The organism is Oscillatoria sp. CS-180 (genome assembly GCF_028330965.1).
GTDB lineage: Bacteria > Cyanobacteriota > Cyanobacteriia > Phormidesmidales > Phormidesmidaceae > Halomicronema.
The window spans coordinates 1-115,343 of record NZ_JAQMUB010000088.1 but is presented as its reverse complement, the minus strand read 5'-3'; the positions used below and the strand labels follow the sequence as shown (position 1 = coordinate 115,343).

Sequence of the window (115,343 nt, the reverse complement as noted above, 5' to 3'; positions counted from 1 at the left end):
CTTCTGCTGGGCTAGTTCGATGAGCTCACCAGCCTCTTTGGGCGACAGCGATAGTGGATACTCGACCACGACTGATTTACCGGCTTCAAGCGCTTTCCGAACAGCCGCTCCGTGATCGCGATTGACATGACAAACGACGACGAGATCTACATCCGAGCGTTGAACTAAAGCCTGCTCGTTAGGGCTGACCGTCTCAATGGCATGAGCTTGAGCAAAAGTCTGCACTTTTTCAGGGCTATGCCCCGTTACGGCTACGACCTGTGATCTTGAGTCGTTGGTGAACGCATCAGCCCGTAGTTTGGCAACAAAGCCGGTGCCAATCAGTCCTATGCCGAGAGGTTGCTTTTGGTCTTGATCAAATCCTGTCGCCACAATAATTTCTTTCCTAGATAAAGTCTTTTTTTGACGAATTCTTGAATTCTAAAGTTTATGACAATTGCTTCTATTAAGAAAACAATGCTGTCTTATAGTCCCTTTAGAAGGTCGTCTTGCTGACATGATAGACTTTTGCTTTCTACATATAAGCTTAAGTTATATATAGAAAGATTTCTGATAAATTATATAGACTTCTTTGGTTGTTGAGTATTTTCAAAAAGCAACCCTGCGAAACCTCAAAAGTTTTTATGGATAAAGGGTTTTAGCTCTCTTTGGCTGAATTATTGATAAGGTGAAAAGTGAAAAGTTGAATTTCTGATTACGAATCCCATTCATTCGATAGAGGGATCTTTCCCCACACAATACTGGTTTTCCCGTAGTATCGGAAATGGAGGCGGACTACATTAATCGTGTTCTGATTGAGTGCACGAAGTTTATTAGTAGTTAGCTAAAAACGGTTCCCATTTTTGTTGAGAGGATTGCAGTATGGCATCTTACAAAGTAACTTTGGTTAGCGAAAGCGAAGGCCTAAATACCACTATCGAAGTCGCTGATGATGAGTACATTCTCGATGCGGCTGAAGAGCAAGGCATCGACCTTCCCTACTCCTGCCGTGCAGGTGCTTGTTCCACCTGTGCTGGTAAAATCACTTCCGGTGGTGTTGATCAGTCTGACCAGTCTTTCTTAGATGATGATCAGATTGAAGCTGGCTTCGTTCTGACTTGCGTCGCTTACCCCACATCTGATTGCACTATCGAGACTCATAAAGAGGAAGATCTGTACTAGGTTGCGATCGCACCTCGTTCAGTTCAATCGCTTAGCGAGGAGCCTCTGCTCTTCGCTTTTTCTGTATAAGAGCGTAGTTCAGATATCCCAATAGAATTCCGCAGCAATTTCTATGGGTTGTGCGAGTTAGCGCGAAACCCGGTCGTTTTAATATTTCTAGGCTGCTTGCGTCCCGTTAAAGTGCCTTGCCAGAAGAAACAGAGTGGGCCAAGAGTTGCTAGGGTAGCTAGTAATACAGTTTTGACTGTTCGGAAACTGTCTAGGTCGCCCGGTCCTTTTGAACCCCGATACACCATGATTTCTCAAGCAAGTGTGTTGCTAGCAGCAAAAGAAATTCGTCCCTATCTGTCAGAGTTGCTAACCGCTGTAGACGCTAAAGATATGAGTCAGCGACTGGATCTAATCTTCAGTACAGAACTAGATCCAGCCTTACAAAGCACTGAGATTCAGCGTCTCATGTCCACCGCAGAAACGACTCAGGAATGGCTCAAACTCTATTTAGAGGGCAAACCTTCAGAGCAAATCCTGCCAATTATCAGAACCTATCAGCCCTTACCCGGTAAAGCCAAAGCAATTGCTAGTCCCCGCTATCGTTGTCCTGTTGCCAACTGTCATCAGGTTTGGTATCGGCGTGACGTTGAAGAGACGCCTCCTAATTGTCCGATCCATGATGTGCCCATGGTTCGAGACAGTAAAGTTACAGCTAAATAGACCGGCTACGATTGGACAAACGGCGGGTTTTCGTCATCAGTTAACTGATACAGTCTAAATTGGGCGATTTTTGCGATTTCTGCCAGAGCAGTCTGCTTCTCCATAGCTGCATCATGGGTAAGGCGCTGTTGAAAGGCTTGCAAGATGGAGTCTTGGGTGTGTTCTTTGACGGCAATGATGAAGGGGAATTGAAAGGTTTCTTGATAGGTTTGATTAAGGGATTGAAAAGTTTGATAGTCTTCTGCAGACAGCTGATCAAGGCCAGCACCTGATTGCTCTTGCACGGATGACTGAGTCATCTTGGCGCGTGAACCCAGATCAGGATGGGCACGAATGAGATTGAGCTGTTGCTGATGAGGCAGTGCGTACATGACGGCAACCATGGCCTGGTGTAAATCCGCAACTGATGAGAAAGGCCGTTTAGTCCAGGTTTGGTGAGCGATCGCGGGCGTATGCTCAAAAATTTCTCCCAGAACAGCAGTAAAGGTATCCTGATCCATTTGGTTCAGCGCCTTCAGAGAATAGTTCGCCATACGGATACCGTTTCTCTTGCTTAACGTCATGGATGCCGAGACTAGCTTAAATCCGCAGTCAAACATCAAAATTGCCAAGCGGCATCAGCTACCTCGGTAGGTGCTATAAGACCAGGGTGAAGTCAGCAGGGGCACATGGTAGTGGGTGCCAGCGTCTGCAATGCCAAAGCGCAATGGCACTGTATCTAGAAATAACGGTTGAGGCAGCGACGGATCTTTATTTTGGAAGTAATGACCCACTTCAAAAACCAATTCGTAGACGCCTGTTTCTAAGACTTTGTCGGTTAGCAGAGGCTCATCGGTGCGACCGTCAGCGTTCGTTGTGACTGTTTTCAAAAGTGCTCTAGTCCCAGCCTCACAGTCAACTGACCACAGAGTAATTGTCATGCCAGCAGCCGGGCAGCCATTGGCCGTATCCAATACATGAGTCGTCAATTTTCCAGACATAGCTGCTGTTTGTCCTCGTTTCTGATGCAGGAGCCTCTGCTATTCACGAGGACCTGGCAACACCATATTTAATACTAATGCGGTAATGCCTCCAGCTGAAATCCCAGACGAAAACACATTCTTAGCAAGGGTGGGTAAATTGTCCAGAATATCTGGTGCATACGTCACACCAAGACCAATTCCCAAGGAGATGGCGGTGATTAGGGAGGCCCGCTTTGTGAAATTGACGCAGGACAGAATCTTAATGCCCGCTGCTGCTACCGTCCCAAACATAATCAGCGTTGCGCCACCTAATACAGGTTGTGGCATTGCTTGAAATACACCGCCCACAATTGGGAACAGGCCCATGAGGACAAAAATGCCCGCGATGAAGTAACCAACGTAGCGGCTGCCAATGCCCGTTAGCTGAATCACACCGTTGTTTTGGCTGAAGGTGGTGTTGGGAAACGTATTGAAACAAGCTGCAATGAGTGAGTTAATACCGTCTCCTAAAACACCTCCCTTAATACGCTTCATGTAAGGTGCTCCAGTAATCGGTTGTCCTGTCAGCAAGGACGTTGCCGTTAAGTCACCAATGGATTCGATCGCAGTAATCAGATAGAGAAAGGCGAAAGGAATAAACGCCGCAAAGCTAAAGCTGAAGCCATAGCGAAACGGAATCGGCAGCGCGAAAGGCGACAAGCCACTCAAGTTCCCAAAGGAGACCATTCCCAACGGCCAAGCGACCAAGTATCCGACAATCAGGCCAATCACGATAGAGGACATTCGCAGTAACGAACTGCTGGTGCTGTTGAGCGTCAGAATAACCAGCATCACCAACACCCCAACGCCCAGATTGGCAAGGCTGCCGAAGGTGCCTGCTTCACGAGCTGGAAAGCCACCACCAATGCTGGTAATGCCAACATTGATGAGCGTCAGCCCAATCAGTGTGACCACAATGCCGGTGACTAATGGCGTGATGATCTTGCCTGCAAGATGTAGGAAACGACTGCAAAAGATTTCAATAAAAGCCCCAAAAAAGCAAAGTCCAAAAATGAGTCCCAAAGCTTCTGTGGGTGAGCTGCCCGCCGCGATCGCGCCTGTGCCTGCTCCTAAGATGGGGCCAATAAAGGCGAAACTAGTCCCCTGAATACTCAAAAGCCCTGACCCAACGGGACCAATGCGCCGCGCTTGAATGAAGGTCGCAATGCCCGATACGAATAGGGACATGCTCACGACGTAGGCTGCATCGGCAGGTTCCAGTCCCAAAGCACCCGACACAATGAGAGAAGGTGTGATGATGCCCACAAAACAGGCTAAGACATGTTGGATCGCCGCGAAAATTGCTTCCTGTATAGGCGGCTTATCTTCAAGCCCATATATCAATTCGTGATTAGCCTCTTCAACAGCTGCGGCAGTCTCACTCTGTGCTCCATTGTCAAGAACATGACCATCGAGAGAGGATTGAGTTGTTTTGTCCATCGTTTTTGAAAAACTGGTTAGCCCATCTGCGCGATCGCTCCAGTGTTCATGCTGCTAGCTGCCAACAGCAAAGAACTAACGCGCTTGAATGCAGATAGCGTAGCCAGTTTTCAAGGTGCAGTTTGCAGGTATTGATACAGACGCAATGTGCCTAGTCTTATCAGTCTCGAAGCTTCAGTCAATTCATAGAATTCCATCCAGACTTTTGAGTAGAAATATCCTTTTATCCTTCTATCTCTTTATCGTTGTTATGCGACTTCCTGAGTCTGTGCGGTTTCAGCGTGGGCTTCGGCTTCGGCTAGCTCTACCAGGAATTGCAAGGCTTTAGCAATGTAGAGAGCACACTGTTTGGGCGATCGCTTATAAAACGATGTCCAGGCGGCTGCTTTTTGAGCCTGATAGCGTCCTGCCCGTTCGGGACATTCTTCTACCCAAGCCAAGCGAACGGCATGACCAACCAAGACATCCAAAGCAATGTAATCGGCAAATAGCAAGTTGGGGTTGCCTTTAAAGATCGCCGCCAGTTCTCTTAGAGCTTCAACGGTCAAATGGCGATACTCCGGAGCGTGAATTTTAGTCAGCAGATGATCAATTCGGCGAGCAAAATTAGCTTCCCCGGGCGTCATCTCTGAGATTACCGATTCGCTATCAATCCGATTCCGACGGTCTAGCTTGTCTCCAATGATGACACCTTCACAGTGATGCAGAAGTTCCCAAACTTGCAGATAGAATTCCTCAGGCAGGCGAGTCAGTTCCCCATCGATTTGTCGCTTGCGCCACCAATCAGCCGCTGCGGATTCCGTCTCGATTTGAGCCGGTACCACCCCCCAAGTAATCGGCGCTGTTGCCTTGACGTGTAAAGACTCTTGCTGAAATAGGGTTTTGTTGAGGCCGCTGTAGCTCGCCAATACGGTGCGTAAGCGCATCTTGACTTCATAGGGACTGAGCGCATTGAGGCGATCGTAGGCTTCATCACGAGGAACTTTATATTCTCGTGCCATTTCGCTAGTTAGTAAGAGAATCAAATAGCCGACTCGCAGCGTTAGAAGTCCTTCAAATAATTCAGGTTCAGCTTTGATCAAAACGCTGAGATAGATCAGAATTTCCTGAGTCAGGGCGAGGTCACGTTCATCCTCGCCGCAGTACTCCACAATCTTTTCCATGACCTCCGAGTGCGGCATTGGATCACGGATCAACGATCCGTCACTGAATGATTTTCCGACAGTGACATATTTTTGTCGGACTAGCAGCTCCGTGACAGCATCTGAGAGATTGACATCAATTTTGCGCAGCAGCCCTGCTGCCCAGCGTACGATGAGCCAGTGCTCTTGTAGGCTGGCAGTTGCATAAACTTCTTCGAGTAAAGCTGCCACAGTCATGCTGCAATCAGGCTGCCCAATGCCAGTATTGAAGGTAGGTCCTTCTAAGGCACAGAGTCGTGCCAAAAGCTCTACCTGTTCGTAGAGATTGCTGGAAGATTGAAGTTGATGAACTAATTCAGTAGAACTCGTTTGCTGTTCAATATTGAATAACTGCCAGACGTCTAGCGGCTTTGTGTGTTCTGGCACCATGGGCAGATAAGCAGAGACCCGTGGCATGTATCGCAGCTGTTGGGGTTGAAAAGAGTAGATCCCAACATCATCGATGCGTTCTGTCCCAGCTGTGAGTAGCAGTTGATACAACGGTCTGACAACAACTGGAATACTGCTGCACTCACCTGATTTGAGCTCTTGAATGAGGCCCAGCAAAGGAGATTCATAAATGGGACGACGCCCTAGCTCAAACATTTCATGAGTAAGAAGCAGGGTAATTGTTGGACGACCTGGCGCATTCCAGTGGTAGTAGACATACGCCAGCTCACTACGAATTTGTGTGACGAGAAAGTGATAGTCCAGTGTGATATAGAATTTTTGCGGATCCAAGAAAGATGGCAAAAATACGACCGTTTCGCCCTTGATGTTGAAAACCCGAGCCGTTGAAAGACTTCGCAAACGCCGAATAGGTCGTCCGCTGAGTCCTAATTTATTGTTCAGACCAATTTGAGCGTAAACTGCTGACAACTCACCGGAGGGATACACTTTGACAGGAGCCACTTGGTCAACAATTTGGGTTTCAATGCCGTAGGTTGCAAGTTCTTGCTGCAAGTCTTCGTTTTCAGCCAGAAGGGCGATTTGAACGATAGGGGGGCGTCGGCGTCCTACCCGTAGATGTCGGCCTAAAGGATCAACGTCACCTGGAGTAATCAGATTGTCTTCTAGCATCTGACCTAGCATGAATAAGCTTTGTGCCCAGACCAGAGGTACGTTTTCGTTCGGCAAACGGTTTTGGCTGCCGGGCCGATCGCGCTCATCCGCGATCGCCTCCTTCGGTACGTAATACAGTTCGGGCAGAAGATTGAAGCCGTTTCTGGAAACCGCGATCGCCTCTAATCGCTGACGATAGAACCGGACAGCCTTAGCATCTTGACGGAACAAACCATCCAGGTATAAGTAGGCAAAAAATAGAGGCCACTCACATTCAATGTGCTCAAACTGTTGCAGCTCCTCAGGCTCATAATGCAGACGAGTGGTGTCTTCAATGATGGCCTGGTGGCCATCTCGCAAAAACCGTTTGCAGCCGTAACGCCCTTGGAGCTTGTCAACAATTTTTTGCTGTGTCCGCGATGCTAAATCTGCATCTTCGATTGCAAAGGCTGGGTAACCAATGATGCTTAGAACAGCGGCATCCACTTCCTTAGAACCTGATTCCCTTGGCAGCAAGGATTCTAGCGTAATGCGTGCTCGGGAAATTTCATCCGGCAGTACGTGAATGACAGAAGCCTGTCCACCCTGCACACCAAAGAGGTTCAATCCATCCATCGCCTCTAAAGCTGCTTTTGCCATCCCGACAGAACTGGCGTTCAGCTCAGGCTTACCGTGGTTAAGTTTATTACCGCGCTCCCAGATCCCATAGTCAGGCGTGCGATAGGCTCGCCCAACGTAGTAGACCAGATTTTGAACAAAACTAACCTCATCTAGCGTGAAGATGATTTGCAGGCCGGATGCGGTCATCTGCGCCAATATCAGCAAAAACACTGAAGTTGCATCGATCTGTAAATGGCCCCACTCGTCGTCTTTGACAACCGTACTGCCTGTGGCAGTGTCGTACTTGGCATGCAGCGCTTCGAGGGGATCTTGAGATTCTTTGAATTGTTCGACTTTCTCAGCCTGCTGCATCATGGCAAACAGGAGACCTCGCATGAGCTTGACCACGCTTTGCTGGAGCTCGTACGTACGACCTTGATTTTCGTCAATTTTGCGATAGGCCAGTGCTAATCCCCAGACCGCCAGAATGCTGTAAACGTTGTCGCGGACCCAGGCATCGGTATAGTCGCCGTGGATTGTGACGGCGGTGCTGGCTGGCAATAGCCCACTGACAGGATGCTGACGAACCAAAATCAACTGTTTTACCTGGTGGTAATACTCATTGAGGCGGTCTGTCAGATTGGATAGGGAGGTCATTGCTGAACTCATAAACAATAAAGCTTGAGTCGTAAGTAAGATTAAACTGCCAAGTCAGGGGTTTCAGGCATCCAAAGATGAGACATCAATTTCCCAAAAAGGGTTGGTTTAACCTAATTGACATCGCAAGGGCGTGAAGGGAGGCATGTTATTAGTTGGACTAATGAATAGATAGGCGATCGCACTCTAAAAACAATCGTTTTTGATAGGACTTACTGTCAAATTAGTTATCACTCTCCCACAATTTGCCCAAATCATAGCCTCAGGCTGACTCTCTGTCTGCTACCGGAATGTTTGCTCATATAGACTTCAAACAACGTAACCCAGAACAGGAAGGTTATCTTGCGAAGACCCTTGATCTTGAAGCTTGCAGTTGAGTTTATGCTGACTGATTTGGCCCCCTGCCCTCCACATTTAGAGAATTGAGGGCAAAGTCTCCCAATCCTGAGGAATGGAGGAGACAAATGCAGGCTATTGTGCTGAATGCAAGATGTCAGTAGTCGTGACTCGATCTAGGATGTGAAACTGCTCACTGCATGTTCGCTGTACAGACAACGGTCAAGGTCATGGGCAATCCTAAGAGTCGATTGGCTCGAATAGAATACTGCTGCGCTGCTGAGGATTTCATAATGGCCTTCAAATCTTGCATCCCAAATAAAAGCAATGTGTCTCTATTCCAATGAGGCTGATTTTCACGACACCATTCGTAGAAGTCATCGTCATGCCAGTGTTTGAATAGAACATTCGTATGACTCTCGACCGGAAATCCCTTATTGGGCGTCGTGAAAAAGACATTCTTGCCGACTCGCAGCATTTCATTGATGAACAGAAGCTGAGCTTCTCTATTGCCAACGTGTTCTATGACTGCGTTCGAAAATACCCAGTCAAACGACTTGTCTGTAAAGGGAAAGACTCCCCCTGGATATTCAACAAATCGCTTGTCTGGATAGCGCGACCTAAGGTCATCCATTGGCTGCACGGCGAGTCCTGTGTATTGGCTAGAAGGCAGTCTGAATTCTTTGAGAAATAGATTTTCGGTTTCATCTTCTAAACTGCATGAAACGCCAACATCTAGGACAGAACTATCTGTTTTGCATAGCGAATAAAAATGTGTCAGCTTACTTGCTCTAGACTGCTGCATGACAAGCTGTTTGAACTGTTGAAAGATTGACATTTCACATTCCAAGTTTCACCAAATAGATACTTTGTTTCACCAAATAGATACTTTGAACTGACAAACCGATTGGCTGCTTTCCAGCACTATCCTACTGCCATGGGAAAACGACACGAGACGACAGTCCCTAGCTGCGTTCGTGGAACGAGTGCAGCCATGCAGATCCTTTCAAAAGAAGCTAATGTAGAGACTATCTTTTATGCAGCTACGGGTAATGACTGGTAGCTGTTTTGCTTTTTTGCCCGTCATTGAGGAATGCTTTGTGAGCTTCGCAACCTTAGTCCGTAACTCTATAAAAGCGATCGCGTCCCCCAAAACCACCGAAAAGACCTTTGACGCCGTTACCTTTGACGGTGCCGTTATGAAGACCTATGGACGCTTTCCGATTGCTCTAGAGCGCGGACGAGGATGCCGAGTTTGGGACACCGAAGGACGCGAATATTTGGATTTCGTGGCTGGCATCGCGACCTGTACGTTGGGACATGGGCATCCTGTCATGATCGAAGCGGTAACCCAACAGATCCAAAAGCTGCACCATGTTTCTAATCTCTACTACATTCCTGAACAGGGTGAATTAGCCCAGTGGCTCACTCAACACTCCTGCGCGGATAAAGCATTTTTCTGTAACTCCGGGGCAGAGGCCAACGAAGGAGCCATCAAGCTAGCGCGAAAGTATGCCCATGTAAATCGCGGCATTGAGAATCCAATCATCGTGACGGCTAACGCAAGCTTTCATGGTCGCACCCTAGCAACGATTACCGCGACAGGACAGCCCAAGTATCAGAAAAACTTCAATCCTCTAGTGCCTGGTTTTCACTATGTGCCGTACAACGATATAGCTGCGCTGAAGGAGGCGATCGCTCATCTGGATGCCGACGAGTCTCAAGTTGCGGCCATCCTGCTAGAGCCATTGCAGGGTGAAGGGGGTGTGAATCCGGGCGATCGCGACTACTTCCAGCAAGTTCGTCAACTCTGCGACGAAACTGGCATTCTGCTGATCTTGGATGAAGTGCAGGTTGGAGTCGGACGCACGGGCAAACTTTGGGGTTATGAGAATCTGGGTATTGAACCCGACATTTTCACATTGGCCAAGGGATTGGGCGGCGGTATTCCCATTGGAGCGCTGCTGTGCCAATCTCACTGCGATGTTTTTGAGCCAGGAGATCATGCCAGTACCTTTGGCGGCAATCCGTTTGTCTGCGGGGTCGCGATCGCCGTGTGCCAAACGCTGATGCGAGAGAATCTGTTGAACAATGTGCAGTCTCGTGGTGAAGAACTTCGGTCCGGTCTGACCAGCATTGTGAAACAATACCCCACGCTGTTTTCGGGTGTCCGAGGCTGGGGATTGATTAACGGATTGGTGCTGTCTTCTGAGGCTCCTGTGAAATCGATTGACCTTGTCAAGGCAGCAATGGCAGCAGGCTTGCTGGTGGTACCCGCAGGTCCCAACGTCGTACGTTTCGTCCCTCCCCTAGTGGTTACAGCTGAAGACGTGCAGGAGGCGTTGACCCGCTTGACAGAGGCGATCGCAACCCTTGTTTAAGCAATGAATTTCCTCTACGTCGCTTGGCCGGTGACTTTTGATGAGAACTGCATCCATGAGGGTGCCCAAGTCACCAGCCACAACTGTTGTATCGGGCAGATTGGTAACTTTGCATTCATAGCTATAGCCATCTAGGTTTGTGCATTCCCAATAGCATCCGGGTGCTTAGCATAGGCCAGATGGCTCGCCGTCTTGTCCTAACGGAACTAGCGACGACCATGACAGCTTTTAGCATTGGCTAGGAAAAATCCACGAGGATTCTGCAAGTTGAGGGACAAAGACTAAGACAAGACCGCCCTAAAACACCACCACTGCATCCCAAATCAACTCCTGTTCTACGATTTCTGCGCGACTGCTGCACGATTTTATCAATAACGGAAATTGTTGGCCTGTGCCCAAAATTTCTCCTCGTATTCCTCGTTCTGAAGGTAAGCAGACAATACCTAAAACAGTGATATCTCGGATTTCTATTAGCAGTTATGTAGAAATCCTATGCATTTTTGGGAATATCTAAACTATGCATGAATGATATTGGGACGTCGTTTGAGCTTTTTCAGCCCGAAATTTCGATTCGGTTCTGTTGAAAATTAGCAAACATGGAGAGATATCTGAAGTGGGCGATCATGCTTTTTCCTGGTTGGTCATGGGTTGTCTTCTACACCTCTTAAAAGCTGTCTTTTCAGGAGATCCTGAACAATGCAACAGGGCGATGTAGCCGCTTCGGCAAGCTTGAGTGTTTGGCTCCGGCGCTATCGATACTGGCTCATGAGCTTTGCCGTCACCGCCATGCTGTTTTTGCCCTCTGGCTTAGTGGCTGTGGAGGCACAAAGCCCCTATCCTGCTTTTCAGGATGCTTATGTCAACGATTATGGCAACGTGCTGACAGCGGATGAAGTCAACACTGCACGCAATACGCTGGAACAATTTCGATCTCAAACCGATATCCATGCCGTGCTACTGACGGTCAATTCCATTCAGGATTATTCGACTGGCGATCAAACTATCGAATCCTTTGCGACTAATCTGTTCAACACGTGGGGAATGGGTGACGCAACTCGCAATGATGGCATTCTCATCCTGGTGGCACCCGGCGATCGCAAGGTTCGCATTGAACTGGGTAGCGGGTATGAGGCAAGTGATGACGCGATCGCTCAAAGTATCATTGACCAGCAAATGCTCCCCCACTTCCGAAATGGACAGATTAATCGAGGGACTTTGGCGGGCGTAGATGCCGTTATTAGCCGTTTCAATCCCGACACGCCATCGGCTGTGCCCGCATCGCCCTCTCCACCCTCAGCTCACGGTCAACCTGAATCATCCACTCTAAGCCAGCCCCAGACCGCAGTTCCAGATGATTCCGGTGGCTTGACTGTTAACGATGAAGGTCTTGCCATTGCCGGTGTAGGCGGGGGCATAGTTTCTTTAATACCTGGCTTTATGATTTATCGTCGTTGGCAGCGCTTTCGTCAACGACAGTGCCCCGACTGTCAGACTGATATGGAACGGCTTACCGAAATTGCTGACGATCAATATCTGACTAGCGGACAGAGACGAGAAGAAACGCTGAAATCAGTTGATTACGATGTCTGGCTCTGTTCCAGTTGTGGTTACCACACCACGCTTAACTACACCAATTATCAGTCTCGATATCGGAAATGCCCCAGTTGTCGCCACAAAACGCTCTCTGTTCAGACTGACACCATCGTTGCCGCGACTTATACCCACAGCGGTTCAGCCCAGGTGACTGAGGACTGTAGCTTCTGTAAGTACGAGCGAACCCATATCAGAATCATTCCTCAGAAAGAACGATCTAGCTCCAGCAGCTCTTCTAATCATGGCGGCGGGGGACGTTCTTCAGGAGGCGGCGCGTCAGGCAGTTGGTCTAGTGGTGGTGGCGGTGGGCGTTCTTCTGGCGGTGGTGGATCGGGTAGTTGGTAGCGTTAATTGGCTCGCCATCCCGAAAGCATCCATCTCATCGGGTCAACCGGAAGATTCGTTCTTTAAAGACCTTCTCTTAACACTTGTAATAGAAATTTAAAGCTTCCTACATTAGCAACAGGTATCGTGTTTTTTCTGTAACTATTTGGGATTCTTTTATTCAGAAGGAATAAATCCGCAAGAAATATCGTCTCAAAGACAGTGTTTATCCCGTTGTGATTGATTTTTATCTTTCAAACTGGAATGGGTCATCTATTTGTTTTCGTTTCTATTAAGAACCAATCCTGACAGGCGTTAGCGTTAGTCATTGACCTCAGCAACCAAAAAATCGGCTGCATGCTTGTTTTAAGCAGCCATTGTTGATTCTTCGCTTGTTGAGCAAATTTCGTTAATTCAGCTCAAACCTCACTCCTTAAATCAGGGCTGAGTCTGTTTCGGCGCTCTAATACGGATTAAATCCACGTGAGATTGAGATGAACGGTAGAGCAGTTCAATATCCCAAATCCCTAGATAAATATCTGAGAGTCAAAAAAGTCCAATTATTTTCTGTTCTTAATCGTCTTAACTTTAGCGGCCAACTGATTTGGCAGAATGGCCAAGACTGTGAATGGATTCTATTTTTTAATCAAGGGCATGTTGTCTATGGAATGGGTGGACTTCACCCGATTCGACAGTGGTATCGTCACGTTCGTCGACATCTACCTCACCTCGATCTGACCCATACCAAATTACGTCAGCTCGCGTCGCAAACGTCGGAGCTGATTCTGCCGAACTGCTGGGGCTATCAGTTACTTCATAGCTGGTTGTCGGCAGGCCATATCTCACAAGCGGATTTGCAGAAAATTAGTTGCAATATCATTGCTGACATTCTGTTTGATGTGATGCAGGCTGATGACACACCCTACAAATTAGTGCGACAGTCTCCACTCGCTCACGAACAGGTTCCTGTTCAGATTAATGAGGCTGATCTTTTAGCATCTGTAAAAGAACTTTGGGAGTTTTGGCATGAGACTGACTTTGGTCATTGTTCTCCCAACTTAGCGCCGGTCGTGCAGCATCCTGATCCCATTCGGGCAGAGGTGTCTCCTCAAATTTTTCAATCGCTTATGCAATTGCTTGATGGGCAGCGAAGCCTACGAGATTTAGCTGTTCATGTCAATCGGGATGTGCTGGATCTAACTCAGGCCCTACATGCCTATATCAAAGCAGGATGGATTTCACTGAAGCCCGTCGGAGATTTTCCGTCTCCATTTGATGCCTTGAGTACTCATGATTCCAAGGCTGGTCAGACTCCTTGTATTGCGTGTATCGACGATAGCGTGTTGGTTTGCAAATCAGTTGGGCAAGTGATTCGTGCTGCTGGTTATGATTTTGTTCCCATCATGGAGCCTGCAAAGGCGATCGCAACCTTGTTAGCCAAAAAACCTGATCTTGTTTTCCTCGATCTTGTAATGCCCAATACGAGCGGATATGAAATTTGTACACAATTACGCAAGATTTCCCGGTTCAAGGAAACTCCGATTGTCATTTTGAGTGGTAATGACGGACTTGTCGATCAGGTTCGTGCTCGCCTATTGGGAGCATCTGATTTTTTAAGTAAGCCTATGGAGCCAATTATGATTCTTTCTGTTATTCAGAAACACCTAGGTCAACTTGCGAAGAGATAGTGAATTGCCATACTTAACAACTATATTTTTGAATCTTTCACCTGCTGAAAAAAAGTTCTTGTTTCTACAAAGAATCGCTAGTGATTTCGATATCTCTAAATTTATGAGGGTCAACCATGAGTACAGCTTTAATTGTTGAAGATAGCCTAACCGATAAAGAATTACTGGCACTTTGCTTGAAGGATAGTGGCATCGATGTACGAACCGCTACTAATGCAGAGGAAGCATTTGACCAAGTTAAAAATAATCAATTTGACATCATTATTTTGGATATTGTCTTACCTGATCGAAGTGGATTTGAAATTTGCCGTGAACTCAAAGAGGATGAAGCAACGAAAAAAGTTCCCGTTATTATCTGCTCCACCAAAGGATCAGACATGGACAAATTTTGGGGAATGAAGCAAGGTGCAGATGCCTATCTTGCTAAACCCATTAACCACGAAGAATTGATTCGAGCTGTCAGGCAGTTAGTTGACTGACTGTGAGTAATCAGTCCGATCCCGATGACCCAATAGAGTAAGGAGTTTGGCTGCGATGTCTGATGCAGCGATCGCCAAAAACAGTTCCACTACAGATCCGTCTCCGTCTTTTCTGAACAACGCTGCTTCAGCAGGCACCCAAGAATTGCACCAACCCGCAATCGAACTCCCCATCGCGGAATCTCCGTCAATTCAAGGGGACCAATATTTGCAAGTGCGGTTAGCGGATTTACCTCAGCTATTGTTGCCAATATCAGACCTAGCCGAGTTGACGAAGCTCACTCTCAACGATGTTGTGCCAATTTTCCAGATGCCAGCTTGGGTCATTGGTGTTTACAACTGGCGAGGAGAGATGTTGTGGACGATTGACTTAAACCATTTTTTGGGTTTGACCCCGTGGTATCAGCAACGCGATCGCGCTGCCAAACACACCATGGTGATTATTCAACCTGCTCAAGATTCCCCATCCCCCGAGGATACCAATGTTGTCTTGGGTTTAGTCGTGAATGAGGTGGCCAGCATTGTGACCTATCCAGAAGGTAGTCTGCAATCGATGCCTCAGGCTGCTGCGATCGCGGCGAGCGTACAGCCTTTCCTCAAAGGGGTCTGTGCCAACGAAACGGGTGAACTGGATTGGGTGCTAGATAGTCAAGCCATCTTGGCTGTTACCACTCAAGCTCGTGTTTAAAGATCTCTTCTTTGTGTTTCCTGCTTATTGACTACGGCAGCGTGTATGCGAGCAAATATAGCCTTCGCCAGTTCCGTTAGGACAAGACGGCTAGCCCTCTCGCTATGCGCTAAGCACTCGGATGTGCCTTGGTGCAAAACCTTAGATGGCTAGAGCTATATGCTCAGTCCATAAACCTGAGCATTTGAAACTCAGCAAAATGTCTATTCACCTGTAATCAATCTCGCCAACGCTGCTGTCCGTCAAATTAACGCTTTCAGGGTCTACCCAATCATCGCTATCCCTGCATAGACCTACTGAATATCCCACTCCCGTCATGACTCAAGTTCCCTCCCTATCACAAACGTCAACCTCGCAAGACACTGCCGCTACGGGGTTTCCTGTTTCCAGTTCGCCAACCCTAAGACGTTCCCGTAACCCTGTTACTGCCAAAATTCGGTCTATTTTCGCAGGTCGGAGTCTAAGGCAACAACTGCTTACCGCCGTTATTCCTATTGCTCTACTCCCCCTAGTCGTCGAAAGCATCGTCAACTACTCGCTCAACACAAACCGCACCCGCTCTGAAGCGAATTCAACGCTACAGGGCCAAGCACTGCTAGCTAGCGAAACGGTTAGCGGCAACCTACTTGAAGAGGTGAACTTTGCTCGCCTGTTTACTCAAAATCCTTTGATTCTCGATAAAGTTCGCAGAGACAGAAATCTGGCGGCAGCAGAAAACTTACCTCAAATTCCTAAGGAAAGGCTAGAGCCTCGCTTTATCTTGAATAAGCAGCTAGCCCCTAATCCTATTTTTAATGAGTATTTAGCTCAGACCGCAGAAAGCAGAGACTTTGCCGAAATTATTGTGACAGAAGCCAACGGCTTTAATGTCGGCTACAGTGCCATAACTTCTGACTTTGTGCAGAAAGGAGAAACTTGGTGGGAGACAGCTAAAACTGAAGATGTTTGGTTTAGCGATCCGGGTTATGACTCCACTACGTTTAGAGTCGGCATCGATCTCAGCCATGTTATCCGCGATCCTAAAACCGATGAGTTTTTGGGGGTAGCCAAATTTTTCGTTACGGCTTTGGCCTTCGATCAGCTCAACGATTATCTAGCAAATGCAGGAATTCAGGGTTCTCAGCAAGTCCAGTTACTCGACACTAGCGCTAAATATATCTTGGCAAACTTCACTGAAGAAGGGCAAGAACTTGCGCTTACACCCAAGTCGTTGACGCTAGTCGGTGGTGATGTAGTTAATGACATTGCGACTCGTGTGGCAGAGGCCAAATCAGCCGAGCAGATACCGGATAACAGTATTCTCCAGCAGCAGCTTCAGTCCGCCTTTCCGGTCAACAATTTGCAGGTCACCTCAACAGGGTTTGTCAATGAGGGGGCAACAAGACCTGAAAACTTGGTCGTCACTTTCGGCTACGAAGGGAAGCAGTATTCTGTGGCAACTGTGCCCCAGCTTGATTGGGTTGCCATTGCCTCGATGGATGCCTCAGAAATTCGGGCAGCTGGACAGAAGAGTTTGGTGATAGCCCTGTTTTTGATTTTGGCATTGGGAGGAGCAGCGATCGCCTTAACAGGAGTGATGTCTCGGCAAATCTCTTTACCGCTTGACGACTTGGCCACCAAAGCTGGAGCCGTGTCTCAAGGTAACCTCAATGTTAGGGCTGAACCGACAGGATCAGCTGAGACTCGAACATTGGCAAATACCTTCAATGATTTGGTGCGTCGAATTCGAGGATTTATTCAGGAACAGACGCTCAATACTCGTCAAGCAACTCTATCGGCTGAAGTTGCCAGTGCTAAGGTGGTCACTTCTGCGGAACTGTTACCGATTTACGATCGCCTAATTGCAGAAGCGAGAGACATCCTGGGAACTGATCGGGCCGTGGTTTATCAGTTCAATCCTGACTGGAGTGGCACCATTGTTTCAGAGTCAGTGGCCTCCACATTGCCCAGTGCCTATGAGCAGGAACTCAGTGATGCCTGTATTCCTATGGAGACCCTAGAAAAGTATCGCAGTCAAGGACATTTGGTTGAAAACAATGTTGCAACAGCATCTTTCCATCCTGAGCACCTGGCGTTACTGAGCAATCTCAAAGTTAAATCTGTTTTGGGAGTGCCTATTGTTAGTCAAGGGCAGCTGTTTGGTCTGCTCATCACTCATCACTGCCACAACGCTCACCAATGGCAAGCGTCGGAAGTGGATCTACTGAAGCAACTGGGTTTGCAGCTAGGCTTGGTCATTGAACGGGTACAGCTCCTGGAAAAAACTCAGACGCTGGCAACGGAGCAGCAGCAGATCAAAGAAGGACTCCAGCGCAACGCTCTGCAATTGCTGATGGATGTGGACCCTGTTCGTGAAGGGGACTTGACGGTGCGGGCAAAAGTGACTGAAGACGAAATTGGCACAGTGGCTGACTCTTACAACGCCACGATCGCGAGTCTTCGAAAGATTGTCACCAAGGTGCAAGAAGCTGCTCAGCAAGTTTCCTCAACCACGGATGTGAACCAACCCTTGATTCAGACCCTTTCAGCTTCAGCTGCTCAGCAGGCAGAGGAGATATTGACGGCTCAGGAACGGGTACAAACCATGGCTCAATCTGTGCGACAGGTCTCGACCAGTGCTGAAAAAGCTGAGATTGCTGTCCGCCAAGCCGCTGAGACAGTATCTCAGGGTGACGATGCCATGAACCGGACTGTAGAAGGCATCATGGCAATCCGAGAAACAGTGGCCGACACCGCGAAAAAGGTAAAACGACTCGGGGAGTCCTCACAAAAGATTTCTAACGTGGTCAACCTCATTAGTGGCTTTGCGGCCCAAACGAACATGCTGGCTCTCAATGCCTCTATTGAGGCCTCCCGAGCAGGTGAGAGTGGCAAAGGCTTTGCCGTGGTTGCCGAGGAAGTTCGAGAATTGGCTCGACAGTCGGCAGAAGCGACGACTGAAATTGAAAAGCTGGTTGCCAGCATTCAAACTGAAACGAATGCGGTAGTTACGGCAATGGAATCAGGAACTGAGCAGGTCGTTACAGGTACTCAACTTGTGGATGAGACCCGCCAAAGTCTCAACAAAATTACGGCTGCTAGCCGCGAAATTAGTGACCTCGTTGTCTCCATTACTCAGGCCACTACGGAGCAGTCACAGGTATCGGAAGTAGTCACCCACACGATGACCAGCGTAGCTGCAAATGCTAGTCAGAACTCAACTTCTGCTAGTCAAGTATCGAAGTCGTTCGAACAGCTGCTATCAGTTGCTCAGGCTCTGCAAGACGAAGTGGGTCGTTTCAAAATGAGCTAACGCCGTGCGATCGCCCGCAAGGGAGTAAGACAACAAGCGGCTTTGACATTTCGATAGTCAGGGTCTTCATGCTTACTCCCTCTGTCAACTCTTGCCCCCTTTCTATCCACTGCAATCTCCATGAACTCTGACATTCGCGACCAGGCCTATCAATTCTTTCGAGAAGAAGCCCCAGAGCTATTACAAACTATTGAAACGGGTTTGCTGACTCTGCGACAGGAGCGAGATACGGCGGAAATTCATCAAATCATGCGAGCGGCCCACTCGCTGAAAGGGGGGGCTGCCAGTGTTGGATTAGATCCCATCAAAGACATTTCTCACCGTCTTGAAACAATTTTCAAGGCTCTCTATAGTGATGATCTCACTATTGACGATGAGCTGGATCAATTTCTGCTGAAGGCGTTTGACTGTTTGAGGCTGCCCTTGATGCAGCAACTAACTGAAGGGACGTTCGATCAAGAGCAGGCACTGATGCAAGCAGATGCGGTGCTCCAAAATTTAGAAGCACGGCTAGCGACCGCGATCGCCCAAACCGAAAACTTCATTCCCAGCGCATCAGATCTAGGTTTTGATATTGCTACATCCATTTTTGAAACGGATGTGCAGCAGGGGTTAAACCATTTAAATGCGGTGCTGGAGCAGCCTGCTGGTTATGAAGTTGCCGGAGAGTTGCGAGCCCAAGCCGAAATTTTCATGGGTTTTGCTGAACTCTTAGATCTCTCTGGATTTGCCCGCATTGCTGAAGTGACACTAGCAGCCCTGGATGCGAATCCCGATCAGGCCATGGAGATTACTCGACTGGCGATCGCAGACTTTCAGCAGGGACGAGAGGCGGTTCTAAAACAAGGATCGACGACTGGGGGCGATCCTTCTGCAGCGCTGCAGGCAATGACCTCAAATGAACTGGGTATCGCGTTAGAACCAGAGATGACGCCAGCCCTACTAGAGGAAACGCTGTCTCCTGATTTGCCATCAGATCGATCAAATGATTGGGTGAATACTCCGGGTCCCCCCTCTGGAGCAGCGGCAGCTCTCATGTCGGTGTTCGGTGATTTGGCTTCAGAAGGCACTACGTCATTCGAACAGATAAGCCCACTCAATTTTGCAGACGCTGATCAAGAACTGGATGAGGTCGCAATAGAAACTGACTCCGACTTCCCAATGCTTTCTGATCAGGAAACAACGAACGCGACAGATGTTTTGGCAACTCACGCTGATTCGGATCTGACATTTTCTAACGGATCCGATCTGCCATCTTCAGACCCTATACGGACTACTACAGTCGTCGAAAACCCTACGGTTCAAGGCTCAGCCCTAGCAGCCAGTCTCACAGTTCGAGTGGATACTCAACGTTTGACTCGCCTAGACAATCAAATGGGTGAACTCACAATCAACCGGAACGGTTTAGAGCTACAAAACAATCAGCTGCGTTTGGGGCTTAAAGAATTGGTGAATCGCTTTGAGCGAATGCGCTCCACCGTAGAGCAACTACAGGCGGTCTCTGACCAGATTTTGATTGCACCTGAGCGACAACGAGTGACGGCAGCCTCTGGTGTCGCGATCGCCCAGCCCATCGACGAAACCCCCCAACTTCCTGGGTTTGACTCTCTAGAGATGGACACTTATACCGCTCTCTATACCTACACTCAGACGCTGTTGGAAGACATGCTGCAATTAGAGGAGGCAACCGCTGACCTCGGTTTGTTCAATCAGCAGTCAGGACAGCTGTTAAGACAACATCGTAAGATGCTGTCTCAGGCTCAAGATGAGCTGATGTATGCTCGTATGCTGCCTTTGGCAAAGGTGATCAATCGCTTTCCTCGCCTGCTCCGCGATCTCTCCAATACTTATGGCAAGGCAGCTGATTTGAAACTAGAAGGCACAGACTTGCTGGTCGAAAAGGCTGTGCTGGAGAAGCTATACGATCCCCTGATGCACCTGCTACGCAATGGCTTTGATCACGGTCTCGAAGCGAAAGAGGAGCGGATTAGTCGGGGTAAGCCGGAAGCGGGACAAATCACTATCCGCGCTTACTATCGAGGGCGGCGGGTTGTCATCGAAGTTGAGGATGATGGTCGAGGACTGGAGCTGGAACGGGTTCGTCAGCGCGTTATAGACCTGGGCTGGCTGAGTCGAGAAGAGGCGATCGCAACGTCTGCCGACCAGCTCTATCGCTACATTTTCGAACCCGGTTTCTCAACTGCTGAGCGAGTCAGTGAGCTATCGGGTCGGGGTGTGGGCTTAGATGTGGTCCGAGAAGAGCTGCGACACCTGCGGGGAACTGTGACGATGCAGACTATTGTTGGCGAAGGGACCCGCTTCACGCTCTCTCTGCCAATGACGCTCAGCGTCGTCAACCTGCTGATCTGCTTTATTGGCTCTACACCCATCGCCTTCCGCAGTGATAGCATTACTGAGATTTTGGTCCCTCGTGCTAACCAGCTACATCAAACAGAATCTGAACTAATGCTGGCGTGGCGAGACCAACAGGTGCCTGTCCATCGACTCAACGACTTGCTCTCTTATCATTGCGTTCTGCCAGAAAGGCCCTTGAGCCAAGTGTTAGCTGTAGTGCCGTCTCCATCCGATTGGGAAGCGCCTCTGCTGGTTTTGGCACAGGAAGAAGGGGCGATCGCCATTCAGGTTGATCGTCTGGTTACAGAGCAGGAGTCTGTTATCAAACCCTTTGGTGCAGCACTAACACCTCCCCCGTTTGCCTACGGCTGTACGGTGTTGGGAGATGGTAGTCTCATTCCCGTGCTGGATGGACAGGCGTTCATGGATGACCTGCTGACAGCAAGACGGGTAGGACGTCTCGATACTTCGATGGCGGATATTCCAGTTGCCGATGAGAGCGATCGCCCTGCCGAGACTCCGCGTGTGCCCATTCTGCAGGAAACAACAACCATTTTGGTCGTCGATGATGCGGTCACGTCCCGTCGCACGCTGGCTCTTTCATTGGAGCGAGCGGGTTACCGAGTGCTTCAGGCTCGTGATGGTCAGGAAGCCTTAGAGCAACTCCAGCAAAATTCACTTGTGGAAGCCATTGTTTGTGATATCGAGATGCCCAACATGAACGGCTTTGAATTTCTCACTCAGCGTCGCCAGATGCCTGAGATTCAAACTATTCCGACTATCATGTTGACCTCTCGCAGCAATGACAAACATCGCTGGCTAGCAATGCAGCTGGGAGCTTCGGACTACTTCACAAAGCCTTACCTAGAACAAGAATTGCTAGACGCGATCGCAACCCAACTCCAAACGGCCAATCGCTAGAAATTTCAATCCCTGAAAGAAATGCATCGATTGCTCTCAGCAGGTTTGCTAGATTGAGGAAGAAAAAAGGTTGAGAGCGGTATAAGACTTCTGTCAGTCAGCGTCTGGAGGAAATCATGGCAGGGACTGAGAAGCTAACACCTCCTGTTGTGGGTATTCAACAGGCGACTCAAAATGCGACCAACTATCTTGAAAGCCTGAGGTCGTTTATGGGCGGGCAGATTTGTGACATTCGACTAGAAGAAGTTGAACTTTCAGAAGACGAACGATTTTAGTTCGTAACGTTAGGCTTTGATCGCACTGCTGATGACGCGTTAGTGGCTACTCAAACACAGCGAGATTATAAGCAATTCAAGATCGATGCCATGACCGGAGAAGTTAAAGCGATGAAAATCCGCGCTGTATGATCGAATAGGTCAGGTTTTCCGTTCCTCATTTATTGTCAAGCAGGCGTTTCAAGGTAACCCGTTCTAGAATCTCTTGACCTGTCTCCTCTGGCGTTTTGCCGTGGGTATAGACCGTGATTTTTGCGAGTTGAGCGTTTGAGGGATGTCGGACAAAATGTTCGTTGGTCTGACGAATGTCGTCGGGTAGATCGCGGTTGCGATCGCTCAAAATCCGTAGTGATTCCTCCACATCGGGGCAGGGCAGCAACAGCACCACGTTGGGATAAGGCGCAAGTGCCCGCTGCACCCGTTCAAAGAGCAACTCATCCTCGTAAACAGAATGGCCTGCACCAAAATCAATTACGCAGTTGGCATGCTCAGCCAGTAATCGCTCCACCGCATACGCCTCAAACGGTTTCCAATATTGAATAATGCCCCATGCGCCTTCTGTTTCACGTTTCTGTTGAGCTAAGGCTTTGTCGTAACCAATCTCGTCGTAATAGGCCCACCGCAACTCATCCATTGCGCATCGGGGCAGCTCTAATCGTTTTGATAAGAGTTCACCCTGAGTGGATTTGCCCACCCCTTGAGGCCCAATGAGAACAATATCAAACGGCATGTTGCTGTCTCCCAGGGGTGGTGGTGTCAATCAGGCTTGGCAAGCGAAACTTAGGCCCTAGCGATCGCGAATTCAACCTGTTGTTCAAGTTGAGCAAGATCGACATTGAGTTCTTCTTTGAGAATATAGGTTGCCAGCCCACCACTTTCTTTAGCTTCGTCAAGAATACCGAGGAGTAAGTCTTCTGGCGTGATTTGCGATCGCTCCGTTGCTTTTGCACGTTCCAGCGCCAGTTCAATCACCCGCTTAGCCCGCATCGCGAAGGGTAACTGTGGAGGTTGCCAACCATCGGGCAACTTGGGACGCACGCCTAACCACTTTTTAACCAAAGGCTGTACGGTTTCCAGCGTCACCCCCATCTCATTGAGCACTTGACCTGCCAAGTTGGTCTTGTCGGTCAGGAATCCCAGAAGAAAACCCTCTGTCCCCAAGATGTCGAAGTTAATTTGGCGGATTGCAGTTTCTCCGAGTTTTAAGACTTGTTGAGTTGCAGGCGTGAAAATTTTCTTCACAGGAATCAATGATTCCGTCACTTCGCCCAGCGTCAGAAAAGAAACCGCTTTCAGCATGTACTCAAAGGTGTCAGTATCCATGCCGCCCCAGCTGTCCACGGTTGCTCCTTCAGTCTGATACATGCGAGTGAGTGCCGCATAGATATCGTTATCGCCACGAACAAACGCTTTCATGCTGCCTAGCCAACGCCGTGCTAAGAAACGCACAGTGGGACTGTTGAAATCTGTGCCTTTTGTCATTTCAGACTGAATTTGTGTCAGCAGATCCCGCCACTCTGCCTCATTCTCTTGCAAGCGGTTTTCCAAAAGGGCTTGTTGTTCGGGCGTAAAGTAGTGTTCAGTCATGGTAATGGTTTCCATCGTTTCGATTAAGTTCTCAACCGCAACGGATTGGGTCGTTTCCAACTCCTTAGCAATGCCATTCAAGCGTTTGAGCAGTGTCTGAGAGAGGGTGATTTGCTCGTGCAGACGCGATCTATGCCAATCAATAACTTGGGGCAACGAGAAGTCAGGGCTTTCCAAACACGCTTGAATTTCGCTTAGAGAGAAGCCTAATTGTCGCAATGACAGAATTTGCTGAAGACGAATAATATCTTGAGCGCTGTAGAGACGATGATCTGCCTCAGTCCGATGAGAGGGTACTAACAACCCGATTTCGTCGTAATAGTGCAGTGTCCGAGTTGAGAGCCCCGTTTGTTTGGCAAGTTCACCCACTTTAAGCAGACTAGACATAAGCAATATCGGCTCTCTCTAAATAGCGAATGCGGTCGATGCCAAGCATGTTAGGACCTGACGTTACGTGAGGTTCAAGGGGGAGGGCAGACTTTTTGGAACAGATTTTAGGAGATCGCGATCGCGCTGACAGGACAGCATCGCGAGAAGATTCTGTCGCCTCTACAGCATCAATCAGCAAATTTGGGAACCTTGAAAACTGCACGATAGCGATGTAACCGGACTAACTGATTACCGCATTGTAAAAACTTCAAAGCGTGATTAAGGAAAATAGCTAACCCCATGAAGAGCACATTCCATTGTATTTCTCAGTCCCTTAGGTCCTTTGAGGACAAGGGCATGGCTTCTCGCTTCACGATAGGACTCAAAGGGATGCTGGTGCTCATCTTAATCACAGCGGCGGGCTGTACTGGAAACCGCGTCGAGGATGCTGACTCAGCTTCTCTTTCTTTAAAGGAGACCTCTCTAGAAGAGGCTCCCGTTGCGGCCAAAGCGATCGCAGAGGAGTCTTCCACGCCCGGCGCAGCAGATGCAGTGGATGTGGCAGGCGCAGCGGATGAGTCGGTGGAGAGCACCGCAGAAGAACCCGGCTATGTAGGCTATCCCTACATGGGCCAAACTGAGACGGGTGAAGAGGTATATTACATCTATGGCGAATTTATTACCTGTGTTGACGCTGCCTCTGATTGTGAACACTTAGTGAAAGTGGATTTTGTGCAAGTCGATAGCGCTAGCAACGCTCTGCAGGGCAGCCTGGTCGCGAACTGCACCGACAATGCCCTAGCTGAGGTGGTGTTAGATAACGACTTAGTGTCCTATCGCACGACACCCACCGATGAAGCGATGTCCAACGTGCTGAATTTGGCCTGTAATGGTGAAAGAGGTGATCTCCTTTTTACCGAAGAGACTGCATTCGTCGATGCCAACTCATTAATTCCCCAAGGTATTGAAGAAGGGATGCGCTACGCAGAGGTTCGCGCTCTCCTGATTGAGCAGGGCTGGGTTCCCAAAGCCGTCACTCTGGATCACTACACGTTGCTCGAACAAAGGATGTATGACGCAGGGTTTGAAGAAGTTTTAGGCTGCTCCGGTAGTGGTCTCTGTCGGTTTGAATTTGACTATCAAGATACGAGTGTTCTCGGAAGCGGTGATGCGTTGGTGGCGATTACCTATCTAGAGAATGATCAGCCGTACCTCTCGATTTTGAATATCGATGTATCCGCTGCACCTGACTGATAATCAGCACCCACACCACATTGGTCTAACCGGCAACAAAACCATCTGGTTCGACATGCTCCCAAAGTGCCTGAATCTCATCTGCAGACAAGGCATCTTCGCTGGCCGCTCCAACTTCACAACAATAAACTCAGTACGAACATAGGATACTCGCCAGTAGCCAATGTTAGGCTAACGAAGTCCTTTTTCATCTATTCACCCAATCAGGCGACCCGATCTGTAGGTAGTTTTTATCGCGAGCCTCCAACAGGATAGGACAACACCGACATTTGATTGAGGGGAAACGTGATTTCTAAACAGCCTTTCGTTTCCAAAGCGTTCTACCATCTGCGACAGCAAATCGCTAAGTCAATCGCTGCACCGCTCCCCTCTCGGGAATATCGCTTGTGGCGAGAACGATTTATCCGCGATCGCCTCAAGCTCATCATCATTCTGTCAATCATTTTTCTCGGCATTTTAGCAACGCTCAACATTGGGCTAATTTCCCCTGCTTTAGAACGCAGTGGTGAACCCGATATCATGCTGACAGAATACGGACGAGCATTTATCGTCTGCCTAATTGCCTCCCAATTCCTAGGGCTTTCGCTCAACCTCATTTTGCTGTTGAGACATCGCTCGCTATCGTCGGCTCATCTACGATGGGCTTTTTTTGGCTATTCCGGAGCCATCCTGGTGTTGCCGCAGCTTCAGCACATGCTAATTGGCGGCACCATGCTAGACCTGGGTGGATGGACGATCTTTTTTCTCCTGCAGGCTGTCTTAATTCCAGTGCGGTGGTCATGGCACTTCATTTCTCAAGCGGTTCTGATTGGCCTAACGAGCCTATCGTTCTTGGTGCTGCGTTTTGGATTTTTGGGACTACCTGAGGCTATACAGTTCCCGGTCTATATCCTCTTCATTGTGGTCATGGCCTGTACGTTTGGAGTCGCTGATCTGGGAATCTTTCTTTACGAAAGGCTTCTGATGCGGGAGTTTGAGTTACGCCAGCAGCTCCAGCTCTTTCTTCATGCGGTATCCCACGATTTACGAAATCCGGTTACCGGAACGCTCATGCTGCTCAAAAACTTGCCGTCGCAGTCTGAAAAAGTCCTGCTCGACCAGACCATGATTGCTCGCATGATTGAGGGCCAAGAGCGACAATTGAAGCTGATCAATTCGCTACTCGAAGTCCATACCCAGGATGTTACTGGTGTTCCCCTCCATCGCCAGGCGATCGCCTTGCGAGACCTGATCAACGCAATGATTCTCGATTTTCAGCCTTTAGTGCAGCAGGCCCAGAGCACCGTTCAAGTGCTTGTACCTGCGGATTTACCCATTATTAGAGTTGATCCAATGCAGCTGCGGCGCGTCTACGACAATATGATTGCTAATGCGCTCCAGTACAATCGTCCCGGACTTGCGATTACCCTCAATGCCGACGTTCAAGGCGATTATCTACATTGCACTATCAGCGACGATGGCCAAGGTATTAGTCATACCAATAAAAGCAACATGACTCAAGCGTCTCTCAAACACTGTGTTTTTGATCGCTATAGCCGAGGTTTGAACCGCCGACAACCTCTACATCTTGGCTTAGGGCTGTATATCTGTCGGCAAATTATCGAGGCTCATGGGGGGCAAATTGGTGTTCAAAGCGAGCTTGGCGAAGGGACAACTTTCTGGTTCACCCTACCGCTGGGCTTAAACTAAACGGCGATCGCGCATTTAAATGCAGTAGCGTTTTGGGCTAAAGATTGGTCACAATACGCTTCCGCTTCGAGGAATAACGCGCCAAAAATCCTTCACTGTTTCGCAGGGTCACCATGCCTAAATCATCAACTGAGGAATCTTCTAGTGAGGGTTGTTGAGGAACAATATTGCTAATTTCACAATGCTGGAACCAAGCGTCAACGGCTTCGTTAAACACATTCGTTTCTAAGTTAGACATGGATACCCTAATTCCTATGTAGTTTGCTCCCAAGATAGTTGCTAAGGCCGGAGAAGAGGCAAGCTAGCTGGATCACTCTTGAGAAAGAATAACTTAGCGCATACCCATCATCAGTTGAAGAAAAGCAATAATTCGTATGCACTATTTCACAACGGATGAACCAAATTTAGCACACCCCTATACGACTGCTTTATCTCTTCAGGAGTAGGCAAAAGAGCCATTGTTTGACCTATAGTCTTTAGCATCGCAGTCTCAATGTGTTTGCTTAATGAATGGTCTCCTTTACATCCACAATGGGGTGAATTAGAGCTGCCCCAATGGAGAACCTCAACCTTCTTTCACAACCTTTCAACCAACTCAGAACCTGGCTGCCTCCTCTCAGACGTGAGATCTGGATTTTAGCTGTGGGACAGCTGATGCTGTTCATTGGTCAAGGGTTCACCTTGGTCTATGCTTCGATCTATTTCGTGAATCAATTAGGCTTTTCGCCTACACAGGTTGGCCTCGCTCAAGGGTGTGTCGGGGTGTCTGGCATCTTAGGAAGATTTTTGGCCGGGAATGCCCTCAATTCGGCATGGTTGGGTCGGCGAGGCACTCTGATTCTGTCTGCGGTAATCGCTGCCCTAGGCAGTTGGCTACTGGCTTTTGCGACAACCTTTCCCTTATTGGTGGCTGGAAATTTGTGTTTGGGGCTGGGTATCAGTCTGTACTGGCCCGCTACGCTAACCATTACAACAGACCTGACCGATCCTCAGTATCGAGCAGAGGCTATGGCGCTCACGCGCTTGGCTGATAATTTAGGGCTTGGAGTTGGAGCATTGATTGCAGGACAGTACATTGCGGTCTCTGGCAACTACTCCACTCTGTTTATCTGTAAAGGGATCGCCTACCTCATTTTTGGAGTTGTCATCTTCATGACCATTGAGGAAACTCGTCAGGAGATCAGCGATTCTCAGCATCCATTGAGCTACTGGGGACAAGCATTCCGCGATCGCCCATTTGTCATTTTCCTAATCGCCAATCTGTTCTTTGCGATTTATGGGGCACAATCCAACAGCACCTTGCCGCTTTACCTGGCGAATTTTGTTCCAGGAGGTGATGCAGAATCGGGTTTCTCAGAGCGCTTTATCAGCTACTTTTTTGTCTGGCATGTCGTTCTAAAGATCTTGCTACAGCTGCCGTTGACTCGATTGTTTCGAGCGCGATCGCATAGCACGCTTTTGCTTGGGTCTTTAGTGATTTGGTGTAGCGGCTTTGTCTTGGTCTGGTTGACTAGCGCTCTACCTCAAAGCGCTTTGCTGTCTATCATCGGGGCCTTTGCACTGCTGGCGATCGCAGAAGTCGTCTATTCGCCCTCATCGTCAGCCCTGACAGGAGACCTTGCACCAACGGCATTACGGGGAATCTATTTTTCTCTGGAATCCCAGTGTTGGGCGATCGGCTTTCTGGTGGGACCCATCGTAGGCGGCTGGGCGCTAGATCATCCGGCTGCTGTTGGCGCAGACTTGTGGTTGTATTTAGTCGTCAGCTCTGTAGCTGCTGGCGTTTTACTGCTGCAGCTACAGCGGGCAATGCCTGATGATATGAATGCTTGACCGCCATGCAAATCGTTTGAGCGACTAGAGAGAACCGAAGCGCAAAGCATATTGGGTTAATTGATAGCAAAACAGCCATGACCGTTGACGACGCTAGTATCTAGCTGAACAAGGAATTCGTCCTGTCTTGAGTGACAGCGTTAGCTTTTCTAAATATTTTTCTGATAGATTTTTGATAATATTCAGTTTAGAGAGTGTGCGATTTCAGAAGCTAATCCGTTTCATAGTGAACTGCCGCCGGCTGTTTCAGCAGGTCTCAGTTTAATTAGCTTTGTGGACATTTTGCTCAGTCATTAGCGTGCGACACGCTCTAAAGAGTTAAGTCTTGTGCCGGATATCCACGGGTAGGGTGGCATTGTCCACTTGATGTTGGCTGTAGCAATCGAACGGCTCGTTTACACCAATCCTGAAAGGTTTTTCCAATTTATTGACGGCTAGCCTGATCAATCTTCTGGTACCGACCCGCAGGATTTTTGGGGTATCAAATGGTACACGCCATTTTTGAACCGTTGCTGTCGCACTGACTATCTTGCCGCACTGTTTCTGCCCTGCCCGCTGCCTTTCGCGATCGCCCTTTTTGGAGAACACCATGATTAGTCAACCCATCTCAGAAGAAGTTGCGTTCAGAATTGCCCTTGCCGCTAGAGCCTTACCCGATACCTCAGTCGGTGAACTGATCGAAGCCTTGCAAACCAATTTGGAGGACGAACTCACAGAGGACTCCCTCAGTAAGCTCACGGTTACTCAACTCAAGCGATCGTTCGGCAATATTTATGAAGTCGATGGTGAGTGGGAAGGCGAGGACGCTAACAACGAAGATATTGACGCCTTCAAAGAGGCCGTTCGCATCTTGTGGGGTGAGGTTGATGAATGCGAAAAACCGCTGCCCATCGAGCCTTATCAAGACGGTGATATGCCTAACTCAATTCGGATCGCTGTGGCTTCTAACACGGCTGAGAAACTAGACGGACATTTTGGTTCCTGCCATCGATATTTGATCTATCAGCTATCAGCAAATGCCCTCAAACTGATCGACGTTCGCTCTGCCATAGAAGCCGACCAAAGTGACAACAAAAATCAGTTCCGTGTAGACCTGATTCGGGATTGTCCGGTGCTCTACATCGTTTCCATTGGAGGTCCAGCCGCTGCCAAAGTCATTCAAGCCAACATTTATCCCATGAAGGTAGAACAAGGAGGCGAAATTCGCGAAATTCTGGCTGATTTGCAGCAGGCGATCGCCATCTCTCCTCCACCTTGGTTAGCCAAAATCTTGGGCGTTACTGCCGATAAGCGAGTCAAGAACTACTCAGCGGAGGCTATTAGCTGAGCCAATCATCGGACTGTTGGGAATGGTTTGGGCATTGAAGTGAAGAGACTCTGCATCCCACAGTTGACACCATTTCCAACAGTCAATCCCGTCAACTCATGACCAATCTTGATTCTGATGCTATTTCTAAACACTATGAACATCCAAAGCAAACAACAGCGCATTCGAGAAATCCAAACAATCACAGGACTGCGGCCAACCCACTTTGCTGATCTTGTAAGAGTTGCCCAGCTGATTCACGATCCCGCTGGAGGCATCTCGGGTAGAGTCATTGAGGTGAATTGGTCGGAATTTGGTATTCCTGGAACGGTAACCATGAATTTGCGATCGCTTGGTCACAAATACCAATACGAGTCTCCCCATGTTGACATCGATTTAGTCTGGGATGAACTAACTCCAGAAACTCGCAGCTGGTTCATTGCCCATCGCAGCGATCTGTGGCGCATTGAAGAGGCGTTTCCCGCTTTAGACGAGGATTAAGCCTGGTCTTGTCTGTTGCTGATGCTGCAAAGCCTACCTTAGGGGATTTCTAGAGGAGAATTGACCGCTGCTAGGGGTTACTAGTGCAGCGTAATGCACCACAGCCGAGCTTTCTTATTGTCAGCTAATTTCCAGAAATCTCCTTAGTTCTCAACAACTGCAGGCCAGTTGGCATCCGCTTTAGCAATGTTGCCGGGAATGTCTCTAGCCCATCTTGCTTGAATATTCTGATTGAAGTTGAGGTAAAGCTTGCCATCCACAACTTTCCAGGCTTCAGGATCGACAGGCGCAGTATAGCCCTGGCTGACAGCCCAAGCACAATAGCCACCGTATTGCGGTGCATACTTGAGCGGATCGCCCGCAAATGCATCGCGGTTCTCAGCACTGGCAAACTGCCATACCGCACCGCTCCACTCATGGGTGAACTGATCACTGCCTGGCACATAGGCAGACTCCGTAAAGTAAGCCACGGGATCAGCCCCCGCGATCGCGATATCACCCTCCACATAGACTCCTGCCAAAGTCGCTGCTTCTGCTGCGGTATCGTTAACAGTGACAGCTGCCTCATCATTGGTCGGCACTGATTCTGATGTCGAGGTCTCTTTCTCAGCTTCTGCTGCAATCGGAGCCGTCGGCGTTGTCTCTGTCGTTTCGTCAATGGCAACGTTTTGACCGCACCCTGTTGCAACCGCGATCGCAGCCAAAAGAGGGATTGCTGATAGCCAACGCATGATCAATGTCTCCTTGTGAACCAGTCAACTGCCTCTCGACCCTAACGAACCAAACTGAACTATGGCTGAGAAAACCCTGAAAGCATCCGACCTTGCTCCCCCCTTGACCAATCCTGCCTGCTAAGATCACATAGCCTAAACAACCTCGTGATCTGTATGCAGCCTCGCCGTTTCGCCCGTGAACTAGCGCTCTTGAGCATAGGGCAGCTTTCTAAAAAAACGAGTACCCTTCCCGCTCAAGATTTAGAAACTATTGTGACCGCAGCGGTGCGATCCATTGCCGCCGAGGTACAAGATGCGTTAGAGGTGGCCTCGACAGAGGTGCAGCGAGGACAAGACCTTCTGTTAGACAGTGAAACGCGGGCCAGCAACCCTGAGGATGCCAAAAAGTTTGTACAGACGGCTTTAGAAAAAACTCAAACAGCGATCAATTGCCTAGGGAATGCATTACAAATTCCGGAAATGGTGCAGTTGTCTAATCGCAAAGAGATACGAAGCTACACTATTGAGCTCATGTCAGTTACGACTCAGCATCGCTCTGAGATCGACACCGAGTTGGACGAGGCTATGGTTTCTTGGCAGGTGAAGCGGCTGCCCCAAATTGATAGAGATATTTTGCGAATTGCCGTGGCTGAGATGAAGTATCTCGGTGTTCCTGATCGAATTGCGATCAATGAGGCGGTTGAAATTGCCAAACGCTACAGCGATGAAGACGGTTTTCGGTTCATCAATGGGGTGTTGCGTCGTTGGGTCACTCGTTTTTTGAAGTCATCTTCTGAAGCATCGACGACGATCGCGCACTCACCAGATGCCGCCTCTTCTTCCTAAGCAAAAGCCCTCACAAGGGTCCCCGAAACCCTACTGGTGTAAGTTTAAACTAACGCTGTCTGTTCACCTGCTGCTTCGCATTGCCCATGACCAATTTCAACTGGTTTAGCCGTAAATTTGATCAATCTTCTGGAGTGGAGGAGCCTGAAAAGACCACTGATAAGGCATCCTCTCAAGAGGCTGAGCAGACTGCTCAGAGCAGCGATGCTGCAACCACCGCAAGTCCAGAGGACTATTTAGCTTGGGCGAAGGCAGCCTATCAAAATATTCAAAGCCAGCAGACGGCTGTAGTTCCTGAAACAGCGCCCTCTCCGGAAGCGGAAGAAGAAACTGAAGAGAGTGAGGCCTCCGCTGCCACTGACTCCTCCGAAATTGTAGAACCCACGTCTGAGACAGCGTCTTCACAGGCTGGGGATGAAGAAACACTATCCGAATCTCCCGAAGCTGAACCTGAAGCAGTGGCATCGGAGAGTGGGGAGACTAGCCCAGCGATCGCTGAGACCGTAGCGTCAGACTTGGAAACAGAGTCCACCGAGGCTGCAACACCTGCTGTCGCTTCTTCAGGACCAGCGTGGATGCAGTCCACCGCAGACCGGCAAGCTCGTTTGGAGCGTCTACAGGAGACGGCGATCGCTGAGCCAGAGCCAGAACCTGAGCCTGCTACCGCAACTGTCTCTGAGCCAGTGCTTCCAGATATTGATTTTGACGAAGCGTTTTTGTGGTCGGCTGAAGTCTTAGCCGGTCAGGGACGGCAAGCAACAGATATTTCGATCGAAGAGATCACATGGCTCAATCGTCTTCGACGGGGCTTAGACAAGACTCGTCGGGGCTTGGTGAATCAGCTCAAGGCCATTGTCGGGCAAGGTCCCCTCAATGAAGACGCTGTGTTTGAAATTGAGGCCCTGCTGTTGCAGGCTGACGTCGGCGTTGAAGCCACTGATGCCATTATTGAGGCCCTGCAAGCTCGTCTGCGAGAGGAAACGTTACCGCCCGAGCAGGCGATCGCCTACCTCAAGACCATTTTGCGAGACATGCTAGATAAACCATTAGGAGAAACCCACAATCTAGAATTTGTCCCAGAAAAGGAGAGCTTTAACATCTGGTTGCTCACCGGAGTGAACGGTGCAGGTAAAACGACCACCATCGGAAAACTAGCCCACATCGCTAAAAAGTCAGGCTATTCCTGCCTGATTGGTGCCGCAGATACTTTCCGAGCCGCCGCAGTCGAACAAGTGAAAGCTTGGGGTGCCCGTAGCAATGTTGACGTGATTGCCAACCCTGGAAAAAATACCGATCCAGCCGCAGTTGTTTTTGATGCCATCACTGCCGCTCAGTCTCGTAACTGCGAATTGCTACTAGTTGACACTGCCGGACGCCTGCAAAATAAAAAGAATCTGATGGAGGAGCTTGCGAAAATTCGTCGCATTATTGGCAAAAAGGCTCCTGATGCTCATGTTGAGTCCCTGCTTGTCCTGGACGCAACGTTGGGACAGAACGGCCTGCGACAGGCTCAGGTCTTTGCAGAGGCTGCTGATTTGAGCGGTGTGGTTCTGACTAAGCTGGACGGAACTGCTCGTGGTGGTGTTGCACTCGCAGTCGTTCAGCAGCTTAATCTACCGATTCGCTTCATTGGTGCAGGGGAAGGCATTGAGGATTTGCGCCCCTTCTCCAGTTATGAGTTTGTCGAGGCCTTGCTCAGCGGCTAGATAAAGCGATCGCCCCTTTTGTTCGAGGGGCGATCGCTGAGGTTCACTGGGCAATTAGCTTAGGCGATAGCCTTCTCAATAGCTGCCTTCAGTTCAGGAGCATCGGGCGCAGTTTGAGGCTCAAAGCGAGCCACAACTTCACCGTTGCGATCAACAACAAACTTACCGAAGTTCCACTCGATATCCTCACCATCACCCACCAAGAACTGATAGAGCGGACTGCGATCAGGACCGTTGACATCCTGCTTTTCAAGTAGCGTGAAGTCAACATCATACTTGGACTTGGTGAAGTCTTTGATTTCATCAGGCGTTCCTGGCTCCTGCTTACCAAACTGGTTGCAGGGCACACCTACGATGACGAGATCGTCGTACTGCTTGTCAAGCTCAACTAAACCGCTGTACTGAGGCGTCAAACCACACTTGCTAGCAACGTTCACAAAAAGGACAGCCTTATTGCTGATTGCATCGGGTGACAAAGGCGCACCATCAAGCGTGTTCAAATTTGTAGGTAATGGCATAGGATTTTAGTCCCTTTACATCCTTTTACATTATTAGTCATTCTTGACCCTCCTAGCATGACTATCTTCAATCGCTCTAACGGGGAAACTCTTTGCTTCTTTGTCGACACAGTTGTTGACAGAGCTGGCCTTACGCATGAATCCTGTGGTATTCCCCGTTCTGAGAAATTGAGAGGGCGAATGTAGATACTGTGCTGAATGCAGATGTCAGTATTTCGAATTGCTGAAATCAGATTTTCTCAAGTACTGTGCTTGGGCCATGTGAAGGAAAACGTGCTGCCTTGGCCCACTGCTGAGCAAACTGTGATCTGTCCGCCTTGCTGCTCGACTATTGTCTTGACGATACTCAAGCCAACGCCTGTGCTTTCAATCGTGTCGCGACTTTCTACTGTGAGCTTTCTGGAATCTACCCTAAAGTCGATTCCAGAAAGTCGTGATTATGCATTGGGTAACATTGCTACTCTGAACCAGTAGTCTACGAAGAGACTCACCGAGGCTTTAAAGTCCTGAATATTAGTGGGTTTGATCAGGTAGCTATTCACTCCTGACTGGTAGCAAGCCTGAACGTCTTTAGGATTGGAGGAGGTTGTCAACACTACGACTGGAATATCCCTTAACCGCTTGTCTCGCTTAATTTCGGTTAGAACTTCACGACCATCTGTGCCGGGGAGGTTGAGATCTAAAAGAATCAGTCCTGGTAGATCAGTCGTCGCATAATCAACATAGGCTCCCTTTCTATATAAAAAGTCCAGGGCATCGTCCCCATCGATACAACGAGTTAACGGCACCTGAATGCTACAGTTTTTTCGCATAATCCGTCCCAGCGCTTCGAAGTCCTCATCACTGTCTTCCACGACTAAAAGGGCTGGATAAGATTGATCAGTCATGCCGCAAACCTTCCAATGTGAAGTAGAAAGTACTTCCCTCACCATAGACTGAATCTAGCCAAATTCGACCGCCATGCCGCTCTACGATTTTTTTGACGATGGTTAGCCCAGCTCCTGCCCCACCACCAAACCGTTTAGGTGGGTGTAAACGCTTGAAAATCTTGAAAACAGTATCAAGATGTTTGGGCTTGATCCCAATGCCGTTGTCGCGGACATAGAACACTATTGCTTCTGGTGACAACTCTGTAGGAATCAAGTGAGGTGTCTTTTCAGCAGCCTCAGCAACCGTCAGATATCCAATCTCGACCTGCTTCTCAGCCTTATCGTTGTATTTGATAGCGTTGCTAATCAAATTGGTGAATAGTTCTGTAATCTGGGTGAGATCGCACTTCAGCTGCGGAAACTGCTGCGGCATTTGAAAGCTGACTTGCTCAGGCTTACTCATCTTAATGAGGTTGATGACACCGCCTATTGTCGTTTTAAGATCAACGGTCACGAGTTTCAGGTCAGCCCGTCCTAAACGAGAATAGTGGAGCAAAGAATCGATCAAGGCTTCCATTCGCTGCGTCAACTGCATTAATGTCTGCAATTTGTGAGCGCCATCGTCACCCAGTTGTTCACCGTAGTCCTCAATCAAGAAGCTGGAGTAGTTATGGATGCCTCGGAGCGGTTCCTTCAAATCGTGGGAAGCAATGTAAGCAAAAGCATCTAGCTCAATATTGCTGCGCTCTAGCTCTAAGTTGAGTTGGGCTAGCTCCTCTGCTTTCTGCAATACCAGGCCAATTACGGTCCTGCGGAGCTCTAGAACGGCTTCAACTTCGCAGGTTTTCCAGGGCAGCGATCGCCGATGTACCATTTCTTTCCATCGCTCAAACGATTGGCGTGGAGATAAGTAGACTTCGCCATCCTCATCGATCTCAACAGGCTTGTTCGGATTGCCTGCCCAAGTCACTGTTTGCACAACCTCCGGTTTGAACCAAAGGACATAAATTTGTTGCATCCTCGAAATTGAGATGGCTAACAATCCACTCGCCCTTTGGCTAAAGGATGCTGCCGGCGGATAGCTCTGGCTCAAACAAGCCGTTTCGTACACCCCGTCACGACTAAACTGGCTACTCAACCAAGACACCAATGGAGTCATTGCTTCCGGCTCAGGCGTTTTGCCGATCACCGTAAAGTCCCCGTTCTCGCAGAAAACAGCGCCTTCAGCAGTCGCCAGATTCAGCAGGTTTTGAGGGTTCTGCATCAAGGCTTCCTGCAAAGACTGACCGTTCGTTAAGACGTCCACAAAATTGGCTTGCAGCGATTGCAGACTCAGCTTATATTCTGCGTCCTCGTTGTCTTGCCGACTCGCAAGTTGCAGTGAGATAACTTGTCCTAAAAATTCGCAGACTGTACGCCGCTCATAAGAAAGCTGACGCGGAGTGTGGTGATGGCAAGCAATGAGACCCCAAAGTTTATGATTCTGTATCAGTGAGATGGACATTGATGCCTTCACACCCATATTGGCTAGATATTCGGTATGCAGGGGTGAAACACTGCGGAGCATAGCCAGGCTCATGTCCAACGGCTTCTGGGTAACAGGATTTTGGGTTGGAACAATCGGTACAGCCTCATAAGCAGCATCAGGAATCAGCCGTAAGAGGTTGAGAGTATATAAATACTTGGCCTGTTGAGGAATATCAGTCGCAGGGTAATGTAATCCTAAATAAGACGATAAGTTAGGTTCTTTGACTTCAGCGATGACGCTACCTGCCCCTTCGTCGTCAAAGCGATACACCATAACTCGGTCAAAGCCAGAAACCTGTTTCACCACCTCGACAGCAACTTGACATAGTTCTTCTAGAGTCTGAGTTTGCTGAATTCTGTTGACTGGATGCTTGATAAAGCCATAGAAATTAAAGAAGTTGACAGCCTCTTGAGACTTTTCAGGTTCTAGTTCTAAGACAATTAGGTCCTCACTGCGGTGAACAACCCCTGAAAAGCATTGGCGGCTGTCATCTACATCAACCTCAATTCGCAATGGATTGACGGCTTCAAATTCGCCCATTAAGCATTCCTCGATGGCTCGAATTTGCGGTTCATTCAGCAGTTGGGTCAAGGGCTGGTCAAGCAGCTGTTCTGGCGATCGCCCCAAATAGTCCTCTGTATTCTGACTAATTTGCAGGATGCGCCAATCCTCTTTCCGTAAGACGAGCAACACCCCATGGGGCTGAATCGCGGTTGGAATATGAATAGGCTCGCGATCACAGTTGCTAATGCCAACGGTTGAGGCTTGTATTTGCGGATCTGTAAGTTGTGCGATCGCGGCTCTTGTCTGAGCGACAAAATCTGAAACTGCCATCTTGGCTTCCCTTACAACGCTGCATCAATAGAAAAATCTATTCATACCATTAATGCAGATCACATCATTCTGGAGGGTAGCTGGCGACAAAAAGCTTGGTTATTTTTGGCAACTTGAAGACACCCCAGATTGTGATGACCGTAGCAAAATCAAAATTGCTCACGCTTAGTAACGTTGTGAGCCCTGGAGTATTACCCTCCCATTGGCTAGGTCTACACTTGCGATTGCCTTAGGGTTGCAATGGATCTGACAGATATGAATTTTTGTAACACAATAGGAAGGGACGAGTAAAACACTTCGCATCATGACGGCTACTCAAGGCACTTCCCGGCTTGACGAGATATCTGAAGTACTTCCTGCAGGTGGTCCTGACTCTAATCGCTTCGAGTGGGCCGAAGCTTGGTATCCCGTTCACTACGTCGAAGATTTGGATAAGAACCGTCCCACTCGCTTCACTTTGCTGGAGCAGGATGTGGTGATCTGGTGGGATTTCAACGCTGAAACCTGGCGAGTCTTTGCAGATCAGTGCCCCCACCGCTTGGCTCCACTGTCTGAAGGACGGATTAATGAGGCGGGGCAGTTGGAATGTCCGTATCACGGCTGGGCTTTTTCAGGCAGCGGAGCTTGTGAACATATTCCCCAGGCGTCTCCAGAGATTGAGGCTCACCTCTCCCATCGAGCCTGTGTGGCCTCCATGCCGACTGCTGTGCATCAGGGACTGCTGTTTGTTTATCCGGGCAAAGCTGAGAACGCACCAAAGGTTCCTATTCCAGGCATTGATCCGCTGGAGGAAGATCCCGATGGATGGGTCTTGTTGAATACCTTTCGGGATTTACCGTATGATGCGTTGACACTGTTAGAAAATGTTTTGGACGCAAGCCACATTCCTTATACCCATCACAAGACTGTAGGTAAGCGAGAGAATGCGGCACCAATGCAGATGGAAATTCTGGAGTCTGGCAAGCAAGGCTTCCAGGGTATTTGGCCCGAAGGACCTCGTAAAGGGCAATTGGGCACACAGCATACAACCTTTGTGGCTCCGGCGCTAATGTATCACGACCTGACTTCCAAGCAGTTTGGCCGAACGCTCACCGTAGTGTATGCAACGCCTATTCGTAAGGGAGAGTGTCGATTATTTGCCCGCTTTCCATTCAAGTTTTCGTCAAAGCTGCCAAGCTTTTTTATTAAACTCACGCCCCGTTGGTATAGCCATATAGGCAATAATCGCGTGCTTGAAGACGATCAAATTTTTCTGCACTTGCAGGAAAGACTTTTGGAGAAGGCGGGTAACCAGTCTTATGCTCAGGCTTGCTATTTGCCGACTCAGGCAGATCGCTATGTGATTACTTTCCGTAAATGGATCAGCGATTTTCAAGCGGATCCGTTTGCGGGTCAAACCCTACCACCTGCTAGTTCCACAGATGCCCTGATGGATCGCTATCACTCCCATACTCAACACTGCGGCAGTTGCCGTTCGGCGCTAAAGCGTATCAAGCAAATACGACAGGGTGCATTGGTGATTAGCGCGATCGCGTGGTCATGTCTCCCGGTTGCGATCGCATTTGATGCTCTCCCTCCCATTGCCGCAGTTCTGTTAACGGCGACTCCTTTAGCAGCAGGTTCACTCTGGTTCTGGTTAGGAAATTTAGAACGCAAGTTTTACGTGGGTGATCCAGTTCCACCGCGTAATTTGCAGTAGCCGATAGAAACTTAAATCCATCCTTCTGCTGATGTGTTGATGACTCGTTTTAGATCGGGGGTAATTTCGACGGTGTAAGCAAAAGGTGAACCACCGGACGTTGTTTGGGTCATGGCCCTACCGTCAGGCCGTCTAGGAGAGAAGAACGACTGAGCCTCAATGACTAAGTTACCGTTTTCCTTCACGGTGAGGTTGGTGACGCTCAAGGAGTTACTGTTGCCGCTCTCAAGGACAGCGGATAAGTAAGCTGCGTTGAGTAACGTTCCGTTCTTGGGATCAATGCGTCCGATGACAGCAACTTTCGGACCGCCACCTGCGCCATAGCTGCGTAACCACGACTGTTCAGCGTCGTTAGCAGCACGACGGAAGTCTTCAGACGGGCTGCCCTGAGTGCCGTCTACGCTAAAAACACCATACAGACTTTCTCCGTTCCAAGCTAAGCCTAAGCCTCGACCGTCTGCTCCTGTTCTTTCGTAGTCTGTTCTCACCCAGTTGTTATCTGGATTAGCGCTGTCAAAGCTAGCAAGGATAGGGTTTTGGTTATTGCTAGAGACCTGATTGGTCCCAGCATAAATGGTTTGCGTTCCAAATGTAACGCTTGCTGCCCCCGTCGCTGTAATATCAGCTTGGCTATTGCCGCTGTTGAATTTAGCAACCTCGTCTGCGATCGCAACTCTAAAATCCGCAGTCTGGGAGGGTGAATCACCAGGATCTGATGGCTCGTCGGGTGAGTTAGAACCGTCAGAGGAATCGGGTGAATTGTCCGATTCATTCCCAGGAGTGTCATTAGAATCAGTGCTATTGTCAGGTGCACCTTCTCCAGGATTGTTTGGAGATTCCGTCTCCCCACCAGGCTCTTCCGGCGCAGGGTTAGGGGTCGTATCAGGTAGTGGAGAGGTGCCCAAATCGATGGGCATTTGCAATAACTGTTGGCCGAGAGGTGTATTCAACCAGGTGTGGTGACTCTCCATCAAATCTGTAACTGCTGCGATTCGGTCGGCTGCTCCCGTGAGCTGGAAGATGACATCGTTGAAATCTTTATCTGAGCGATCGTCCAGTCGCAAATCTTCCATAGCGAAAACGCCAGATCGAATGCGACCGATGTGGGTTTGTCCTTCAGGATTAGCGCTATTTAACGAGAAAAGCGGTCTGAGCTTGCCAGCAACGGTTGCGTTTTCTAACACAGCCTCAACAGTGCCATGGGGAACGAGCATTACGGCGACGTGGGTTCCGGGTAAAAACTGAACGGTTTTACTGCCAACGGGTTGACCTGAATTGCGATCGCGCTCTCCTAACTCTCCGCTTAAGGTTGCTTTTTCGGTCCGGTCATCAATGACGACATAGCCTGCTGTCGAGTTTGTTAAAGCTCGACGAGCGGCCTCCTTGATGAAAGCGGGGGAACCTGGAGCCAAGCCTTCCATTCCCGCTAGGTCAAAAACGGCCAATTGTCCTTTGTAGCCCCCTCCGTCGGCTAGAAACTCCACAGTGATTTGTCCATCGGACGCCACCGTGAAAATACCCTGTCCCTCATCCGACTTTTCGATCAGTAGAGTTTGATTCTCTAAGGTCAGAGTAGCGGTGTCGTCTTCGGCCTGAAGGGCGGCGATCGCATGACTACTTAAAGCGTCATCCATAACCTGGGCTGCAAATAAAGCCCCCTCATCCCCTGGAGCATCTTTCTCATTCACGTGAGCATCAATAAAGTGTCCCAGTTCTTCCAACAAGACTCGCACTAGCTGCTCTCGCTGTTGACCCAGTTCTTCAGCTAGGAAGATAGTGTCCGTTTGAGCGGCATAAGCACCCCAGGCCGGTAAATCTGATTTGGGTAGTACGCGAATGTTAGGTAAGCGATCGCCCTCAACAATCTGCTGCATCAGTGCTTTTGCCTGAGCGATAGTATCGAAGTCGTTGAAAATCAGCGCCAATGCGTCGTGACTGTCTGGCGATCGCTGAAAGGTGTCTAAAATGCTCTGCACCTCTGACCAGACTCCAGTAGCTGCTTCAAGGATAGTCCAGTTGAGCAGAGAATCTGTTGTGCTATTGGTAGCTTCGGGAGTCTCTGAAACAAAATCTTGGACCGGGTCAGTCAAAATTGCGTCAGGTGAAAAGTCGTCCTCATCAATAGGAAGCATCATGGCTTCTGGTTGAGATGAGAGAAAGGCTAAACCCGGCTGTTTTTCTACGGTATCTGCTAGAGAAATGGGGTCGCTGATGATTGATTCAGACAGCATAAACTCAGCCCCAGCAGGCACGGATTCGTAAACCACGGGCGGACAACTCCTAATGTTTTGAATAGCACGGTTAGGTAGAGCGCACGCCATTAAAAAACGATGGGACGCAGAACTATCGCGTTGTTAGCTATCTAGGCCTCTAGTACATAGCCCAATAGCTCGCTGTCTTGTCCTCACGGAACCTTATCAGGACGTCTGCAAGATATAGCTTTAGCCATCTAGGCTTGTGCACCCATTAGCATCCGGGTGCTTAGCGCATCGCCAGATGGCTCGCCGTCTTGTCCTCACGGAACTGGTGACGGCTATAGGCGCTGATGCATAAACCCAATATAAAGTGGGCATTGTTACTAGCAGATCTTCTGATATGGCGGCATGCATTTGAGTCAAGCAAACCCCATTTCCTATGCCCTGCTCCCTTAAGGCACTGAGATGTACTTAACCAAGCTGCATAGGGCTATAAGTCTGCCCCTTTATTCACTATGAGGGTGCCACGAAGGATGCAGCAATTGCGACGGTACTATCACTGGTTCCTTACAAAATCAGTGGAAAGCACTATCAGGGCGAGACCGCACAAGCGGATCTTGCCTAGTTTGAACTATTTACAAAAGACCTATGAAGGACTCTAAGCTGCCTCAGACGTGGCCAATGACTCCAATTGTTCCTGCTGATCTTGGGTGATACAGGACTGAATCATGTTTTCAATATCCCCTTCAAGAGCAGGAGTGAGTGAAAAGTTTTGCCCTAGCCGATGGTCGGTGACCCGGTTGTCTTTGTAGTTGTAGGTGCGAATTTTCTCAGAGCGAGAGCCTGTACCGACTTGAGAGCGACGCATAGACGTAACGGCTTCTTGCTGTTCGCGAAGCTTCATTTCGTAGAGCTTAGCCCGCAAAATCTGCATCGCTCGTTCTCGGTTCTGTAGCTGCGATCGCTCCTCTGTACAGAAAATGCGAATGCCCGTCGGTTTGTGAAACAGGTCAACTGCCGTCTCAACCTTGTTGACATTTTGTCCGCCTGCTCCCCCTGAACGTGCAGTTGAAATTTCCACTTCTGTCGGATCAATACGAATTTCAACATCGTCTACTTCAGGCATCACGGCAACCGTTGCCGTTGAGGTATGGACTCGCCCACCTGCTTCAGTTACTGGTACCCGCTGGACCCGGTGGACACCTGCCTCGTACTTGAGTTTGCTGTAAACGTTATCGCCCTGAATTTCGAGAACGGCTTCTTTAAAGCCTCCCATATCTGCTGTCGATTCACTGACCAGCTTGATGCGCCAGCGCTGAGATTCAGCATAACGGGAGTACATCCTAACTAAATCTCCAGCCCAGATACTGGCCTCATCTCCGCCCGTACCTGCCCGAATCTCCAGCATGATGTTCTTCTCATCATTGGGATCTTTGGGCAACAGCAAAATCTTAAGTCGATTTTCCAGAGTGCCTATTTGCTGCTCCAGCTCATCCACCTCAAGCGCTGCCATTTCCTTTAGATCCAGATCATTGCTCGACTCTCGATAAATTTCGCGAGCACCCGCAAGTTCCTCCTGCAAGTTTTTCCAGTTATCGTAAGTGGTCACAGTCTCCTCAAGAGAAGACCGAGCCTTGGCAATTCGCTGAAATTCATCCGGATCCTTGGCAACATCCGGATCAGCCAAACGCCGAGTCAATTCATGAAACGTTTGGTCTACAGAATCTAGCTTATCCAACAAATACGCTTCGGCCATGATTTACTTCGATACTCAACAAAAATCATTCGATTCGCAACAAAGACGGAATCAACGATTGCTAAGTATCAGACGACTGGCTGCTGGAGTCAGACATGCCGTACTTCCGCAGGAAGCGCTCGACTCGTCCTTCGGTGTCAATAATCTTCTGAGTACCTGTATAGAAAGGATGATTACCTGACCACACGTCAACGTGTAGCTCCGGTTTCGTCGATCCTACGGTCATAACCAGTTTGCCATCGCAAAAAACTTTGGCCTCTGGATACCACTCAGGATGAATTTCAGATTTTGGCATTTTTGCTAAGTCCTGTTGGTGAATGCAGTTTAGTAAGGGTTGACAAACCTCTCAATCTCTATCGTAGAACGAGAGTTATAAAGTTGCCCTTATCGCTTAGAGAACTGAGGTGCTTTACGGGCTTTCTTCAGACCGTACTTCTTCCGCTCTTTACAGCGGGGATCACGGGTCAGATAACCTTCAACCTTGAGTGGTTTACGGTTGTCAGGATCTAACTCGCAAAGTGCGCGGGCAACGCCCATCTTGATGGCGTCAGCATGACCTGTCAGCCCCCCTCCACGGACATTAACTAGCAAGTCGTACTCACTTTCGAGTCCCAAGGTTTCTAAAGGAGCTTTGACCGTCGAGAGATAGCTGGGATTAGACTGTAAGTGAACCTCTCCAGGTCGGCCATTAATTGTAATTTGTCCGTTACCAGGCACTAGGCGAACTCGGGCGATCGCTGACTTGCGGCGGCCAGTTCCCCAATAGACAACCCGATCAGTCGTATCAGTAGCTTGCATTAGGCTTTCTCTCCAGCAATCGTTTGAATCGTTAGGGTTTCAGGTTGCTGAGCGGCATGAGGATGCTCTGGCCCAGCATAGACTTTTAACTTAGTAAATAACTTCCGTCCCAGCGCGTTCTTAGGCAGCATTCCCTTGACTGCCTTCTCAATAATCCGTTCGGGAATCCGAGCTTGTAACTGGGCAAAGGTTTCCGTTTTCATACCACCAGGACGACCAGAATGGCGACGATATAGCTTCTGATCAGTCTTATTTCCGGTGACAACAACTTTCTCGGCGTTGACAACAATTACAAAGTCCCCCGTGTCCATGTTAGGGGTAAAGGTTGGTTTGTTTTTGCCACGCAGAATGGTAGCAATTTCAGTGGCTAGGCGTCCGAGACGCTGGTCTGCTGCATCGACGACATACCATTTACGGTCTATGTCGTTAACAGGGGGAATGTACGTCTTAGTCATGGTTTTGTGGGTGTGTTATCGAGAGAATCTTTGACGGGATTTAGGGGAGCGGTATCAAACGGCGATCGCAGAGGAGGCTTGAGGAAGGCAAAAGTGCGGTTGTGTATCGTACCAAACATTAGGGTGGAAGGGGAAATAGTCATAGCCCACTCTGAGTAAGCAAAGCCCACTTGCTGGAGCCGCATATTTGACACGATCTCGCTGACGGTTCTGCCACAGGTGAGTGAATTCTTCCACGCTCATCAGGCCGCGACCGACCTGAACGAGAATCCCCATCAGTAAACGGACCATGCCGTATAAGAAGCCATTCGCCTGTAGCTCAACCGCTACTACCGTGTCTTGACGATGGCACTCAGCACACTGCACATCAACCCAAGCATGGGATCGCTTAGAACCCGCCCGCTGAAATGCTGTTAGATCGTGGTAACCTACCAGCGCATCTAAAGCTGACTGGATTAGGGTCTCGCTTAAAGGTTGATAGTAGTAGTGCCACGAAAAGGGACGAAGGAAGAGATTGGGCACCGGGTCCGTGTACAGGGTGTAGCGATACCGCCGCCACCGAGCAGAGAACTGTGCATGCCAATCGTCAGGGACCTGAGCAGACGCCCGAATTAAAATATCCTCAGGCAAACGGCTATTCAGGATCCCAGCCCATCGATGAGCTGGGATCAGTGTAGGAGCTTGAAAGTGTGCCACCTGAGCCGCTGCATGAACGCCAGTATCCGTACGCCCAGCGCCACATAGAGTTATGGGTTTGTCCAAAACAGACTGAATAGCCTGCTCAATATCACCCTGTACCGTACGTTCCTTGGGCTGACGTTGCCAGCCATGAAAGCGGGTGCCAACATACTGCACAACCAGAGCGACCCGATGAAAGTGATCCCATCGAGTCGTCTTGTCGATACGTTGCTGATCCGCTACAAGGTTTGAAGTCATCCTCAAAGACGCTTAGGTTAATTCAATAATCGCCATCTCAGCATTGTCGCCCCGACGTCGGACAGTCCGCAAAATGCGAGTGTATCCACCGTTGCGATTGCCATAACGCTCTTGTGCCTGTTCGAACAAGGCATGTACAAGCTGCTTGTCGTACATGTATCCCAAAGCTCGACGACGGGCTGCCAGAGAACCATCTTTGGCCAGAGTGATCATCCGATCCGCTTCGGAGCGAACCGCTTTTGCCCGAGCTTTAGTGGTTTGGATTTGCCCATTTCTGATTAACTCTGTTGTGAGCGATCGCAACAGAGCTTTGCGCTGATCCGCAGGTTTTCCCAACTTTGGGACGCGACGACTATGACGCACGGCCACTTCCCCCTTCTTTACACAACTCAACAATAAAAATCCGAAGCGTAGAGCCTCGGAAAAAAGCCCCTGGTCAACCAGGGTTAATATCTTCGCTAGGAAGTTTTTGCAGACTTTTCAACGGGTAGTGTGATGCCAAGCCGCTGCTGTAGGGCTTCGATAACCTCTTCCGCTGACTTCTGTCCAAAATTCTTTATTTCTAGCAAATCTTCTTGGGTGAAGTCCAATAGATCCGCTACCGAGTTCACTTGTGCTCGCTTCAAGCAGTTATATGCTCTCACAGAAAGCTGCAATTCCTCAATAGGAATGTGGTTCGTCGGATCTTCTTCCTTCGGCTCTTCGTCAGATTTTGGTTCTAGAGTGACATCCTTGAGAGGATTGAACAGAGACACAAGAATTGCCGCTGCCTCGCTCATGGCCTGTTGGGGAGTCAAACTACCATTGGTAGAAACTTCCATAATCAGACGATCCTTTTTCAAGGAACCGCCCTCCATGACGTCTTCCACCGTGTAGTTCACCTTACGAACAGGCATAAAGACCGCATCAATCTGCATAAAATCTAATGCAGCAGCCTCATCATGACTTCGCTCAATCGCCCGATAGCCATTACCCTGTTCGATGCGAAACTCCATCTCCAGCGTATGACCCTCAGCCACCGTAGCTACATACTGCTCAGGATTGATCACTTCCACTTCTGAAGGCAGATCAAAATGTCCAGCAGTTACTCTAGTCGGTCCCTGCACAAGCAATCGACCAATTTGAGGCTGAGGAGAATAGCTCTTTAAGACGATCTCTTTCATGTTCAAAAGAACATCAAGAACGTCTTCACGTACGCCTGGCACGGTTGAAAACTCATGAGTAGCCCCGGCAATACGAACTGCAGTAATAGCAGTTCCTTCAAGGTTAGACAACAAAACCCGTCTCAAGGCATTGCCAACGGTGATCCCCTGGCTACGCTCTAGCGGCTCGATAATAAAACGACTGTAATGACTTTGGTCATCCCCAATCGACGATTCAACACATTCAACCTGAAATTGTGCCACTGATGTGACCTCCCTTGGCTTTTCAGTACTCCTCCAGTGCTCTCGGACTAGACACGCCGCCGCTTTGGTGGACGACATCCGTTGTGGGGAATTGGAGTTACATCACGGATTAATGTGATCTCCAATCCAGCAGCCTGCAGTGCCCGAATGGCTGTTTCTCGTCCAGCGCCAGGACCACTTACCATGACCTCTATCTGACGCATGCCTTGATCCATCGCACGACGAGCAGCACTATCAGCAGCCGTCTGTGCTGCGAAAGGCGTTCCCTTCTTAGCGCCCTTAAATCCACTTGCCCCAGCTGAAGACCAGGACACTGCGCCACCATTCGTGTCAGTAATAGTTACGATCGTGTTGTTGAAAGTGGACTGAATATGAGCCACTCCGTTAGGAATATTCTTCTTCGTCTTACGTCCACCGGACTTTCTTGTTGGTTTAGCCATTGTTCTACTTGCCGTCTTCTCTCAGTCACCAAAAACCGACGCAGCCTGCCCCGTTCGCTGAACAAACGACTGTCAGGTGCGTCAGGCGATCGCTATTTCTTAGGCGCTTTTTTCTTGCCCGCAACAGTCCGTTTGCCACTGCGACGAGTTCGGGAATTGGTACGAGTACGCTGCCCCCTGACAGGGAGACCCGCACGATGACGGCGACCTCGATAGCAACCAATGTCCATAAGACGCTTGATATTCATGCCTTCTAAGCGACGCAGATCCCCTTCGACTTGATAGTCGTTTTCAACGGAATCACGCAGCTTAGAAACATCTGAATCGGTCAGGTCACGAACCCGAATGTCGGGACTGACTCCTGTTTTCTCAAGAATCGCCTGAGACCGACTCAAACCGATACCATATATATATGTCAAACCTATTTCGACCCGCTTGTCTCTTGGCAGGTCTACGCCAGCAATCCGTGCCACTGACTATCTTCTCCCCTTGAACCTCACTTTACTGATGCAGTTTTAGCACCAACACCAAAATCATTCAGTGAAATAGTTTCACTGCTACACAAATCTGAAGCCTGCAAACCCAGAATTTATCCTTGGCGTTGCTTGTGCTTGGGATTTGAGCAAATCACCATCACTCGCCCCTTTCGGCGAATGACGCGACACTTATCACACATTCTTCGGACGGACGCGCGGACTTTCATGTCCCTAAACTCAGCACTCCACTACAGAATTGCGATTCTAACAAACTTTCGCAACTCTCGTCAAACATTCCATGCCACAAAAATAGCGTAGACGCAACAGAGAAAACCTCTATCGCATCTACGCTAACAAAATTATTGAAAATTCGACCGATTCAAGACATTTTTAGTCACTCATTCAGACGAATTTTTATGACATCCTTCCTTAGAGAATATCAAAGCGATCGCCAGAGCATTTAAGACTGTGGAACGCCGTCTGATTGATTGCCCTAGGTGAAGCTCACCCCATTGGCAGCCCTAAGCACCTCGCTTCAAAGCGGCTTCCACCTGCCTAAATTCCTGCTCAAGACGATTTTTCAATTTCTCTGGAACTGGACGATTGGGATAAGAACTGTAATGACCTGCGAGAGCATTTAATGCTGTCCGAAGGGTTGCAAAAGAACTCAAGCCGGAAGCTGCATCATCTCGTCGATAACGTGAAAAGAAATCATTGATAAGGTTACGAGCATTGACCTCGGCAGAGGCTTTTTCTGGACTATCGTTGGCAAGATTAATGGCAGTTCTCAGACCGTCGATAACTGTTATCGTGTCTTGTCGATAATCGCCAGTCATCTGACCGCTGACCCCAGCACTGTTGCAGCCTGTAAGTCCAATTACAGCAACAAGGATTAGTGCAAAAAAGCGAGTTAGTAACTGTCTCATGATTTCCTACGCAATTCGTTTTGAGTTGATCCTAAGCGGCGTTTATCTAAGGAAGCATCTCCGTCATGTTACCGCGTTGCGTCATTCTTTAGCGCCTTTCTCAAGCGTTACTCCGTTAGATGGGGATCACAATATTTATCATTAGTCTAACGGCAGAGAGATAGGGACAGACAGGGTTTAGGGTGCCGATCTGAGTTCTGTTGTAACTGTCATTAGGTGTAAGAGGACAGACGGCAAACTATCTGGGGACGCTCTTAATATCTGGGAGCTACTGGGTCACAGGCTTATGGCTAACGCTATCGTTCCGGCGCTATAACGGACGGCCACCTACGCGCAATAATGGAATGCAGTATATCTACGTATAATGCCAGTCTCATGAACTATTTAGTAGCTGTTTTGAGCGATCGCATTAAAGCTGAAGAGGCCTACTCAGCCCTAGAAGACGCTGAATTTTCCATGAAAGAAGTCGCAATCTTGGGCAAGGGGTATAAAAGTGCTGATGAATATGGACTAATTGACCCTGCTAATGAAGCTTGGAAACAGGTGCGATTGATGATGTTCTGGCTGATCCCTTTTGGATTTATTGCGGGCTTCTCTTTCAATGCCATCACGGGATTAGACACTTTTTCATGGGCCGGGACGATAGGCAATCAAATCCTGGGGGGGCTGTTGGGAGCTGCCTCTGGAGCATTAGGCGCTTTCTTTGTGGGCGGTGGAGTTGGTATTGCTTTCGGGAGTGGAGATGCACTGTCTTACCGTAATCGTTTAAATGCCGGCAAATATCTGGTAGTTGTCCGGGGATCAACTGCCGAGATTCGCTTTGCCACTCCTATCATTCGTCGCTTTCGTCCGGAAAACATTCAAGGCTACACGGCGCCTACAGAGAGTAGTACGGCGAGTTGACAGGACCGTAAAGTATTAGAGGAGCAGCATAAGGAGCCTTGGCTTTGCACGAAGGGGTGAAACGGAAACAATGACGCAACGACGGCTCGTGATTGAAATGGGTATGGGTGTTGATCAGCATGGTCAAGATCCCACAGTTGCTGCAATGCGGGCGGTACGAAACGCGATCGCCCATAACGCTCTCCCTGGAGTTTGGGAAGTTGCAGGTCTAGCCCATCCTAATGAGATGCTGGTGGACGTGCAGATAGCTGTGCCTTTTCCTGACAGTGTTCGGCAGGAAGAGGTACTTGCCGTTCTTCCATTCGGGCAAAAAACATTGACGTTGGAAACTGGAGGCATGGTGGTTGCCGGAAGAGCGATCCCAGAGTTGGACGATAAGAATGATGATATGTATGTGGCGATCGCTGCCGTAACCGTATCCATTCCTGGTTAGCCCGGCATTTAGCCCAATTGTCCTAAAAATGTAGATTAGATTGATGCCAAGAAACCCAACAAATCCCTGCAAAGGCTTGGATTGCTCTGTTCAACATCAACCCATACAGTTCATTCCCTCCTCCTGAACACCCTATTGATTCGACAGCTTTAGACTGCAATTGAATTAACGTGACTCACAGGGCTTTCTAAAGGCTAGTGATCGTCAGATTTTCTAGCGTGCCGACGTTTCCAGAAAGCTGAATATCTCGTTTATTGGCATCTAGATGTCGCAGAATCTTGTATAGGGTTTCTATCTGATCGGGAGCACCAACCTGGGCCGCTAGATCGGCGATCGCCATGGGACCGTCTGCGGCCTTGACAGCTTCCACAGCTTTAGACTGAAGCTGTAAAATGCCTGCTGCTGCTTTCTTGCCTGCTTCAACTCCGGGTTGGTGATAGGCATTGATATTGACTAGAGAAGCATAGAGACCAACGGCTCTTTCATAGAGTGCAATAAGAGCACCGACTTGAGTAGGCGTGACTTCAGGAATGGTGATAGTGATAGAGTCCCGTTGGTTTTCGTAGAGGGCCTGTCGAGTGCCCAACAAAAAGCCGGACAAGAAATCACCTGCGGTCGCATCATTGTCTATTGGAATGGATCCCCCTTCGCGATCCTTGAGGACTTCAATGAACGTAACAAAGAAGTTATTGACACCCTCACGCAGCTGCTGCACATAAGCGTGCTGATCTGTCGATCCTTTGTTGCCATAAACCGCGATGCCTTGGTTGACGACCTTACCATCTAGGTCCTTCTCCTTACCCAAAGACTCCATGACTAACTGCTGCAGATAGCGACTAAACAAGGCAAGACCGTCTTTATACGGCAGTAGAACCATATCTTTGAGTCCCTGACCATCACCGACAAAATACCAACTCAACGCCAACAAAGCTGCTGGATTTTGCTTCAGATTGGGCACACGGGTAGCCGCATCCATGGTCTTAGCGCCGTTAAGAATCGCAATCATATCGATGCCTTCGAGAGCAGCAGGCAGCAGTCCAACGGCTGAAAGTTCTGAGGTGCGACCGCCGACCCAGCCGTGCATCGGAAAAGTTCCTAGCCAGCCTTGCTGCTTAGCAACTTTTTCGAGGTTGCTATTGATTCCCGTGACGGCAACAGCCTGCTTGGCAAAGTTCAATCCCATTTCACCAAAGCGGTGCTGTACTTCCACCATCGCGTTCCGGGTCTCTGGGGTACCTCCAGACTTAGACGTTACGATGACTAGCGTTGTCGCTAAGCGATCGCCCAAACGATTCAAGGTGCGATCAATGCCTGCAGGATCAGTGTTGTCAATAAAATGAGCTGCTAGAGGCGGCTGATCAGCTGTCAAGGCCTGAGAAACAAATTGTGGGCCTAAGGCTGATCCCCCAATTCCAATACACAACAGGTCGGTGAATTTTTCCTGCCCAGGAGGATAAAGCGCCCCTGTGTGGACTTGCTGAGTAAACGTTTTGATATCTTGAAGCGTTGATAAGATGTCCTGCTTGAGCGCTGGTGACGGTGCTCGATCCGGGTCTCTCAGCCAATAATGACCGACCATGCGATTCTCATCCGGATTGGCTATCGCCCCGTTTTCAAGCGCTTCCATATCCTTAAAAGCCTTGTCAAACTTAGGCTGCATTTGTTGAACAAAAGCGTCGTCAAATCGTATGCGGCTAATGTCGAGATAGATACCTAGCTCGTCGTGGTGATAGAGCCAATCTTGATAGCGTTGCCAAAGTGCGATCGCATCCATAGCAGTTTTCCGGTTATGCCTGTTGAAGTTTGAACATATTCCAATTCAGTTTAGGTAACCACAGCGGCACGGTCAGGATCTTATAGATAAGTTTTGGGAAAAGTTTGTCAGTTTCAGGGACAAAGTAGAACTGATGACCAACAATCGAGTGTTGCTGAAGCGGGATAGCCCAATGGCTCGCCGCCTTGTCCTAACGGAACGGGTGACAGCTATAAAGCCCTGGTCTTCGAAACGCCAAGTCATGACTTCTCAGTGAAGGGGAGACAATTGTCCCGCTGATAAGCAACGCCAAAAATTGAATGGATTAGCTCTTTTCCGGTAAAACCTGCACGGTTCCACTTAAGGCAACATGATCAGACTGAATCTCACAATGGGTGAGCGTGACTTCGGACCCTAGATCAATCTCAAAGCCGTGAATAGCTGGCAAGGGTGCCGTGTCTGTCGAGTTGTCATCAATGAGCCAATGAGGAGCTTTGAGGCAAAGACGATGACCTTCTCGAATTTCTAACTGGGTTGAAATTGCAACCGGCGAAACTGCATGTTCTGGTCGAGGAACCAGCCGCAAGATGAGATTGTGTGACTCAATAGCGGCTATGGGCTGGTAATGAGAGAGAACCGTCCGCTCAGGTAAATGTCCCAAAACAGTCTTGAGATAATCTGCCTCTGGCTGAGATTTTGCCAGAAGGACCAAAAAATCGTAGAGGCCTTCTCCTAATAATGGCGACTGTAGCGATTTGTTGAGGTCCGTGGCACTCAGCAGAGCTGTACCGCTGACGGGAAAAGGGGCGAGCAGACGCAATGGTTGGCGACGAATGACCTGTCCAAGATTGATGTGGATGCCACTAGCCTGTACAGCTGCTTGGCTTAGGTGAATACCTTGATAAACCGCGCGTTCAGCCGATAGCGAAACGTTGGAAATATGACCAGAAAGAATCTCACGATCGCGACCTTCTATTCGAAATATCAAGTTCTCCACATCGTCCAGTTGAGTTGTCAACCACAGGCGAATTGCTGGCGGCAGGATGCGGCTAATCAGCCGACTACCTGACTTATTCGAAGCTAACTCGGTCACTAAACCGTTCCTCGTATCGCGAATGTCTCTCCAGATATTCAAGCATGTTGCTCTTAACGTCTTCTACTGCCTACCGCTCTCTTGTTGTGAGGGTTTTGCTAGGAAAACAATTCCTATTGCCATTATTTCAACCTCAAACTACTAGCCCTTCAGTAACCGCAACGTCTCAAGCCTAAGTGAACTATAAAAATCCTCGGAGATCAAAATGCCAGAGTCTTATGACTTTCAGTTTTGACGGATCCCGAATTGTCATAAAATCTTGACAATGCGATCCCCGAAAAGGCCATCACTTCGTGGAGATCCTCTTTCTACGCAGCTTTGGGGGGTTGATCCCAGTAGGAAGCATCTGTCATAGTGATCGCAAATCTTGATCCCGCAATCATAGATTCGATCCCCAGTCGTTTTTCGACTGTTCCACAGTTTAGGAGTGAAGCGTATGTCCCCATCCAATCTGTCTCTCGATGAAATGACTCTGCGGCAGCTGCGTAGAGTGGCGAGTGAGTTCGAAGTCTCTCGCTATAGCCGAATGCGTAAGACAGAACTGATCGATGCTATTGAAGCAGCGCGTGCTCGACGAACGTCTTCTGCCCCAACGCCTTCCGTTACCGTAGAAGGACAAACTGAGGTGGAAGCCTCTAAGTTTGTTCCTTCCACAGAGCCAATTCCGCCGGAGGTGCTGGCGTCTGTGGATGAGGGATTGCCAGATTTGCCTAGCGGATATGGTGAAAGTCGCATTGTACTAATGCCCCGTGATCCTCAATGGGCTTATGCGTATTGGGATATTCCTAATGAGCATAAGGAGGAGTTACGCCGTCAAGGGGGGGGGCGTCTGGCACTGCGATTCTATGACGTGACCGATATTAATATGGGTTACCAGGCTCCTCATAGCCTGCAGCAATACGAGTGCGATGAGATGGCTCGGGAATGGTACATCCCTATTCCTGTGAGCGATCGCGACTATGCCATCGAGATCGGCTATCTTTGCAACGATGGTCGCTGGCTCCTGCTAGCGCGTTCTACACCAGTTCACATCCCGCCGGTCTATCCTTCGGACTGGATTGAAGATCACTTCATGACGGTCGGTTGGGATCAAGACCTGCGCGGCAAGAGCATCATGACGCTGACGCATCCCAGCAAGCGTGTAAGTGCAGACGCTGATAACGCTATTTACAAAGAGATCTTCGGCATGGCCGAATCTGCTGAAGCTCAACGAGTCGCTGGTTCCCTCTTCGGTTCTATGCAGCACGTTGCAGGTTCTCTCATGAGTTCCTTCGCGGTGCCTGTAAGCTCCTATGTTTTCCCATCTGGTGTTGGCATGTGGGCCGGTGGTGCTGCTCCTGGGGCTGAACTGCTCACAATGTCTGGCTTAAACATGTCTGGGGTCGGTTTCTCGGCATCAGCGCCTCCTGTCCGTCCTCGCCAGTTTTGGTTGGTAGCCGATGCTGAGCTGATTGTCTATGGCGCAACTGAGCCAGACGCAACGGTCACTATCGGTGGTAAGCCCATCAAGTTGAATTCTGACGGTACTTTCCGCTTCCAGATGTCATTCCAAGACGGTCTTATCGACTATCCCATTTTTGCTGTAGCGGCTGATGGGGAGCAAAACCGGGCTGTTCACATGAAGTTCACCCGTGAGACACCTCACCGTCGAACCAACACTAAGGAAGAAGCTGTGCAAGAGTGGCTAAGCTAGCTGTTGATCGCCTTTAACGTTGTAAAAAAGACGCTGCCTCAGCAGCGTCTTTTTTTGTGAGGAAGCTCCCTGCTAAGGTGAGAGTATGGAAATCAAAGATATCACCAACCACTTAAACACCCTCTTTAAGAACCAGGTTCAGTTCAGTCCGCCGGACGCATGGCAGGTTGAGACCGAAGAATTTCGTCTGTTGGTCCTGTTGTCGTCTGACCAGAGTTGGCTCCGTTTGCTGGTTCCCATCGTGCCAATTCAGGTTGCTCAGCCTTACTTCGCCCAGATACTGGGGGCTAACTTTGATCTCACTCAGGAGGTCCGGTATGCCTTAAGTCAGGATGTCCTGTGGGGCGTCTTTCAATATGACTTGGAGAGCTTGACCATTATTCGGTTTGAGTCTGCTATCAGTCGGCTACTGATGATGAAACGCGAAGGCATAGATCCTTTCTTTAACGCGCTGGCCGAACAGCAGATTCGACAAATTATTGCGGCGGCCAAACAGCGAGGTCAGTCTCTTGAAGAAACGATGCAGACGCTTGATCGCTTTTACAGCGAGGGCATGATGGGCGACATGGCTGATAGCGAATATCAAGATCAAGTTTTGGAAGCCTGGCGACGTCAGCTGGAGCGCTTGTGGACGGAGGAGGAATAACGGTGATGGATATTGAAAGCGTGTGCGATCGCATCCGCCAAGACTATGCCAGCTTTCCTGACAACCAGAGTTATGACTTATACGCCGAGGACGTTTTTTTTCAGGATCCGCTGAATCGCTTCAAAGGTGTCAAGCGCTATCAGGAGATGATTCGCTTCATTGAACGCTGGTTTGAAGATCCCAACCTAGAGCTTCACGTCCTAGAGCAAACGGCTAAAGATGCCTTTCAAACTCGCTGGACCTTGAGTTGGATTACCCCACTGCCTTGGAAACCTTACATTTCAATCCCCGGATGGACGGACTATCGCTTGAATTCACAAGGGAAAATCACGTCTCATATTGATCATTGGAACTGTTCACGCTTGGACGTACTGGGGCAGGTCTTTGGACTGCGGAAACCGTAGCGTTATGTGTTGCAGTTTGCTAGTTTTCAACTTTGGGTAGAGGAGGAAAACTAGGCAACTCCACAGCAGATAATGACTGACGCTTGCGACGCTTTGGCTTGAGTGGATGCACGATTGGCGACGGCGAATTTTGAGTGGTGCCCATGCCTTCCAAGGCCGGAATACTGGCCGGAAACGAAGAGGGCTGAAAGGGTTTATCCGCTGTCGGACGAGCGTTGTCACTGTCCTGACGGGGAGGCTCTGTAAAATCAGTTTCGCGGCTAGAGGGCTGCTGTTTAGCAACTGCTTCACCCTGTGGCTCCACGGCAACTGTTTCCTCTGGGCGCATTGGAATTTCCTTCTGGACAGGAGTACCCCAGGGAATAGGTTCCGTGAATGCAGCAGTTTGAGCAGGTGTTTCAGAATCAGTGGTACTACTAGCAGTTGAGGGTGGTGAACTGGATGACGAGGCCGCATTATCTACGACTCGCTCAACGTCTTGCCAGAGTTGATCCTCAGCTTCACGGTTATGATTAATGGCTTTAGCGTCTTCTGACTGTGGAGACTTCGGGATCAACGTCACGATAGGTTCTGAATCACCCGTCTGAGGCGAGTCTAGTTGCAGTGCATCGGAATCAGTCACAGCCTCACTTGAGATAACAGGTTCAGGATGCGATCGCACCAGCGATAGCAATTGGGGGTCGGCCTGTGCAGCACCTTCATTAGCAGACCAAGGCTGGATACGTTGTGACCGAGGCATGACTAGAGGATTGAGTGCTGCTGCCGTATCTGTGGAAGGAGAACTTTCAGCCGCAACCTTATTCTCGATGCTGCGAGAAGCATGCTTGAAGGCTGAGGTGTCAAGGCATTTCTCTAAAGCTGCTTTGAACTGTAACGTGTAGCGCTGCTGCCGCTGTAGTCGCGATCGCAGATCAGAACAGGCTTCTTCAGCCGTCTGCAGCTGCTGTTGGCGCTCTGTCTGTTGCCGTCGCAGCATTGTGCATTCTTTCTCCAGTTGCTGATTGCGCTCTTGAAAGGTCTGGAGCTGTGCCTGCAACGTTTCTGCCAAGATGGTCTGACGTTCCAATGCCGCGTTTGACTGCTCCAATTCGCTCAACAACTGAGCCGTTGAATGCGATTGAGCTGCCGCCACTTTTTCCTCTTGAGAGACTCGTTGCGATCGCTCAACTTCCTGCTGTAGCGCCTGCTGAGATTGCTCTAGTGCTTCCTCTAAGCGTTTTACTCGCTCAGTTAGGCTTTGATTAGAGCGGCGCAGCCCCCGAATATGGTTACGTAGCTGAGCGTCTTGTTGACCGGAGGACAGATGTGCTGAAGGCAGATCCTCAGTTTCCACCTCGGTTCCGAGGGGCGGTAAACCAGAGCGCGGAACGACTTCCCAATCGCCAGATGCCGATGAATCAGACGAAACATTCGTCACAACTCGCTGATCACCTGCCGTAGGGTCCGCAGGGTTGGAGGCATTAGGGTAGGACGGTACGTTTCCTTCACTCATAGCACTCAGGGAAGTTCATCTTTAGGAAAAGTTGGGCAGCGCACATAGCACACTGACCCAGTTAATTTCTATGGTGTAACACAGAAAGTCAAATTTCAAACCAAATTGTCAAAAAAGTATCTTCAACAGCCACCCGTACTGAGGGGAGGCAGCCCTCTTCCACTCTCTACTATTCCTGGGTTAGGTTGTGAACAACTCATATCACTGACATCAGTGATTATCCCTACCATCGGTGTGCGTAGAGAGCCTGAAAGCACTGAAGCGAGTTTCCTAAAGGTCTACTTCTGTAACCTTTGGTATTCGCTGCTTTCAGGCTCTCTGTCTGTTTGAGGCAAGGTTGGGACAAGCCATCATTGCGGAAACTGTTTGCAGTTCCATAGGTTCATTCATAACCTGAGTGAGCTAAGTGCGAGACGGAATTCCTTGGGAGGATTGGCGACTGTCTAAGAGTTGGCTCAACAAATCCCTGTGCATTAGCGCCCTGTCAATTCGGGACTGAATTTGATCAGGGGAAGCGGGCAAGCCATCGGCATATTGGGTCAATAGTGCTTTTGTCATTTCAGCAGAACTCTCAGGCCAAGGCGATAGGGCAAAATCAGGAGAGGTGGAAGCAGCTTTCGATGAGGTCATTTCCCAGCCTGGAATGTCCAAATCCTCAGCAAAGTAGGTCACTTTGGGGTCATAACTCAGGGCAAAACATCGGCATCCCTCAGCAGCTGCCATAACTAACCCGTGTAGGCGCATTGCGATCGCCATTTCAACTCCTCGAAAAATACCTTTTAGCTGCCGGGGATCACCCACCGATAGAATTTCATAGTTTCCTTTGAGGTAGGGTGCAATCCGTTGTGCAATGAGTAAATCTTTGGTCGGCTGAAACGGCACCAGTAAAACAGTGGTTCCGGTTGCGATTTGAAAACTGGCTAATGCTTGTCCTAGTTGGGCTAGGCGAGTTTCTGTGAGCGAGGGATGCGATCGCAGCGCTACCGCTATACGGGGAGCCGGAAAATCGGCAAGTCCTGGCACGGGTATTGACTCCAAAGCCCACACCGGATCGGGCGCCAACCAGCTATTCACTCGCCAGCTAGCGACTTGAGCTGCAGAAACCCGATCTCTGACCGTAACGCCTGCACATCTGCTCAAAAGGTTCCGGGTCAAGCGGCGCGTCCAGCGTCGTTCGAGCGGTCCAATACCCTGCGCCCAAGCGATCGTCTGCAAGCGTAGGGTCTGAGCTAGCCACATTAACCCACCGTAGTAGAGCGGATTCATTGCGCTGGTGGTGTCCTGCATCAAACTACCACCGCCCCATATGAAGGCTTCGGCTCCGCTAAAGGCGGCCCAAATGCCTTGAACTGATTTGCGAGGTTGGGCCTCAACGCCATAGCGCTCAGTCGTTTCGTCAGGATTGCCAGAGAGCACAACCGGTTTGGCAGTTGCAGGCAGCATTTGTAACAGAGAGGCAAGCAGGGCTTCATCGCCACCATTACCCATCCCGTAATAGCCACACAGCACAACTTTCATTTTGCCCTCGTTTGAAAATGCACCTTTTACAATACTCAACGTTGGGCTTACAGCCCAATCTTTGTGCTCTGATAGCACGGAGATGACTTTTTCTGACAATGATTTGCTATGCACGTACTCTCCATTCCTACCTGGGTTGTCCACATTACAAGCGTTGTTGAATGGATTGCGGCTATTGGGTTTATTTGGCAATTTGCTGAGCTCAGTGGTCTGCAAGCCTGGAAAGCGCTGTCCTTTGCCATGTTGCCAGCCTTGGTCAGTGCCATGTGTGCCTGCACCTGGCATTTTTTTGACAATGCTGAGTCGCTCTCTTGGTTAGTTACGTTACAAGCTGCGATGACGGTCGTTGGTAACTGCACTGTTTGTGCAGCTGCTTGGTGGATTTGGCGACAAGCGCGTCTATCTGAGACGTAGAAGATGGATTTTGATGCCTATACAAGAGGATGGGTTTTTGGCAGCGCCCTCACGGTTCATTGGTATGGAGTTAATTAATGCTCGATAAACAAACATTGTTCGCGATGTCGCTTTTCCCCTATTTAGGGTTTTTGTTTTTCTTGACGCGATCGCGTCAAACACCTCGTCTTGCCCTGATTGGCTTTTACGTGCTGCTAATTTTTGTGGCTGTTACTATCCCGGCGGGTCTTTATGCTCGATCAGCATACGGTGCTGAACTTGCCAATATTGATTGGCTTCACGGTTCGGCTGAGTCTTTTCTAACACTCTCTAACATTCTGGTCGTCTTGGGTTTTCGGCAGGCCGTCTTAAAGCTTCAGCAAGAAAAGCGCACCGCTAATTCGACTGTGCCTGATGGAGAATGAGGCGATTGCCGTCAGGGTCATAAGCATAGATTTCTCGACCATGTGAGGCCGTCATGATTGGACCGGGTGGAGCGTGGCCGAGGGATGACAGGTGAGCGATCGCGGCATCTAAATCTTCGACTTCTATACACAAACTCATTTTGGATCCCGTTGAATTAGAAAATTCGCGGTTCGATGGCCTAGGTTGAAATAGGGCAAGCTTTAGTCCTGCAATCCAAAACTCAGCATAAGACTGCGACACCCAGACAGCCGGATCACTTTTCAGCACAGCTCGATAAAAGTCCACACTGGCTTGTAATCGCTGCGTTGCCAATGCAATATATGCTTCCTTACAGTTTGCAAGACTCATGAATTCCTACCTATGTCCGGCAATATTTTCTCCAATGCCAGCCTAAAAATCTACGTATTGAAGGACGTCAAACAAATTGTCTACTGCCTAAGGTGTAGCTGCTGTGTACACATTCTCTCAGCAAGTTGTGCTTGGCACTGATACTGAGGTGGGGTATCGGGCCTCATGCTCAATAACCTCGCTGAATGGCTTGCCGTCCTATGAGACGTTTGCATTAGCGTGTGCCATATTGCGGGAAGCTGAAGACCTTTATAAGGAGACACTTATGGTTGCAACAGCTACATCTTCAGATCAAATTACAGACCTACTAGGCCAGGAAGCGGACGACCTACTGACCCATGAAGCAAAGGTGTCGAAATCTCTTCTACATCTCCCCGGTCCCGATTGGGTGGAGAGAATCTTTGCTCATAGCGATCGCAATAGTCAGGTTCTCCGTAGCTTGCAGCAGCTGTACGGCACAGGACGGCTCGCGAATACAGGGTACCTATCAATCTTGCCAGTGGACCAGGGCATTGAACACTCTGCGGCAGCCTCTTTCGCCCCTAATCCCATCTATTTTGATCCTCAAAACATTATTGAATTGGCGATCGCGGGCGGATGTAACGCTGTCGCGACAACGGTTGGCGTCTTGGGTAGCGTCTCCCGCCGATACGCGCACAAGATTCCGTTCATCGTCAAGATTAACCACAGTGAACTGCTAACGTTTCCCAATGACAATGATCAGGTGATGTATGCCTCAGTAGAACAAGCTTGGAATTTAGGTGCAGTCGCTGTTGGAGCTACTGTCTACTTTGGTTCCTCAGAATCCACTCGCCAAATTCAAGAGGTCCGTGCTGCCTTTGCCAGAGCACATGAGCTGGGTATGGCGACTATTCTTTGGTGTTATTTGCGAAACAATGCCTTTAAGCAAGACCAGGACTATCATCTCTCGGCAGACTTGACGGGACAAGCGAATCATCTTGGCACAACTATCGAAGCCGACATCATCAAACAGAAGCTACCCGAGAATAATGGAGGCTATCAGGCCGTTGCTGAGGCCACAGGCCAAAAATTTGGCCGCACGGATGATCGGGTCTATAGCGAACTAACCAGCGATCATCCCATCGACTTAACTCGCTATCAGGTCTTGAATTGCTATGCGGGACGAGCTGGATTGATTAACTCTGGTGGTGCATCTGGTAAAAACGATTTTGCTGAAGCGGTCCGAACTGCTGTGATTAACAAGCGGGCTGGTGGCTGTGGATTGATTTCAGGCCGTAAAGCTTTCCAACGTGACTTCAAAGAGGGCGTCAAGCTGTTTCACATGATTCAGGATGTCTATTTGTCATCTGAAGTGACAATTGCATAGCCAGACCTTTTATGTCCGCCGCCAGTTCCGTTAGGACGAGAGGGCGAGCTATCTGGCTATGCACTAGGCAACCAGACGCTATGGGTGCACCAGCCGAGTGGTCTCTCAGGCTTGGATTTTGTCGGTTGGGTAGCGTCCAGGAAACCCGACGAAACTGTTAGCAGTGTTGACTTACTTACTCTACGAGAAGGCAAAGTCTACAGTTCGGTCTATCCAACCGATAGGCACATTCTTAGCTTTGACAAAGTATTAGTGGTCTGCCAATTTTGAAATTGTGAGTGAGTTATCCCTGCAAGTGTTGAAATAGACTATACGTTGCTCTGATCTCTTGGTTCAGCAAATAGCGTGCATTCGCCCCCTAAATCCCCCATCGTGGGGGACTTTCGGAGATTCAGCTCCCCCAAAATGGGGGCTAGGGGCCCCAAAGCAGTCAGTCTCAACTCAACTGCAAGATCTGGATTGACTCACCATTTCGAGCTTGACGCTGCACTGGATGGCTAAAGCTTTAATGGTGGGCTATGTCGACTGAGCTTGGACGCCATGGAAGCCTGAACTTCTTTCAGAAAACTGATGCTGATAGTTGTGCTGGGTTTGCTGAGGATCAATCCAGCCTGTCTGTTTAGGCTAGCCGCAACGCCTTGGGAACGTCTGACGCAAGCTCTATAAGCTACGATGCGCGGCGGCGGCGGCTACGGCGAGACCGAGTTGAAATGGCATATTCGACGATCGCTCCTAGTCCAAAGAAGACCGCCGAGAAGGTCCAGAACACTTCCCAGAGGCTACCTTCTTGATAGTCTGACTGGCTGACGTAATAGGCGAAACACATGTCTGCGATGTAGAGACAGATAGCAGCGATCGCAATCAATTTCCAGGATTGTGAAAACCGTCCCCCCCAAAAGGCGACCAGCAGCGTCGTCGCAACGACAATTAGCAAACAATCGCCTAAAACGTAGAGCAAACTTACAAAAGATTCAAAAGGTTCAAGGGCTGTATCCAAACTAACAACCCAAGCCGGAGCCGTACTGGCCTCGACCTCTGCTTCAGAGAGAACTTCTAGTTCCAGTTCAGGGGTAGCAGATGGCCGAAGCGCTTCTGGATCAGTTTGCTCAATCCCGTCAGCAGGCTCAACTTCTTGAATGGGGACTTCCGGCTCTAGCACAGCCTCCTCAACCTCAGCCCCGGCGCGATAACTTAGGAAAAAAGCTAAAACAACTCCCAGCAAACCGACAATTGCCACCAAAATCCACTGAGGCATATCTAGATTGAGTCGTCTCGGTAAGACCGCCTGAAACATGCCAGTAGCTAGAAATATGTAGGACAGTAGGTAGAAGGCGTCGCCCAGCGATACAGCTGGATCTTTACCCCAAACATTGCCCCAGAGGTAGAACAGCAAATTACCGAAGCTAAAACAGAGCAATCCTAAGCCAATCCACAACCAGACAGTCCGCCCACTGACAATTTGTCCACTCTGCCAATTTCGCAGACAAAGCAAGCTGGAAAGGACAAATGCTCCCGTCTCAAAAACCGTAATGCCGTCCAGATACCACTGCGGATGGTCTTGTCCTGGTGGCGGTACGCTGAACAATAGAAAAAAGAGAAGGGAGGCAAAACCCCAAATAATTCCCATCGCCAAAAGAGCGTTGGTAGACAGGAAGGGTGATGCGGTAGATGACTGTTTGCTCAATGGAGTGCTCTCCTTAGCATCTTTCAGCTAATGACGTGTTCCAGATTGTCGTTCATCAGAACGCCGCAACCCAAAATCCAGAGGGAATAGTTGATAACCTACTGCACAGCCTGTGAATTCAGGGCTGTCGTTTTGTTATGCAAGGTTGCCATATTTTGTCTCAAAAGCCGAACAGGTCAATGTTTCTTAAAGCTTTAAGGTTAACTCCAAAGCTGACCCGGCGGGCTTTGCTGCAGCCAGGTCATGAACTTTTGACGATTGTTGGCAGGTAAATCTTCCAGAGCTTCTAGCGATCGCTCTGTAAAGTTGGCATTACCAAAACAATCTTTCCCTAATCGATGCAATTCCTCTAAAAGTTTCAATAGATGTTGTTCTTTCCACGCAGGGACTTGGGTTGCCAAGGGGTCCATGGTCAGCAAAGTTTTGACCGTTTTTGCTGACGTCACTTGAGGAAACTGCCACTGAGTCAGTACGCTCGTGATGTCTTGCTCAAATAATGCGGCTTGCTTATTACCTAGCAAATCTTCGACGTCGATAAACAGAGCTTGTAATAGCAGCAGACATCCTTGAATGAGAAGCTGCTCTGCGGTTCCGCTAGTTTTGGCATTACTCTGTCCTGTGCTCAGCGAGTCCAGCCGTATTTTGCCCCAAACGCTATAACGCTCAGCTTCCTCAAGCAAAACACAGGCTTTGCCTCGGTTGTCTGTTAAATCTCGCCACAGCGCCATAGCATCCTCTTCCTGAGCAGCTGTAAAAACGCTCAGCAGTCGAAAGGTTTGCTCCTGGTAATGCAGAATTGGGATTGGCTGATCTGTACTTGGGTGCTGAATATTTTTGATATCAACATCCTGTCGCTTAAGAATGAACATGATGCAGCGAGTCGCGTTGGTAGGATCAAGTCAGCAATAAGCGGGCACAATGGCTAGCAGTTAGGACGCTTCTGCATGACAGAAGAACCCATTTTAACCATCAATTAGGACAAGCCTGGTGACAGTTTCATTATTGATACCTTACATTAGAGCATCCCGAGCGATCGCCCGCACGAATACGGGAAACTTTGTAGTCTATGCTAAGGAAGCCCAAAAAACGCTATATCTTGCCGTTTTTTTGGGAGTATAGATAATAGAATTAGCCAAGATCAATGATTTGTCATGACTGTGACATATGACTTTGCAGTATTGATGCTTGGCTGATAACTGGGGCCTTTAGCTCAGATGGATAGAGCAACCGCCTTCTAAGCGGTCGGTCACAGGTTCGAATCCTGTAAGGCCCGTCTTGAAAAAATCAATGATTTCAGCTCTTATTCAGAACCATTACCAGAGCATTAGGGTGCCCTGTTTGCCTTGGGTAGCATGGTCTCTTTTACCGCAGTGCCCTTCGTGGGAGGCTGCATTGGGACCTTTTTATCCGTCAGCATCCTGCAGGACCGTTCTACACCCACGACATCGGCTTGGCCCAAACCCTTAAAAATAGGGTTAAGGAGCCTGGTATGGCTGATCGTTCTAAAACGATGCAGAGGAAGTGCTCACGCTCATTCAGGAAACCCGCAATCAGGTAATTGATTTACCGCGTCTGCCCCTACGCCTAGCCAGCACGATACTCAACCAGCGACTCACCTATGACCAGGCGCGAACCTATCAGGGCAAGTCCTATGGCATCACCGAGCAGGCCGGGGTGCGTAGGTTTCTAGCTCAGGCATATGGCGAATTTGAGCGCACGGGAGTGTTGCCATCATGACGAATGGGTTCCAGCCGCTCCAGGTCTCTCAGCCTGACATCTCGGCGGCACAACAACGACTCGCAGCGGAAATGGGCCTCGACCCAGATGATGTCCTGGTGCAGGCTCACTTGCCTGTGATTCGAGCAGTAACGGAAACCACTCAGGCGGTGAACCAATGCAATCAGACACTCAGCTATCACAACGAAACGATTCTCGAACTCCTCAAGCTCCTAACGCAGAAAACTCAGGAGACGGAACGGTTAGGGAAAGCAGTAGCGAATTTGAGCCGTACTTACGAGCAATTGCCACAGCAGTTCGTGACCTCGCAGCAGCAAATCAGCAAATTGAGCACTCAATTACAGTCGGTTGCAACCACGCACAACGATTGGCAGTTGAAGGCAGAACGCCAACAGAACCAGAACAGTCGAGAGCAGCAGGACGTCAGCAGCACTCTCCAGCAACTCGTCCAGTTATCCCAGCGGATCGAAACGAGAACCGATCCTCAGAATTGGAGCGCTAACACTTGGGTGATTGCGATCGCTATGGCTTTTCTTGTTGGGCTGAGTGGCTTCAGTCTTTTTCAGGTCCAGCATTTGAGGCGATTGCATAACTCGACGCTTATCCGATTGGAGCGCATTGAACGGGCGATCGGCACGCAGCCTTGAGCAGTCAAGGGTTAGGGTGAATCCTCACGCACTGCGTAACTCAACCGGAGAACGAGTTCAGGAAAAGCGACTCCAATACAGCATTGCCGTTTGCCGATGGCTGGATGAGATAATTCCTTTGAGCTAATGCCATTGGCCTGTGTCGCTTTTAACGGAAGCAGCTTAGCTGCTTTTACTTGAATAAGCGGCCTCTCAGAAACTCATCGCTTAGTTGCAAAGTCTTGCCAAATCAGCGAAATGGGGTCAGCGCAATAAGGTTTCAAACCGGGATAGTTCTTTGCCAAGTTAGGATCACTTTGAAGTAGATGCTCCAGAACCTTGGGGGACAAGGTTGGGATCATTGTTCCAGCCAAAGGATGCAGGTTTTTATTGTGGGAAACTGCCTCTGTTACTGGTGCAGGATCATATTTTGTCTCAAACCAGGGGCCAAGCTGTAAGTCTACACCGTTACATTTTGCTCGCCACCAGGGACTGAACTTACTGCGGACGAATTCCGTCCACCGGAAAGTAGATGGTTGGCGGTTGATCCCTTGAATGATGCGGCGGAGATAAACTTTTTGGCGACCATAACCTGAATATTTGAGAATCACAGTTGGCGGCTCTGTTTCAGGCGTCTCGACCAAGCCGAAAGCCACAACATATTTGGCAATCTTCTCTAGGCTTTGCTGCAAGACGGTTTCAGCAGGAATGACCTTAGCTGCCGGGACTTCGGTCCCGTTCAGCAGGGGCTGAAACTCCTCAATGTACTGGTCTTCCAATTCCTTCAAGCGTTGGTGGAGCCGCTTCGGGGGAGCATCGCAACAGTCAGTACAATCGAGCCAAGCTAGCGTGACTGGATGCCGTCGATGAATGCGCCTGAGTTGTTCGATGCGGTGATGACCTTTGCCACGCCAACGGTTTGCTAGATTCTTGGCTTGTCCGATGTAGAGAACGCGGCCTCGTTCGTCGATCGCAAAGTAAATTGCGGGACAATCGGGCAAGCGATCCAGGTGCTGGATACTTGAGTTTGGTAAGGTGGCGAGTTGTAGCGACATGGTCATCGGGAAAACTGCCCCTAAAGTGCCCTGTTAACGCTGCCGGACGACGGTGTTCTCTCACCGAAGTGTTTTCCAGAAAGTTTTGCTACGATGAACGCGCTCCGCTCAGCAGCGCCGCACCAAGAGTCTTGTCCCCGAAGAAATTGATTTGAACTGGAAAACTATTTGTCGAAAATAATATTTTCGCACCCTCAAGGCAGGAGAAGAAGACACCGTTATGAAACACCCGTGGCAGTGGGATATTACAGACCTAGATAACCTTATAGGTCAGCCTGAATCCTTACGACTAGAGTTCAAGGACGCCAGACTGTTGGACCTCAATCAGAAAGGTAACAGTATTAACAAGGTTGTTACAGAACTCAGCAAAGAGGTATCTGCATTTGCCAACACAGAAGGCGGAACACTCATTATTGGAATTGAAGAAGACAAAGATAGCAAACCCAGAGTTGCGTTGCGAATTAGTAGCGTTGACATCAGTTTTTGGAACCCAGAAAAGCTTCAGCAAATCATTAGCTCCAATATTAGCCCTCCACTTCCTGGTATCCGAGTTAAGTTAGTCTACCTTGATGTCGAACGCTCCAGTTGCGTCTACGTGATCTATATCCCAACAGGCACGACAGCTTACCAAGCGAAAGACCACATCTACTACGGACGCTCCGAATACGAATCGAAAGCCCTTCCAGACCACGAAATCAGGATGCGCATGTTTCGAGGCAAAGTTCCAAACGCCACTTTGATTATCAAGAAGGCTAATCGTGAGAATAAACCGATTTATCTTGGACAAGAAAGAAGATTTTTAGAGGATGGCGAGATTCTTGGAGAAGGTTATAAACCAATATTGGAAAGTCAATATTCGCTTCAGGTTTTTTTAAAAAACATAGGCGAGACGAATATCCAAGCATTCAAATGTAGAATTAAATTCGTATATTCAGAATTGTTTGATGAATGCGCTTTTGGAAAGATGCTAAGAAACAATGAATATTCTTTCAAGGAAGGATGGCAAGAGCAAGAGATTCGGCCAGCACTCGGAATGCTGTCAGGAAAAACAGATATAGAAAGACCTAAAATGAAAGTTAACATATTTCCCGATGACACCTTCTTCATTTGTCGATGTTCTTTCGGTTTAGAGAAAGCCCAACGCTTACTCGAAGATGACCTCTTACTCAAGTGGACGCTCTACCTGGAAGATAGAACGCCATGCCAAGGCGAGATTGAAATAAGAGAGGACATATTTACGAACGGGAAAAATAGCCAAGAGTAGTATGGTTAAACAATTATGTGGAGTTTAAACAGTCGTACAGAATTCACAGGAATCTAGCAAATCTTCAATGGATCGCATTTGCTGACTTAGCTTACTTGCCCCCACTAACTAGCAAGAATTTCTCAACGCTGGTAATACATACTCCTATCCACAGTTACTTCTTGCAACCTATCGGAAATCCAACTTTTCTAGTTTTTTCTTCCTAGAACCATTCACGTCGTAGTCAAATTCTAGATGCTAGGTTTTGTCAACATCATATTCAGATATCCTGCCGAGTAATGTTAATGAATGTGGCTGACCTTCCTTCATCAAAAAATCTCGAATCTGAAAAAATTCTTTAAACCGACTCTCATATTCCGTGATCTTTGAGCAATCAGATTCAGCAATAATACAAGCCATAAACTGAGCAAAATCAGCCTCGCTATATTTTGTCAAATCCCCCCTGATATTGACTGCCTTCTCAAAAAAATCCATAAGTTGATCGTTAAAGTATCGCTTTTTAAGCAAGCTTATGCTTCTTACAGAAACCATGCACTGTATCGCCTGAAGCCTTAGATTGATTTGCAAATCAAGTGCTCCACTGTCCCGATACGTTGCTGTCGGTTCGTCCAAAACTTCAATCTTGAGTTTTGGACGCCGTAGCTTGTCACGATTGATTGTGAGCAGGGCAATTACACTTATTAAAGTTGGAAACAATGCTGCCGCCAAGCTGATTTTAGGTCATCAGTCATGATTCGGAAAACTTCAATCTAGAAGACTTTGGAATAGCGATATCTACCTTTGACATAGTGGTGCAGATAACGCCCTTTAGATGCTGCTGCCATTAGACCGGCGTACACCGTAGAGGGAACACCAAAATATTGATAAACTCCTCCATTGTGAAACGCGACTTCTAATGTAGAGCTCGCAGAGTCATAACCTACACTGCGGACATTACTGGAACTCACGGGTTGTCTATTCATAATCAATCACCATCTACATAACAGGGAACTCATGCTTTTTGTGAATTGAAGCCATCATCCATTGGGAGGATGAGGATCATTGCCGTAGCTGTTCTTCTGACGAATACGACCATTCTCACCATGCACAATCCGCTCTGAACCCTGGTTTTTGGCAATCTCGCGGGCAATCTCCATCGCTTCTCGCTGGGTTTCCGTTACCCGCGTCGCCCGACCTGCGCCCTCAGACTTCACCGCCCAGCCATCAGGATGAGGCACAACGTGTTGATTTTTGCCTTTCTGTGATTTAGACATCAGACATATCCCTCCTCAATGTTAGATTTATAGAACAATACTAGATCGCAAAATCAAAAATGGGTCATGACAAATGTTAACTTGATCCGAATTTATCGAGAGCAGGCCGGAATCTCTCAAGCCGAACTGGGAAAGCATCTGGGCGTTACTCGCCAAACGATCGCCGCGTGGGAAAAGGGCGATCGCGAACCCTCTGTCGCGCAACTTACCCAAATTGCTCAATTTCTGGACATTGCCGTCGATCTGCTGCTGCCAGAAACCGAAACATCAGCCCTGCCTGCAATGGCAGGGCTGATGTTTCGGGCCGATCAGCCCTCCGCGCTCAATCCTCACCTGCGGGCTGCCCTTTCTCGAAAAGCCGAAGACTATACCTTCATTGAGCAACTGATCCACGAAATTCCTACCCTGCCAGAGATGCGCCCGTTGACTGGGTACGATGCCCATCTCGTTGAGGAAGTCGCGCGGGAAATCCGCGACTGGCTAGGTATGGGCGAAACTTGCTCCTTGGGAGATACCCTGGCTCTATTGGAGTCGAAAGGGCTGAAGGTCATTTTGCATCCGCTGCCCAATGAGATTTCTGGTTTTTCGGCCTACACCGAAACCTCAGGAGCCGTCATTTTCATCAATGCGGTTCACCCCACGGAGCGGAAATTCTTCACTGCTCTCCACGAGCTTGCCCACCTGATTTTTCATCGTCAGGAGTATCGAACTCCGCATGAAAAAGCAGGCGGACGCTCTGACCCACGAGAAAAGGTGGCTAACCACTTTGCGGGCGCTGTCCTCCTACCCGAAGATGTCATTCGCCGCGAGCTTCACGGTTATCGCCAGCGCTGGCTGCCAGAACCTCTACTGGCCGATATGAAACGACGGTATGGCGTCAGCATGAGAACTGTCTTGTACCGAGCGGCCCAAGCGGGCATCATCACCCAGAAGCAGCAGGGGCAACAAATCGGCCAGCTCAATAAGAAACATGGTGCAGCCAATGAGCCCGTCACTTTACCAGAACCCGAACGTTTAACCCGCCTGGAGCGCATGGTCTTTCTGGCCTTGCTCCAAGAGGAAATCACGATTTCTAGAGCCGCAGAGATTTTAGGCCAACCCTTGATCGAACTGCGCGATACGTTGAACGATTGGCTGGAGGAAATGGAAGTTTGATTCTGCTGTCAGATGCCAACGTCCTCATCGACCTGGGCTATGTTGATGGCTTATCCGTCTTAACGCAATTAGGCACAATCGAGGTTCTGGATGTCGTCTTTGATGAATGCTGCCATCCTCGTCAGCCGGATTTGCCGGAGGCGATCGCTACTGCTGGTATTCAAAAAGTTACTGTCACTCAGGAGTGGGCGCTCCTAGCTCGCACTTATCAAACGGGACCACTCAGTTTCCAAGATGCCCTCTGCCTGTGCTACGCCAAGACCTATCAACGGCTATTGCTAACCAACGAAAAGCCTCTCAGAAGATGCTGTCAGGAGCAGCAAGTCCCGGTTCATGGCACCCTCTGGATTATTCAATCCGTCTACGAACGTCAATTACTCGATGCCGCAATTTTGTGTGAATGGCTAACCACTCTTAATCGCTACAACCGACGCCTGTCCCAATCAGAAGTCAAATTCCTTAGGCAACGATTAGGTTGCTCGTGAATTATTGGCTTAACCTATCGAGAGCAGCTGCAGCACAACGGCAACTATTCACCTTAGTGGTAGTGGTTGCAATCTCATGCAGGAAGGGCGATCGCACGAGTTTCCACCCTCTCATCAACTCTCAATGAGATTTCAAGGGTTTCGAGCAACTGTCACACACCCATCTAAAATTTTTTAGACCAAAAACAGTCCCATGAAATTCGCCTACTGTCACAGTGCGCTCGAACAATAGGAAAAGATCAGCGATGCACCCATTACCCTAAATTTGTAGTTGCCAAAGTTAATGATTCAGAAGTTGCCAAAGTTAATGATTCAGATTGAAAGCAGCCGATGATAGAACGACCAGTTCAGCTTCTCAGCAGCACAGGGCAAATCGTTAATGGGTTAATTCGCACCATGCAGCGGCGCCACTGGTCCGACTTTCAATCAGTCTGGCAAGGCATCTTGATTGAGTTAGAGCAACCAGATGCTAGGTGGATGTGGGATTACAAGCTCCGCCAAGCTCAACAAGAGAGCCGTTATGAAGCCTATGCCCTAGAAGTAGAATCCTTCACTCAGGGGTTACTGTTTCTGGAGACTCAGTGGCGTCGGTCTCACTTCCCACAGCGCTATCCATTAGTTTACGTGGAAGCTTTGGCCTCAGCTCCCTGGAATCGCTCAGCCATAGAGCGGCCACCATTTTTAAGAGGGGTCGGGCGAACATTGTTACTGTTTGCGCGTCGCCGCAGCGTAGAGCTTGGTTATGGTGGACGGGTAGGCTTCCATTCTCTGCCGGAAGCAGAAGGATTTTATCGTCACCTACAAGTCCCAGACTACGGTGCCGATCCAGAGAAAGAGGACTTAGTATACTTCGAGTACGGTGCCATCCAATCATGAACAACGCAATGTCAGAGAACCATCCTCCAGAGGATCGTAAACTTGCCGAGCAGCTTGCTAAGACAGGCGACCTAATGGATCTCTGCTTCGACGAAACTTGGCTGAGAGAATCGGCAGCAGCCGAGGAAGCCTCTGGCGGATATGTTGAGGCGGGTCTCATGATGCGAGAATATGTGGCTCGTTCCAGGACCGTTTCGCATGAACAGATACAGCAAATGCGGCTACAGTCCATTCTCTTCACAGAACTTCAGCACTGGATGTCGTCTTGGCAACTGGGCTTGAGCTTTGAGGCAACCTACACCCAAGCCCGTCAGCTAATCCGTCAGCATCTTCAAGCACTCACCCCAGAGCAGCAAACCTGGGTAGATTCATTGCTCGCTGAAGATGAGCAGGTATTGGAAGCCAGTCAGAAAGTGATTCGCAGCCAAGCGATCACGATGATGTCTCAGATGTTCACGCAGGAAGATTGGCAGATATTGGCCGACACAGCGGCTCAAGGAATGGCAGAAGGTATTCTGCAGGTTAGACATTGGGAGGCTATCTCGCCAATAACGGCTTGAGCAGTAGGAAAGAGTTTGTAAGCCTATTGAGGTTAGTCAAGCTGCAGTCAGGCACTAAAGGCAGTAGCTTTCTCATCTTATTGCGAGAGTATTTCATCTCAAGACGAGATATCAGTTTGTAGGATCTACAGTGTTGAAATATAGAAAGAATATTGAAAACCTTTCAATACACTGATCCTCTTGCTCGACAAGTGATTTGAAAGCTTTATTGAAAAATTGAAAGTTTGAAAAGATAGAAGCTCCCCTTTAACGATGCGTCGTTGGTCGCTTTGCTCAGCAAGATGTTTACCCCACTTTGTGAAAAAAATGTGGAAGAAACTGTCACAGTCAAAAATGGTGAATGGATGGTGATCAAATAAATATCGTAAGCTGAAAAACCTATCCAGAAGGACTTTCAAGATTTATATTGACCGCCTTCTAAGCGGTCGGTCACAGGTTCGAATCCTGTAAGGCCCGTTATCTAGACGTGTGAACCCAGTGACGTCTGGGTGCACAAGCCCATAGCCGGATGGCTCGCCATCTGGCCCTCACAGAACTGGCGACGACTAACTCTAAAATATGTGGGCGCTGTCTGAACGATTTCTCGTGAGACTGACTACAGCCATTGCAGCGTTGAGATGCAGAGACCGCTAGGCAGGGGGCATCTATGGCTAGTACACTACGGCAGAAATTATGCTCACCATTCAAAACATTGGGAAAGCTTATCCGCCTTAGTTCTGAATTTTGAATTCTGCGTAGCGGTACTAGGGCGATCGCTTCCTCACAAGAAACGCACAAAGTTTTGCTGGAGTAGTCCATAAGCCTTCAAATGTGCCTCACCCTATCTTTTGTGTGAAGGGATGCAGTGTAACCGAGAAGAATCTCGTGACTTCTGTTTGCTCGTCATATCGCCAGATAGTAGTTTTCAACAAGATCCACGACTTTAAATCCACTCCTAGTACATCTTGTCCAAGGCAGGAGCTAGGGTGTGCTTGGCTCTAGTGCAACCGCGATACCGTTGACTCGACCGTTAGCCGGTTGAAAAAACGGTGCGATCGGGCATAGAAAGAAACTGACTGACCCAGCGTGGAGCAATTGGCGGTTCTTGCAAACCCAACAGGTGTGATGTTTGACCTTTTAACTCCTCAAAAACTATGAGCCAAAAGATGCCACCAAGAATTCTAATCCTGGGAGGATATGGCAATGCAGGTCTTTTAGTTGCCAGATTTCTCCTCCAGGAAAGCAATGCTCAAATCGTAATCGCAGGCAGAAATTTAAGTCGAGCACAGCAAACAGTTGCTGAGTTGAACTCCGAATTTGAGACGGATCGCGTCTCCAGCAAACAGGCAGATGCGGCGAACAAAATTTCCTTAGAAGCTGCTTTTGCAGACATTGATATCGTTGTAGTGGCGTCAAGTACTGCTGATTATGTTGGTAATGTTGCCGAGTCAGCTCTCGCAGTAGGGTGTGACTATCTGGATCTCCAACTGTCTTCTCCTCAAAAATTAGCGGTGCTGGATGCTTTACGGGAAGAAATTGAAGGCAAGGAACGCTGTTTTATCACCGATGGGGGCTTTCATCCAGGGGTTCCAGCAGCAATGGTGCGCTATGTAGCTCCCAAGTTTGATGTGCTAGAAGTCGCTCATGTGAGTTCTACTTTTCAACTCAATTGGCAAGCTTTACAGTTCTCCGATTCCACCCTGGCTGAATTTATGGATGAGTTAAATCATTTCAACCCGTTGATATTCAAGAATAAGGAATGGGTGACAATGAGCCTGAATACGTCTTTAAAGGTTGACTTTGGCGATCGCTTCGGTGAGCGTTACTGTCGCCCAATTTTCTTAGAAGAACTTCGTTTATTACCCGCTATGATCCCATCTCTTAATGAGACGGGTTTTTATATTTCAGGATTCAATTGGATGACTGACTATGTGGTTATGCCGATTGCTTTTGTCATGCTGAGAGTGTTCGGTCAAAAAGCTAAACTCCCCATGGGAAAAGTCTTCAGCTGGAGCTTGAAAAAGTTTAGTCTTCCTCCTTTTGGGGCTATTTTGCAATTGGAAGCCAGGGGATTGAAAGATAAGAAAAATCGTTGTTTACAGATGCAACTTAGGCATGATGATGTATACGCCTTGACAGCTGTTCCAGTTGTCGCCTGTCTATTGCAATATCTCAATGGAGATATCCGGCGTCCAGGATTATGGTTTCAGGCTGATTTAGTTGAGCCAGTACAGTTTCTGACAGATATTGAAAAACTGGGTATTAATGTCGATTTGATTGATTCACTATCAGATCAACTTATCCTGCAAGATACTTGATTTTTGCAAAACGCCCATACTCTTTTTGATCAAGCTTGCAGTAGGAACGGCTAAAAATAATCCTGAAATTCTGCAAACTTCATCCTCATTTGGGGTTAGCCTGCTATCAAGTCAACCTCTCAACTAATCGAATTCTCTGAAGATATGTTCTGTTAGTGGTCAAGGGAGAATCTGAATCATGACATTTTCAAAGACTACGACTGAGCTTTCTGAGACGTTACAAGATATCCCCCCAGGCTTTCTCAATACGATGGGGTATGTTGATCGCTCAGAGGTCAATGGTCCCGGCTGTAGAGCTGTGGTGTGGGTCCAGGGCTGTTTGCGGGCTTGTCCCGGCTGCTTTAATCCGGCCTCATGGTCGTTTGAACCGAATCAACTGATTACGATTGATGACTTAGTGGAACGCATCTTAAGTGAACCGCGCAATGAAGGTGTCACATTTTCAGGGGGTGAACCATTCTGGCAAGCATCAGCGCTGGCCGAAGTCGCCCGCCGAGTAAAGGAGCAAGGGCTAAATGTAATGTCTTTTTCCGGCTTTACTCTTGAACAACTGCAGTCCAAATCTGCCCCGCCTGAATCTCAGGCGTTATTGGCTCAGTTAGATATCTTGGTGGATGGCCCCTATGTAGAATCCTTAGCTATCAATGATCCCTCCTCTCCTGTCTCCTCAAAAAATCAGCGGGTGCGGGTGTTCAATCCGGCCCTTAAGGAGCGCATAACTTGGGCGAGCGATCAGCTTGAAGTTCATGTGCTAAAAGATGGCAGTCGTATCTTTACCGGGTATCAAGGGCAGATTGGTGTGTTCGAATAGGGTCTAAGGAGATTCTGACAATGGAAATACCCGACGTAGTGCATTGCGCTGCGCTAAAGCACCCTGCTAGCGGTAAATTCTTTCCTGGAGATCCCCTAAGCTTTGAGGCAACCTGCATCCAGGCCCGTCTGTGGATCTGCCAGGATCGTCAAACATTCGTCTCGGAGCAACAAAGCTGGGTGGATGGCTGGCTGAAAATAGGCAGGCTTTTGTAGCTATCTCATCAATTACGGACTGAGCAGCGGGAAAGAGGTGATAAACCTGCTCGGTTCCCTTAATCTTCTGATTCTAGGGAACTTCTCGAATTCAAGGCTCCTCTAGAATTAAAGGCTAAGAGACTAAAACGTAACGGTAGAGGGCAAAGTCAATCCCTTACCCAGGAAGCCTATTTTTTTGGTTTGTGAGCCTTAACCGTTCTATGGGATCGTTGTTGCTATGAAATTCCGCATTTTCGTTGGATTGGGTCTGAGTGCGATCGCCCTTTCCACGACCTCACTTGTTTCTCATCACTACTGGCCTACCCTCGTTGCATGGGCCGATGAGATTCGCAGCTTTGGTAGTGATGGTAGCAATGGGCGGAGCGGTCGTAGTGGTCAAGTTGGGGCGGCGGGACGGGATCAAACCGTTTGGGCGGATGGTCGGCCTCAGCAAGTGAACGCGATTGGCGGCGATGGTGGGGATGGAGAATCAGGAGATCCGGGAGAGCGACCTTTTTGCCGTGCACAGCCGCGCAACGTTCGCTATAACTTACAGGCGGCTGATGGCGGCGATGGCGGTAGTGGTGGTAGCGGTGGGAATGGTGGACGTGGCGGCAACGTGACTATCTATTACACTGATCCGGCTCATTTGAGACTGATTGCGGTGGACGCTAGCGGTGGGCGTGGTGGACGCGGTGGACGCGGTGGTTATGGCGGCGACGAGTGTAATTGTGAGGACCACGGCTGGGAAGTACAGGTCTGTCAGGATGGTAATTGCCGCAATGAACGGTATGTTTGCCGTGATGGACGCTCCGGCAATACAGGCTATGACGGCTATGACGGTACCTCTGGTCAGCCTGGTCAGCTCCGGCTGATCAATCAATCAACGCCTTTATTGTCAGATGCTCCGACTCAGACGCAGCCATTAAACGCCTTTTTGCAAGCCCCTGTACGGCTGTCCAAGAATAGGTGGCAATCTCGGTTTGGTGCGGGTGCTGTGTTGGCCAGCGGATCTATCGTCGCTAACGAATACTATGAATTTATGGGTCGCCTGGAGGCCCAAGCTCAAGTGGTTTGGGAGGCAGAGCGATCGCAATCGCCGTTTTTATCTTTCGCGCCTACAGTGACGCTGGAGGACTCCGGTGAACTTCAGATGATCTTTCCCGATTCCCTCTGGATAGAGGGACGGACGGAACAAACGGGAGAGCTGACGACCTATGTCGTCACCCACGTTGTTCGGGCCGATGAAGTCACTAACCTCTCTTGGGGAAGACAAACCGGGCGTGGCTCAGACTTCGCCATCACAGTGATTGACTTGGGCCAGGAAACTGAGTTCGTCGATACCCAATTCAAGCTGGTTTACAGTACCTCTGAGGATGATCCCCGCGATAATCGTCGTGCCCGCTATCGCAAACATTTTGACGGTATCGTACCGGCTGAGGTCATCACCCGTGACAACAATCGCTTTGTGATTGCTCTAGGTGAAATGGCGATCAATGATCGCTACTTTCAGCGTGGAACCTACGCCAGGGTAGAGCTACAGGTCGTGCGATCGCTAGGTGAGAATTCTGCAGAACGGACATTATCTTGGGAAGAGCGACTGTAGATCTAAAATCATCAGCTCTCGAAATGATGGATTGCGGACTTGGTCGATTATCGGATTTTTCAACGCCTGCCCGAGCGTATTTTTGTAGGAATGAATGATGCAGGGTCTATATAGTTCGATTGAACTATCCGGTGTACTATAGGTCTATCAATATGGCTTTAGTTGTGCAGACCCAGAAGTCAGAAATGTCAGAGTCTATTCTGTGTAAAGGATGAGATTTATCCCTTTACCTTTTGCTATCCGCTATTAGTTCAAGCAATTCGCCAGTGAGCGGACATTCAGTATGGTTGCAACCCCTAATCAAGTCCCGATTCCTGCGATCGAATATCCCAGTTCAGACGGAGAACCCGTGGCTGAAACGTCTGTGCATCTCTATGCTTTGTTGACCACGCTGGAAGTGCTGCGGCAATATCTGGATGGACAGACCGCTATGGTCCTTGCTAACCAGTTCCTCTACTACTCTCAAGGCATGCCAAAGCTACGGGTTGCACCCGATGTTATGGTCATTTTCGATGTTGAGCCAGGTCCCCGAGACAACTACAAAATCTGGGAAGAAGGTCAGGTCCCTAGTGTCATTTTCGAGATGACATCAAAGGGTACTCAAGACCAGGACAAGAGCTTCAAAAAGATGCTGTATGAGCAGCTAGGTGTTCAAGAATACTGGCTGTTTGATCCCAAAGGTGAGTGGATAGGGCAACAGCTTGAAGGCTATCGCTTAGAGCGAGGTGTGTATTACCCAATTACCGATGGTCAGAGTGAAGCACTTCGACTGCGGTTACAGGTTGAAGGACAGCTCATCGGCTTTTATCGCGAAGACACTGATGAAAAACTGTTGATTCCTGGAGAGCTAGCGCAAGCTGTGAAGCAAGAAGCTCTCGCTCGCCAGCAGGCCGAACAGCGAGCGGAAGCAGCAGAGCAGCGGGCTGAACAAGAACGGCAACGAGCAGAAGCAGCGGAGGCTCGATTAGCCGAATTGGAAGCGCAACTGAAGGAGCAAAAGGACAGATAACGTAGGATATCTAGACTCATTCCGTAGGTAGGGTTATTCGTCGTCAAAGACGCTAGCGAAGAAATCGATAGTCTCTTTCAATGCTGTGATAAATATGTCGATTTCTTCACGAGTGTTGTAGAAATAGAGGCTAGCTCTGGCAGTGGAACTCACGTTCAAAATGCGGTGGAGAGGCTGGGTACAGTGATGTCCAGAGCGAATGGCAACACCAGATTGGTCCAGCAGAGTTGACAGGTCTTGGGCATGAATACCGTCTATGGTGAAAGTTGCGATCGCCGCCCGTCCTGTACCGTCAGCTTGGGGCTGCGGCCCGTATAGCTTTACCTGAGGAATAGGATTAAGTTGCTGATATAAGTAGGCTGTCAGCTCGTGCTCATAGTCGGCAATCTTGTCCATGCCGATTGAGTTGAGGTAGTCAACAGCGGCTCCCAGGGCGATCGCCTCAGAAATTGCTGGCGTCCCGGCTTCGAATTTATGGGGCAGTTCAGCATAGGTAGAATGCTCTAAAAAGACGTCAGCAATCATCTCACCCCCTCCCATAAAGGGTGGCATGGATTGCAGTAAATCCAGTTTTCCATACAGGAACCCCGCTCCTGTGGGACCACACATTTTGTGTCCAGAAGCCACCAACCAGTCACACCCTAATGCCTGTACATCCAACGGCATATGAGGCGTACTTTGACAGGCATCAATCAGAACTTTGGCACCATACTGCTGAGCTAGAGTGACGATCTCTGTGACCGGATTAATGCATCCCAGGGTGTTGGAGACGTGATTGGTCGCGATGAGTTTCGTTTTGTCAGAGAGGTGCGATCGCAACTCATCTAAATTGAACTCTTGGGTGTCAGTTAGTCCCACAAACTTAAGGACAGCACCTGTGCGCTGGGCCACAAACTGCCAAGGCACTAAATTACTGTGGTGCTCCAAAACGGACAGGATTATTTCGTCCCCAGCCTGTAGCGTATTCATTCCCCACGTATACGCCACGAGGTTAATCGCCTCACTAGCATTGCGAGTAAACACGATTTCGTCTCGGGATGCTGCATTCACAAAGGCCGCAATCTTGTCTCTTGCCGCTTCATAGGCATCCGTAGCCCGCGCACTCAAAGCGTGAACGCCTCGGTGAACATTGGCATTATTCCTCTCGTAATACTGCTGAATAACGTCCAAGACTGCCCTGGGCTTTTGTGACGTGGCGGCATTGTCCAAATACACCAAAGGATGTCCGTTGACTTCCTGATGGAGGATGGGGAAATCAGCACGGACTTTAGCAGCGAGGGTAAGTTCTTGAGCCAGTGTCATGAGGGGACGTTGTGAAATCAGATAGGGGATGTTTAAAGGTTAACGAGCAATGGTACCAACTAGTTCTAAAGGCGGGCTTGTTGGATGACTTTCTCTGAAAGCATCTGTTCCAAAGATGGAATCGGAATGCGGCTAGTGATATCAAGTGCAAACCCAGAGATTAGCATTCGCTGAGCAGCTTCAGCATCAATGCCCCGACTTTGCAGATAAAACACTTCGTTGTCGTCTAATTGGCTGACCGTTGCTCCGTGGGCACACTTAACATTATCAGCGACGATATCCAGTTCGGGCTTGGTGTCGACTCGCGCCTTGTTGGACAACAGCAGGTTGCGGTTGAGCTGACTGGCATTGGTCAACTGAGCCTCACGGGATACCCAAACCTTACCGTTGAAAACTGAGTGAGCGGCATCATCAACAATACATTTATGAATCTGTTCAGCCGTTCCATGGGGGTGACTCATGGCAATCAGGCTGTGGGTATCCGCTAGCTGAGTGTTTGCGATCGCCGTCAAGCCATATAGATTGGTATCCGTTTGAGGTCCTGACTGGTAAACCTCTAAATGATGTCGAGACAATCGTGCGCCGAGCGTAATCGGTATGAGGGTGTAGCGGCTGTCGCGGTCTTGAGTAACGACTGTCTTGCCAATGTGGAAGGTCCCAGTCCCTTCCCGCTGTAGGCGAACGTGAGATACCTGGGCATTGTCGTCGACCCAAATCTCACTGACGCTGTTGTTGAAATGGTCACGGTCTTGAGCGCCGTAGAAGTCTTCAACTAGAGTCAATTGGCTGCCTGTTTCAGCCACGACCAAACAGCGGGGACTGGTTATGACCGGTTCAGCTCGACCGACAGAGAGATAGACAACTTGAACAGGCTGCTCAACCTCTTGATTGCGCGGTACCCAAATGACTGCGGCATCCTGGAACCCAGCAGTATTCAAAGCTGTGAAAGCTTCATTACTGCCGTTAGAGCGCGCTAGTCGAGCCGCTAGCTTTTCTCCGACCGTTCCTGTTTGCAGAGCTGCCAGACTACCAACGACAACTCCGACGGGAAGACGCCCGACATCAGATAAGGTTTCGTTGAACTGTCCGTTGACGAAGACAATGCGGGCGATCGCCTCAGGCATTTGCACAGGACCGAGTGACCCTAAGTCTATTTCAGCTGGACTTTGAGCCGCTGTGAAAGGAATCGACAGCATGGCACTCAAGTCTGTAAAGCGCCAGTCTTCATCTTTGGCTGAAGGAAAGGTATGCTCCTTAACGATTGCTCTGGCTCGCCCTCTCAATTCCGAATACGACAGCTCGTCAGGTACCTGAGCTTGTACTGTATTCAGCAATGCCTGAAAATACGCTTCTCGCTGCTCTCGCTTAGACAATTGAGTTGGAGCACTCGTGTCTGAAACTGGATGCACCATTACGCTACACCCTCCACGGTATACTCCGTCAAAACGCCTTCGTAGCCCTCATTTTCTAACCGCTCAGCCAGCTCCTTACCGCCTGTTGTGATAATGCGGCCATCTGCCATCACATGCACATAATCAGGCACGATGTAGTTCAGCAGACGCTGGTAGTGCGTAATCATCACTACGGCATTGTCTGGAGTGGTCAGTTGATTGACGCCATTGGCAACGGTTTTTAACGCATCGATATCAAGGCCAGAATCAGTCTCATCCAAAATGGATAGTGCTGGCTCTAGCAAAGCCATTTGCAAAATCTCGTTGCGCTTCTTTTCGCCCCCTGAGAAGCCTTCATTGACGCTGCGATCTAGAAATGCCGCGTCCATTTTGACAACCTCTAACTTCTCATCGATCAGGTCATCAAAATCGAAGACATCCATTTCGTCCTCCCCTTTGGCCTTGCGGTGAGCATTAAAGGCAACCCTGAGAAAATCTCGATTGCTAACGCCCGGAATTTCAAGGGGATATTGGAATGCAAGAAAGATGCCAGCAGTGGCGCGATCGTGCGGCTCCAACTCAGCAATATCCTGTTCCTTGAAATGAATCTGACCGCCGGTGACTTCATAGTCAGGATGTCCTGCCAAAACTTTAGAGAAAGTGCTCTTGCCGGAGCCATTCAGTCCCATAATGGCGTGGATTTCACCTGCTTTTACTTCCAGGCTGACGCCCTTTAGAATCTCTGTTCCATCCACGGTAGCGTGCAGGTCTTTTACAGAAAGGATGGTTTCACTGTTCTCGTTAATCATGGCTTAGTCAACTGTCTACGACGGGCAATCAAATTTATCAATGGACTAGCAATCTAGTTAAGGATTATTCCGAATCAGGTTATTTCAGCAGCATTCGGGCTGTATCAGGGCTATCTGGATTGACAACTAGCTGCTCCCGTTTCGGGTCGATAACAACATCCATGCCTTGCATTGGAATTGCTCCCAAAAGTGTATCGGTGTCGGCATCAACAACTACTGCGTTGACAACCGTTTTACGATTTTGAAATCTGACTTCTAGAGGCCCAACGACGTCAGCCCGCATGACGGAGCCATCCGCCAGTTCTGCTTCGACCTCGTCTAGTTTTGCAAGCTGGAGCTTTTGACTCAGCAGTCTAGGTATCGTCAGCATCGACGCACCACTATCAACCAGGGCCAAAACAGAAATACGGTTGATTTGATCAGCGTTGAGATAGCCTGACCTTTCCAAAGCAAGGTCATCTCCGCGGACAAGCTCGATTTCGACATAGGTAACACCCATCGCGCTCAGCCCACAGTGTTTTCTAGCTTTAATGCCATCAGCTTATCGGCTTCTGCAGCAAATTCCATGGGCAGCTCGTTGAAAACCTCGCGACAGAAACCGCTGATGATCATCGATACGGCATCTTCCGGAGAAATACCCCGCTGGGCAAAGTAGAAGAGCTGATCTTCACCGATTTTGGAAGTTGACGCTTCGTGCTCTACCTGGGCGGTGTTGTTTTGAACCTGGATATAGGGATAGGTGTTGGCGTTGGAAGCGTCACCAATCAGCATGGAATCACATTGAGAATAGTTCCGTGCTCCGGCTGCCTTCGGCCCCATTTTCACTAAACCGCGATAGCTGTTCTTAGAATTACCGGCTGAAATCCCCTTAGACACAATCGTACTGCGAGTATTTTTGCCCACATGAACCATCTTGGTTCCCGTATCAGCCTGCTGTTTGTTGTTCGTTAGCGCTACAGAATAAAACTCGCCGACTGAGTTATCACCCAGCAATACGCAGCTAGGATACTTCCAAGTAATCGCTGATCCGGTTTCCACCTGAGTCCAAGAGATCTTGGCATTGGTGTGACAAAGACCTCGCTTCGTCACAAAGTTATAGATACCGCCTTTGCCGTTTGCGTCTCCAGCAAACCAGTTTTGAACAGTAGAGTATTTGATGTTGGCATTATCTAGGGCTACTAGCTCAACAACCGCTGCGTGGAGTTGATTGCTGTCATACATAGGAGCTGTGCAGCCTTCCAGGTAAGTCACCGAACTCCCTTCTTCAGCAACGATTAGTGTCCGCTCGAACTGCCCCGAGTCTCCGTTATTGATGCGGAAATAGGTAGACAGGTCCATTGGACATTCAGTGTTTTTAGGAATGTAAACGAAGGACCCGTCACTGAAAACTGCTGAGTTTAAAGCTGCGAAGTAATTGTCGCCCACTGGAACAACGCTACCCAGATACTTTTCAACCAGCTCAGGATGCTCCTCAACGGCTTCCGAAATAGAGCAAAAGATGACGCCATGCTCGGCTAGCTTTTCCTTGTAAGTCGTTCCAATAGAAATGCTATCAAATACTGCGTCCACCGCTACGTTTGCCAAGCGCTTCTGCTCAGAAAGCGGTAACCCTAGTTTTTCAAAGGTTTCCAATAGAGCAGGATCGGCCTCGTCCAGACTAGCCAGCTTTTTTTTCTGCTGCTTAGGAGCCGAATAATAAATAATGTCCTGATAGTTAATGGCTGGATAAGCAACGTTAGGCCAAACAGGCTCAACCATCGTCAGCCACTTCCGATAAGCCTTGAGCCGGAAATCCAGCATGAATTGAGGCTCATTCTTTTTGGCTGAAATCAAACGAATCGTATCTTCGGTAAGGCCACGCGGAATTGTATCCGACTCAATATCGGTTGTAAAACCGTACTTGTAGGGCTGACTAACGAGTGTCTGAACGGAAGTAGACATGGTTGAAACTGAGGGGTATCGATAAAGGGCGGGGGGGGTGCGATCGCAACCCAAAGCTGTCAGCCTTGGCGACCAAAGCACCCAATAACTAGTATTTGTTCGTTTCAGTACGAATCTCTTCGAAAGAGATTTCCTGCTTATCTCCTGAGAAAGGATTGTCTTCTTTCAAGAACAACATGCAGTGGCATTCGTGGCGCTCTTGCATAGGTACACAGGGGCAATTCCAATAAGTTGCCTTCGCTTCGGCTTCCTTATCCTCGTAGTGACGGCAAGGGCAGAGGGGAGCACCCAGGTCATCCTTATGCTTTGCCAGACCCTCCAGTACGACAGCCGTGACGCCGAGATCAGCGCAAAAATAGGTTCCAGTACGCTTAGCATAGCTCTGTGCGAAATTTCGCATCAGCTCTAAGTTCTTTTCAGTTGCCTGATTTGTAGTGTTGTCTTTCATCGAACTTTTTGGATGGAGTGGCGTATCAACCTTTCAATCTTATAATTAAAACAACCTGTAAGTTGTTCAACTTGTATTAGAGTACTTTAGCAACACTCATGTTGTCAAAGTAAAGCAACAGATTTGTTGCTAAAGTGGCAGATAACTTTTCAGACTGTCGGCGTTGATTCGGTTTTCTAGCATGTCTTCTCTACAGCCGCCCTCCACCAAAGACGACATTCTGCAAGCTTTGCTTAAGCAGGGTGAGACGAGTGCCCAAAGCCTAGCTGAGCCCTTGGATGTCAGCGTCCAAGCAATTCGTCGTCATCTCAAGGACTTGACCACGGAAGAACTGATTGAACATCGCGCTGTACAGGAAGGGATGGGTCGTCCCAACTATCTCTATCGGTTGAGCCGCAAAGGACGCGATCGCTTTCCAGCCCAATACGACGAGTTTGCCATTTCCCTGCTCGACACTATGGCCGACAGTCTGGGCAAAGACCAAGTTCAAACCATTTTGCAAAAGCAGTGGCAGCGCAAGGCTGAAGAGTATCGCAGGTTGGTTGGCGTTGGGGCACTCGCTGACCGAGTAGCTCGTCTAGTAGAGCTGCGTCAAGCCGAGGGCTACATGGCGGAATGGCACGAAGTTACCCCTGACAATGAAGTCCGCACCATTGCTCCTTGCTACATCATCACTGAATACAACTGCGCGATTTCTCACATTGCCGAAACGTTTCCGAGCGTCTGTGGCCACGAACTAGAAATGTTTCAAATGGCTCTTCCCGACTGTTCTGTGCAAAGAACTCATTGGTTAGCACAGGGAGAGCATCGGTGCGGATATTTAGTGCAGGCGCAGGATGAGAAAGCAGTCGAGAAGGGTTAATTTGGATAGAGAGAAAAACCTTCAACTGTCTTGTCTGGTCTACCTGTTGTCTATCACTCGGATTATGTTGCACCACTGCCGTCTAAGCATCGTTTTCCGATGCCGAAGTTTGGCTTGTTGAGAGATCTCCTGATTCAAGAGGGAATTGTTTCACTCGACCAGATTTATCAGCCGGGAGCACCGCCCCAAAGCTGGATCGAAGAAGTGCATACGCCAGACTATGTGCGGGCCTATTGCACTGGAACTCTAGACGCCAAAGCCCAACGGCGTATTGGTCTGCCTTGGAGCCCTAATTTAGTTAAGCGAACCTGTACCGCAGTTGGCGGAACCATTCTGACGGCTAAGCTGGCCATGAGTCATGGCATTGCCTGTAATACTGCCGGGGGGACACATCATGCGTTTCCAGCCTATGGCTCAGGTTTTTGTATTTTTAATGACCTTGCGATCGCCGCTCGCATTCTTCTCACGCAACAGCACGTCAATCGTATTCTTATCTTTGATTTAGATGTCCATCAGGGTGACGGTACCGCCTGGATTTTTCAAGCAGAGCCAAGAGTGTTCACCTTTTCTATGCACTGCGACGTCAACTTTCCTCGACAAAAACAAACGAGTGACTTAGATGTGCCGCTGGCTGAAGGTTTAGAGGACGCCGCCTATTTACACAAAGTGCACACCTATTTACCTGATCTTCTGAGTCAAGTGAAGCCAGATTTAGTGCTATACGATGCAGGGGCAGATATTCACGTGCGCGATCGCTTGGGCAAGTTAGCGTTGTCCAATACGGGACTCTATGAGCGCGATCGCACCGTTTTGGCAACCTGTGTAGCCGCAGGATATCCGGTTGCCTGTGTGATTGGGGGCGGATATGACGACAACATGATCGACCTGGTCTATCGTCATTCCTTACTTCATCGAGCTGCTGCTGAAGTCTATCGACAATATCGTCTGTAAGATAGGAACGGGTCACAATCGCTTGCCTATCCATCGCGCCACTGATTGACATCAAATGACTGTTGTTGTAGCCACGTTCTATAAGTTTGTTGCGGTTGAAAATTGTGAAGACCTGCGGCGATCGCTCCAAGCCCTTTGTGATGACTACGCTATCCGAGGCACCATTCTGCTGGCACCAGAGGGTCTTAACGCAACCGTTTCAGGCCTACGAGACAACATTAGTCAGATTTTGGCAATTTTGAAAGCCGATCCTCGCTTCACGGATTTAACGGTCAAGTTTTCTACCGCAGAGCATCATCCGTTTGGTCGCATGAAAGTAAAGATCAAGCCTGAAATTGTGACTTTGGGTCAACCCGATATTGATCCGACTCAACACGTCGGCACCTACGTCAATCCTGCGGAATGGAATGAGTTGATTGTCGATCCTGACGTTGTGTTAGTCGATGCCCGTAATGATTACGAGGTCAATATTGGCACTTTCCACGGGGCGATCAATCCTCAAACTGAGGCTTTCCGACGACTGCCGGACTATCTCACGACTCATCTCAATCCCCAACAGCATAAGAAAGTAGCCATGTTTTGCACAGGCGGTATCCGCTGTGAGAAAGCTACTGCCTATCTTCTAAAGCAAGGGTTTCGAGAGGTTTACCACCTGAAAGGGGGAATTCTCAAATATCTCGAAGAGGTGCCAGAAACTGAAAGCCTTTGGGAGGGGGAATGCTTCGTGTTTGACGAGCGAGTTGCTGTCCGGCACGGATTAGAGCCAGGCAGCTATGACTTGTGCTACGCCTGCGGTCACCCCATCAGTGAAACTGATAAAGCAACCTCTTATTACGAGCCAGGAATTGCCTGTCCGCACTGCTATCACGAACTAACACCTGAGAAACGGTCCAAGCAAGAGATGAAGAAGTTTCAGCATGACCAGAAGCGGGGCCATAGCCTGTAAACAGCGAAGGCCTGCCGACTCAATCTGAAAATTAAATAGCCATTTGCACTAGCCCTACATTTTTAGCCAGGATTATGAATTTCTCAGGTTGAATTCAGATCAATCCTTAACTTTGAAGGAGGCTCTGTAGGATCAGAAGAACATCTGCCTACCCTAGTTTATCCCAATTTTTTCCTAGGCTTTTTCCTATCCAGTGGTGAGTTGGTCATGTTTAATCGCCTAAAGCTTGCGCCTAAATTTACGATTATTCTCTTAGTGGTATTCATCATTGGCAGCTCCCTAGGGGGATTTGTGCTGGCTAAGGTTTTGCAATACCGAATCGAATCTCAGGTCACAGCTGAAGGTGTCATGCTGATGGAATCCATGCAGGCTGTGCGTCGCTACACTGACCAGCACGTTCGTCCTCTGCTAGAGGCCCACGAAACTTCTGAAGTGTTCTGGCCTGAGACCATTCCAGCGTATTCAGCCCGTCGCGTTTTTGAGCTTTTGCAGGAAGCGGGTCTGGCTAAAGGTGATTTTGACTACATCTATAAAGAAGCCGTCTTAAATCCTACCAATCCCCGAGATTTGGCAGATGCCTTCGAGACCTCTCTGGTTACAGCTTTCGCTGAGCAGCCTGATGCATTAGAAAAATCAGGCTATCGCGAACTGGCTGATCAGGGTCTCGTTTTTTACAGCGCTCTACCTATCATTATTCGAGATCCCTCTTGCTTAGAGTGCCATAGCGTTCCTGAAGCTGCTCCTCCAGCAATGCTGGCGCAGTATGGCCGCGAAAACGGGTTCAATTGGGAGTTAAATGAAGTTTTGGGAACCCAGGTCGTCTACATCCCCGCTGAAGAAGTTTTCCAAGCTGCAAGACAGTCATTTTCCTCCGTCATGGGACTGTTCGTTCTGATTTGCGCGATCGCCCTCCTCTGCCTCAATGCGCTGCTCAAACCGCTGGTGATTCGACCCGTGCAGGGGTTGGCTAAGCTCTCTGAAAAGCTAGCTACCGACGATATTCAAACCCTAGAGGATTTAGACAAAGCGGAGTCTCGCAAGCTTGTCAACGTTGTCAAACGTCACGATGAGTTAGGACAGCTCGGGCAAGTCTTTCAGAAGATGCTCAATGAGGTTATTGCACGGCAGCAGCGGCTGCGCCAGCAAATTCGTGACCTGAAGATCGAAATTGACGAAACGCGCAAGGCTAAGGAAGTCAAGAATATTGTCGAAACGGACTATTTTCAATCGCTTCAGCAAAAAGCACGGGAGATTCGCGATCGCACTGCCGAGGCGAAAAGCACACGGGAAAAAGAGGAAGAACGACAGCAACAATGAGTTGATCCCTAAGACTCTTCGACTAGTTCAGTGTTGAGTTCGTTGATGGGTCGCCGACGTCGCAGCTCTTCCGATTTGGAGCGAGGCAGCAAGTCAAAAACGTCTCGCATGACATCATCGATCGCTTCATAGCTGATCATCCCTGTTTCGTTCAAACGGACGGTACCTGCTTCGTCGAGCACAACCGTTTGGGGGACTGAACCTTCGAAGTAATACCCAGGTTCAGTAGGCGCAAAGCTGTCTTGGTCTTGGCGAGGAACAGAGTCTGCCATGACGGGAACAAAATTGGCCGCTCGCCCGTATGGCGCCTGGAGCTGAGAGATGACGCTAGAAAATTGTTTGCAATCAGAACTATCGTCAACATAGAACACCAACAGCGTGGGTTTCTTTTGTCTGAGAGATTGGGCCAACGTCACCCGTGGCGGCACCAGAGAACCGTTGCCAGCATACAGCGCAAAGATATTGCCGTCGTAGCGATCGTCGTTGAGTCCTGCCCAAGCAGTGCCAGCGCCCCCTAGCCAGCACAGCATGACCGCCATTCCTAGAACCAACCATCTTCGCCACTGTCGGAACTGTTGCATCATGACCATTTCACAGATACGTTTCATTATCCTATTAGGCCATATTCTGTTCACAGTTCACAGTCCGTTTAGGTCAGCATCTGATTGAAATAGGCTAATCATCATCTTGGCTATTGTCATTATCAATTTAATTGATAAAACTGAGATCTTGAACTAGTACATCGGCATCCTGCATTTGCCCCCAAATCCCCCAATTCTGGGGAACTTCGACCTCAGAACTTCCCAAATTTGGGGGGCAGGGGGGCAAGTCAGGCAATGTCGGGACAACTGCAAGATTTGAGTAAAAAGAATGATAACTAGACAACTAATTTGTCCTGCTAGATGTTTCTATACCAGGTAAATAGGAAAAGTATTTTACATTAACCCAAGCTAAGACAGCCCGTTGATGTTTTCTTTGGATTGTCTTCACGCGAAGGGGGGGCAAATTTCAGTTGACAACGGCATCCATAATCCAAAGTCTACCTGGTGACTACTACAGCATTATTTCCTAAAAATTTTTCAGAAGCTTACTTCAGGGCAGCCTCAAGTTTTAAAGACATTCAGCACAGTGCCTAACTATTACTCAAATAATTGCCATGAAAATATTAATTCAGCATCGTCATGGCGAAGAGATTAGTGGTGTGACGACCTATGTGAATTTCCTGCTACCTGAATTAGCTCAGTTAGATACAGAGACAAAAGTTATTTCCACAAAAACAGACTCCATTCAATCATGGATATCGGCAATCAAATGGTGTGATATTGTTCATATGAACTCAAACCATCTTGGTTTTGTTATTCTATGCAAAATTTTCAGAAAGAAAGTTGTTATTAAGTATCATTTTCCCTTTTATAAAACAACGCATCTAGAATATATCCCTTACTCTTTTAGCCAACGTCTTTGGCATGAAATAAAATCACTATGGCCTAAAAAGCGGATCCCTTTGAAATGGAAGCTGTTTGCGCTAATCAATTACTCGCGTCTTTTAATTCGCGTTGCTACCGCTTGTATCGGGGATTCTCATATTGCCTGTAGTGATTTCTTAGGTCGCTCTCTCGATTTTCCCTGGCCTGTCAAAACTATCTACAATCCCATTGCGATTTCGCCTAACTCTGTCAAAACTCGTGAGGATTTACTTGCGCCTTTAACGCTGACTTTTGTGGGCCGGATTGCTGATGATAAGGGAATTGATATCTTGTTAATGGCCGTCTCTCGTATTGCGCAATCATCTGCTATCCCCTTCTGTATTTGTATTATTGGTGATGGTCCAGGTATGGAAAAGATGAAAAAGTTGGCACAGGACCTCAATTTGAGTGAGCAAGTGGATTTTAAGGGACGGCTATTGCCAGAAGAATTAATGCCGATTGTGAGTAAGTCCCTTGCACTCGTCGTACCATCGCGTATTCAAGATCCAGCTCCCTATGTAGTGATGGAAGCATCTGTTATGAGTACTTGCTCTATCGTCGCTCAGGCAGGTGGTCTACCCGAAGTTGCCGGACCTTCTGGCCTGTCTTTTGAACGAGAAAACGTTGATGACTTGGCCAAGCTTCTAGCGTATGCGCTCCAAAATCCTGATGATTTATTAAACCGAGGAAATCAAGCTTACATTCATACCCAAGAGAATTTTTCGACGGCTGCGACAGCTCAACAACTTGTTTCTCTATTGCAAGCTAATCTGCAAGCTTCGTAAATAGTGTTCTGTTATCAATACTGGTATAACTTCAACCAAGAAAGTTGAGAGTGTAGCGATCGCTTCATATAGCCGTCGCCAGTTCCGTTAGGACAAGACGGCGAGCTATCTGGCCTATGCTAAGCACCCGGATGCTATTGGGAATGAACAAACCTAGATGGCTACAGCTATAAATTACGAATCGATTTCTCGAAAGGAACTCACAATCGTCCGCAGTTCTGAGCGGTAGAATTCGTACTGGTCTGGAGTTGTCCAGGCAACGACTTGGTAATAGGTGTCCTCTGAGAGTACTGTCGTGTGCAGATAAACAACAGGGGTATCTTCGTCTACTTGCCCTCTTATCTCATACTGATTTGCAAAGTTATTACCCACAAATGCCACGTCTGTCGGAAACTCCCCCTCGTAGGACTGCATTCGATCAGCCAATAACTCGCGATACGCTGATGCGTTCTCTCTTAGTCCAAATCGATTGAGAGCAGTGGCATCCTCGGCAACGACGATGAGATACAGCTGTCGGTCAGAATTTACGGCTTGCAACTCTGCGGAATTGTGCAGGCCGGTCGTATCGGTCCAGCTAGAGGGTAGGGTAATAGCAATACCCGCCTCTTCGTTGGTGAGAACCTGCTCACCTCCTACGGTATCGAGTGACTGAACTCCGACGGCTCGATCGGGTGCATCTTCGACTCTTCTAAGCGTGACATCATCAGTTCTGTCGCGCCAGCCTAGAAGGTTTTCACAACCAACGGCTCCGAATAGAACGAGGGTTAAAGGCAGGAGCACCGAGATAGTTTGAGGGCGTTTCATACGAGATGCGATCGCGACAAGCACCCAAAGCATAGCACCGCTAAATCAGCTTGATTCACCTCTTTTGAGCTAGCTCGGCATGGCGAAAACAGTCCACCGTATGGTCATTAACCATCCCGATCGCCTGCATGAAGGCATAGCAAATCACGGAGCCTACAAATTTGAAACCTCGTTTTTTGAGGTCTTTGCTGATAGCGTCGGATAGTTCAGTCCGGGCGGGTACTTCCTCTAGAGTTACCCACTGATTTTGAATGGGCTTGCCGTCTACCCAACCCCACAAATAGGTATCGAAACTACCAAACTCCTCCTGCACTTTCAAAAAAGCTTGTGCGTTCGTCGTTGCAGCAGCAATCTTGAGGCGATTGCGGATAATGCCAGCATCTGTCAGAAGTGCCTCGTGTTTGGCGGCATCGTATTGGGCAATGACCTTGGGATCAAACTGGTCGAAGGCTTTTCGAAAGTTGTCTCGTTTACGAAGGATGGTGATCCAGCTTAATCCTGCTTGAAAGGCATCCAGCACCATGAATTCAAAGAGTGTCTGATCGTCATGAAGTGGCACCCCCCACTCGTTGTCGTGATAGGCAATCTCAACGGGGTCATCGTGGACCCAACCGCAACGAACAGGATCAGAGGCAGGATTGGAGGACATTGGATTTTGGATTGGTGATTTCGGATTTTAGATTTTTAGCATGATTTCAAGACGCTGTTGTTTGAGGTGGGCGATCGCGCAGCAGGTCCATAATCGCTTCACAGTAATGGTAGAACTGAGGTGTACGGCGAATGTCGTAGGGGCGATTGCTGCCCAAATCGACCTTGACTTCTTTGCGGACGGTGCCGGGTCTAGCGGACATGACATAGATTCGTTCTGACAGAAATACAGCCTCGGTCACGTCATGAGTAATCATCAAAATGCTGATTTCTAGCCGCTTCCATAAATCTAGTAAGAACTCCTGCATGGTTTCTTTGGTCTGCACATCCAGCGCGCCGAAGGGTTCGTCCATCAATAAAATGCGGGGATGGTTGGCAAGGGCACGGGCGATCGCGACTCGCTGCTTCATTCCCCCAGACAGCTCTTTGGGCAGTGATTGAGCAAACTGGGTCAGTCCCACAACATCCAAATAATAAGACGCTTCTTCTCGGCGTTTGCGGCGGGCAAAGCCCTGAAGCTTGAGGCCAAATTCGACATTTTCCTGGACGGTCATCCAGGGATACAGCGTATAGCTTTGAAACACCATGCCGCGATCAGCCCCCGGCCCAATCACCGCCTGTCCATCAACAGTGATATCCCCTGCTGTCGGCAGGTCTAGTCCCGCCACTAAGCGCAGCAGCGTAGACTTGCCTGAGCCAGAGGCCCCAACAACACAAACGAACTCCCCGGTTTCAACGTGTATGGAGACATCCTTGAGGGCGACTAAAGGTCCTTGGCGAGTGGTGAACTGTTTATAGACCTTGGAAACTTCGAGGTGCATAGAATCAGACCTTTGGGTGGGTTTTGAGAGTCCCTAAACAGTCAGAGTGAGCAATATTTGTATATGAATTATTTCGCTGCCCAGCGGCAGGTCATTCGCATGATGGCCTGGAGTGACAAATCTAGAACAAAACCGATGAGACCCAAGACAATCAAACAGGCAAAAATATCATCTGTCTGAAAAAACTTTTGAGAAAGGGCAATTCGTTTACCCAGTCCGCTATCGGCGGCAACCAGTTCTGAGACAATCACCAAGTTCCAAGCCGCTGCCATGTTGACCCGCAGGGTGTCAAAGATGCTGGGAATCACATAGGGGGTGATGACTTGCATCAACACCTGACGGCGATCGCCCCCTAAGGTGTACGTTGTCTCAATCAGCTCCTTGGGCACAAACTTAACGGCGTCCATAATCATCAGCGTGTTGAAAAACACGGTTCCAATGAAAATTAGAGCGACCTTGGGTTCTTCGCCCAAGCCTAAGTAAATGATGAGCAGTGGGATAAACGCTGGAGCTGGCATGTACCGCACGATGCCGATGAGCGGTTCCAGGAGCGATCGCACACTCATGAATGCCCCCATGGCGATGCCGATGGGAATCGCCACCAGCGATGCCAGCAAAAATCCAGCCGAAACGCGCAGGAAGCTTGCTAGCGTATCGCTGAGCAAATAGCCTTCCTGCCCTAGATTGAGGAGAGACGTTCCCACCATTCCAGGGGACGGTAGAAACTTTCCATCAACCCAACCTGTACTCGCTAGGCCCCACCAGAGCAAAAAAGGTACCAGCACAGACATCACTGTAAAGCTTCCTTTTAGGGGCTGAGGAATATCTTCACCAATACGCCAAAACACGGTTGGTTTCAGACTTCTGGCTGGTAGCCCAGATTCGCCAGGCGTATGAGCAGACGGTACAACAGTCATATGAAGACCTTGCAATAGTTTGCGTTCAGTTTTCCCACTTCTTGAAAAGGCGACCGAATGGATTGAACGGGACTCCTCAAATGAGAGGACAATCTATCGGCAGCATCGCCTATCGACTCATGCACCCATCACTGCGGGCCTAAGCGTTCTCTTCTGCATAGGCAGCCACAAACTGATCGTCTAATACGGCTTCTAAATCAGGCGCTTCCGGAATGAAACCGACTTCCACCATGAAGTCCGCCATGACCTCGGCAGCATAAGGCATGTGAACCATGCTGTCCCCAGGCGAGAAGGCTTCCAGATTGTCATCCAGAGTAAAGAACCGAGTCCCCTCTAGATATCGGTCAAAATCTTCAGCGCTGACGCTAGCGCGATCGGCCATGATTTCGTAGGCACGGTCTTGCTCTTCATCAATGAATGCCAAAATGTCAAACCAAGTGTTAACGAGTGCCTGCACCACGTCAGGTTGTTCATCGACCAACGTTTGCGTAACAACCAGTAGGTCTGGAATCGCACCAGGGAAATTGGCCGAGCTAGTCAATTCTTTGCTGCCTTCTCGTTCCAACGCAGTTTCCCAAAAAGGTACCCAACCCGCAAAGCCGTCAGACTGTCCGGCAGCAAAGGCCGCCGCCGCCGCCCCGGTTTCCAAGTTCTTGATGGTCACGTCTTTGCGAGATTTTCCAGCTTCTTCTAGAGCTAGGGTCAAAAGGAAGTCACCAACGACACCTTCTTCTAACGCCACTGTTTTGCCAACCATGTCATCAATCGTGTTGATTTCGGGAGCCACAATGACTTTGTCATTGCCTGCAGAGTTGTCGTTGACGGCAACAGCGACCTCACCGTTCACGGCTTCTCCTGCAAAAGAAATGGTGTCATTGAGGGTTTGGCAGTTAGCGTCTAGTTGACCGGAAGCAAGCGCCTGCATGGATTCTAGGTAGCCATCAAACCAGATCAGTTCAACGTTTACGCCGTTTTGCTCAAAGAGACCTTCTTGCTCTGCGATCGCCCAAGGCCACCACCCGGCCCAACTGCTGTATCCCATCTGAATAGGGGTTTCGTTGATCAAAGCTGTCGTTTCAGCAGTTTCTTCCGTTCCAGCATCAACATTGCCGGTATCGACCGGATCTTGGGCACAACTTACGGTTACTAGAAAAGTACAAAAGAACGCCAGCAGCACTGGCAAAACGGTACGACGTTTCATAATTCCACCTACAACTGAACATCAGCGAACATTGGACACGGTCAACCCTAGAGAGTGACTGTACTGGCAGCGACACGACATCTGATTACCTTCAACCTCCAGACAAAGCTATGGGCCGGGAAGAGCCTACAGTCAGTTTTACCCAGTCAAACCAGGCTTCTAATCCTTCTCCCGTTTTGGCCGAAACAGGAATGACGGTGACATGGGGATTGATCTGACGGACGTTCGCTTCAATCCGTGATAACTCCACATCTAAATAGGGAGCGAGATCAATTTTTGTCACGATTAATACATCTGCTTCTCGAAACATAACGGGATACTTCAGCGGCTTATCTTCTCCCTCAGTGACGCTCAGGAGGGCTACTTTGGCATGTTCCCCAACCTCAAACTCAGCTGGACAGACCAGATTGCCTACGTTTTCTACGAGCACCAGATCTAAGTCAGCAGGCGTAAAGTCGTGGGCGAGGGTATGCAGCCCCCCTGCCACCATGCGAGCATCCAGATGACACGCACGACCCGTGTTAATAGCGATGACAGGAACGCCGTACTGACGCAGGCGCTCGGCGTCTAGTTCGGTTGTCATGTCCCCTTCAATTACGGCAATCCGCAGCGCCGTATTCAGGGCTGCTAGCGTTTTTTCCAGCAAAGCCGTTTTGCCAGCGCCGGGACTACTCATGATGTTGAAACAGGCAATGCCCCAATTGTCGAACTGAGTACGATTGTGGTCAGCCTCATGTTGATTGGCGTGGAGCAGATTGATACCAAGGGTGGCGTCGATAGGTTGATGCATGGCGAGTACTGAGATATCGGTGGGCAGGGCGGTGAGAGATTGAAAAGATAAGAGTCTGACGGTTATGTCATGGGTAAAAACAATCCTTTTGAGGGCTGAGTTCGTAACAAATAGCGTTAATACTATGTCGATGTAGTTGCCGGTGCCGCCTCTGCCGTTTCTCTGGAGACGCACTGCACGCGATCAATTTTGAGTTCGCGCCCGGAGCGAATATCGTCCATCGGAGAACGGCAGGTTGGGCAAGCATACTGGGAGCCGATTTCGGGATGATATTCGGTTTGGCAGGTGTGGCAGAAGGCCACCAGAGGTGTTTCTTGAATTACTAATTCGGCCCCCTCCAGAAAGGTGCCTTTCGTTTCGACATCGAAGGCAAAGTGCAGACTAGCGGGTTCGACGCAGGTAAATTGCCCGACCGTGAGATAGACCTTTTCAATGGGCGATCGCTGCGGCTGTGATTCCCACCAGTCTCGCAAGGTCATCATCAGCGCTTTGGTCATGTCGGTTTCATGCATGGTGACCTCCTACGCCCAAGCCTGATCGACGTTCATGTTGGCCTCGGCATGAATGTAGCTGGGTGTTTCCTGACGAGGAAGTTGATCCGAAATGACGAGGTGTGCCATCGTGTCGCAGATAACGCGGGTTGCCATGAGGGCCGTCATATCGCTGACGTCATAGGGCGGGGAAACTTCAACCACTTCAATGCCGCACACTGGTGTCTCTTGCACAATGCGCTTGAGCAGATATAGGGCTTCGCGGGGCATGAGGCCACCGGGCTCGGGCCAGCCCGTGCCCGGCACAAAGCCCGCATCAATGCAGTCGATGTCGAAGCTGATCCACACGCAGTCGGTGCCGTCAGTAGCTTTTTCAATGGCAAAGTCGGCGGCAGCATCTAGCCCCATCTCCGTGATGTCGGTGACGGTCAGGATGTTAGTGCTCCGTTCGCGGCACACCTTCACGCCCTGACGCGGCACCTGCCAACCGCCAATTCCCAACTGCACCAGGTTTTTGGCCGGAGCGTTGGCCATGTTGGTGGCATGGAACCAGGGACAGGTGTGCATCCGTTCGTCAAGGTCAGTCTCTTGAGTATCGACGTGGCGATCGAAATGGATGATGCCGACTTTTCTATCGCCTAAATGGCGACAGACGCCCCGCACGGTGGGAAACCCAATGGAGTGATCGCCCCCCAGAATAATGGGAAAGGCACCGGAGCTGAAAACGTGAGCAATGCCCTTGGAGATTTGGTCGAAAGACTTCTCGTTATTGGCAGGAATGGTGAAAATATCACCAACGTCACACAGGGTAATTTGTTCTCGCAGATCGACACCCAGTTCAAAGTTGTAAGGCGTGTAGAGCGCCGAAATTTTGCGGATGCCCTGAGGACCGAAGCGAGTGCCGGGGCGATAGGTCGTGCCGGAGTCGTGGGGGACGCCGATGATCGCCACATCGTAATTGCCGACTTTTCTCACATCCTCAACATACGGTGCCTTTAAAAAAGTATTAATGCCTGCATAGTGGGGCAATTCGCCACGTGAAAAGGTTGGGATAGTGCGATCGCGAATGCTCTCTGCTGCTTCTAACCCATAGTCCAAACCCTGATTGACTTCTTGTTGCCACCCGGTCATCGGCAGGCGAGCTTCTTTTTGCAGCGCTTCGCTTGCTTCACTAGGGTTACGAAACATTGGTTCATCCGTCATGAAATCTCCTTTGGCGATGCTAGAGGCTGTCACCGTTAGCGCTCAAATGCTTTATTGGAAAAGATTTCAGCCCCTAATTAATCATTGATAACGATCGCAGCAACGCTTGTGCCACGAGGCTTCTAGAATTAATGGATGATGCGCTCTAGGCACCCAATTTTTTCCAAAACACAAAAGCCCGGGAGGTTCAGAGATGACAAATCTCTGCTCAACCTCCCGGGCTTTTGTCCCGCCGTGTACTGGCTAATGAGTACTGCAATTGCAGCATTCCGTCTCAAACCAGCCGCTTCTCTCGGACCAGACATTTTCCACTATGGAAAATCGGAACCCTAGAAGCTCACCAATAATTTAAATTCGGAGCATCAGTGCCTTGCTAACAGCCTATGCATTGACTTGTATCAAGCCCTAACCCTTGAAGTCGTAGCTGATGATACGAACTCGGAACTTGAAGCCAATTTCGAAAATCTGTCTAATAAAGGGCCTGTTGACCAAGCTGATGAAGCGATCGCGCTGCTAATACAATTTCCACCCAAGCAGGGCTTCCTACCTTAACCAAACTAGACATTTCTGAGTGATTCTTAGGGGATCAACCCGTGCATAGCAATGCGCTGTAATATGGATATCTTGTGACTACGCGACCCCTGGCTCAGATTCTTGTTTGTACTTCTGTAAATAGCGTTAACGCTTCTGCTCTACGCCATGCTCAATCCCAACCTTGATGAAATACAACTGCATCCCGAGGAGTACGAGCGCTTTTCTAGACACCTGATCTTGCCTGAGATTGGCCTTGAAGGACAAAAACGTCTAAAAGCGGCTAGCGTACTCTGCATCGGTACTGGTGGCCTTGGTTCCCCTTTATTACTCTATTTGGCAGCAGCCGGAATTGGACGGCTTGGCATTGTCGATTTTGACATTGTGGATAAGTCCAACCTGCAGCGGCAGGTTATTCACGGGACTTCCTGGGTCGGTAAGCCCAAGATTGAATCGGCTAAAAACCGTATTCTAGAAATCAACCCGTTTTGTCAAGTTGATCTCTACGAAACCCGCATTTCCTCAGAGAATGCGCTAGACATCATGGAACCCTACGACATTGTGGTCGATGGGACTGATAATTTTCCCACCCGCTATCTGGTCAACGATGCGTGTGTGCTGTTGAACAAACCCAACGTGTACGGTTCGATTTTCCGGTTTGAAGGACAGGCTACTGTTTTCAACTATGAAGGTGGACCGAACTATCGTGACCTGTATCCCGAACCCCCACCACCCGGAATGGTTCCGTCCTGTGCTGAGGGTGGCGTATTAGGCATCCTGCCAGGCATCATCGGCATTATCCAAGCAACGGAAACAGTCAAGATCATCATTGGTCAAGGCACCACTTTAAGCGGTCGCCTGCTGCTCTACAATTCAATGGATATGACGTTTCGGGAACTGAAGCTGCGGCCTAATCCGGTTCGCCCCGTCATCGAGAAACTGATTGACTACGAACAGTTCTGTGGCATTCCCCAAGCCCAAGCCGAGGAAGCTGAAGCTCAGGCCGCGCTCCCTGAGATGACGGTGACCGATCTCAAGCAGTTGATGGAGACCAAAACGGATCAAGTCCTGCTGCTGGATGTGAGAAACCCTCACGAATATGAGATCGCCAAGATTCCTGGCGCTGTTTTGGTGCCGCTCTCAGACATTGAAAGTGGTGTAGGTGTCGAGAAGGTGCGATCGCTCCTTAACGGACATGAGCTAGTGGTGCACTGTAAAGGCGGTGTGCGATCAGCCAAAGCACTCGGTCTACTGAAACAACAGGGCATTGAGGGTACTAACGTCAAAGGCGGCATCATGGCGTGGAGCAAAGAAGTTGATCCTTCAGTGCCTCAGTATTAGAGGCAGAAACCGCACTCTGATAACTCAGTGAAGCCAAATGAGAGTACGGTTGGATATCTCGATACTGCATGGCGGGCTTGAAACTGTCTCAAGTCCGCCACCATTTTTGTTTGGAAATGCCTTAGACGACTGCACTCGCTTGTCTGTCTTCGACTCGACCAAATTTGACAAAATGTTCAAAGCCACTGCTGAAAGCCCCGGCTGTAACAGCCTGTGTGACGTCTACATTGTCAGACAAATAGACGCTCTCATCAAACAGACTACTGGGATCGCGTCCTTCTCCTTGACCTAACACCACATAGTGCTCAAATCCACTGGTAAACGCTCCATTCGTTACGGCCTGAGCAACATCTGGATTATCAGAGAGGTAGAAAGTTTCCTGGAAGAGAAGAAGATTAGGTTGCCTTCCTTCCGCAGCACCAAACTCTAAGAAATGGTCAAATCCGTTCGTGAACACTCCCTGAGCGATCGCGGTTTGAACATCAGGATTCCCGGTCAAGTAATCGCTTTCGTCAAATAGGCTACTCGGATCGCGGCCCTCCAAAACGCCTGATGAGAGATAGTGACTTAATGCACTCTCAATCTCTCCCATCGCCACCGCCATGGCTACATCAGAATTTTCGGCCAGGTAAAACTCCCCATCAAACAGAATACTGGGGTCGCGACCTTCCAACAAACCGACTGACGTGAAGTGACTAAATCCATTGCTGAACTGTCCAGACTGAATTGCCGCTGCTATGTCGGGGTTTTCGGCTAGATAGAACGTTTCATCAAACAACAGACCTAACTGGATGCCGTTAATTTCAGCCGGTGAATCAGGGAGAGTAACGCCCTCATCCAACAGCTGAAACTGAGAGAATTGAGTGAAGTTGAAATACCCTGCTGGTAAAAAGGTGCTAATGGCATTGATGCTGGCATCCCCAACGTCAGCTCCAGTCAAATCTGTCTCCGCTAATTCAAGCGCAGATAGTGCGGCTGCAAATTCTGGAGCAACTAAAACGTCTGCGTCTTCAAGATCGAGCGATCGCGCTTCCACAGTAGCTGAATCAGGATTACCAATATCAAAGAGAATCTCCAATCCGTTGCCGTCAAGGGTGTCGGCGATGAAGAAACCGCTATTACTGTCTGAAACACGGTTGGAATCAAACCCGATTGAGAAATTGCCAACCGACAGTTCTGTATCACTGCCGTTGTCATGAATGCTCAGGTTTAAGATGCCGGTATGTTCAATAGTGCCGCTGACGGGGGCAAAAGGATTGAGTGAATAAACAAAATCAGAAGCATCGGTGATATTAAACCCGACTTGAAAGTCGGGTGATGCGGGAGGAACTGTATTCTCGACACCGGCTAGAACAAGATTGGCCGCTGTTTCCAACAACTCCAAATCTAAACCAACACTCGTGACGCCAGACTGTACTTGACTTGTTAATGACATTTCTATCTCCTAGCGGTGGACTTTTGAATGGTTGATACTAAAAAGATTGCGATCGAAAGTGGACACTTAGACTGAAGCATCCAAAAAACGATCAACATCTTTTAGTCAAGAGAATCGATAGAAAATAGAAATAATTCAATGAGATCAGCTCTTAAAGATCTATAGTCTTGAGGTAACCAATTTCAAAAAAGCATTCAATGCAAGTGATCCCATCAAAAGCATTTTCTGTTCAATTGAAAGTTGCCATTTCAAGAATGCTCTTAATCTTTTGATTAAGAGCCCTAATTCAATCTATAAAAGATCAAGCCTTAAGAGAGATTTTCTCGAATTTTCTATTTCCTATTTGAGTTACGACTGGCGCTCAAAAACGGTTTTAAATTTCTCTGATTGTGTTGATTCTGTCTTGCTGTAGAAATTGAAAATATAGATTATTGCCAATAGATAAAAAAGAAAGATATCAATATTTTGGATAAATAGTCTGACCATTCAACATTGAAGTTCTTGAAGTGCCTTGAGGCTTTTTCCGAAAGAGGCTTCTGTCGCTTTCTTCAGCGCGCTGTTAACGTCATCCTGTAAGATTTTGGCCACGTGTGTTAATCAGTCGTGACATACTGCGACGTGAGTTTGCCGAACTTTCACTGGGTGTGTCAGTTCTATTTGGTTTAATTGCTTTGGACAAACCCCCTTCTAAGGTATCGATGCAGTCTGAACCTGTGACTGACCCAACGCTCCGATGGTCGGACGCTGGAGATGCTGCTCTTTTGGAGGCGATGCAGGAAGGACAGGTCGAAGCCTTACAAGAGGTGTACCGTCGCTATGGGCGTTTGGTATACGCTTTGGCTCTACGGATCTTAAAAACGCCGGAAGAGGCAGAAGACCTAGTGCAGGATATTTTCGTCAAATTTTGGCAAAAGCCTCACTACAATCCTGCCCGAGGTTCCATGGGAACTTACTTAGGCGTCATCGCTCGATCACGTGCTTTGGATCGAGTTCGCTCGCACGATGCCCATTCTCGTTTAGCGCAGCGGTATCACACCGATAGTATGGCAATGGCTACTCCCAATGTGCCGTTGGAGAAAGCCACTCTCGGAGAACAAGTTGTTCGTGTTCAGGCTGCTCTATCGCAACTTTCCCCCCAAGAGCAAGAAATATTGGAAATTGCTTACTATGAAGGATTGAGTCAGTCGCAAACGGCTCAACGATTAGACATTCCTCTGGGGACAGTCAAAACTCGCTCGCGACAAGCTTTGAAAAAACTGAGACAAAAATTACAGGATCTTATCTAACGACCCACATGACCCGTTTAGACCTTCCCGATAAATGGCATGATTTGTTCTCTGGCTACGCTTTGGGGAACTTGACTCAAGCTGAGCAGACGGAACTGGATCAAATTCTAGAAGAGCAACCTGAACTGCGTGAGGAGCTACGGGCTTATGAATCAACTTTTGCACAATTGCCTTATGCGTTGGAAAGTGCACCGCTGCCTGTCGATTTAGAAACCAGAATATTGCAGGAGATCCAGGTTGCAGAGCATGAACCTGATGTTGTTCGAGCAGGAGGACAATCATGGGTTCGACCTAGACGTCGCTATTGGTTGCAATGGGGTGGCATTGCTGCCGCTGCTCTGGTCGCTGCCTTGTCCTGGAATAACTATCAGCTGAGGCGATCGCTCACCGCTAATCAGCAAAAGCTCACTGATTTGAAAGCGGCCATTCAGCAATTGCAGCGTGAAAAAGACGAGGCTGAAACGGTTCTTGCGAGTCTTCAAAATCCTGAGGCGATTTATGCTTTGGAAGGGACTGGAAAGCTGACTGATACCTTTGGCAGCGTTGTCACCTTTAATCAGGAAAACAGGGCCGTGTTAATTGCCCACAACCTACCTGATTTACCGGATGATGAAGTTTATCGCTTTTGGGCATTCGATGCCCCCGAAAACGCCCTGATGTATTGTGGGCAGTTCACGGTTGATACAGAGGCTCTTGTGGAATGGTCGCTGCCTGAACCTACTTGCGGCCTCCAGTCACAACAGGCTGTGATCACGATTGACCCGATCTCTTCGTCTACAGCATCGGGAGGAGAGCTAGCCATGCAGAGCGTTTTCTCGCCGGATGCTCAGCCTTGAATTAAGGGGCGAGGCGTGCTTTCTTGAGGCGGTTGTCTTCATACCAGGCCGCGATCGCCGGTACCCAGGCTTGAAAGCAGGGCCAGATTGCCTCACACATTTTCTGCGCTTCTAGCTGAGCGTCCGCTTTCCAGCGCAGGTCTAGAAGGTGCATGAGCGATCGCGGATTGGCCGACATCACCCAATGCTGTCGCACGTCAAATGGGATCAGGCCACGAGCATGTTCTTCGGCAAAGCCGGCATCGATCTTAGCTTTATAGCGATGGCAAGCCTGTAGACACCACTCCAGATCCTGCTGGCGTTCTTCAGCGGTGTAGTCATACTTTTTACCCTGGCGATCGGCATAGGCTCCTACAGGCCGCAAATAGAAGACCTCTTCGATGTCTCGCTTTCCATCAATTACGTCCAGAATTCGACTGCCTGTGTAGCGAAAAGAGTTATGCACAACCAAACCGTTCGCAACAAAGTTGTGCCAAGGATCTTTAACCTCTAAATCATAAGTCATTTGGAGACCGAGATAGTCTACCCGAATAACTTTCAGAGGATGGGCCATTAGCTTACGCCCCTTAGGTTTTGGCTTTGAGTGCCAGTGAGTTGGTTGCGTAATGGGCTCAAAGTTGTCGGCAAATTCTGCTTCAAGATTTTTGTGGTGAATCTGCTCGTGACAGTCTTTGCAAAGACTCACTAAATTCTCAAATTCGTACGCTAAAGATTCATCAGCAAAAACCGGAACCAAGTGATGGGCATGAAGTTCATGACCCCTAATGCCACAGCATTGACAAATATAATCGAACTTCTCGTGAACCTGTGGAGCTATTTGCCGAGTCCAAGCCCCGATTAGTTCTCTTTCATCAGACGTCCCACCCTTCCAGAAATTCGACTCGGCCCCTCGTTTTGTGTAGCGAGCCGAATTTTCTCGTCTTTTCGCAATGTCACTGGGGGATAGATTTAACTGATATCCAGGTTTACCCTTATTCCAGGGCGTGAATCCTTTTTGAAAAGGAGTCGGACGCTTATTTAAAGAAAGTCCGTACGCATAAACCCACTTTTTGATGGCTTCTACAGAGCAACCAGCAGCTTTGGCCATCTCGTCAACATGTAGGCCTTGTTGAAGCTGCTCTTCTAACCACGCTTTGTCTCTGTATAGGGCATGAGGATTATGATTCCAGGGTTTTTGCCCTTTCTTGAACCGTGTATTCCTTGAATTCAACTTTAATCCAAACCGATTGGCCCAATCTCGTACAGTCGTATCAGAGCAGTTAGCCAAATCAGCAATTTCTTGAGCTGAGAGTCCTAGTTTGATTTGCCGAGTTAACCAAGTTTGATCTCGATACACTCCTTCATTTTCAGCAAAGACACCGTTAGCCATAACGCTACGATCTCGCGCTATTGTCAGAACCTCACCATTGGGTGCAGTTTGTAAGCCAATGGCCTCTGCCATCGTTTGCCAACCCTTTGGGGTCAACAAATGATGGTTAGTCGTACAATTCAGACTTCTCCCATCCTCAAAGGTCAATCGATAGACAGGCTGAATTCCACTGCACATCACATCTTGAATGTGACTGGTCTCGAAATATCCTGTTTCTTCGTTTAGGACGCGAAGCCGCATGGTACGAAGCCGCTTTTTGCAATCTCGTCGGTACAGTCCTGGAGGTTCCCCGTTTCGACCTCGTATTTTGCGTTCACGGACTGCCTTTTCACCATTAGCCCAAAGGTCGTATAGTTCAGCAATTTGAATTTTTTTAAGTGAACCTGATGCTTGAACAAACGTGATTTCTGTGTCTCCAGAGAGACATTGAACATCGAAGCTGACGCCGACGCGATGTGTCCGAATTTGCTGCATGGTGCTGTGGGGAAACCAACCCACATTCAGCACGATTTGAGGGTGTTCCAGGGGGCCGTAATGGCCACGTCCGCCCTTGAGCAGGCTCTTGATAACAACCTCGCCCGCTTTCTCTTCGCTCGGCCACTGATCCCGCTCGTGGGCGACGAAACCCTCGGCGTAATCCTGATGCATAGCGGCATATATCGTTTGCTGAGGATTCGGTGTTTGGGAGATGACCTCAACGGTAAAGCGATCCATTAAGCTTGAAAGGTGAACGACTTAAGCAGTAGAGACAGGGGACTCGCGATCGCAGCCCCTCGGTAAATGCTCTGCTAGGCTACCCCGATCCGGTTTCAACTTCAGAGAACGCGCTACATTCCTTAAGGCTTATCCGTCCAGTTCAACATATTCCACCACGCGATTGACTTCAGCTTGGATGCTGTGGGACTTGAGAGGCTGGATGGCCGGTTGACCCGCTGGCAGCTGTGGTTTGGGCTGAAGGGCCTTGAGTGCCTCAATGAGCGCAACCCGCACCAAAGGCTCAGATTCGTGAGTCAGCATGATCCGAAAGCAATCGACCAGATGCGATCGCGCAGTGACAGGGGTTCCTGGCAAGTAGGATTCGGATGAATTGTCGGAGCTGAGAACTTCATGAAGGAGCGATCTCACGGCCAGTAGACGCTGCAAAGGACTTGCAGAGGACAAATTGTGCCAGTCCGTCGGCATGGGCTCTAATGGTGGTGAATCCGTCGAAGAAACAGAATCTAGCGAAGCGTTAGCAGATTTTGTCGACGCCTTGGCCTGAGCATTGATTTCACGCAGAAAGAACAGTCCATTGCCGACACCCAAGCTCAGCAACGTCACAGCGGCCCATCCACCCCCCAGTTGGGACCAGGCCGCCGCAAACCAATAGGTTGTTCCGAATGCCAGGCTGCTAATGAGTAGCGGCGATTGTCCCATGCGGGAGAGCCGTTGGCAAAGCCGTTGATATAAAGACTCCAATTTTTCCCAGGGAAGCTGGTTACCCGAGGCCAAAAATTGGTAGGTGAGGGTGCTAATGGCGATCGCCAGCAAAATTTTGCCATCTGCCAGAGCTGCCAGCCACGCTATCAAAAACCAGCGTCCGTAGCGATTCAATACAGAAGCATTGTTTCGGTAGATCCGCTGCGACGCTGACCCGACTTGATGACTCATCAGTCCGGTTATTGAGACCACTTTATGGGTTGACGATGCCTTTGCCACAACGGATACACAAGTCAGGATTTTGTTATGCTCACACGACACTTTCCAAACTGCAAGCGAGTTTGTCAAGCCAGTAAACGCTCCGAACGTATTAAACCGCTTAACGAGAAATGTCTAAGCAATTCCTAGCGCTAACAATACAAAACGCAAGACAAAGACTGCTGCTAGAACCCAAATCACCCAGTTCAGTTCCTGTGCTTTGCCCTGGAAAGTTTTGATTAAGGGATAGGCAATGAAGCCGACGGCTAGTCCTTCTGCAATGGAATACGTCAACGGCATCAGCAGAATTGTCAGAAAGCATGGAATCGACTCTGCCGGATCAGACCAGCGAATCCCCGTGACGCTGCCAGCCATCAACACACCCACAATAATTAGCGCTGGAGCCGTGGCATAGCCAGGAATAGCAGACAGCAGAGGAATGAAGAAAATCGACAGGAGAAAACAGATAGCCGTGACGACCGCTGTAAATCCAGAGCGGCCTCCTTCAGTGATGCCGGATGCCGATTCAATGTAGCTCGTCACGGTTGAGGTGCCCAGCAGAGCACCCGCTGTCGTACCGACAGCATCAGCCATCAGCGCTTGGTTTGCTCTGGGTAACTGCCCGTCTTCTTGGATGTAGCCAGCCTGTACACCAATGCCGGATAGCGTACCAATAGTGTCAAACAAATCAACGAAGAGGAACACAAAGAGAACCGCTAGGAAATTAGCAATGCCTGCTGAGCCAATTTGCCCCAATCCGACAAATGCCTGTCCGACCAAATCCACTGGCAACATGGGCAGGCCGACAATGCCTGTTGGTGGAGGCGTAATACCTGTGAGCCAGCCGAGAATAGCAGTGGCTAAGATGCCCCACAGCAGCGCCCCTGTAATGCGCCGAGCAATGAAAGCAGAGGTCAGCAAGATTCCCAGCAGCGCCATCAGCGTTTCAGGCCGAGCCAAATTGCCTAAAGTCGTGGTAGTTGCTTCGGAGGCAACGATAATACCTGCTCCGCCAAAATCGGGGTTGCCGGAGAGCGCAATGTAGGCAATGAACAAGCCGATCCCTACGGCGGTTGCTCGTTTCAAACATTCAGGAATCGCCGTAATGATGGCGGCTCGTAAGTTGGTCAACGTCAGGGCAATGAATATCAGTCCTTCAATGAAGACGGCGGCCAGGGCAACTCGCCAATCAATTCCCAAACCGAGGACAACTGAGAAGGCAAAAAATGCGTTGAGGCCCATCCCGGGCGCTAGAGCAATGGGATATTTGGCGACAATACCCATGATGAGGGTGGCGATCGCCGCTGAGACTCCCGTCGCCACCACCAATTCAGCAAATAAATCGCCGCCTTCCTGCAGAAAAATGGCTTCCGACAAGATACCTGGATTGACCACCAAAATGTAGGCCATGGTGACGAAGGTCGTAATTCCCGCCAGGATTTCTGTGCGAAAGGTTGTCCCTAAAGCTGCAAAGTCAAAAAAGCGAGCGATCGCACCCCCTCCTTGATCTGCATCGGTAGGAGGCTTTGAAGACAAGTTATTCATAGGAGACACCTGGAATTCAAGGATTACGCCGATATCTGGGCTGAAACGCCAGAATTGTATTACAACCCGGTTTCCTACAACTGTTTAACGCACACCATTTGACCTTTTACGGTTCTCTTCACGTCCTCTCAGCTGTTTCTTAAACCAGGTTTCAAAAGGGTGATTTATAGTGAAATGAAGACACGTTAATTTTTGAGACAACATTATGGTGTTATTTGGCTTCGGCAAAAAGCTGGAACTTCCCAGCCCAGATGAGGCATTACCGGGACGCAGCGAACCTATGCCCGTGCCCGATAAGCATTATGTCAACGGCAATCCCCTCAAAACCCCCTTTCCAGCAGGAATGGAAACAGCTCTGTTTGGAATGGGCTGTTTTTGGGGGGCTGAGCGCAAATTTTGGGAGACAGACGGTGTTTATACGACCGCTGTTGGCTATGCCGCCGGCTACACGCCCAACCCTACATACCGCGAAGTGTGCTCCGGCATGACGGGACATAACGAAGTGGTGTTTGTCGTTTTCGATCCCAGCGTCATCAGCTATGAAGGCATCCTGCAAGTCTTTTGGGAAAGCCACAATCCCACACAAGGGATGCGCCAAGGCAACGACACCGGAACTCAATATCGTTCTGGCATCTACACTTACTCTGATGAACAGCGTCAGCTAGCCGAGGCTTCTCGCGACGCTTATCAGAAGCAACTGAGTGAAGCTGGTTACGGAAAAATTACGACTGAAATTCTGAACGCGCCTGAGTTCTACTATGCAGAGGATTATCACCAGCAGTATCTAGCGAAGAATCCTGGTGGCTACTGCGGTTTGGGCGGTACAGGGGTTGCCTGTCCCACCGGGCTAAGTGTGTCGTAAGGCTGGGATGAACGAGCTGCGATCAGCACAGCAGAAACATCTGAGACGAAACGTTTGAACGTCAGGTGGACAATGGCTCACCTGACGCTTTTTCAGAGTTTCAAAACAGACCTCATCGAGCCTTGCAATCAGCTGCTGCCATTAGAAAACCGACGGTGCAAAGCGTTTATATAGATGATGGTCACTGCCCCCCTGTTTAGACAATTGCTACTTCACGACAGCGTAACTGAGAAGGATGATCTGCTCAGAATGTACTTCGGACCCCAGAAATTTTAGGGGAATCTCACCGGTTGGCGGGGAATTTGCGTCTCGAAAGAATGTCGCTTGAGTGCTCGCGCCCACTAAAGTGGGATGTACCAGCAAATGGAGTTCGTCAACCAATCCAGATCTGATCAACACCCCATTCAGGGTTCCGCCGCTGTCAACGCGCACTGTGGTCGTTCCCATCTGCTCATGCAGGGCATCAAGAGCTTGACTATAGTCTACGGTCTCAATGCCAGCCGTGATGGTCTTGATGCTATTGCGCTTTAAGTATTCGATATGTTCAGCAGGGGTGTTTTTAGTACACAAAGCGATGCAGTCCTTCCAATATGGCTGTTTTCGCCAGTAGTGCCAGCTTTTGAGCCGTCCGCGACTGTCTGGTACCACCAAAATGGGACGCGAATCGTCAGCACTTGGCGTGATGGTCAATACTTCGGATGGCTCATCTTCAGGGATATCATCCGGTGCGTTGAGAAGGGTATCGCAGCCCACAAGAGAGGCGTTCTCACCCCAGCGCTGCGCTAGGGAATAGAACAAACCCATATCGATAGAGAACCCCTGAGTTCGACCATCTAAACTTGTCGCGGTGTATAGAATGACTTTCGGTTTCATGGTGCGCTTTTCCTGTTGCTCATTGATAGGTCTAAAGCGGTAACAGTCGTCCTATTGCTCTGATAGCGATCGCTCGGTGGATAAGCCGTTTCATTTAGCAAGTGGCTGATTAGGAGTTTCAGAAAAAACAAGGGCAGAAACCATTCTAATCCCGGTGTTGGCGTCAAGAGATAGCGATCGCCGATTAGGGCTAAACCGTATAATCCCAGAGCGATGGGCCGTTGCAGGTCAAGGGACTCGCTAACACCAGTCCAGCAGCAATTAACAAATAGCTCGATACCCCAGTAAAGAAGAACCAATCCGTCCCTCGCAGGAATAGCGCCACTAGCCCCATGTGAAACAACATGGGTTGTGTTCTTGGGCTAGTGGATAATTCCTAATCTCAGGGCGGTCCTAATATTTGATGTGACTGTTTTTTATGAAACAGTCATTTCCGCGCATTGATAGTAGATAAGAACTCGCCTATATGCTCGGCAACTTCAATACTGTGAGTTTCCAGAGTGAAGTGACCGGCATCAAGCAGCTCAACCTTCGCTTGAGGCACATCTCGCTTGAACGCTTCTGCTCCCGCAGGGCCAAAGAACGGATCATTTTTGCCCCAAATGGCTAGCACTGGTGGCTGATGGGTCCGCAGATACGCCTGCCATTGGGGATAGGATGTGACGTTTGTTTTGTAGTTGCCAAACAGGTCCAGTTGAATCTCAGCATCCCGATCCAGAATGGCTTGATCGTGATTAATCGCGTCAGGACTAATATGATGCTGCCGGTCTTCTGGAGCGCCGTGGGTGTATTGGAATTCTGTCGTTGGACGAGTGAGGAGCGATCGCAAGGCATCCCGGTTTTTTTGGGTATCGTTTTCCCAATAGGCCCGAATGGGGTTCCAACCGTCGGTCAGTCCTTCTTTATAGGCATTGCCGTTTTGGGAAATGATGGCGGTAATGCGCTCGGGGTGAGCAGTGGCAATTCGAAAACCCACGGGTGCGCCGTAGTCGAAAACGTAGATGGCAAATTTTTCCAGACCAATCGCTGCGGTAAACTCGTCAATTGTTTGGGCTAAGTTATCGAAGGTGTAGTCGTATTCGCCTCGCGGGGGAGCCACAGTAGACCCAAACCCTGGAAAATCAGGGGCAATGACTCGATACTGGCCTGCTAGTTGAGGAATCAAATTACGAAACATGTGGCTGGAAGACGGAAAGCCGTGGAGTAGCAAAATTGCAGGTGCATCCACAGGACCAGCTGCACGGTAAAACACGTCTACATTGCCAACGGTCTGCGTATGGTAAGTGGTGATATTAGGAGTTGCCATGTCAGAAATACCTCGAAAAAATGTGTGTTTGAAAACTGGACCACTGGGTTAATCCCCAGCAAGATCCACTAGCTGCGTCTGAATTGGGATAGCGTTCGTGAGAATTTTTTGCACAGGGCAGTGATCGCTGGCAAGAGGGTTAATGCCTTCTCGCAGCAGCTTGTCGAATTAGTGGTGTCGAATTAGTGGTATTGATTACGTCCAGCCATGACACCACCGTCAACGTCCCATACAGCTCCGGTGACCCACCCAGCCTGATTGGATAGAAGAAAGGCGATCGCCTGAGCTACGTCTTCCGGCGTTCCAACCCGACCGATGGGATGAAAGGTGTTGAAGCCCTGTAGGGTGCCATGCACTTCATCCTTGGGAATGAACCCTTCGTAGATGGGGGTCTCAACCACGGCAGGGGATACGGCATTCACACGGATGTTTTGACTGGCTAGCTCCATTGCCAGGTGCTGAGTTAGGGAATGAAGTCCCGCCTTAGCCATGGAATAGGCTGACGAGGGTGTGGCCTGCACCGCCTGCTTAGCCCACATGGAACCAACATTGACGATCGCGCCTCCATGGCCGTTGTCCGCGATGTTTTTTGCTACGGTTTGGGTCAGGAAAAAGGTGGCTTTGTTGAGGTCGAGATATTGATCATAGTCAGCTTCGGTGTGCTCTAAGAAAGGTTTAGGCAAGAAGACGCCAACTGCATTCACCAGCAGGGTTGCATCAGCGTGTTTAGCTTTGAGGCGATCGCTCAGCGATCGACGCTCTTCAGGATTGGCAATGTTCACTTGTTCCCCAATAACGGGACCATAAACTTGCAATTCCTCAACAGCAGCCTGGAGCTTTTCTGCCCGACGACCAACCAATACAGCAGACCCACCCCCTTGCAAAACCCGTTGAGCAACGCTTTTGCCGATGCCGCTGGTGCCGCCAATCACAATGAGCTTTTGCCCCGCAAATTCCTGAGTCATTAAATTATCTCCTTTCTTAAATTTATCTACTAGTAGGTAGCTGACCGAGAAAAATATTCTGTGTTGCTTTTAGATGGCCATTGACACCGAAGCTGGCCCTGATGATAGGCAGTCTTCAATTCAAAGGCGAAACTCTAAAAACGCGACTGAATATCAGTGGTCAATACAGAGGCTGGCTAAAAGCGGTTGAGCGATGCCGTCAAAGGTGGCTAAACTATTGGCTGCTGTGCGAGCTATAAGCTGTGCTCCCTGAACGGTTGCTAGCGAAAGCGAGGCTTCAGTCGCGGGCGCGACACGCGGTTGTAGACAGCCTGCAACTTCTCCTGCCGTCAAAACGCTTGTAAGCCAATTCTGTACGACTGAAAGGAAAGCCCTAACTTCTTCCTGAATGGAGTCGGGGAGGACTTCAATCTCGGCGGACAACATGCCACACAGACACATCTGGCGTTCGCTGAGTCCACTGCGGTAAAGCCCTACAAACTGTTGCAGTTGCTGGCGCGGGTCAGACTCAGACTGCTCAATGGCTTTCAGCTTCTGCTGAAAGGTGGTGCGGTAGCGTTTGACCAACTCCTTTCCGAGCGCTTCCTTGGAGGGGAAGTGGTAGTGAATGCTGGCTTTGCGAATGCCCACCTGCTTAGAAATATCGGCGTAGCTAAAGGCGCTATACCCTCGGCAACGCACGAGATCCTGAGCCACATCCAGAATTTGTTGAGCGGTTTCTTGCATGAATCGATTATCTACCTTCTAGATGGTAGGTGTCAACCCTCAATTTGAATTTTTTGCTTTTTAGGTGGGCGATCGCGTTCTATGACAGCGTGATTGCTCATCTGAAACCTTTGATAAAGGTTTCAGATCGTAAGAATCATCAAATAACAGTTTTCTTACGAACACAAATACTCACCTCTAAATTTGAGATGTTGGCCCCTTAATGTTCGGTGTGTATAGCATTTTTGGATGGCGTCTGCTCTGACTTCAAGCTGTAGCCATCTACCCCAATTGATTGACCGGGTCAGATTTTACGTTTCGTGATTACAGCGCCTACTCCAGATCTTATTTGCTAGGTTGAGAAAGTCAGAAGTTTCTCCTCAAGATCTAAGGATGTGTCTTATGGCTGAGTCGGTGACAAGTTCTACTCAACGCTTCGTTTAATCGGCAAGGTCAGAGGTCGCCTCCTTCTAAGGCATTTTCAGACTCCTCTTAGAGCCTTGCCCTGTAATTGGCTTTTTTGAGGACAGAACATTGAATTTAACTAGGTTTGGCTGGTGCCCAGGCAGCAGCATTGATTTAGCGTTTGCATCATTTGATCAAGCGAAGTTTGTCATGGCCCGCGTAATTTCTGAGCATCGTGGCACGTATCGGATCGTGCTGGACATGGGTGAGGCCGATGCACACGTCACTGGACGTTTTCGACATCAGGCTGAAAACTCATTAACGTTTCCGGCAGTAGGCGATTGGGTTGTTGTTGAATCTCATGGGAGAAACAATTCAGCCACCATTCATCATGTGCTGCCGCGCATCAGCCAGTTTGTGCGAAAGGCGGCGGGTGCTGCAACAGAAGGACAAATCGTCGCCGCCAATGTAGATACGGTATTTCTCCTGTCGGGGTTGGACGGCGATTTTAATGTACGGCGTATTGAGCGATACTTGGTAACTGCTTGGGAGAGCGGGGCAACGCCGGTCGTGGTGTTGAACAAGGCAGATGTCTGTTCTGATTTAGAGGATGTGATTGCCCAGGTGGAATCCATTGCCATTGGAGTGCCCATCCATCCGATCAGTGCTTTATCTGGAAGAGGACTGGATCAGCTTGAGCCATATCTACTCCCAGGCAAAACGATCGCGTTGATTGGCTCGTCGGGTGTAGGTAAATCTACTCTGACGAACTACTTATTGGGGCATCAACAGCAAGATATTCGGGCGGTGAGGGCAGATGATAGTCGAGGGCGACATACCACTACCCATCGACAACTGGTGCTATTGCCGTCCGGGGCCTTGCTCATTGACACTCCAGGAATGCGTGAAATCCAGCTTTGGGGTGACGGGTCTGGCTTACAGGAAACCTTTGAGGATATCGAAGCCCTTGCGGAAAACTGTAAATTTCGGGATTGTCAGCATGATACAGAGCCAGGATGTGCCGTGCAGGAAGCGATCGCCCTTGGCACTCTTGATCGACGACGATTGCAGAGCTATCAAAAGCTTCAGCGAGAGCAACAGTGGATTGAACAGCGGCAGGATAGTCATGTTCGCCAAAACACAAAACGCCGATGGAAGCAGATCACCAAAACCATACGTCAACAAAATAAGTCGCTTTGGTAAGTCGTAGGTAAATCGTGCTGATTGCTTGAGTTTTTGTTATATCCCAACAGCCTCTTTGCCTTGGTTTTCAAGGGAGAGAGGCTGTTCCTAACAGTGGTTAGGGGGATCGATGATGAAGGCGATCGCTTAGGAGCGATCGCCTTCAAATCATCACTCAAACAGGCGATCTCGCTGCAAGTACCGCAACACATCTCCCGGATCCTGCCGAATCAGCACGCCGTTCTCCGGCACGTCGATTTTGGGACTCCACTCGATGCGCTCGATGCAGTTTCGGAGGTGGAACAGATCAATGGCGCTTTGGGTGTCCGCTTCAGTGCCGACGAGATACAGGCGCAGGCGTTTGTGTCGTCGCTGGGGACGAGTAGGATTACTCGACAGCGACGGCGGTGCCGCCTCAGTGTGATGAGACGGCAAGAAATATTGAATGGTAATCACGAGGATTCCTCCAAAGGATTGGATTGGGTTGGAATCCCCGAAGATTCAGTCGCCCTTAGACGAAGCGCTTCGGTGGGGCGACCTAAAATAGGCAAAGCCCGTACGACAGGCTGGATCTGTCTATGGGTTAGGCGCTGGTTTGTGTCCTACCACTTGCCAGTGCCGCCGACTAAACGTTCGGGGACAGCAAGCTGCACGGAGGCAGCTATGGTTGCTGATGATAAGTCATTTGATCCCTGAGAGCAAGTCAAAATAGATACTTTATGGGGTCGAAGCAAGGGGGCGATTGCATGGCTGATCAGGAAATAAGCGACACGCTTTGGAGAGAAACGGACATATTTAGACAGAAACCTTTGAGGATAATTTTTATCGGCGACTGAAATTCATGGCAGATCAACCAGGATCTTGAGTTGTCATAAGTTTCAGCGTGGACGCAATGAAATCAAATCTCGTTGGGATCAATACCCATTTCACGTAGCCGTATCGCCAATCGTTCGGCCTTCTGCCGCTCCGTTTCAGCTCTCTGTCGCTCTGTTTCAGCTCTCTGTCGCTCTGTTTCGGCCCTTTGTCGCTCAGCCGCTTGGCCTTCTGCCCCGGTAAGAATTACATCTCCGTTGCGATCGCACCATCGCAGCCAAAGTCGAGTAATCGCCTCCTCAAATTGCCCTTCCCAAAGCGTTAACCCGATGCCGACGCCTTCTAACCAGACAAACTGTCCAGGCTGTCTCAATCGCTCTGCACCTGTCAGCTCTTGATATCCGCTGGGCGAGATCCCCCACACTCGCAAGAGAGATCCTTCCATGCGATTGGCATCCTGAATGTACTCAAGCGGATCAAAGACCGCATAGTAAGGTACGCCAATCTGAGCGTAAATGTCTCGTTTGCTCTGTGTTTTCCCCTTACGCTGCGAAGCTCTATCCAGGATTATTTCGCTGCCTTCTTGATTGGAGACAATCTCGACACACACATCAGGGACTTTGCCAAATTCCCACACAAAGTAGGAGCGATCTCGCTTTTGAGCATAATCATTGGCTCGCTGCACACCTAGGCTAACCATCGTGTCGGGAACGATGGGATCACCCTGTAGCTTATAAAACAGCCCGACATTGGCATCGGCTAAAAAAGGACGAGGTAATGCCTCACTGCTGTAGAGCGGCTCCACCAATAGACGCTGCTGCTGCGCCGACTGAAAATTGTCCACTGGCTCATCATCCTCGATTACCAAATGGCTGATGTCCAATTCAGTAACAATGCCGTCTTCATTTAGGGGATTGCTGCTGCGCACTTGCTGAGAAGTCATCAACCGAACCTGAATGACACTGTCTTAATTTTAGGGCGATCGCCAGGAGCCGGAAAGTTAGAAAACCCTCCAAGTTGGTCTAATCGTACTATTTTTCTGCGATGTAGTTTTTGGGACCTAGATTCAGGCTCAGCCATTTCACCTCTACTCTTTGCAACTCAATACATAGCAAGGGCTTTAAACGAAAAAAGCCCCCTCGTGAGAGGGGGCTTCGATTTGTTCTATCTCAGACTAGCTGAGGGTCGAGGACTAACCGATGATTTCGGGAGCCTCAGCCGCAGCCAAGTCGAGCGGGAAGTTGTGAGCGTTGCGCTCGTGCATCACTT

Annotated in this window: 112 protein-coding genes, 1 tRNA gene, 1 pseudogene and 1 riboswitch (1 of these 115 running past the window's edge); of the genes and pseudogenes, 48 read left to right on the top strand and 66 right to left on the bottom strand. The window is 49.1% G+C overall.

From position 1 onward, the window contains the following. Positions 1-372 carry the 5' end (the start) of a Gfo/Idh/MocA family protein gene (locus tag PN498_RS22590; RefSeq protein WP_272065672.1) on the bottom strand. Its footprint begins 639 nt before the window's first position, so 372 of the gene's 1,011 nt are visible here — the first part of the coding sequence; its start codon is at positions 370-372; its stop codon lies beyond the left edge, outside the window. Positions 373-861: 489 nt separating this feature from the next. Here PN498_RS22590 and PN498_RS22585 point away from each other — a divergent pair, with 489 nt between their 5' ends. Together PN498_RS22585 and PN498_RS22580 are read left to right on the top strand one after the other, a co-directional pair. After that, complete coding sequence (locus PN498_RS22585; protein ID WP_272065671.1) at positions 862-1,161, top strand: ferredoxin; 300 nt, start codon at positions 862-864, stop codon at positions 1,159-1,161. Positions 1,162-1,455: 294 nt separating this feature from the next. Next, positions 1,456-1,872 carry a hypothetical protein gene (locus PN498_RS22580; protein WP_272065670.1) on the top strand — a complete coding sequence of 139 codons (417 nt, stop codon included), beginning with the start codon at positions 1,456-1,458 and terminating at the stop codon, positions 1,870-1,872. Positions 1,873-1,877: 5 nt separating this feature from the next. Here PN498_RS22580 and uraD read toward each other — a convergent pair whose 3' ends face one another. The 5 genes from uraD to PN498_RS22555 form a co-directional block, all read right to left on the bottom strand. Next, a complete protein-coding gene (gene uraD / locus PN498_RS22575) occupies positions 1,878-2,405 on the bottom strand; it encodes a 2-oxo-4-hydroxy-4-carboxy-5-ureidoimidazoline decarboxylase (RefSeq protein ID WP_272065669.1) in 528 nt (175 codons plus the stop codon). 84 nt (positions 2,406-2,489) lie between these two features. Then, positions 2,490-2,852, bottom strand: a complete 363-nt coding sequence (gene uraH, locus PN498_RS22570) for a hydroxyisourate hydrolase (RefSeq protein WP_272065668.1) — start codon at positions 2,850-2,852, stop codon at positions 2,490-2,492. 39 nt (positions 2,853-2,891) lie between these two features. Further along, positions 2,892-4,313: a uracil-xanthine permease family protein gene (locus PN498_RS22565; protein ID WP_272065667.1), complete on the bottom strand. Its 1,422-nt coding sequence runs from the start codon at positions 4,311-4,313 to the stop codon at positions 2,892-2,894. 248 nt (positions 4,314-4,561) lie between these two features. Next, positions 4,562-7,813 carry a glycoside hydrolase family 15 protein gene (locus PN498_RS22560; RefSeq protein ID WP_272065666.1) on the bottom strand — a complete coding sequence of 1,084 codons (3,252 nt, stop codon included), beginning with the start codon at positions 7,811-7,813 and terminating at the stop codon, positions 4,562-4,564. Positions 7,814-8,342: 529 nt separating this feature from the next. Continuing rightward, the gene (locus PN498_RS22555; protein ID WP_272065665.1) at positions 8,343-8,987 is read right to left on the bottom strand and encodes a methyltransferase domain-containing protein; all 645 of its coding nucleotides are present in this window, start codon (positions 8,985-8,987) and stop codon (positions 8,343-8,345) included. 262 nt (positions 8,988-9,249) lie between these two features. Between PN498_RS22555 and PN498_RS22550 the strand changes: the two genes are divergently transcribed. The 8 genes from PN498_RS22550 to PN498_RS22515 all read left to right on the top strand — a co-directional run bounded on the left by PN498_RS22550 (position 9,250) and on the right by PN498_RS22515 (position 22,145). Then, positions 9,250-10,530, top strand: coding sequence for an aspartate aminotransferase family protein (locus PN498_RS22550; protein WP_272065814.1), 1,281 nt, complete (start codon positions 9,250-9,252; stop codon positions 10,528-10,530). A 696-nt stretch (positions 10,531-11,226) separates the two neighbouring features. Further along, positions 11,227-12,468, top strand: a complete 1,242-nt coding sequence (locus PN498_RS22545; RefSeq protein ID WP_272065664.1) for a TPM domain-containing protein — start codon at positions 11,227-11,229, stop codon at positions 12,466-12,468. A 473-nt stretch (positions 12,469-12,941) separates the two neighbouring features. Next, positions 12,942-14,135 carry a response regulator gene (locus PN498_RS22540; protein WP_272065663.1) on the top strand — a complete coding sequence of 398 codons (1,194 nt, stop codon included), beginning with the start codon at positions 12,942-12,944 and terminating at the stop codon, positions 14,133-14,135. Positions 14,136-14,251: 116 nt separating this feature from the next. Beyond that, positions 14,252-14,614, top strand: coding sequence for a response regulator transcription factor (locus tag PN498_RS22535; protein WP_272065662.1), 363 nt, complete (start codon positions 14,252-14,254; stop codon positions 14,612-14,614). A gap of 55 nt (positions 14,615-14,669) precedes the next feature. After that, positions 14,670-15,302 carry a chemotaxis protein CheW gene (locus PN498_RS22530; protein ID WP_272065813.1) on the top strand — a complete coding sequence of 211 codons (633 nt, stop codon included), beginning with the start codon at positions 14,670-14,672 and terminating at the stop codon, positions 15,300-15,302. Between the two features lie 316 nt (positions 15,303-15,618). After that, complete coding sequence (locus PN498_RS22525) at positions 15,619-18,594, top strand: methyl-accepting chemotaxis protein (RefSeq protein ID WP_272065661.1); 2,976 nt, start codon at positions 15,619-15,621, stop codon at positions 18,592-18,594. Between the two features lie 120 nt (positions 18,595-18,714). Next, entirely contained in the window at positions 18,715-21,870 is a 3,156-nt protein-coding gene (locus PN498_RS22520) for a hybrid sensor histidine kinase/response regulator (protein WP_272065660.1), read from the top strand. 116 nt (positions 21,871-21,986) lie between these two features. After that, the gene (locus PN498_RS22515; protein ID WP_272065659.1) at positions 21,987-22,145 is read left to right on the top strand and encodes a hypothetical protein; all 159 of its coding nucleotides are present in this window, start codon (positions 21,987-21,989) and stop codon (positions 22,143-22,145) included. Positions 22,146-22,302: 157 nt separating this feature from the next. Here the strand turns inward: PN498_RS22515 and PN498_RS22510 are convergent, their stop codons facing one another. From PN498_RS22510 to PN498_RS22500, 3 genes are read right to left on the bottom strand one after another with little or no spacing between them, the layout of a single operon-like run. Further along, positions 22,303-22,875, bottom strand: coding sequence for a shikimate kinase (locus PN498_RS22510; RefSeq protein ID WP_272065658.1), 573 nt, complete (start codon positions 22,873-22,875; stop codon positions 22,303-22,305). 50 nt (positions 22,876-22,925) lie between these two features. Beyond that, the gene (locus PN498_RS22505) at positions 22,926-24,119 is read right to left on the bottom strand and encodes a MerR family transcriptional regulator (RefSeq protein ID WP_272065657.1); all 1,194 of its coding nucleotides are present in this window, start codon (positions 24,117-24,119) and stop codon (positions 22,926-22,928) included. Beyond that, the gene (locus PN498_RS22500) at positions 24,112-24,324 is read right to left on the bottom strand and encodes a hypothetical protein (RefSeq protein ID WP_272065656.1); all 213 of its coding nucleotides are present in this window, start codon (positions 24,322-24,324) and stop codon (positions 24,112-24,114) included. Before PN498_RS22500 ends, PN498_RS22505 begins: the two co-directional genes overlap by 8 nt. 134 nt (positions 24,325-24,458) lie before the next feature. On the opposite strand from PN498_RS22500, the gene PN498_RS22495 reads away from it, so the two are divergent. Together PN498_RS22495 and PN498_RS22490 are read left to right on the top strand one after the other, a co-directional pair. Next, a complete protein-coding gene (locus PN498_RS22495; protein ID WP_272065655.1) occupies positions 24,459-25,355 on the top strand; it encodes a hypothetical protein in 897 nt (298 codons plus the stop codon). Between the two features lie 285 nt (positions 25,356-25,640). Next, positions 25,641-27,044, top strand: a complete 1,404-nt coding sequence (locus PN498_RS22490; RefSeq protein WP_272065654.1) for a sensor histidine kinase — start codon at positions 25,641-25,643, stop codon at positions 27,042-27,044. 37 nt (positions 27,045-27,081) lie between these two features. Here the strand turns inward: PN498_RS22490 and PN498_RS22485 are convergent, their stop codons facing one another. Next, a complete protein-coding gene (locus PN498_RS22485; RefSeq protein ID WP_272065653.1) occupies positions 27,082-27,282 on the bottom strand; it encodes a hypothetical protein in 201 nt (66 codons plus the stop codon). Between the two features lie 317 nt (positions 27,283-27,599). On the opposite strand from PN498_RS22485, the gene PN498_RS22480 reads away from it, so the two are divergent. Next, on the top strand, positions 27,600-28,877 hold the full coding sequence (locus PN498_RS22480) for an MFS transporter (RefSeq protein WP_272065652.1): 1,278 nt from the start codon (positions 27,600-27,602) through the stop codon (positions 28,875-28,877). Between the two features lie 318 nt (positions 28,878-29,195). Here the strand turns inward: PN498_RS22480 and PN498_RS22475 are convergent, their stop codons facing one another. Continuing rightward, positions 29,196-29,468: a hypothetical protein gene (locus tag PN498_RS22475; RefSeq protein WP_272065651.1), complete on the bottom strand. Its 273-nt coding sequence runs from the start codon at positions 29,466-29,468 to the stop codon at positions 29,196-29,198. Between PN498_RS22475 and PN498_RS22470 the strand changes: the two genes are divergently transcribed. Further along, positions 29,467-30,204, top strand: a complete 738-nt coding sequence (locus PN498_RS22470) for a dinitrogenase iron-molybdenum cofactor biosynthesis protein (RefSeq protein WP_272065650.1) — start codon at positions 29,467-29,469, stop codon at positions 30,202-30,204. The genes PN498_RS22475 and PN498_RS22470 overlap by 2 nt on opposite strands. Before the next feature lie 135 nt (positions 30,205-30,339). Next, on the top strand, positions 30,340-30,684 hold the full coding sequence (locus tag PN498_RS22465; RefSeq protein ID WP_272065649.1) for a hypothetical protein: 345 nt from the start codon (positions 30,340-30,342) through the stop codon (positions 30,682-30,684). 143 nt (positions 30,685-30,827) lie between these two features. Here PN498_RS22465 and PN498_RS22460 read toward each other — a convergent pair whose 3' ends face one another. After that, the gene (locus PN498_RS22460) at positions 30,828-31,415 is read right to left on the bottom strand and encodes a YHS domain-containing (seleno)protein (protein WP_272065648.1); all 588 of its coding nucleotides are present in this window, start codon (positions 31,413-31,415) and stop codon (positions 30,828-30,830) included. Positions 31,416-31,571: 156 nt separating this feature from the next. Between PN498_RS22460 and nusB the strand changes: the two genes are divergently transcribed. Both nusB and ftsY read left to right on the top strand, forming a co-directional pair. Then, positions 31,572-32,243 (top strand): transcription antitermination factor NusB, encoded by a 672-nt coding sequence (gene nusB / locus PN498_RS22455; RefSeq protein WP_272065647.1) that lies wholly within the window; start codon positions 31,572-31,574, stop codon positions 32,241-32,243. Positions 32,244-32,329: 86 nt separating this feature from the next. After that, positions 32,330-33,949 (top strand): signal recognition particle-docking protein FtsY, encoded by a 1,620-nt coding sequence (gene ftsY, locus PN498_RS22450; protein WP_272065646.1) that lies wholly within the window; start codon positions 32,330-32,332, stop codon positions 33,947-33,949. A gap of 59 nt (positions 33,950-34,008) precedes the next feature. On the opposite strand, the gene PN498_RS22445 is transcribed toward ftsY, so the two are convergent. The 4 genes from PN498_RS22445 to PN498_RS22430 all read right to left on the bottom strand — a co-directional run bounded on the left by PN498_RS22445 (position 34,009) and on the right by PN498_RS22430 (position 37,698). Further along, positions 34,009-34,467, bottom strand: coding sequence for a glutathione peroxidase (locus PN498_RS22445; protein WP_272065645.1), 459 nt, complete (start codon positions 34,465-34,467; stop codon positions 34,009-34,011). A gap of 239 nt (positions 34,468-34,706) precedes the next feature. After that, a complete protein-coding gene (locus tag PN498_RS22440) occupies positions 34,707-34,838 on the bottom strand; it encodes an ATP-binding protein (protein ID WP_272065812.1) in 132 nt (43 codons plus the stop codon). Between the two features lie 66 nt (positions 34,839-34,904). Next, positions 34,905-35,354, bottom strand: coding sequence for a response regulator (locus PN498_RS22435; protein WP_272065644.1), 450 nt, complete (start codon positions 35,352-35,354; stop codon positions 34,905-34,907). Further along, positions 35,347-37,698: an ATP-binding protein gene (locus PN498_RS22430; RefSeq protein ID WP_272065643.1), complete on the bottom strand. Its 2,352-nt coding sequence runs from the start codon at positions 37,696-37,698 to the stop codon at positions 35,347-35,349. Before PN498_RS22430 ends, PN498_RS22435 begins: the two co-directional genes overlap by 8 nt. A 304-nt stretch (positions 37,699-38,002) precedes the next feature. Here PN498_RS22430 and PN498_RS22425 point away from each other — a divergent pair, with 304 nt between their 5' ends. Continuing rightward, complete coding sequence (locus tag PN498_RS22425; RefSeq protein WP_272065642.1) at positions 38,003-39,397, top strand: aromatic ring-hydroxylating dioxygenase subunit alpha; 1,395 nt, start codon at positions 38,003-38,005, stop codon at positions 39,395-39,397. An 11-nt stretch (positions 39,398-39,408) separates the two neighbouring features. Here the strand turns inward: PN498_RS22425 and PN498_RS22420 are convergent, their stop codons facing one another. The 12 genes from PN498_RS22420 to psb27 form a co-directional block, all read right to left on the bottom strand. After that, on the bottom strand, positions 39,409-41,664 hold the full coding sequence (locus PN498_RS22420) for a DUF4114 domain-containing protein (RefSeq protein ID WP_272065641.1): 2,256 nt from the start codon (positions 41,662-41,664) through the stop codon (positions 39,409-39,411). A 586-nt stretch (positions 41,665-42,250) separates the two neighbouring features. After that, positions 42,251-43,348: a peptide chain release factor 1 gene (prfA, locus tag PN498_RS22415; RefSeq protein ID WP_272065640.1), complete on the bottom strand. Its 1,098-nt coding sequence runs from the start codon at positions 43,346-43,348 to the stop codon at positions 42,251-42,253. Between the two features lie 61 nt (positions 43,349-43,409). Further along, a complete protein-coding gene (gene rpmE / locus PN498_RS22410) occupies positions 43,410-43,643 on the bottom strand; it encodes a 50S ribosomal protein L31 (RefSeq protein ID WP_272065639.1) in 234 nt (77 codons plus the stop codon). A gap of 89 nt (positions 43,644-43,732) precedes the next feature. After that, entirely contained in the window at positions 43,733-44,146 is a 414-nt protein-coding gene (gene rpsI / locus PN498_RS22405; RefSeq protein WP_272065638.1) for a 30S ribosomal protein S9, read from the bottom strand. Continuing rightward, positions 44,146-44,601: a 50S ribosomal protein L13 gene (rplM, locus tag PN498_RS22400; protein WP_272065637.1), complete on the bottom strand. Its 456-nt coding sequence runs from the start codon at positions 44,599-44,601 to the stop codon at positions 44,146-44,148. The genes rpsI and rplM overlap by 1 nt, the downstream gene beginning before the upstream one ends. A 54-nt stretch (positions 44,602-44,655) precedes the next feature. Beyond that, positions 44,656-45,537, bottom strand: coding sequence for a tRNA pseudouridine(38-40) synthase TruA (gene truA, locus PN498_RS22395; protein WP_272065636.1), 882 nt, complete (start codon positions 45,535-45,537; stop codon positions 44,656-44,658). 12 nt (positions 45,538-45,549) lie between these two features. Then, positions 45,550-45,900, bottom strand: a complete 351-nt coding sequence (gene rplQ / locus PN498_RS22390) for a 50S ribosomal protein L17 (protein ID WP_272065635.1) — start codon at positions 45,898-45,900, stop codon at positions 45,550-45,552. A 95-nt stretch (positions 45,901-45,995) separates the two neighbouring features. Beyond that, positions 45,996-46,943, bottom strand: a complete 948-nt coding sequence (locus tag PN498_RS22385) for a DNA-directed RNA polymerase subunit alpha (RefSeq protein WP_272065634.1) — start codon at positions 46,941-46,943, stop codon at positions 45,996-45,998. A gap of 47 nt (positions 46,944-46,990) precedes the next feature. Further along, positions 46,991-47,383: a 30S ribosomal protein S11 gene (rpsK, locus tag PN498_RS22380; RefSeq protein WP_272065633.1), complete on the bottom strand. Its 393-nt coding sequence runs from the start codon at positions 47,381-47,383 to the stop codon at positions 46,991-46,993. Between the two features lie 92 nt (positions 47,384-47,475). Further along, positions 47,476-47,856 carry a 30S ribosomal protein S13 gene (gene rpsM / locus PN498_RS22375; protein WP_272065632.1) on the bottom strand — a complete coding sequence of 127 codons (381 nt, stop codon included), beginning with the start codon at positions 47,854-47,856 and terminating at the stop codon, positions 47,476-47,478. A 116-nt stretch (positions 47,857-47,972) separates the two neighbouring features. Further along, positions 47,973-48,086, bottom strand: coding sequence for a 50S ribosomal protein L36 (rpmJ, locus tag PN498_RS22370; protein WP_072041366.1), 114 nt, complete (start codon positions 48,084-48,086; stop codon positions 47,973-47,975). 294 nt (positions 48,087-48,380) lie between these two features. After that, complete coding sequence (psb27, locus tag PN498_RS22365) at positions 48,381-48,785, bottom strand: photosystem II protein Psb27 (protein WP_272065631.1); 405 nt, start codon at positions 48,783-48,785, stop codon at positions 48,381-48,383. 375 nt (positions 48,786-49,160) lie between these two features. Between psb27 and PN498_RS22360 the strand changes: the two genes are divergently transcribed. Then, on the top strand, positions 49,161-49,688 hold the full coding sequence (locus PN498_RS22360; protein ID WP_272065630.1) for a hypothetical protein: 528 nt from the start codon (positions 49,161-49,163) through the stop codon (positions 49,686-49,688). 70 nt (positions 49,689-49,758) lie between these two features. Beyond that, the gene (locus tag PN498_RS22355; RefSeq protein WP_272065629.1) at positions 49,759-50,121 is read left to right on the top strand and encodes a Lin0512 family protein; all 363 of its coding nucleotides are present in this window, start codon (positions 49,759-49,761) and stop codon (positions 50,119-50,121) included. 187 nt (positions 50,122-50,308) lie between these two features. Here PN498_RS22355 and PN498_RS22350 read toward each other — a convergent pair whose 3' ends face one another. Next, positions 50,309-51,895, bottom strand: coding sequence for a glucose-6-phosphate isomerase (locus PN498_RS22350; RefSeq protein WP_272065628.1), 1,587 nt, complete (start codon positions 51,893-51,895; stop codon positions 50,309-50,311). 304 nt (positions 51,896-52,199) lie between these two features. After that, positions 52,200-52,967 (bottom strand): LmeA family phospholipid-binding protein, encoded by a 768-nt coding sequence (locus PN498_RS22345; RefSeq protein ID WP_272065627.1) that lies wholly within the window; start codon positions 52,965-52,967, stop codon positions 52,200-52,202. A 436-nt stretch (positions 52,968-53,403) separates the two neighbouring features. Between PN498_RS22345 and PN498_RS22340 the strand changes: the two genes are divergently transcribed. The 3 genes from PN498_RS22340 to PN498_RS22330 all read left to right on the top strand — a co-directional run bounded on the left by PN498_RS22340 (position 53,404) and on the right by PN498_RS22330 (position 55,710). Then, entirely contained in the window at positions 53,404-54,660 is a 1,257-nt protein-coding gene (locus PN498_RS22340; protein WP_272065626.1) for a DUF4912 domain-containing protein, read from the top strand. Between the two features lie 85 nt (positions 54,661-54,745). Next, complete coding sequence (locus tag PN498_RS22335) at positions 54,746-55,306, top strand: hypothetical protein (protein ID WP_272065625.1); 561 nt, start codon at positions 54,746-54,748, stop codon at positions 55,304-55,306. A 5-nt stretch (positions 55,307-55,311) separates the two neighbouring features. Continuing rightward, the gene (locus PN498_RS22330; RefSeq protein ID WP_272065624.1) at positions 55,312-55,710 is read left to right on the top strand and encodes a DUF2358 domain-containing protein; all 399 of its coding nucleotides are present in this window, start codon (positions 55,312-55,314) and stop codon (positions 55,708-55,710) included. A 19-nt stretch (positions 55,711-55,729) separates the two neighbouring features. Here the strand turns inward: PN498_RS22330 and PN498_RS22325 are convergent, their stop codons facing one another. Further along, on the bottom strand, positions 55,730-57,202 hold the full coding sequence (locus tag PN498_RS22325) for a hypothetical protein (RefSeq protein WP_272065623.1): 1,473 nt from the start codon (positions 57,200-57,202) through the stop codon (positions 55,730-55,732). Positions 57,203-57,604: 402 nt separating this feature from the next. Then, the gene (csaB, locus tag PN498_RS22320; protein ID WP_272065622.1) at positions 57,605-58,720 is read right to left on the bottom strand and encodes a polysaccharide pyruvyl transferase CsaB; all 1,116 of its coding nucleotides are present in this window, start codon (positions 58,718-58,720) and stop codon (positions 57,605-57,607) included. A gap of 108 nt (positions 58,721-58,828) precedes the next feature. Here csaB and PN498_RS22315 point away from each other — a divergent pair, with 108 nt between their 5' ends. Together PN498_RS22315 and PN498_RS22310 are read left to right on the top strand one after the other, a co-directional pair. Then, positions 58,829-59,134: a DUF2499 domain-containing protein gene (locus tag PN498_RS22315; RefSeq protein WP_272065621.1), complete on the top strand. Its 306-nt coding sequence runs from the start codon at positions 58,829-58,831 to the stop codon at positions 59,132-59,134. A gap of 77 nt (positions 59,135-59,211) precedes the next feature. Then, positions 59,212-59,538, top strand: a complete 327-nt coding sequence (locus PN498_RS22310; RefSeq protein WP_272065620.1) for a DUF3593 domain-containing protein — start codon at positions 59,212-59,214, stop codon at positions 59,536-59,538. On the opposite strand, the gene PN498_RS22305 is transcribed toward PN498_RS22310, so the two are convergent. Then, positions 59,510-59,887, bottom strand: coding sequence for a VOC family protein (locus tag PN498_RS22305; protein WP_272065619.1), 378 nt, complete (start codon positions 59,885-59,887; stop codon positions 59,510-59,512). The genes PN498_RS22310 and PN498_RS22305 overlap by 29 nt on opposite strands. Before the next feature lie 265 nt (positions 59,888-60,152). Between PN498_RS22305 and PN498_RS22300 the strand changes: the two genes are divergently transcribed. Next, complete coding sequence (locus PN498_RS22300; protein WP_272065811.1) at positions 60,153-61,235, top strand: class I fructose-bisphosphate aldolase; 1,083 nt, start codon at positions 60,153-60,155, stop codon at positions 61,233-61,235. 667 nt (positions 61,236-61,902) lie between these two features. Here the strand turns inward: PN498_RS22300 and PN498_RS22295 are convergent. Both PN498_RS22295 and PN498_RS22290 read right to left on the bottom strand, forming a co-directional pair. Further along, complete coding sequence (locus tag PN498_RS22295) at positions 61,903-62,919, bottom strand: hypothetical protein (protein ID WP_272065618.1); 1,017 nt, start codon at positions 62,917-62,919, stop codon at positions 61,903-61,905. Positions 62,920-63,119: 200 nt separating this feature from the next. After that, the gene (locus tag PN498_RS22290) at positions 63,120-63,788 is read right to left on the bottom strand and encodes an Npun_F0813 family protein (protein WP_272065617.1); all 669 of its coding nucleotides are present in this window, start codon (positions 63,786-63,788) and stop codon (positions 63,120-63,122) included. A gap of 330 nt (positions 63,789-64,118) precedes the next feature. On the opposite strand from PN498_RS22290, the gene PN498_RS22285 reads away from it, so the two are divergent. The 3 genes from PN498_RS22285 (at position 64,119) to PN498_RS22275 (ending at position 65,303) form a co-directional block, all read left to right on the top strand. Continuing rightward, positions 64,119-64,192 (top strand) — tRNA-Arg (locus tag PN498_RS22285). 248 nt (positions 64,193-64,440) lie between these two features. Beyond that, on the top strand, positions 64,441-64,656 hold the full coding sequence (locus PN498_RS22280) for a hypothetical protein (RefSeq protein ID WP_272065616.1): 216 nt from the start codon (positions 64,441-64,443) through the stop codon (positions 64,654-64,656). Then, positions 64,653-65,303 carry a hypothetical protein gene (locus tag PN498_RS22275; protein ID WP_272065615.1) on the top strand — a complete coding sequence of 217 codons (651 nt, stop codon included), beginning with the start codon at positions 64,653-64,655 and terminating at the stop codon, positions 65,301-65,303. Before PN498_RS22280 ends, PN498_RS22275 begins: the two co-directional genes overlap by 4 nt. A 200-nt stretch (positions 65,304-65,503) precedes the next feature. Here the strand turns inward: PN498_RS22275 and PN498_RS22270 are convergent, their stop codons facing one another. Next, positions 65,504-66,337: a GIY-YIG nuclease family protein gene (locus PN498_RS22270; RefSeq protein ID WP_272065614.1), complete on the bottom strand. Its 834-nt coding sequence runs from the start codon at positions 66,335-66,337 to the stop codon at positions 65,504-65,506. 220 nt (positions 66,338-66,557) lie between these two features. Here PN498_RS22270 and PN498_RS22265 point away from each other — a divergent pair, with 220 nt between their 5' ends. Further along, the gene (locus PN498_RS22265; RefSeq protein ID WP_272065613.1) at positions 66,558-67,601 is read left to right on the top strand and encodes an AlbA family DNA-binding domain-containing protein; all 1,044 of its coding nucleotides are present in this window, start codon (positions 66,558-66,560) and stop codon (positions 67,599-67,601) included. A gap of 237 nt (positions 67,602-67,838) precedes the next feature. On the opposite strand, the gene PN498_RS22260 is transcribed toward PN498_RS22265, so the two are convergent. Genes PN498_RS22260 through PN498_RS22250 form a run of 3 tightly spaced genes read right to left on the bottom strand, consistent with a single transcriptional unit; the run spans position 67,839 to position 68,854 of the window. Next, positions 67,839-68,309, bottom strand: coding sequence for a hypothetical protein (locus PN498_RS22260; protein ID WP_272065612.1), 471 nt, complete (start codon positions 68,307-68,309; stop codon positions 67,839-67,841). 41 nt (positions 68,310-68,350) lie between these two features. After that, positions 68,351-68,563 (bottom strand): KTSC domain-containing protein, encoded by a 213-nt coding sequence (locus tag PN498_RS22255; protein WP_272065611.1) that lies wholly within the window; start codon positions 68,561-68,563, stop codon positions 68,351-68,353. A gap of 54 nt (positions 68,564-68,617) precedes the next feature. Continuing rightward, entirely contained in the window at positions 68,618-68,854 is a 237-nt protein-coding gene (locus tag PN498_RS22250) for a DUF2188 domain-containing protein (RefSeq protein WP_272065610.1), read from the bottom strand. Between the two features lie 66 nt (positions 68,855-68,920). Between PN498_RS22250 and PN498_RS22245 the strand changes: the two genes are divergently transcribed. The 8 genes from PN498_RS22245 (at position 68,921) to PN498_RS22210 (ending at position 77,850) form a co-directional block, all read left to right on the top strand. Then, on the top strand, positions 68,921-70,009 hold the full coding sequence (locus PN498_RS22245) for an ImmA/IrrE family metallo-endopeptidase (protein ID WP_272065609.1): 1,089 nt from the start codon (positions 68,921-68,923) through the stop codon (positions 70,007-70,009). Next, positions 70,006-70,494 carry a hypothetical protein gene (locus tag PN498_RS22240; RefSeq protein WP_272065608.1) on the top strand — a complete coding sequence of 163 codons (489 nt, stop codon included), beginning with the start codon at positions 70,006-70,008 and terminating at the stop codon, positions 70,492-70,494. Before PN498_RS22245 ends, PN498_RS22240 begins: the two co-directional genes overlap by 4 nt. Positions 70,495-70,824: 330 nt before the next feature. Then, positions 70,825-71,370 carry a GNAT family N-acetyltransferase gene (locus PN498_RS22235; protein WP_272065607.1) on the top strand — a complete coding sequence of 182 codons (546 nt, stop codon included), beginning with the start codon at positions 70,825-70,827 and terminating at the stop codon, positions 71,368-71,370. Beyond that, the gene (locus tag PN498_RS22230; RefSeq protein ID WP_272065606.1) at positions 71,367-71,930 is read left to right on the top strand and encodes a hypothetical protein; all 564 of its coding nucleotides are present in this window, start codon (positions 71,367-71,369) and stop codon (positions 71,928-71,930) included. Before PN498_RS22235 ends, PN498_RS22230 begins: the two co-directional genes overlap by 4 nt. A 1,133-nt stretch (positions 71,931-73,063) precedes the next feature. Continuing rightward, entirely contained in the window at positions 73,064-74,227 is a 1,164-nt protein-coding gene (locus PN498_RS22225; protein WP_334312281.1) for a saccharopine dehydrogenase NADP-binding domain-containing protein, read from the top strand. A gap of 178 nt (positions 74,228-74,405) precedes the next feature. Then, a complete protein-coding gene (locus PN498_RS22220; protein WP_272065604.1) occupies positions 74,406-75,038 on the top strand; it encodes a 4Fe-4S single cluster domain-containing protein in 633 nt (210 codons plus the stop codon). 435 nt (positions 75,039-75,473) lie between these two features. After that, the gene (locus PN498_RS22215; RefSeq protein WP_272065603.1) at positions 75,474-76,841 is read left to right on the top strand and encodes a collagen-like protein; all 1,368 of its coding nucleotides are present in this window, start codon (positions 75,474-75,476) and stop codon (positions 76,839-76,841) included. 283 nt (positions 76,842-77,124) lie between these two features. Further along, entirely contained in the window at positions 77,125-77,850 is a 726-nt protein-coding gene (locus PN498_RS22210; protein WP_272065602.1) for a Uma2 family endonuclease, read from the top strand. A gap of 33 nt (positions 77,851-77,883) precedes the next feature. Here PN498_RS22210 and PN498_RS22205 read toward each other — a convergent pair whose 3' ends face one another. From PN498_RS22205 to PN498_RS22180, 6 genes are all read right to left on the bottom strand, one after another. Continuing rightward, on the bottom strand, positions 77,884-79,152 hold the full coding sequence (locus PN498_RS22205; protein WP_272065601.1) for a SufS family cysteine desulfurase: 1,269 nt from the start codon (positions 79,150-79,152) through the stop codon (positions 77,884-77,886). A gap of 65 nt (positions 79,153-79,217) precedes the next feature. Beyond that, a complete protein-coding gene (gene sufD, locus PN498_RS22200; protein ID WP_272065600.1) occupies positions 79,218-80,564 on the bottom strand; it encodes a Fe-S cluster assembly protein SufD in 1,347 nt (448 codons plus the stop codon). Next, positions 80,564-81,352 carry a Fe-S cluster assembly ATPase SufC gene (gene sufC / locus PN498_RS22195; protein WP_272065599.1) on the bottom strand — a complete coding sequence of 263 codons (789 nt, stop codon included), beginning with the start codon at positions 81,350-81,352 and terminating at the stop codon, positions 80,564-80,566. Before sufC ends, sufD begins: the two co-directional genes overlap by 1 nt. 79 nt (positions 81,353-81,431) lie before the next feature. Next, positions 81,432-81,851: a retroviral-like aspartic protease family protein gene (locus PN498_RS22190; RefSeq protein ID WP_272065598.1), complete on the bottom strand. Its 420-nt coding sequence runs from the start codon at positions 81,849-81,851 to the stop codon at positions 81,432-81,434. Between the two features lie 5 nt (positions 81,852-81,856). Next, entirely contained in the window at positions 81,857-83,293 is a 1,437-nt protein-coding gene (gene sufB, locus PN498_RS22185) for a Fe-S cluster assembly protein SufB (protein WP_272065597.1), read from the bottom strand. Positions 83,294-83,381: 88 nt separating this feature from the next. Continuing rightward, a complete protein-coding gene (locus PN498_RS22180) occupies positions 83,382-83,741 on the bottom strand; it encodes a ferredoxin-thioredoxin reductase catalytic domain-containing protein (protein WP_272065596.1) in 360 nt (119 codons plus the stop codon). 181 nt (positions 83,742-83,922) lie between these two features. Here PN498_RS22180 and sufR point away from each other — a divergent pair, with 181 nt between their 5' ends. From sufR to PN498_RS22160, 4 genes are all read left to right on the top strand, one after another. Continuing rightward, on the top strand, positions 83,923-84,603 hold the full coding sequence (gene sufR / locus PN498_RS22175) for an iron-sulfur cluster biosynthesis transcriptional regulator SufR (protein WP_272065595.1): 681 nt from the start codon (positions 83,923-83,925) through the stop codon (positions 84,601-84,603). 30 nt (positions 84,604-84,633) lie between these two features. Next, on the top strand, positions 84,634-85,554 hold the full coding sequence (locus PN498_RS22170) for a histone deacetylase family protein (protein ID WP_272065594.1): 921 nt from the start codon (positions 84,634-84,636) through the stop codon (positions 85,552-85,554). A 55-nt stretch (positions 85,555-85,609) separates the two neighbouring features. Continuing rightward, positions 85,610-86,500, top strand: a complete 891-nt coding sequence (gene trhO, locus PN498_RS22165; RefSeq protein WP_272065593.1) for an oxygen-dependent tRNA uridine(34) hydroxylase TrhO — start codon at positions 85,610-85,612, stop codon at positions 86,498-86,500. Between the two features lie 207 nt (positions 86,501-86,707). Next, positions 86,708-87,817, top strand: coding sequence for a Tll0287-like domain-containing protein (locus PN498_RS22160; RefSeq protein WP_272065592.1), 1,110 nt, complete (start codon positions 86,708-86,710; stop codon positions 87,815-87,817). Between the two features lie 8 nt (positions 87,818-87,825). On the opposite strand, the gene PN498_RS22155 is transcribed toward PN498_RS22160, so the two are convergent. Next, on the bottom strand, positions 87,826-88,401 hold the full coding sequence (locus tag PN498_RS22155; RefSeq protein WP_442951441.1) for a thylakoid membrane photosystem I accumulation factor: 576 nt from the start codon (positions 88,399-88,401) through the stop codon (positions 87,826-87,828). 572 nt (positions 88,402-88,973) lie between these two features. Between PN498_RS22155 and PN498_RS22150 the strand changes: the two genes are divergently transcribed. Next, positions 88,974-90,068, top strand: a complete 1,095-nt coding sequence (locus PN498_RS22150) for a glycosyltransferase family 4 protein (protein ID WP_272065591.1) — start codon at positions 88,974-88,976, stop codon at positions 90,066-90,068. Between the two features lie 174 nt (positions 90,069-90,242). On the opposite strand, the gene PN498_RS22145 is transcribed toward PN498_RS22150, so the two are convergent. The 8 genes from PN498_RS22145 to speB form a co-directional block, all read right to left on the bottom strand. Then, the gene (locus PN498_RS22145; RefSeq protein WP_272065590.1) at positions 90,243-90,905 is read right to left on the bottom strand and encodes a hypothetical protein; all 663 of its coding nucleotides are present in this window, start codon (positions 90,903-90,905) and stop codon (positions 90,243-90,245) included. A 22-nt stretch (positions 90,906-90,927) separates the two neighbouring features. After that, entirely contained in the window at positions 90,928-91,521 is a 594-nt protein-coding gene (locus PN498_RS22140) for a DNA-3-methyladenine glycosylase I (RefSeq protein ID WP_272065589.1), read from the bottom strand. A gap of 46 nt (positions 91,522-91,567) precedes the next feature. Further along, positions 91,568-92,341 carry an ABC transporter ATP-binding protein gene (locus tag PN498_RS22135; RefSeq protein ID WP_272065588.1) on the bottom strand — a complete coding sequence of 258 codons (774 nt, stop codon included), beginning with the start codon at positions 92,339-92,341 and terminating at the stop codon, positions 91,568-91,570. Positions 92,342-92,409: 68 nt separating this feature from the next. Beyond that, positions 92,410-93,258: an ABC transporter permease gene (locus tag PN498_RS22130; protein WP_272065587.1), complete on the bottom strand. Its 849-nt coding sequence runs from the start codon at positions 93,256-93,258 to the stop codon at positions 92,410-92,412. Positions 93,259-93,397: 139 nt separating this feature from the next. Next, positions 93,398-94,459, bottom strand: a complete 1,062-nt coding sequence (locus PN498_RS22125; RefSeq protein ID WP_272065586.1) for an ABC transporter substrate-binding protein — start codon at positions 94,457-94,459, stop codon at positions 93,398-93,400. Positions 94,460-94,550: 91 nt separating this feature from the next. Further along, a complete protein-coding gene (gene hypB / locus PN498_RS22120) occupies positions 94,551-95,423 on the bottom strand; it encodes a hydrogenase nickel incorporation protein HypB (RefSeq protein ID WP_334312280.1) in 873 nt (290 codons plus the stop codon). Beyond that, the gene (gene hypA, locus PN498_RS22115; protein WP_272065585.1) at positions 95,372-95,761 is read right to left on the bottom strand and encodes a hydrogenase maturation nickel metallochaperone HypA; all 390 of its coding nucleotides are present in this window, start codon (positions 95,759-95,761) and stop codon (positions 95,372-95,374) included. Before hypA ends, hypB begins: the two co-directional genes overlap by 52 nt. A gap of 9 nt (positions 95,762-95,770) precedes the next feature. Further along, on the bottom strand, positions 95,771-96,976 hold the full coding sequence (speB, locus tag PN498_RS22110) for an agmatinase (RefSeq protein WP_442951440.1): 1,206 nt from the start codon (positions 96,974-96,976) through the stop codon (positions 95,771-95,773). A gap of 178 nt (positions 96,977-97,154) precedes the next feature. Continuing rightward, positions 97,155-97,287: riboswitch (guanidine-I (ykkC/yxkD leader) on the bottom strand. Positions 97,288-97,642: 355 nt separating this feature from the next. On the opposite strand from speB, the gene moeB reads away from it, so the two are divergent. After that, the gene (gene moeB, locus PN498_RS22105; RefSeq protein WP_272065584.1) at positions 97,643-98,815 is read left to right on the top strand and encodes a molybdopterin-synthase adenylyltransferase MoeB; all 1,173 of its coding nucleotides are present in this window, start codon (positions 97,643-97,645) and stop codon (positions 98,813-98,815) included. Between the two features lie 121 nt (positions 98,816-98,936). On the opposite strand, the gene PN498_RS22100 is transcribed toward moeB, so the two are convergent. Beyond that, positions 98,937-100,250, bottom strand: coding sequence for a hypothetical protein (locus PN498_RS22100; RefSeq protein WP_272065583.1), 1,314 nt, complete (start codon positions 100,248-100,250; stop codon positions 98,937-98,939). A 671-nt stretch (positions 100,251-100,921) separates the two neighbouring features. Between PN498_RS22100 and PN498_RS22095 the strand changes: the two genes are divergently transcribed. Both PN498_RS22095 and PN498_RS22090 read left to right on the top strand, forming a co-directional pair. Beyond that, a complete protein-coding gene (locus PN498_RS22095) occupies positions 100,922-101,536 on the top strand; it encodes a sigma-70 family RNA polymerase sigma factor (RefSeq protein ID WP_272065582.1) in 615 nt (204 codons plus the stop codon). An 8-nt stretch (positions 101,537-101,544) separates the two neighbouring features. Beyond that, positions 101,545-102,372, top strand: coding sequence for an anti-sigma factor domain-containing protein (locus tag PN498_RS22090; RefSeq protein WP_272065581.1), 828 nt, complete (start codon positions 101,545-101,547; stop codon positions 102,370-102,372). Position 102,373: 1 nt separating this feature from the next. Here the strand turns inward: PN498_RS22090 and thyX are convergent, their stop codons facing one another. From thyX to PN498_RS22075, 3 genes are all read right to left on the bottom strand, one after another. Further along, positions 102,374-104,455 (bottom strand): FAD-dependent thymidylate synthase, encoded by a 2,082-nt coding sequence (thyX, locus tag PN498_RS22085; RefSeq protein WP_272065580.1) that lies wholly within the window; start codon positions 104,453-104,455, stop codon positions 102,374-102,376. Positions 104,456-104,584: 129 nt separating this feature from the next. Continuing rightward, entirely contained in the window at positions 104,585-105,391 is an 807-nt protein-coding gene (locus PN498_RS22080) for a hypothetical protein (protein ID WP_272065579.1), read from the bottom strand. A gap of 162 nt (positions 105,392-105,553) precedes the next feature. Next, positions 105,554-106,963, bottom strand: a complete 1,410-nt coding sequence (locus tag PN498_RS22075) for an NCS2 family permease (protein ID WP_272065578.1) — start codon at positions 106,961-106,963, stop codon at positions 105,554-105,556. Between the two features lie 205 nt (positions 106,964-107,168). Between PN498_RS22075 and msrA the strand changes: the two genes are divergently transcribed. Continuing rightward, positions 107,169-107,825, top strand: coding sequence for a peptide-methionine (S)-S-oxide reductase MsrA (gene msrA, locus PN498_RS22070; RefSeq protein WP_272065577.1), 657 nt, complete (start codon positions 107,169-107,171; stop codon positions 107,823-107,825). A gap of 207 nt (positions 107,826-108,032) precedes the next feature. Here msrA and PN498_RS22065 read toward each other — a convergent pair whose 3' ends face one another. From PN498_RS22065 to PN498_RS22045, 5 genes are all read right to left on the bottom strand, one after another. After that, entirely contained in the window at positions 108,033-108,698 is a 666-nt protein-coding gene (locus PN498_RS22065; RefSeq protein ID WP_272065576.1) for a dihydrofolate reductase family protein, read from the bottom strand. 190 nt (positions 108,699-108,888) lie between these two features. Next, on the bottom strand, positions 108,889-109,044 hold the full coding sequence (locus PN498_RS22060; RefSeq protein WP_272065575.1) for a hypothetical protein: 156 nt from the start codon (positions 109,042-109,044) through the stop codon (positions 108,889-108,891). An 81-nt stretch (positions 109,045-109,125) separates the two neighbouring features. Continuing rightward, complete coding sequence (locus PN498_RS22055; protein ID WP_272065574.1) at positions 109,126-110,004, bottom strand: alpha/beta fold hydrolase; 879 nt, start codon at positions 110,002-110,004, stop codon at positions 109,126-109,128. A gap of 182 nt (positions 110,005-110,186) precedes the next feature. Next, positions 110,187-110,969: an SDR family NAD(P)-dependent oxidoreductase gene (locus PN498_RS22050; protein WP_272065573.1), complete on the bottom strand. Its 783-nt coding sequence runs from the start codon at positions 110,967-110,969 to the stop codon at positions 110,187-110,189. Between the two features lie 153 nt (positions 110,970-111,122). Next, on the bottom strand, positions 111,123-111,695 hold the full coding sequence (locus PN498_RS22045) for a TetR/AcrR family transcriptional regulator (RefSeq protein WP_272065572.1): 573 nt from the start codon (positions 111,693-111,695) through the stop codon (positions 111,123-111,125). Between the two features lie 594 nt (positions 111,696-112,289). Between PN498_RS22045 and rsgA the strand changes: the two genes are divergently transcribed. Further along, positions 112,290-113,282, top strand: coding sequence for a ribosome small subunit-dependent GTPase A (rsgA, locus tag PN498_RS22040; protein ID WP_272065571.1), 993 nt, complete (start codon positions 112,290-112,292; stop codon positions 113,280-113,282). A 150-nt stretch (positions 113,283-113,432) separates the two neighbouring features. On the opposite strand, the gene PN498_RS22035 is transcribed toward rsgA, so the two are convergent. The 3 genes and pseudogenes from PN498_RS22035 to PN498_RS28655 form a co-directional block, all read right to left on the bottom strand. Continuing rightward, positions 113,433-113,717: a hypothetical protein gene (locus PN498_RS22035; protein ID WP_272065570.1), complete on the bottom strand. Its 285-nt coding sequence runs from the start codon at positions 113,715-113,717 to the stop codon at positions 113,433-113,435. A 442-nt stretch (positions 113,718-114,159) separates the two neighbouring features. After that, positions 114,160-115,017, bottom strand: coding sequence for a Uma2 family endonuclease (locus PN498_RS22030; protein WP_272065569.1), 858 nt, complete (start codon positions 115,015-115,017; stop codon positions 114,160-114,162). A 249-nt stretch (positions 115,018-115,266) separates the two neighbouring features. Further along, positions 115,267-115,343: pseudogene (locus PN498_RS28655) on the bottom strand (photosystem II protein D1); the annotation flags it as partial.

Coding starts and splice junctions, on each gene's coding strand:
- PN498_RS22585 (WP_272065671.1), top strand. CDS start 862: ATGGCATCTTACAAAGTAACTTTGGTTAGCGAAAGCGAAGGCCTAAAT.
- PN498_RS22580 (WP_272065670.1), top strand. CDS start 1,456: ATGATTTCTCAAGCAAGTGTGTTGCTAGCAGCAAAAGAAATTCGTCCC.
- uraD (WP_272065669.1), bottom strand. CDS start 2,405: ATGGCGAACTATTCTCTGAAGGCGCTGAACCAAATGGATCAGGATACC.
- uraH (WP_272065668.1), bottom strand. CDS start 2,852: ATGTCTGGAAAATTGACGACTCATGTATTGGATACGGCCAATGGCTGC.
- PN498_RS22565 (WP_272065667.1), bottom strand. CDS start 4,313: ATGGACAAAACAACTCAATCCTCTCTCGATGGTCATGTTCTTGACAAT.
- PN498_RS22560 (WP_272065666.1), bottom strand. CDS start 7,813: ATGACCTCCCTATCCAATCTGACAGACCGCCTCAATGAGTATTACCAC.
- PN498_RS22555 (WP_272065665.1), bottom strand. CDS start 8,987: ATGTCAATCTTTCAACAGTTCAAACAGCTTGTCATGCAGCAGTCTAGA.
- PN498_RS22545 (WP_272065664.1), top strand. CDS start 11,227: ATGCAACAGGGCGATGTAGCCGCTTCGGCAAGCTTGAGTGTTTGGCTC.
- PN498_RS22540 (WP_272065663.1), top strand. CDS start 12,942: ATGAACGGTAGAGCAGTTCAATATCCCAAATCCCTAGATAAATATCTG.
- PN498_RS22535 (WP_272065662.1), top strand. CDS start 14,252: ATGAGTACAGCTTTAATTGTTGAAGATAGCCTAACCGATAAAGAATTA.
- PN498_RS22530 (WP_272065813.1), top strand. CDS start 14,670: ATGTCTGATGCAGCGATCGCCAAAAACAGTTCCACTACAGATCCGTCT.
- PN498_RS22525 (WP_272065661.1), top strand. CDS start 15,619: ATGACTCAAGTTCCCTCCCTATCACAAACGTCAACCTCGCAAGACACT.
- PN498_RS22520 (WP_272065660.1), top strand. CDS start 18,715: ATGAACTCTGACATTCGCGACCAGGCCTATCAATTCTTTCGAGAAGAA.
- PN498_RS22515 (WP_272065659.1), top strand. CDS start 21,987: ATGGCAGGGACTGAGAAGCTAACACCTCCTGTTGTGGGTATTCAACAG.
- PN498_RS22510 (WP_272065658.1), bottom strand. CDS start 22,875: ATGCCGTTTGATATTGTTCTCATTGGGCCTCAAGGGGTGGGCAAATCC.
- PN498_RS22505 (WP_272065657.1), bottom strand. CDS start 24,119: ATGTCTAGTCTGCTTAAAGTGGGTGAACTTGCCAAACAAACGGGGCTC.
- PN498_RS22495 (WP_272065655.1), top strand. CDS start 24,459: ATGGCTTCTCGCTTCACGATAGGACTCAAAGGGATGCTGGTGCTCATC.
- PN498_RS22485 (WP_272065653.1), bottom strand. CDS start 27,282: ATGTCTAACTTAGAAACGAATGTGTTTAACGAAGCCGTTGACGCTTGG.
- PN498_RS22480 (WP_272065652.1), top strand. CDS start 27,600: ATGGAGAACCTCAACCTTCTTTCACAACCTTTCAACCAACTCAGAACC.
- PN498_RS22470 (WP_272065650.1), top strand. CDS start 29,467: ATGATTAGTCAACCCATCTCAGAAGAAGTTGCGTTCAGAATTGCCCTT.
- PN498_RS22475 (WP_272065651.1), bottom strand. CDS start 29,468: ATGGTGTTCTCCAAAAAGGGCGATCGCGAAAGGCAGCGGGCAGGGCAG.
- PN498_RS22465 (WP_272065649.1), top strand. CDS start 30,340: ATGAACATCCAAAGCAAACAACAGCGCATTCGAGAAATCCAAACAATC.
- PN498_RS22460 (WP_272065648.1), bottom strand. CDS start 31,415: ATGCGTTGGCTATCAGCAATCCCTCTTTTGGCTGCGATCGCGGTTGCA.
- nusB (WP_272065647.1), top strand. CDS start 31,572: ATGCAGCCTCGCCGTTTCGCCCGTGAACTAGCGCTCTTGAGCATAGGG.
- ftsY (WP_272065646.1), top strand. CDS start 32,330: ATGACCAATTTCAACTGGTTTAGCCGTAAATTTGATCAATCTTCTGGA.
- PN498_RS22445 (WP_272065645.1), bottom strand. CDS start 34,467: ATGCCATTACCTACAAATTTGAACACGCTTGATGGTGCGCCTTTGTCA.
- PN498_RS22435 (WP_272065644.1), bottom strand. CDS start 35,354: ATGACTGATCAATCTTATCCAGCCCTTTTAGTCGTGGAAGACAGTGAT.
- PN498_RS22430 (WP_272065643.1), bottom strand. CDS start 37,698: ATGGCAGTTTCAGATTTTGTCGCTCAGACAAGAGCCGCGATCGCACAA.
- PN498_RS22425 (WP_272065642.1), top strand. CDS start 38,003: ATGACGGCTACTCAAGGCACTTCCCGGCTTGACGAGATATCTGAAGTA.
- prfA (WP_272065640.1), bottom strand. CDS start 43,348: ATGGCCGAAGCGTATTTGTTGGATAAGCTAGATTCTGTAGACCAAACG.
- rpmE (WP_272065639.1), bottom strand. CDS start 43,643: ATGCCAAAATCTGAAATTCATCCTGAGTGGTATCCAGAGGCCAAAGTT.
- rpsI (WP_272065638.1), bottom strand. CDS start 44,146: ATGCAAGCTACTGATACGACTGATCGGGTTGTCTATTGGGGAACTGGC.
- rplM (WP_272065637.1), bottom strand. CDS start 44,601: ATGACTAAGACGTACATTCCCCCTGTTAACGACATAGACCGTAAATGG.
- truA (WP_272065636.1), bottom strand. CDS start 45,537: ATGACTTCAAACCTTGTAGCGGATCAGCAACGTATCGACAAGACGACT.
- rpsK (WP_272065633.1), bottom strand. CDS start 47,383: ATGGCTAAACCAACAAGAAAGTCCGGTGGACGTAAGACGAAGAAGAAT.
- rpmJ (WP_072041366.1), bottom strand. CDS start 48,086: ATGAAAGTCCGCGCGTCCGTCCGAAGAATGTGTGATAAGTGTCGCGTC.
- psb27 (WP_272065631.1), bottom strand. CDS start 48,785: ATGAGACAGTTACTAACTCGCTTTTTTGCACTAATCCTTGTTGCTGTA.
- PN498_RS22360 (WP_272065630.1), top strand. CDS start 49,161: ATGAACTATTTAGTAGCTGTTTTGAGCGATCGCATTAAAGCTGAAGAG.
- PN498_RS22355 (WP_272065629.1), top strand. CDS start 49,759: ATGACGCAACGACGGCTCGTGATTGAAATGGGTATGGGTGTTGATCAG.
- PN498_RS22350 (WP_272065628.1), bottom strand. CDS start 51,895: ATGGATGCGATCGCACTTTGGCAACGCTATCAAGATTGGCTCTATCAC.
- PN498_RS22340 (WP_272065626.1), top strand. CDS start 53,404: ATGTCCCCATCCAATCTGTCTCTCGATGAAATGACTCTGCGGCAGCTG.
- PN498_RS22335 (WP_272065625.1), top strand. CDS start 54,746: ATGGAAATCAAAGATATCACCAACCACTTAAACACCCTCTTTAAGAAC.
- PN498_RS22330 (WP_272065624.1), top strand. CDS start 55,312: ATGGATATTGAAAGCGTGTGCGATCGCATCCGCCAAGACTATGCCAGC.
- PN498_RS22325 (WP_272065623.1), bottom strand. CDS start 57,202: ATGAGTGAAGGAAACGTACCGTCCTACCCTAATGCCTCCAACCCTGCG.
- csaB (WP_272065622.1), bottom strand. CDS start 58,720: ATGAAAGTTGTGCTGTGTGGCTATTACGGGATGGGTAATGGTGGCGAT.
- PN498_RS22315 (WP_272065621.1), top strand. CDS start 58,829: ATGCACGTACTCTCCATTCCTACCTGGGTTGTCCACATTACAAGCGTT.
- PN498_RS22310 (WP_272065620.1), top strand. CDS start 59,212: ATGCTCGATAAACAAACATTGTTCGCGATGTCGCTTTTCCCCTATTTA.
- PN498_RS22305 (WP_272065619.1), bottom strand. CDS start 59,887: ATGAGTCTTGCAAACTGTAAGGAAGCATATATTGCATTGGCAACGCAG.
- PN498_RS22300 (WP_272065811.1), top strand. CDS start 60,153: ATGGTTGCAACAGCTACATCTTCAGATCAAATTACAGACCTACTAGGC.
- PN498_RS22290 (WP_272065617.1), bottom strand. CDS start 63,788: ATGTTCATTCTTAAGCGACAGGATGTTGATATCAAAAATATTCAGCAC.
- PN498_RS22275 (WP_272065615.1), top strand. CDS start 64,653: ATGACGAATGGGTTCCAGCCGCTCCAGGTCTCTCAGCCTGACATCTCG.
- PN498_RS22270 (WP_272065614.1), bottom strand. CDS start 66,337: ATGTCGCTACAACTCGCCACCTTACCAAACTCAAGTATCCAGCACCTG.
- PN498_RS22265 (WP_272065613.1), top strand. CDS start 66,558: ATGAAACACCCGTGGCAGTGGGATATTACAGACCTAGATAACCTTATA.
- PN498_RS22255 (WP_272065611.1), bottom strand. CDS start 68,563: ATGAATAGACAACCCGTGAGTTCCAGTAATGTCCGCAGTGTAGGTTAT.
- PN498_RS22250 (WP_272065610.1), bottom strand. CDS start 68,854: ATGTCTAAATCACAGAAAGGCAAAAATCAACACGTTGTGCCTCATCCT.
- PN498_RS22245 (WP_272065609.1), top strand. CDS start 68,921: ATGACAAATGTTAACTTGATCCGAATTTATCGAGAGCAGGCCGGAATC.
- PN498_RS22235 (WP_272065607.1), top strand. CDS start 70,825: ATGATAGAACGACCAGTTCAGCTTCTCAGCAGCACAGGGCAAATCGTT.
- PN498_RS22230 (WP_272065606.1), top strand. CDS start 71,367: ATGAACAACGCAATGTCAGAGAACCATCCTCCAGAGGATCGTAAACTT.
- PN498_RS22225 (WP_334312281.1), top strand. CDS start 73,064: ATGAGCCAAAAGATGCCACCAAGAATTCTAATCCTGGGAGGATATGGC.
- PN498_RS22220 (WP_272065604.1), top strand. CDS start 74,406: ATGACATTTTCAAAGACTACGACTGAGCTTTCTGAGACGTTACAAGAT.
- PN498_RS22215 (WP_272065603.1), top strand. CDS start 75,474: ATGAAATTCCGCATTTTCGTTGGATTGGGTCTGAGTGCGATCGCCCTT.
- PN498_RS22210 (WP_272065602.1), top strand. CDS start 77,125: ATGGTTGCAACCCCTAATCAAGTCCCGATTCCTGCGATCGAATATCCC.
- PN498_RS22205 (WP_272065601.1), bottom strand. CDS start 79,152: ATGACACTGGCTCAAGAACTTACCCTCGCTGCTAAAGTCCGTGCTGAT.
- sufD (WP_272065600.1), bottom strand. CDS start 80,564: ATGGTGCATCCAGTTTCAGACACGAGTGCTCCAACTCAATTGTCTAAG.
- sufC (WP_272065599.1), bottom strand. CDS start 81,352: ATGATTAACGAGAACAGTGAAACCATCCTTTCTGTAAAAGACCTGCAC.
- PN498_RS22190 (WP_272065598.1), bottom strand. CDS start 81,851: ATGGGTGTTACCTATGTCGAAATCGAGCTTGTCCGCGGAGATGACCTT.
- sufB (WP_272065597.1), bottom strand. CDS start 83,293: ATGTCTACTTCCGTTCAGACACTCGTTAGTCAGCCCTACAAGTACGGT.
- PN498_RS22180 (WP_272065596.1), bottom strand. CDS start 83,741: ATGAAAGACAACACTACAAATCAGGCAACTGAAAAGAACTTAGAGCTG.
- sufR (WP_272065595.1), top strand. CDS start 83,923: ATGTCTTCTCTACAGCCGCCCTCCACCAAAGACGACATTCTGCAAGCT.
- trhO (WP_272065593.1), top strand. CDS start 85,610: ATGACTGTTGTTGTAGCCACGTTCTATAAGTTTGTTGCGGTTGAAAAT.
- PN498_RS22160 (WP_272065592.1), top strand. CDS start 86,708: ATGTTTAATCGCCTAAAGCTTGCGCCTAAATTTACGATTATTCTCTTA.
- PN498_RS22155 (WP_442951441.1), bottom strand. CDS start 88,401: ATGATGCAACAGTTCCGACAGTGGCGAAGATGGTTGGTTCTAGGAATG.
- PN498_RS22150 (WP_272065591.1), top strand. CDS start 88,974: ATGAAAATATTAATTCAGCATCGTCATGGCGAAGAGATTAGTGGTGTG.
- PN498_RS22145 (WP_272065590.1), bottom strand. CDS start 90,905: ATGCTTTGGGTGCTTGTCGCGATCGCATCTCGTATGAAACGCCCTCAA.
- PN498_RS22140 (WP_272065589.1), bottom strand. CDS start 91,521: ATGTCCTCCAATCCTGCCTCTGATCCTGTTCGTTGCGGTTGGGTCCAC.
- PN498_RS22135 (WP_272065588.1), bottom strand. CDS start 92,341: ATGCACCTCGAAGTTTCCAAGGTCTATAAACAGTTCACCACTCGCCAA.
- PN498_RS22130 (WP_272065587.1), bottom strand. CDS start 93,258: ATGACTGTTGTACCGTCTGCTCATACGCCTGGCGAATCTGGGCTACCA.
- PN498_RS22125 (WP_272065586.1), bottom strand. CDS start 94,459: ATGAAACGTCGTACCGTTTTGCCAGTGCTGCTGGCGTTCTTTTGTACT.
- hypA (WP_272065585.1), bottom strand. CDS start 95,761: ATGCATGAAACCGACATGACCAAAGCGCTGATGATGACCTTGCGAGAC.
- moeB (WP_272065584.1), top strand. CDS start 97,643: ATGCTCAATCCCAACCTTGATGAAATACAACTGCATCCCGAGGAGTAC.
- PN498_RS22100 (WP_272065583.1), bottom strand. CDS start 100,250: ATGTCATTAACAAGTCAAGTACAGTCTGGCGTCACGAGTGTTGGTTTA.
- PN498_RS22090 (WP_272065581.1), top strand. CDS start 101,545: ATGACCCGTTTAGACCTTCCCGATAAATGGCATGATTTGTTCTCTGGC.
- thyX (WP_272065580.1), bottom strand. CDS start 104,455: ATGGATCGCTTTACCGTTGAGGTCATCTCCCAAACACCGAATCCTCAG.
- PN498_RS22080 (WP_272065579.1), bottom strand. CDS start 105,391: ATGAGTCATCAAGTCGGGTCAGCGTCGCAGCGGATCTACCGAAACAAT.
- PN498_RS22075 (WP_272065578.1), bottom strand. CDS start 106,963: ATGAATAACTTGTCTTCAAAGCCTCCTACCGATGCAGATCAAGGAGGG.
- msrA (WP_272065577.1), top strand. CDS start 107,169: ATGGTGTTATTTGGCTTCGGCAAAAAGCTGGAACTTCCCAGCCCAGAT.
- PN498_RS22065 (WP_272065576.1), bottom strand. CDS start 108,698: ATGAAACCGAAAGTCATTCTATACACCGCGACAAGTTTAGATGGTCGA.
- PN498_RS22060 (WP_272065575.1), bottom strand. CDS start 109,044: ATGTTGTTTCACATGGGGCTAGTGGCGCTATTCCTGCGAGGGACGGAT.
- PN498_RS22055 (WP_272065574.1), bottom strand. CDS start 110,004: ATGGCAACTCCTAATATCACCACTTACCATACGCAGACCGTTGGCAAT.
- PN498_RS22050 (WP_272065573.1), bottom strand. CDS start 110,969: ATGACTCAGGAATTTGCGGGGCAAAAGCTCATTGTGATTGGCGGCACC.
- PN498_RS22045 (WP_272065572.1), bottom strand. CDS start 111,695: ATGCAAGAAACCGCTCAACAAATTCTGGATGTGGCTCAGGATCTCGTG.
- rsgA (WP_272065571.1), top strand. CDS start 112,290: ATGGCCCGCGTAATTTCTGAGCATCGTGGCACGTATCGGATCGTGCTG.
- PN498_RS22030 (WP_272065569.1), bottom strand. CDS start 115,017: ATGACTTCTCAGCAAGTGCGCAGCAGCAATCCCCTAAATGAAGACGGC.